Here is a 113777-nt window from a genome sequence, read left to right on the forward strand (position 1 = left end):
CTGCTCGGCCTCGCGCATGGCCTTGATCACCGCAGCCGTGTGGGGCAGCCGCACATCGGTCATGGCCGGGAAATCGATGCAGTAGGCGGGATCCAGTTCGTAGCGGCGCCAGCGCTCCAGCAACAGGTTGTGCTCAATTTGCGCTGCCGAATAAAGGGGCAGGTACTCACGGCGTTGGCGCCGGTCCAGCAGCCAGGAGGCCAACCGCGGGCTGCCCCGGTAGGCGGCAACGCCCGCTGCCACTGCCGCTCCTGTAAGGAACAGTCCCGCCCAGGCGGACGCGAGAGTCGGGATGAGCAGGGCGGGCAGGGCTACCGCGGAGCCCAGGAACAGGTCCCAGAACAGCTGGTCCGAACGCTCCGGCTCCCTGCCCGCGCCAGCCAGCGCCCGCCGTCGGACCTGGAACACGGTGCCGGCCACACTCGCCACCAGCACAGACCCGCACAGCAGAAGGACCCACGCCCCCTGGAACAGGGATTCTGCGATGGCTGCCACCTTGCACCTCCACGTCCACAGGCCCGGGCGGGAACGCCGGGCTGCTCCTTCCATTGGAGCGCCTTCCCGGGCCGCGGTCAATGGCTCCGCCAGTACCGGCCGAAGCCATGCCGCAAGGGCGCCAAGGCCTTCCTGCCGCCCAGCGGGCCACGTACCGTGGGACCATGAGACTCAAAATGTGCAGCATCCACGTCCAGGACCCCGCGGCCGCCCATACCTTCTATACGGAGACCCTTGGCTTCGAGACGCTGATGGCGATGCCGGAGTACAACCTGTTCATCATTAAGGACCCCGGTGCGGACCAGGGGTCAGTGGGCCTGCTCCTGGAACCCAGCGACAACCCCATCGCCGCGGACTACATGAACGCGCTGCACAAGGCCGGCCTGCCCGCCATCGTTTTCGGCGTGCCGGACGTGCAGGCCGAATACGAGCGGCTCACCAAGGCCGGTGTGACTTTCCGAGGCGGGCCCGCCGAGGATCCATCCGGCATCAGCGCCGTGTTCGACGACGGCTGTGGCAACTTCATCCAGCTGCACCAGGACTGACTTCCCTGGACACAACAGAGGCTTGTTCGCAGATCCGGCCCGTCAAGGTTCGGATTCGCGGACAGGCCCCGGTTTCGGGAACGCCAGAGTGTCAGGCGCGGGCCCGCTTGGCGTCCTTCTTGGCTGCTTCTTCCTTCACGCGCTGTGCTTCGGCGCGGACGGCTGCGTGGGTGGCGCGCTCGGTGACCAGCCACGCGGGGGGAGCCTGCAACAGCGCGGTGATTTCCGCCGTGGTCAGCGCTTCCTCAACACCGCCGCGGGCGAGGCCGCTGATGGAGACGTTCAGTTTCTGCGCCACCACCGGGCGGGGGTGCGGGCCATTGCGGCGCAGTTCGGCGAGCCATTCCGGCGGGTTGGCCTGGAGCTCGGCGAACTCCTCGCGGGTGATGGTCGATTCCTGGAACTCCTGCGGTGTTGCGGGCAGGTAGATGCCAAGTTTCTTGGCAACGGTGGCCGGCTTCATGGACTGGGAGTTTGCAGAGGTCATGCTTCAAGGGTATCCGGGCGGACGGTACTGTGAAGACGTGCCCACCGACAACACCCCCCAGACAGACGCCGCTCCATCGGGGTCGGCCGATCCCGCCGCGGCGGACGCCCCCCGCGTCCTCCGCGTGGCCTACGTGGCGGGCGTGACGCCTGGCAAGTGGATCCGCCGGTGGGAGGAACGGGTGCTGGACATTCCCCTTCAGGCGTTTATGTCCGACGACGGCGCACAGCTCGAGGTGCTGCGTGACGGTTCCGCGGACCTCAGCTTCGTCCGCCTTCCGGTGGAGCGCGAGGGCCTCAGTGTGATCCCGCTCTACGAGGAGCAGCCCGTGGTGGTCGCCCCGAAAGGCCACGAAATATCGGTGTTCGAGGAAGTGGCCCTGGCCGACCTGGACGAGGAGGCCTTCCTCGACGTCGCCGCGCTTGGCGGTCCGGAAGCGGCGCTGCAGGTGGTGGCTACCGGCGCGGGGCTCGTGATCCTGCCCATGTCCGTGGCCCGGCACTTCAACGTCAAGGACACCGTGGCGAGGCGTCTCACGGGAGCGCCCGGCACCGAGATCGCCGTTGCCTGGCCTACCGACTCCAGCGACGAGGTGATCGAGGAATTCATCGGGATCGTGCGTGGCCGGACTGCCCAAAGCTCCCGGCAGCCCTCGGCCCAGCCCGTCAAGGTGAAGAAGGACCCCAAGCCGGACCGGCGCGGCACCGGCGCAAAGAAGGCTCCGAAGGTTGCCCAGCGCTACGCCCCCAACCCTGACAAGGGCCGGGGCAAGGGTTCGCGGAAAAAGGGCAAACGCTAGGCGGCGCCCTAAAAAAGAGCCAGAGACGCCAGGAAGGCCGGCCCCTTGCGGAGCCAGCCTTCCTGAACCATAAACGACCTATGCCGTGTAAGCCCTACGCAGTGCAGGCCTAGGTGTTTTGGACGTGGTCTTTAGCGTCGGTGGCGCGGTCTTTGACGTCGGTGACGGCGCCTTGGCCTTCGGTTTTGACGTTCTGGACACCTTCGGTGGCGGTGGCCTTGACGCTTTCCATCGCTTCCTGGGCCGGTTCCTTGAGGTCCTGGACCATGTCCTTGGCGACGTCGGTGACCTGGGTGGCCAGGGGTTCGGCGGCGGTCTTGAGCTGCTGGGCCGCTTCGCGTTCCTTCTGGCTGGCCGGGATCAGGGACGAGACGAGCATCCCGGCGCCGAACGCGATCAGGCCGGCGGCCAGGGGGTTGCCCTGGGTTTTGGTTTTGACCTGGTCCGGGGTGTGCGAGATGGCTGTGCCGGCGTCACTGAGTTTGGCGCCGACGTTGTCTTTGGCGTCGTGCAGGGTGTCTCCGGTGCTGTGCAGGGCGCCGGTGGTGTGCCCGGCGCCCGAATGGACCTTATCCTGGACCCGGGTGGTGGTGCTGTCTGCTGCTCCCATGATCCTCTCCTTCACGCCGCTGACGGCGTCTTTGACTTTGTCGGTCTGGCGGTGGACGACGTTGGAGGGGGTGACTTTGTCGGCGACCGCGTCCACGTTGGTGCCCAGGCGGGCACGGGTGGCTTCTATGTCGGCACGGATTGCGTCCGGGTTATCGCTCATCGGTTTACCTCACCTGGTTTTAGGGTTGGGGGAATTTCGGAGAGTGTTTCGCCCGTTTGGGGCATGCCCTGGATTTGCTTGAGTTCCTTGCGCCCGATCGAGGCCAGGACCGCGGCGATGATGGCCCAGATCACGGCGACGATCACGGCGGCCCAGCCCAGCGGCATCAGGGCGCCCAGGGCGAACATCAGGGCCAGGGACAGGAAGAGCAGGACGAAGTGCCCGGCCACACCGGCTCCGGCGAGCATTCCCCCGCCTTTGCCGGCCTTGGTGGCAGACTGTTTAAGTTCGGCCTTGGCCAGTTCCACTTCCTGGCGCATCAGGGTGGACAAATCCCGGGTCACATCACCCAGCAGTTCACCCAGCGACGCGTTGTCCGCTTTCACATGCGCCGCGCTCGGCGGCGTCTCCGGAATCTGGCTGCTCACAGTTGGCGTCCTTCCGTTGACCGGTAGGTGCCGTCAGCAGCCTGGTAGCTGCCGTCCTCGTCACGGTAGGGGTCATCGTCGAAGCGGAGCGGGGTGTCCTCGGCGGTCCCGGAGGGGAGCGTGGTGGTGGATACCGGCGCTCCGGTGCCGACCACCGGCTCGTCAAACAGATCGTCGGTGCCCGCTGCGTATACCGTTTCCTGGCGGAGCGGGGCTACCGGTGCGGACTGGACCGGCCGCCGGGCCTGGGTGGACTGTGCAACGCCCTGGGAATCGGGAGCCCCGGCGGTGAGGCCCCGGGTGAGGCGGCCTGCCAGGATACCGGCGCCTGCTGCGAGCAGGAGGAAGGTGCCGGGCCGGTTCCGGGCGAACCTCTGGACTTCGCCGAGCAGGTCTCCGGGCTGCTTGTTCTCCAGCCAGGAGGCGACGGATTCGCTGCGCTGGGCGGCTTGCCGGATCAGGTCGCTCGCGACGCCCTGCTGGTCGGGGGCGTCGGCCATGCTCTGCAACTGGCTGGAGATGGTCCTGATGCCTTCGGCTGCCTTCTGCTGCTGGGTGCCTGCCTGGCTGGTCAGTCCCGACTTGGCCTGGCCCAGGAGATCCTGGGCGCTGTGCTTGGCCTCGTAAGCCACGTTGGCGGCTTCTTCCTTCGCCGTGTGGGCAACCCCTTGGGCGGCAGTGGCGGCCTGGCCGGCCACATTCGAAGCCTCTTCCTTTGCCGCCCCGGTCTTAGAGGTGCCGGCAGTGCCGGCAGAGGCTGGGGTGGCGTAGGTGTCTTCAACGCCCACTTCGGAAGCGCCGTAAGGGTCCGGGATAGCAGGGTTAGGGGTCTGGGGCCATTGGTTCTCTGTCATCATGCTCTCTTTCGCAAAGGGTCAGCTGGCGATCAAGAACCAGCAATGCTGGCAGTAGTTAGTAAGCAGGGTTACTACTTAGATACTAAGCACACTTCCCATTTGGAATGCAAGGGGGTGTGTCGCGGCTTGGGTTTAAGCGGCAAGGTGTCGAGGCGGATAGTAAGCCTACTTGCGAACAGGATGCTAAGCATGCTTATTGTAGGTAGGTAGCGACGCATGAAGGGGTAATGCCACCCACACTTCGCCACCTACAGGAAGGCCGCGGCCGATGACGAGCAACCTCGATCCGGATGCACGGAACAGCTACCGCCTTATTACGCTGGCGGCGCGTCTGGTCCAACGGCGTCAGGATGATGCGTTGGCACCCCTTGGCCTGACCCGGGCAGCCGTTATAGCGCTTGAAGGGTTGGCTGCCGGACCGCTTAACCAGGAGCAGCTCGCCGAAGTTGTCCGGGTGCAGAGCCAGACCCTGGGCAGGGTACTCACCCGGCTTGAGGGCTCAGGGCATCTCACCCGCACCCGCCAGTCCACGGACCGCAGGCAGTTTAGGGTCGAACTCACGGATGTTGGCCGGGCTGCGCTCGAGGCAGCGCGGCAGGCAGAAGCGGATGCCTACCCGGACGATCCGGAGATCTCCTGGAAGGTTCTGCAGGACGAACTCACCAAGTTCATCCGGGCGCTGCCGCCCAGCCGGGACCCGGAGGTGGTTCCTTTTGTAGCCCCCGAACACCACCGCACCCCGCGCCGCCTGCCGGGCACGCGCGGCCACGGCTTCCGGGGACTGAACCATCCGCACCAGTAAAAGTCGCCAGCGGTGACACGAGCCGGCAGTGACGGCAGCGAAGGTGGCAGTAAGAGCCGGAACAAAGGTGAAGGGCAGGGCTTTGTGGCCCTGCCCTTCACCGCGTGACTGTCAGCTGTTGTCCTGGTCCTCGTTCGCCCGGGCCCCTGTGGCGTCGTTGTTGTCCAGCAGCCCGCGCTGGGCCAGATCGGCGGCCTCTGAAGACCCGTCCGGCAGCGGATCCGTCGCCGGCGGCACGTCGCTGGGTGCGTAGTCGGTAAGCCCGGCGGCAACCCGCTCCTGTTCGGCTGCTGCCGCATAGGCGTCGTCGTCAATGTCCTCGGGCATTTTGCCGTGCCCTGTCCGCGTGGGAGTCGGCAATGCATCCTCTTCGGGGATGATCACGCCGCCAGGGGCAAGGTCCTCGTTGTCATTTCCCGTTGCCATAGTTTGCCTTCCTTCCTGTCGGTTCGTTGCTTGCAGGGAGATAACTTACGACGACGGGACTGTCGGTCCCGTGGACCAGCGCAGCAGGGCTGCCACATCGGCCCCGTCCTGCAGGACCCCGCCCGGGACCAGCAGGACGCGCGCATCGGTCAGCGCGGCCGCACGCAGCAGGGCCGCCGGGGCCGGGACTTTGCCCAGCACCTTGGCACCCAGGGATTCCTCCTCGGCGGTGGCAATCCACGGCTCGGCGTCGAGTGCCAGCAGGGTCCGTTCCGAGAGGGCGCCGTCATCCAGGATCAGCACCTCTACCTGGGCCTGCTGGAGCGCATGAACCACAGCGCCGATCCCGGTAGCGGACTCCGGATTGGCCTGCCCTTCCTGCGTGGCCAGCCGGTCCATGATGTCCTGTTGCTCGGTGGCCCACTGTTCAGCGACGCGCTGGTTGACCTGGTCTTCAAGGAGGCTCGGATCAGCACCGGCTGTGTGCGTGTGGGAATCGACCACGGACACCAATGCCTGGGTTGCCTTGGAGAGTTGCTCCTGCACCAGCCTCCGCGCGTGGATGTCACCCGCAAGGACCACCAGGCGGGCGCCGCTGCTGCCCACTACGCGGTCAATTTCCCCGGCCACCTGATCCGCGTTGCGGCGCCACACATCTTCGGTGTGGTGCTGGAAGCGGAGGTGGGCCCAGCCCCCGCCCTGGAACTTCTTGATGTGCTGGCTGTCGCCCTGGATTTCCTCCGTGCTCGCCGGCGCGCCGGCTCCCGCGTAGTGCAATCGAATCTCGCCGTTGTCCCGGCTGACTTCTGCAACAACGTACGGGAACTCCTCGGGTCGGTGCTTGACCAGCGGCAGGAGGTCGGGAAGGGGATCCACCGAAATCCGTTCCGGCAGCACTCGCTCGCCGGGCAGGACTTCATTGATCTCAACGTTGCCCTGGTGCACCAGGACGAACCGGGAAACAGGGGAAGGGATTCCTGCCTCAGGCTGCAGGGCCTGTTCCACTGCATCGAGGTCCGCCGCTGAGGCTCCCTGCGCTTCCAGCGCGGCACGGACATTGCCGGGCCGGACGTCCCCCGCTTCCAGGCTGTCTACGGTGCCTGTTCCCGCGTCCACGTAGGCGGTGCACCAGGGGCCCGGGAGCCGGTACCGGTCCGCGTGCTCCTTCAGGCTTCGGGTCACTTCTCTTCCTCCTCATCGCTGATGGAATCGGGGGAAGCGACGGGATTCAGGGCCTCCTGGATTTCAGCAGGATCCGTGTCGTCGGGGAAAGGTTCAGTTTCGCGCCATTCCTCCGCGTGGGGCGGTTGGTTTGCGTGGACCGCGCCCTGGGTTTCGTGTTTCAGCTCATCATCGAGGATGGGGCCGTGTTTGGTGTTGCCGCGTTCAGCCATGACGATCTCCTTCGCTCAGTGAATTTAGTATCACAGGCTTACTAGTTCGTCACTTCACCGTAGCACCAGGAGGCGGCGGTCAAAAGAGGCAATGCTGGGGATCTCGCTCAGGCTGCGCAGGCATCCTTGAGGGCCTGGACGGACCCGGACGGCACTTGGTCTCCGGCGTCCGCAATCTCGCCCAACGGCGTCGTAATTTCAGTGGGAACGCCCGCAGTACGGGCCGCCGATACCAGCCCGCCGAGGGCCCTTTTGTCCTCCACGCTGACCAGTCCGTCCTGGACCACGGCGCAAATCTGCCGGTTCACTTCCTCCGCGGCTGCCGTGGCCACCTTCGACGCGGCGTCGCTGGCCGCATTTCCGGCGGCCTCCTCGACGGCGCCGCAGCCGCCCAGCAGCAACATCAGGGGGACAGCGGACAGGGCGGCAAGGCGGCGTTTCATGGTTCCACCCTAACAATCCGCGGCCCCTGAACTGTTAGCGGCCACTCGCCGCCGGGACGCCGAGGATGGCGTCCAGGAGACCGTTGCGGAACTTGCCCTCGGGATCGTGGGAAGAGGCAAGGGACCGGAATGCGGCGAAGCGGGGGTACAGGGTTTCCCAGTCGTGGCCGGCCGGGGAAAAGAGCTTGCCCCAGTGCGGCCGGGCACCGAAGGGCCGGAGCAGGTCCTCGAGTTCCGGCAGGAGTGCTTCCACCTCGGGCTGCAGCGGCTTCCAGGTGAAATGCAGGGCCACGCTCTGCTGCCGGTAGAAGGGGCTCAGCCAGAACTCGTCGGCCGCGCCCGTCCGGATCTCCGAGACAAACAGCAGGGGCGCCAGCTTGTCCGCCAGGCCGCGGACTGCCTGGAGTGCCGCCGGCGCGTGCTCCAACGGCAGGATGAACTCGCTCTGGAGCTCCTCGCCGTTGCTGGGGGTGAACTCGTGCCGGAAATGTGCCAGGCGGTCCAGCCATGGCCCCGGCTCATCCAGCTGGATGGTGCAGTTCTCCGCGGACATGTCCGGCAGCGGGTGGCGGGGGCGCTTGGCTGCTGTGGCACCGAACAGATCGGCCAGCGGAGGCTCCGAGGCCAAGGCCTTGAGCCATACCTGACTGATCGTCCCGCCGGCGTAGTCGGTGAACAGGCTCACGCTGTAGGCGCTGGACACGATCTCCGGGAAGGCTGCCAGCGCCCGCTCCCACGGCAGGTTCTCCAGGACGCGCTGGCGCATCTGGAAGCTGGGCTGGACGGTCAATTCAAGGCCGGTCACAATGCCCAAAGCGCCCAGGCCCACCACGCTGGCGAAGAACTCTTCCCCGTCCGCCCGGGTAAGCGTGGCCAGTTCACCGGAGGGCCGGACCAGGTCGATGGACTCCACAGCGCCGGCAAGCGAGGGGTTGTTCACCCCGGAGCCGTGGGTTCCTGTCTGCACCGCTCCTGCCACCGAAATGTGGGGCAGTGATGCCAGGTTGTGGATGGCCATGCCGGATTGCTCCAGTGTGCGGCACAAGGCGCCGTAGCTGACACCCCCGCTGACCTTTACGGTACTGCGCTCCTTGTTGAGGACGATCTGCTGCGGCAGGGCATCGAGCAGCACATGCACCCCCTCGGTGTCCCCCACCCGGTTGAAGGAGTGCCGTGATCCAAGGGCTTTCACCAGGGGTGCACGCTCCACGATCCGCGCCAGTTCGGTTAGCGATTCCGGCCGTTCGACGGTGCCGGACGAATATTGGAGGTTTCCTGCCCAGTTCTTCAATGAATCAGCTTTCGGGTGGGGGATGGGGATGGCTCACTCAACTGTCAGCGCTCACAATCGGCATGTCAAGGCGGTTCCACCTGCTGTCACGGCACCTTGCAAAGGAATTTCAGATTCCGTTGCCCTGCCAATTTCCATCGTTGTAAGTTGGGCTGATGATTCAAGACCCTGACGGACCTGGGGCTTCTGGTGAACGGCCCTGCCCGGGACTGCGCGCAATGGCTTGGGAGCGAGGCATGGACCAGCACAGTCGCCGGCATCACCGAGCTGATGGGAATGCCGGCACTGAACCTCGAGCTTCCGCCGCATGAAGTGCATTTCTACCGCTTCACCCGGGTACGGACCTCCTGAACCGCCGGTCACGTGAAATTCATCGGGCTGAAATTCATCGGGCGGCGCCGTTCGGCGTGCGCGCGAATCGTGGCAGAGTGGGATGCAGTCGAGTTGAGGGAGGAACTCAGTGTCTGATCTGGGAGAAGCAACCGCCAGCGTGTCTGAGGGCGATGCAGTGGAACAGGCCGGCGAAACCGGCAACGCGACTGTCCCGCAGGATGCAGAGGTGACGGAACCTGCAGAATCCGTGGAGGACGTGGAGGACGTGGAGGACGTGGAGGCCGCGGAGGTGCCGGAAGTTCCGGAAATCACTTTCGACGAAAAGTTCTATCCGGCACGGCCCAAGGCGCTGCGGCCCGTGGCCCGCCGTCGGCAGTACTTCGCCAACGCCCCGTCCCTGGAACTGGACGGCCTCAACAAGACCTACGTGGAGTGGCTGCGGAACCAGGCCATGCTCGGCGACGCCAATGTCATGGCCCGGCAACTCTCGGGGCAGGCGAGCATGTGGCAGCACTCGTTCGCGCACCCCAACCCGCGGGCCGCCGTCGAACGCGCTTCCGTGTGGTTTACCGCCTACCCGCTCTCCTACATGACCACCCCGGGGCAGTCGTTCCTGGGGGCGCTGGGTGACCCGGAGCTGTGGAAAACATTCCGCGAGATCGGCATCAGGGCCATCCACACCGGGCCAGTCAAGAAGGCCGGAGGACTGGAAGGGTGGAGGGAAACCCCCAGCGTGGACGGCCACTTTGACCGCATCAGCATGGCAATCGACCCGCTGTTCGGCTCGGAGGACGAGTTCCGCCGGATGTGCGAGGTGGCCGGCGAGCATGACGGCACCATCATCGATGACATTGTCCCCGGACACACCGGCAAGGGCGCGGACTTCCGCCTGGCTGAGATGAACTACCGCGATTACCCCGGCATTTATCACATGATCGACATCCCGGAATCGGACTGGCACCTGCTGCCGGACGTCCCGCCGGGCGAGGACTCGGTTAACATCAGCCCCGATGCTGAGCTGGCGCTGCAACAGGCCGGGTACATCATCGGCCGGCTGCAGCGGGTCATCTTCTACGAACCCGGCGTGAAGGAAACCAACTGGAGTGCCACCCGGGCCATTGTGGATACCACCGGCCAGAAGCGCCGCTGGGTGTACCTGCACTACTTCAAGGCCGGGCAGCCGTCCATCAACTGGCTGGATCCAACGTTCTCCGGCATGCGCCTGGTGGTGGGCGACGCGCTGCACTCACTCCTTGACCTGGGTACAGGCGCCCTGCGGCTGGACGCCAACGGCTTCCTGGGCGTGGAAAAGAGCGCCGAGGAACAACCCGGCTGGTCCGAAGGGCACCCGCTCTCCGAAGCGGCCAACCAGCTGATCGGCAGCATGGTGCGCAAGGTGGGCGGCTTCTCCTTCCAGGAACTGAACCTCACCATCGACGACATCAAGGCGACCTCGGAAACCGGACCGGACCTGTCCTACGACTTCATCACCCGCCCCGGGTACCACTACGCCCTGGTCACCCAGGACACGGAGTTCCTGCGGCTCACCCTGCGCCTGGCGATGGAAATCGGGGTGGACCAGGCATCGCTGGTGCATGCGCTGCAAAACCACGATGAGCTGACCTATGAGCTGGTGCACTTCGCCACCCGGCACAAGGACGATGTCTTCCAGCTGGCCGGTTCGGAGCTGACCGGCGCCGAGCTGACCGAACACGTGCAGGAGACACTGCGGACTGCACTGACGGGGGAGAACGCCCCCTACAACGCGGTGTTCACCACCAACGGCATCGCCTGCACCACGGTCAGCGTGATCACCGCGGCGCTGGGCATCAAGGACATCTCCTCGCTCACCGATGAACAGATCGATACTGTGCGCGAAGCCCACCTGCTGCTGGCTATGTACAACGCGCTGCAGCCTGGAGTCTTCGCACTGTCCGGGTGGGACATGGTGGGCATCACCACCCTGGACAGGGCGCAGGTCCGCGAGCTGACCTCACAGGGCGACACCCGGTGGATTAACCGGGGCGCGCACGACCTGATGGGTACCAACGCCGAAGCCACCCTCTCGGCCTCGGGGATGCCGCGGGCACGGAGCCTCTACGGCCCGCTGCCGGAACAGCTCAAGGACGAAGGATCCTTCGCGCGGCGGCTCCAGAAAATCCTCAAGGTGCGTGAGGAGTGGGGAATTGCCACCGGCGTGCTCCTGGACATTCCCGAGGTTTCACAGCGGGGACTGCTGGTGATGGTTCACCGCCTCGCGTCCGGGCAGATCCAGGTGACGGTCCTGAATTTCACGGCTGAGAGCATCACCGGCAGCGTTAACTCCAGCTACCTGGAGGCCGGCGCCGGGGTGCGGGATCTGTTCACCGAGGAGATCGTTGGCCAGGTGGATGACCTGCACAGCTTCTTCATCGAGCTGGGCGCCTACCAGGGAACTGCGCTGCTGATTGAGGAGCAGGCTATCGAGGAGGAAGACGCCCCGGAGGACCTTTAGTTCCTCCGGGTCCTGCTTGGGCTTCCACGCCAAATGGGTTGGCCGGGTTCTTTAATCACGCGGCCCTGATCAGCGGGAGCTCGTCCCAGCGCGTGCTGTATCCGGGGGGAGCGCATGCCGCGTTTCATGGTCCAGTCCGGTCCGCCGCGGATCCCTGCATGGCCCAGCCCGATGGAGCCGCGGCCGTAGCGGCGGGTGATGTCTTCCAGCAGCGGCCCGATGTGCCGTTCCTCGTGCGGGTTTTCGAACGGTTCCAGCGCGTTCTGGTTGCCGCTGGCCCGCAGGTCCGTGACCATGATGCCGGCACGGGCGTACTTGGTGCCTTCGATGATGGCGGGCAGCAGCGCGTGCGCGGCCTTGATGAGGATGACGGGTCCGCCGTCGGCATGGGAAGCGGGACGCAGACGGAGGGGAAAGACGTTTGCTGGGCGTTGAAGTGTGATGTGCCGGCGAACGCGGTGAGGAGTTTGGCCTGCAAGTTGTCTTTGGCCAGCCGCCCGCTGGCCATCTGGGCGTAGACGCTGAGGACCTGCCGCACGCCGTGGGCCGTAGTGATGGGGGTGGAGAAGGAGCGGGAAAAGATCAGCTGGTCGCGGCCGATCCGGGCCTCTTCCAGAGGGATGCACGGTGTTCCCTGCAGTTCAAGGACGGTGCGCATCATCACCACGGAGAAGCGCTCGCGGATCCTGACCGGGTCGACGCGTCGGAGGTCCAGGATGGACTGGATGCCCATGGCGTTCAGGCTTTTGGTGATCCGCGTTGCCACACCCCAGATTTCGATGACCGGGAGCCTTGCCATCAGGGCCTCCTGGTGTTCGGCCGGCACTGAGTCCCAGCGGCACACGCCGCCGAACGCGGGGTTGTGCTTCGCCCATTTGTTTGCCAGTTTGGCCAGGGTTTTGGTGCGGGCGATGCCCACGCAGACGGGCACACCGACGTTCCGGGCGACGGCAGACTTCATGGTCCGGCCGAGTTCCAACAAGTGTTCCGGAGTACCTTTGACGCTCAGGAAAGCTTCGTCGATGTTGTACACCTCCAGCCAGGCAGAGTAGCGGCCGAGCAGTTCCATGACCCGGGCGCTGATGTCTCCGTACAGCTCGTAGTTGCTGGACTTGGCGGTGAGGCCCCATTCCTTGGCCCGTGGTGCGAGCTTGAACCAGGGGTCCCCGGTTTGGATACCCAGGGCCTTGGCCTCCGGTGAGCGGGTGACAGCGCAGCCATCGTTGTTGGAGAGCACGATCAGCGGCTTTCCCTCGAGGGACGGGTCAAAGACCCGCTCGGCGCTGGCGTAAAAGCAGTTGACGTCCACATGGGCGATCTCGGGCATCTGCCGCATGGCGGCGGGCTTGTTCACGGCCGCCCCTCATGCCGGTAAGCTGCCTTTTTCATCTCGGCGCTATTCCTCTCGCACGGGCCGGCTGGACGGCTTTTAATAGCAGAACGGAAGGTGGCTCGAGTCGATGGATCTGCGTACACTCAAGGGAGTCAGACTGCCAAAGCCGGAGGCGCAGATGCCTGCACTCTTGATCGCCCGATTTCGCGGGGACGTCGAAGAATTGACTCGCGCTTATGATCGAGCGCACAAAGTGATCATGGAGGCTGGCGGACCGCCCGGAGAGCTGCGTCATCATTGCGCCGTCGATGACGACTCGCTGTATCTCATTGGAGTGTGGGAGTCCGAGGAGCTTCTGGGGACACGCTTCACAAGCGAGCGTTTCCAAAGAATCCTTGCTGAAGCCGGCTTCCCTTCCACGGATGATGCCGAGGTCACGATCCTGCGCCTGCATGCGATCGAACCCCCGCTATAAGGCTATAAGCGGCGCACGAGGTATGGGCCGACGGAGGGCATCTGCCCAGATCAGGCTCGCGTCGAGCAGACCCGGAAAATTCGCGTTGGCCGGAAGAGCGCACATTACACATGGTGCAGGCACCTCGTGGCCACACCCCAGATGGTCAGCTCGCTCACTGCGGAAACCGTGATGTCCGGGTACTTCGGGTTCTCGGCCTGCAGCACCACGCCCCGCGCAGTAATCTGCAGCCGCTTCACGGTCAGCTCCCCGTCCAGCACGGCAACCACCACTGAGCCGTCGCTGGGCTCCATCGCCCGGTTGACGATAAGTTCGTCCCCATCGCTGATGCCCGCCCGCTCCATCGAGTCGCCGGTCACCCGGACCACGAAGTGCTGGTGATGTCCTTGATCAGGTGCGCATTCAGGTCTAAGCGGCCATCAAAGTAGTCCTGGGCGGGCGATGGATAACCAGCAGCCACCGGCACTGGCGACAGCCAGGCCAGCTGCAAAGAGAGCCCCGCCTCTATTACGCGGGGACCGACAATAACGCCCACAACGCACCCTCAATCGAATATATGTTCGATACCTTGAGTGTGCAGCGGCGGGCAGACAATGGGGAGGCCGGTGCAGTCAGGCTGTCCGGTCCACCGCGGCGAGAATGGCCCGTCCCAGTTCAGCGGGCCTGGTGAACTGGGGCCAGTGGCCGGTGGGCAGATCCGCGTACTCCACGTCCCGCATCCGGGCCAGTTCGGCAACGAAGGGGTGGCCGCCGTCGATCCATTCGCGAAGCATGGAGGACGGGAACTCGCAGGCGATTACTGTGGCGGGCACGTCGTAGCGGCGCTCGTCGCCCAGATGCTGGCGGTCATAGGCCACACCCTTCGGCTCGGGAATGGCCCGTGCACGGAAGGCTTCGCGAAGCCCTTCGTCCAGGTCAACCAGGTCGGCGTCCTCGAACTCCTCCCACGGCGGAAGGGGTACGTCGTCGCCGTCGGCCGCTAATTCGTCGTTGATGACGCCCCCTTCGCCGAGGGGGCCGCTGTCCACATAGATGGCGCGCGCCACCCGGTCCGGACGGGCATCGACGGCGCCGTGGATGATGGCACCACCGCCGGAATGTCCCACGAGCACGACATTGCCCCCGAGGGAATCCACGGCGGCAACCACGGCATCGATATGGTCGCGCAGTCCGATCCCGGCGCGGTCCGCCTCGACTGACTCGAGGCCGGGGAGGGTTAGCGGATGGGTCCGGTGGCCCGCGGCGTCCAACAAGGGCGCCACCTCAGCCCAAGAGGAGGCGTCCAACCAGAAACCGGGTACCAGGATGATGTCCATGACGGCACCCTACTATCCGGGCCTGACAATATGAATGCGCGCTCCCGCCCGGTTGCTTCCACGCGAACCACAGCAGTTCCGGCTGCCGGCCGCGGCACAGGCCTTCCCGCTCACGGCCGCGGTGGCCGGGCCCATGGGCCGCTACGACAGCGGGGACCACTACGAGCTGGTGCTCGGCCTGCTGCTTAAAGGGATGGCCGGCAACATTTAGCGTTGGAGCTCCAGCGCCCGCTTCTGCCGTGCCGAGATGCTCGACACGTAGCCGCAGTTGGTGCACGTGATCCGGTAGGACCGCGAGGTGGTGAATACGGGGATGAAGAACAGGGTGAACTTCGTGGCCCGCTCCTCAAGGTGGTGGTGCACGAAGGACCCGCAGTTCCGGCAGGTAGCGGGCTTGCCGGCCATGGCCTTGAGCACTGTCTTGAATCCGAAGAGAAGGAGCACGTTTTGCCTTTCTGGATGGTCCTGCGGGCTATCCCACAACTTTAGGCCCTGCCGGCCCAAGGGTTTGCCCTGACAGGTTCCCGGACCGGTGCCATACTTAGGCAGCACGCTATTCCTTATCGGGGGGACTTCGGCTAAATGGTTCTGGATACCGCGACCCTGCGGATCGCGTTTGGCCTGATGGCCCTGGTTTTGGTGCTCCTTTTCTACTTCTCCGCATACCGGATCACGCGCTCGCCGTACAGCGGCTGGTGGTGCCTGGCGCTGGTGTTTTTCCTCTCCGGATCCGCGTCCTTCCTGCTGGACGGTACGCCGCACCAGGTCTGGGCCAACCCGCTGGGCAACGTCCTGCTGGTCCACGGCGGCGTGGCGGTCTGGGCAGGTGCGCGCTCGCTGCGGACAGTCCCGCCGATCAAATGGGCCTTCACCGGGATCCCGCTGGTCACCCTGGTGGCCTCCGTCCTGGACAACCCGGCCACCAACACCTGGTCCGGCGGCCCTGTGTTCCTGGCGGCCATGAGCCTCACGGTCGGGCTCGCGTCCCGCGAGCTGTGGCGCCTGGAGCCCGGATATTCGCGCGTCCGGATTCCTATGGCCGTGGCGGCCGGCGGCCTGGCGGCCTTCTATTTCCTGCGCTGGCTGGTTTTCCTGGTGGAAGGCCAGAACGGCCCCACCTTCGTTACGGTCTTCGGCTCCGCCGTCACCACCTTGGTGACCATGGTGCTGCTGGTGGTCGTCTCTTTCAGCATGGCCGCCCTCAGCAGCGAACAGCAGACCAGGGCACTCCGGGTAGTGGCCTCCCGTGACGATCTCACCGGGCTGCTCAACCGGAAGGCCTTCCTGGACCTGGCGGCCGAGCAGTTAGCGGACCGCAGCACCACACGCGGCTCCGGCACCCTCATCCTGGCCGACCTGGATCATTTCAAGTCCGTCAACGATACATACGGCCACGCCGCCGGAGACACAGCCCTGCAGTCCTTTGCTGATGCCTGCATGGCCACCGTCCGGTCCACTGACCTGGTGGGTCGGTACGGCGGCGAGGAGTTTGTCCTCTTCCTGCCCGGAACCAACCCGGAACGGGCAGAGAACATTGCCGAGGAGATCAGCCGCCGCTTGGCCGCTGCCCCCACGGTGGACGGGATGGAGATGCCCACCGTCAGTTACGGGATCTCCACCTACGACGCCGGCACTACAGACGTGGACGGCCTCATCGCCGCCGCGGATGACGCCCTGTACATGGCCAAGTCACTGGGCAGGAACCGTACGGCGCGCAGCGACATGACCCGCTAGGAACCGCCTGGACCGTCTACGGAATCGGCTGGGCGCCGCCGGCCATGTCCGCTCACCAGACCGGTCAGGCCACCAAGTGTCCGGTGAGGCGGCGGTGGAAGCCGGTGCTGCGCTCATCAAGCCCTTGGATGGTGACGGTGGCCCCGTGGGCTGCGTATTTCGTTTCGATGGAATCCAGGGCGGCGACAGTTGAGGCGTCCCAGATCTGGGCGCGGCTCAGGTCGATGGTCACGGTGCCTGGGTCGTCGGCGTATGCGAAATGCTCCACGAGGTCATTACTGCTCCCGAAGAACAGCGGCCCCACCACGTCGTAGCGCACGCTTTCACCGTCGCCGGCCACGGTCCGGTCAACGCTGATGACGTGGGCCACCCGGCGCGCGAACAGGACCATCGCCAGGACGACGCCGACGAGGACGCCATAAGCGAGGTTTCCGGTGAGGACCACTACCGCGACGGTGACGACCATGACGATCGTCTCCGGTAGGGGCATCCTTTTCAGGGTGGCCGGCTTCACGCTGTGCCAGTCGACGGTGGTGACAGCGACGACCATCATGACCGCGGCAAGGGCCACCATGGGGATTTGTCCCATGACAGAGCTGAGTCCGGTTACAAGTGCCAGCAGAAACAGCCCCGCTACGAATGTCGAAATCCGGGTACGTGCCTGGCCGGTTTTCACATTGAGGACAGTCTGGCCAATCATCGCGCAGCCGGCAATGCCGCCGTAGAAGCCGGCAAGGATGTTCGAAACGCCCAAGGCCCACGACTCGCGGCCCTTGTGCGAGGGTGTGTCGGTGATGTCATCGACGAGTTTCGCCGTGAGGAGGGTCTCCATGAGGCCGACGAACGCCACACTCAGCGCAGTGGGCAAGACCAGTTGGAAGGTCTCGAGGTTCAGCGGAAACAGGAAAGGGGTGAGCCCGGGCATCTTGCCGGTGAGCGGGCCCTCGTCCGAAACATTTGGAACGGCGAGGCCGGCAACTATGACAATCGCAGTGACGGCCACGATGGCAACCAGCGGCGACGGGACCACCTTGGTTAAGCGCGGAAGGATGAAAATAATGGCCAATGTCAGGGCGAACAGTATGTAGGCGAGCCACGGGACGTTGAGTACGTGGGGCACCTGCGCCATGAAGATCAGCACACCCAGGGCGTTGACGAACCCGATCATCACCGACCGCGGGATGAAGCGCATCAGGCGTGCAAGGCCGGCGAATCCAAAGACCACCTGGATCACACCAGCCAGGAGCACCGCCGGTAAAACATACTGGACACCGTGCTCATGCACGAGCGGGGCGATCACGAGGGCAACGGACCCTGCTGCCGCGGTAACCATTCCGGGCCGCCCGCCAAGGATCGACATGGCCAGGGCCAACACGATGGAGGCCACAAGACTCACCATGGGATCAACCCCGGCAACGATCGAGAATGAAATCACTTCCGGGACCAAGGCCAGGGTGGTCACCATTCCGGCGAGGACTTCGCGGGAAAGTTGCCGTGGCGAGCGAAGGGCCGTGCGAACCGTGATCGGTTGCCGAAGAGGGCGGGGGCGGTCGGCGACAGCCAAGGAGCGGCTCCAGGGGCTCGGCTCTCTGTAAAGAGCGGTGTGGGGGATCGCTGCACGCCACATTGCGTGCGGTCCAGCCCCATCATGGAAGAGAGCCGGGGTGCAAAGGGGATGCGCCGGTGACTTTCGGCTGCAGGTTCAAGATTACCCTGACGCGAGAAGGGGGACGTCATCCGGGAGCACGCTGAATCCCGGCTGATAAAATGGCCAAGTTGCAGGGCGGCCTTTTTCGCTGGTGCAGCCAGCGCCGTAACGAAGTAGGGGACCAACACACATGACGGCAGGCGGTGCACACCTCGGGACGTCGGAAAGCCAGCCTGGCGCGCCGGCCATGGCGGTCGCCGCGCCTGCAAAGCGCCGGGCCTACGTGGCAACCATTGAAGGATTCCTCGGCGCCCTCATGATGTTCGTCGGTTCGATCGGCACCGGCTGGATCGCCAACGGCTCGCCTATGATCCGCCAGCCTGTCGTCATCGCACTGCGCACCGAGGGCTGGGGTGTAACAGTGTCCACGGTGCTGCTGACGGTGGGTGCCATGGTGCTGATGCGTTCGTGGCTTCGCCTGGGCCAGCGGCTTTCGGACTGGGGCGCGTCGTCGCTGCGGTCCGTCGTGATCGCCATCTCCGCCTGGTCCCTACCGCTGCTCTTCTGCGTGCCGGTCTTCTCCCGTGACGTCTATGCGTACACCGGCCAGGGCCGGCTGGTGATGGAAGGCCAAAACCCCTACCAAGTGGGCATCTCCACACTCAACAACTGGTTCGCGCTCGGCGCGGACCCGGCCTGGGCCGAAAACAGGACCCCCTACGGCCCCTACTTCCTGTGGCTGGCACGTGCCGTCGTCGGCCTGACCGGCGCGCAGCCGGACGCGTCCGTACTGCTCTTCCGGCTCCTGGCCGGGGTGGGCGTCCTGCTCTGCGTGATCTACGTGCCCAAACTCGCGGAACTGCACGGCATCAACGGGGCGCGCGCACTCTGGATCGCCGTGGCCAACCCCCTGTTCCTGATCAGCTTCATCGCCAGCGCCCACAACGACGCACTCATGGTGGGACTCGCCGTCGCCGGCGTCTACTTCGCGGCCACCCGCCGCTACCTGCTGGGCATCCTGCTGGTCACCGCGTCCATAGGCATCAAGCCCATCACCGTGCTCCTGCTGCCGTTCGTCGGCGTCATGTGGGCAGGCCCCTCCGCGTCCTGGCCGCGAAAGTTCCTGGTCTGGGGTGCGACGGCAGGGATCAGCTTCGGCGTGCTGGCCGTCAGTGGGATCCCGTACAACCTTGGCCTCGGCTGGACCTGGGCCATCATGGACGCCACCCCCGGCTACACGGGCTACTCACCCTCGGGTTTCCTGGGCCAGCAGGTGGAGTCCCTGGCCAATGTCCTGGGGCTGCCAGGCGGCACGTTCGCCACCCTGCTGCGGACCGGCATGAAATATGCGGCGATCGGTTTGGTACTGCTGCTGATGTTCCGCGGTGACTACTCCCGGGCGGTGCGGCGGATGGCCCTGGCGTTCACCGCCGTGGTGATGCTCTCACCCATCATCCAGCCCTGGTACATCCTCTGGTTCGTGCCGTTCCTGGCCGTCACCGGCATCCGTGACGACTGGCAGATCAGGTCCTTCTACGTTGCCGTCACGTTCTTTGTGGTGTTCGGGGCGCAGGACCAGCTCTCCGTGTGGTCCTTCGTCGAACTGCCCATCGACGCGTCGTCGCTGGCATTCATTACCGCCCTGGCATTCACGTTCTACCTTCTATTCCTCGACGCGCATACACGCAAGCTGCTCATCGAGGCCAAGCCTTGGGACCTGGCCAAGCGGGGCTGGAACCGGGTTCTCGACTGGCGTGCTGCGCGGGCCGGCTGACCAGCCGGGCTCAACCAGTAGGCCTGAACCAGCCGGGCCCAACCCGGCGAACCTGAAGGACCCTGCTTGGGCTAGGCGCCTGCAGGCACCGCTGCCGGGGACTTCCGGCCCAGTTCCGCGGTCCGTTTGACCGACCACCACAGCAGCACCACCAGGAGCACGTTGCGGGTGGTGAGGATGGCGGCCATCACCGGGTGGGCGTGGATGAGCGGGGTGTAGAACAGCGGGTAGATCACGAAGGTAGTGATGGCGATCCCCATCAGCAGGGCGGCCGGGACCTTCCACCGGTTCCAGTCGTGGGTGAGGCCGGCGATGATCACCGGCGCCAGCCAGATGATGAACTGCGGGGAACCCACCTTGTTGAACACGATGAACGCGGTGACCATCATGAGGGAACCCTCAAGGAACAGTTCCTCCCGCTCGGCGCCGCGGTTCAGGGCGCGGACCAGCAGGATGGCGGCTCCCACCGCGGCCAGGATCAGCAGCGGCTGCATCAGGAAGGCGGCCGTTCCGGCGCCGGGACCGTAGACCTCCGTGGAGTTGATGGCGGTGTTGTCCGCCATTTTGGAACCCGCAATGTTGAAGACACTCAGCCACACCCATGGCGTGGAGAAGGTGGCCTCCAGCTGCATGCCGCGCTCGCCTTGGTTCAGGAGGAAGTCCAGAACGTGCCGCAGCCCGCCGGACAGCCAGGTTCCGAGCGTCACCACGGCGGTCACGGCGACGCCGGTGAGGACCACCTGGATCCGCTTCCGGCTGGCAATCACGATGGGCACCAGGACGGCTGCCGGCCACACTTTGATCCAGGTGGCGATGCTGAGCAGGACAGCGGCCACGACGGGCCGCTGCGCCGCATACAGCAGCGCGATCAACACGATCGGGGCGGTGATGCCTTCCACGCGCGCGAAGCTGAGGTAGCCCATAAACACGGTGAAGAAGAGCCACCACCAGGCCGGGGCGACGCCGCTCACTTTCCGCGGCCCGCGCGTCAGGAAGGCAAGTCCGACGGCGTTGAGGGCCGTGATGATCAGGAACCACACCAGCAGGTACAGGCTTGGCCCGGCGATGTTCGCGAGGAAGATGGGGAGCTGGGCCAGTACCGGGTACACCCAGGGGCTGATTTTTCCGTCCAGGTCCTGCGGGTTGTAGCCGTCCTGGGCCCATTGGCGGTACTGCTCGGTGTCACTGAAGGTGCCGCCGTTGAGGAAAAAGGACGCCATCCAGCCCAGGAAGTAGAGATGGACGACGGCGAAACCCCACCACACGCTCGATGGGCGGGCAAACCAGTCCACCACCTTGGCGGGCACGACTTTGGTGCGGGCGGTGACCAGGCGGTCAAAGAACTTCGTGGAAATCTCAGGACTCCTTGAGCGCGGGAGTGGCTGCGGGCGTCTTTTTGCCCAGCAGGTAGAGGCGCCGGACGCTCCACAGGAACAGGACCACCAGGAGGATGTTGCGGATGGTCAGCACCAGGGCCATCCACGGGTTGTTGTGGCTGAGGGCGTCGTAGAACAGGGGGTAGATGAAGTAGGTGGCCACCGCGATAACGATCAGCATGGCGGCCGGGACCCGCCATTCACGCCAGTTGTATGCCAGGCCGACGGCGACTGCAGGGCCGAGCCACACCATGAACTGGGGGGAACCCACCTTGTTGAAGACCACGAACGCGGTGGCGAGGGTGAGGGCGCCGGCCAGGAGCAGCCCGGTACGGTCCACCCCGCCGCTGATTTTTCCGTTATGCAACGCCCAGAACGTCAGGCCGGCCACCAGCAGCGCCGCCAGGACCAGGAGGGGCTGCATCAGCACGGACATCAGCGCCGTGCCGGGGCCGTCTACCTGCATGGAGTTGATGTCGGTGTTCATGTACATCCGGGAGCCGCCCACGTTCAGGACGGACAGCCAGAGCCACGGGGTGGTGAAGGTGGCCTCGAGCTGCATGCCGCGGTCGCCCTGCTGAGTGAGGAAGTTCAGCAGCTTGGGGACGCTGCCCACTGCTGCTGCCAGCGCCACGACGCCGGCCGTCGTCGTTATTCCGGCAAGCACCACCAGGATCCGGTTCCGGACCACGGCGAACAGGGCCAGCATGATGGCGGCAGGCCAGACCTTCACCCAGGTGCCTACGGCCAGCAGGAGGGAGGCGATGAACGGCCGGCCCACACCGTAGGCGAGGGCGACGAGGACCAGGGGGGCGGTGAGGCCGTCGACGCGGGCGAACCCGAGCCACCCCATCAGAAACGTGAACACGAGCCACCACCAGCCGGCGGGAATGGCGTTTTGGTCGCGGCCGCGGTTGGTCAGCTTCAGCAGTGCCCAGGCATTGAGCAGGGTGGTCATCAGGACCCACAGGAAGAAGAAGGGTCCCGGCCCGGCGATGCCGGCGATGGCCATAGGGATCAGCGCGAGGATGGGGTAGACCCAGGGACTGGGGCCGCCGGTGAGGTTGGCGTCGTTGAAGCCGGCCAGGGCCCAGTCGCGGTAGATGAAGGTATCACTGAACGCTTCGCCGCGCAGTGAGAGGGAGCCGGCGAAGACCAGGAAGACCAGGTGCACCACGATGAAGCCGGCCAGCAGTCCCCGCCCGGTGTTCAGCAGGTTCCGGGCGGGCTGGGGAAGGATGACGTTGCGGATCCGGGTGAGATTGCCGAAGAAAGCGTCCGTGGAAATGGCGGGATCCTTGTCAGGTCGTGGCACGCGTATGGTGTTGTGCTGGTGGCTGGGTTCTGCCGCTTGGCGGGTATTCAGGGGCATCGGAGCCGTCCGGGAACAGCTTCCACTCCTGCCCAACTCTAATTCACCGTGCTTTGGCGCCCGTAATTGCAGCGCAGTGGTCCCCTCGCCGGGCCTCTGACCTGCAGTAACTTTTTAGTTGATAATTCAAGTTGCTGGTGCTGCGTTGGTGGGGCATCATGAACTGGGCAGTAACATGCCCACCTTCGCCTGCAGCCTTTGGGGAGCGCAGGTGTTAGATCCGCCCCCTACCCCCAACCAACAAAGGCTAGACCCATGAATTTTCCACTGACCCTCACCGTTGCCGACCGCCAGAGCATGGACAGCGAACTCGACGCCGCCGTGACCGCTGCCAAGGCGCACGCACTTGCAGAGAAGCGGCACGGCATCCTGGTCACCCGGCACGGCGTTGACAAGTTCACCGTTGCCCTGAGCGAGGCCGTTCCCTTCGGCCTGACCCGCGAGCACCAGGCCTGGTAGGCGCCGCTACAGCAGGCTTTCGCCAATATCCCGCCCGATCCGGTGCAGCAGTTCTGCTGAGAGTTCCGGATCCTTGGACGAGTCCTGGTCCGTGTACTCGGCCAGGGTATAGACCCGCGCCAGGGCTATTTCGGACCAGCGCTCCCGCGGGAGAAGTGAGCGCCCGGCGACGGCGATGATCGGCCTGCCCCCGGAGCGGCGGGCGACGGCGGCCGGCAGCTTCCCGGCCAGCGTCTGTTCGTCGATGCTGCCCTCGCCCGTGATCACCACGTCGCAAGTGTTTTTGCGGGTGTTGAAGTCCAGCAGGTCCAGGAAGTAGTCCGCGCCGGAGACCTGCCGGGCCCCGAGCAGCAGGCACGCGTAGCCGATGCCGCCTGCGCTGCCTGCGCCCTCGTGTTCCGCCAGCGCCGCAGCCTCACGGAACCCTGCTTCGGACAACTTCGCCACGAAGTGCCCCAGCCCCTCATCCAAAGCCGCAACCTCAGCGGCACTGGCACCTTTCTGCGGCCCAAACACTGCGGGAGCGCCGTGCGGGCCACGGAGTGGGTTATGGACGTCGCTCGCCACGATCAGTTCCGTATCACCCAGTTCCGGAAGCGCAGTCCGCTCGATGCTGTCGATCTGCGCCAGCGCCCGCCCGCTGCCGTAGAGCTGCCGGCCGTCCCTGTCGCGGAAGCGGTAGCCGAGGGCCGTGAGCATGCCCATCCCGCCGTCGGTGCTGGCGCTGCCGCCCAGGGCCAGGATGATCCTGGCCGGGTTGAGGCTGAGGGCAAACAGGAAGGCTTCGCCGAAGCCGCGGCTGGACGCCTCCAGTGGTTGCAGCTTTCCGCCGGGAAGCAGCCCCAGCCCGCAGGTGTTCGCCACCTCCACAACTGCCGTGACGCCGTCGAACGCGATGCCCGCCTGGGCCGGCTGGCCGGTGGGGCCTGCCACGGTGTAGCTGCGGCGGCCGAAGCCGGAGGCGACGGCGGCATCAACGCTGCCGTCACCTCCGTCCGCCAGCGGGAGCAGTTCGCAGTGAACGGTGCCGGTGACCGTGCCGCTGGCCGCGGAGAAGCCGGCCGAACCCTTGGCCGAGCGGAGTCCTCCGGCCAGGGCGTCAGCCACTTCGCCGGCGGTGAGGCTGCCTTTGAACTTGTCCGGCGCGATGAGGGCCCGGATGGTGTGCGGGGCGGTTGCTGCGGTCATGTCACACAGTTTCCGAGTAGGCGGGGCGGCGGTCTGCGGAGGATCCGGCGGGTCCGACGGCGGCAGGCGCCGTGGGTGCCAGGCCGTCAGTTCCAGCGTGCTTGGGTGCGTGGTGGCCGTACTCGGTGAGGTCGTCGTCAATGTCGGTGACGTCGTCCAGGTGGACGGGGTCCTGGGCGGGCATGGGCTCCACGGTTTCGCCGGCGAAGACGCGGCGGGCGCGGTCCACATCCAGGGTGCGGTCCCACCAGGCGATGAAGAGGGTGGCAACGGCGTTGCCGGTGAAGTTCACCAGGGCCCGGCATTCGGACATGAACTTGTCGATGCCGAAGATGAGCATGATGCCGGCGGCCGGAATAGTACCGATGGTGGTGAGCGTGGCGGTCAGGGCGATGAAGCCGCCACCGGCCACTCCTGCTGCGCCCTTAGAGGTCAGCAGCATCACGGCGAGCAGGCCCAATTGCTGGCCGATGGTCAGGTCCGTGTTGGTGGCCTGGGCGATGTAGAGGGCCGCGAGGGACAGGTAGATCGCGGCGCCGTCCAGGTTGAAGCTGTAGCCGGTGGGGACAACCAGGCCCACGGTTTCCTTCTTGACGCCGGCGTGCTCGAGCTTGCGCATCAGCCCGGGCAGGGCGGGTTCGGCGGTGGAAGTGCCCAGGATGAGCATGTACTCCTCCTTGAGGTGCCGGATCATCCGGAAGATGTTCAGCTTCAGGAAGGCCATCACTGAACCGAGGACCACCACCACAAAGAGGAAGGAGGTGACGTAGAAGAGGGCGATGAGTCCGCCCATGCTGGTCAGGGACGAGACGCCGTACTTGCCTACAGCGAAGGCCATGGCGCCGAAGGCACCCAGCGGAGCTGCTTTCATGATGAAACTGAGGATCTTGAACATCACGGCCGTGAGCCGCTGCACGCCGTCCAGGACCGGTGCGCCCACCTTGCCCATGGCGTTCAGGGCGATGCCGAACACCACGGCGATGAAGATGATCTGCAGGATGTCGCCTTCAACGAAGGGACCCACGATGCTGTTCGGGATGATGTGGGTGAGGAACTGCCACCACTCCTGGTGCTGGCCGGCGTCGATCAGCTTGGCGGCGGAATCGGACGTCTTGATGCTGCTGGCGTCCGCGTTCACGCCGTCGCCCAGGCGGAAGATGTTGATGGCCACCAGGCCGAAGATCATCGCGAAGATGGTGCCGATCTGGAAGTAGGTCAGGGCTTTCAAGCCGGTCATGCCGACCTTTTTCAGATCCGCGACGCTGGCGATGCCGCCCACGATGGTCAGGAACACGATGGGGCCGATGAGCATCTTCATCGAGTTCACGAACGTGGTGCCGATGGGCTCCATGGCGATGCCGGCTGTCGGGGCCAGCCAACCGACAAGGATGCCGATAACAATTGCTGTCAGTACCCAGAAGTAGAGCTGCCGGTACCAATGTGTTTTGCGGGCCGGCGCTGACGCTGCCGTGCCGGCTGAGCTGATGTGATCCATGATTCCTACCTCGTTGTGGAATGTCGCTGGACGCGGAGGTCCCTGCCCAACGCTCGCAAGCTCGTGTCGGGGCCCTCGGGACGTCGCTTAGCTTGGGACCTCCGCGGAAAAGACTTGCTAGACGGCGGCGGGGGCGAGGGTCAGCGCCTTGATGATCGCCTCGGTGACGTCGTCGGTTTTCGCGTTGCCGCCGACGTCGCGGGTCAGGTGGCCCGAGCCGGTGGCGGCTTCGATGGCGGCTTCCACCCGGCGGGCCTCCTCGTGCAGGCCGAAGTGGTCCAGCATCAGGGCGGCGCTGGCGATGGCGCCGATCGGGTTGCTGATGCCCTGGCCGGCGATGTCCGGAGCGGAACCGTGGACCGGTTCGAACATGGACGGGAAGCGGCGCTCCGGGTTCAGGTTGGCGCTCGCGGCCAGGCCCAGGCTGCCGGCAAGTGCGGAACCCAGGTCGGAGAGGATGTCCGCGTTCAGGTTGGACGCCACCACCACGGACAGGTCCTCGGGCTTGAGGATGAACTTCGCGCTCATGGCATCCACCAGGACGCTTTCGGTCTGCACGTCCGGGTAGTCCAGGGCCACGCGGTTGAAGACTTCGTCCCAAAGGACCATGCCGTACTGCTGGGCGTTGGACTTGGTGACGGAGGAAACCTTCTTCACCGTGCGGGTCCGGGCCAGGTCGAAGGCGAAGCGCATGATGCGCTCGCAGCCCTTCTCGGTGAACAGTGCGGTCTGCAGTGCCACCTCGTTGCCGGGGCCGCGGCCGCTCAGGTTGCGGCCGCCCAGGCCGGCGTATTCGCCTTCGCTGTTCTCGCGGACCACAACCCAATCGAGCTCGGTGTTGTCAGCCTTGCGGAGCGGGGACTGGATGCCGGGCAGGAACTTCACGGGGCGGATGTTGGCCCACTGGTCGAAGTTCTGGGTGATATTCAGGCGCAGGCCCCAGAGGCTGATGTGGTCCGGGACGTTTTCCCAGCCGACGGCGCCGAAGTAGATGGCGTCGAAATCCTTCAGGGCTTCCAAGCCCTTGGGGTCCATCATCTGGCCGGTCTTTTCGTAGTAGCCGCAGCCCCAGGGGAACTCGGTCCAGTCGAAGGCAAACTTGCCGTCGGAGTTCTGAGCCAGGGCGTCCAGGACGCGGCGGCCGGCGGAAACAACTTCCTTGCCCACGCCGTCGGCGGGAATCGAAGCGATGCTGAATGTCTGGGTGGCGCTCATGCCAGCCTCCTCGTTGAGTGTTTGCAGTGGGCCTGTTAGCGCGGTCACACTGTCCTTCCTCTTCAAGTAGACGGCCCGCGGGCAGGCAGCGTCCAAGACTTAGTTTCGATACGCCTGATAGGACACGCCTATGTGTTTCCTCCATCGACTGCTGAGATAACGCCCTTGGGGACCAAAACGGCGTTATCGGAGCAACCGATGGGGTGGTTACTGCCTGTCTTCCGTGTGCCGGGCTGCGACGCCGAGGAAGGCCCTCGCTGCCGGCGTCAGGTTTTCCTTGCGGCTCAGGACGGCCACGTCCAGGTGGTGTACCGGTTCGATGAGCAGCGTGCGGAGGCCCGCCTTGTGGGCTGTTGGAGCCCACGACGACGGCATCACCGCATGGCCCACGCCCGCGAGTACCAGCGGCAGGATGGAGGTCCGGTGGGCAACTTCGACGACGATTTCCACCTCGACACCGTGCGCGAGGGCGTCGTCGACCAGCCAGCGCATCAGGGACCCGCGCTGGCTGGCGATGATGCGGTGGCCGCCGAGATCTTCGCGCTGGATGGCCTTTCCGTCGGCCGGGAAGGTGTCTGCCTGCGGGTTGACGATGAGGATCAATGGCTGGCGTTCGAGTTCCAGGACTTGGACGCCGGGGACCCTGATGGGTGTGGGGGAGCCGGCCAGGCCGATCTCCGTGCTGCCGCTGCGGACGGAGTCGATGACTTCCTCGGGCGTGAAGGCGGCGCCGACGTTCAACCGGACGGAGGGGTGGAGCCTGGTGAACTCGGCAATCATGGACGTGAGCGGCTCGATGCCGGGCGAGGGCATGGTGATGATGTCCAGCCGCCCGCTGCGGATGCCACGCAGTGCCTGGACCGCGGACTGGGCGGCGTCCAGGTCCCGCATGACCAGGCGCGCCGGGCCCACGAGCTCCTTGCCGGCTTCGCTAAGTACCGCTTTTCGTCCTATCCGGTGGAAGAGCGGGACGCCCAGTTCCTTCTCCAGGCTGGCGATGGTCTGGCTCAAGGACGGCTGGGCGATCAGTAGATGCTCCGCAGCACGGTTGAAGCCGTCGTGGTCCACCACCGCGAGGAAGTACTTGAGTTTGCGGGTATCCACGCCTGCTCCTTTTGCCGGTTGGGCCTGACCGGGTGGAACGGCAGACGGAAGGGGACGTTGATGCACTCCTTCCATTTCCAATGTATCGCCCCGGGTGGGGCTTGCCGCAAGGCCCGGTGGGAGCCGGATAATCGCAGAGGCCTCAACCGGGAGAACGGGAGCAGACGCGATGACTGAGCATGCGGTAGTGATTGTGGGCGGGGGCCCCACGGGATTGATGCTGGCTGGGGAGCTGGCACTGGCAGGGGTTGATGTGGCCATCGTGGAGCGGCGCCCCACCCAGGAGCTTGCAGGTGCGCGGGCAGGTGGGCTGCACGCGCGGACCCTTGAAGTCCTGGATCAACGGGGCATCGCCGAACGGTTCATCGCCGAGGGGCAGATGGCCCAGGTGGCAGGATTCGCGCAGACCCGCCTGGACATCAGCGACTTTCCCTCCCGCCATCCCTACGGACTGGGGCTGTGGCAGAACCATATCGAACGCATCCTGGCAGGCTGGGTCGCGGAGCAGGCTGTGACGTTCTACCGCGGCGAGGAGGTGACCGGCCTCGCGCAGGATAGTGCCGGCGTCGACCTTTACCTTGAGGACGGCAGGACGCTGCGGGCCGACTACGTGGTGGGGTGCGACGGCGGCAGGAGCCTTGTGCGCAAGGCGTCCGATATCGGTTTTCCTGGGTGGGATCCCACCACCAGTGCGTTGATTGCCGAGGTGGAGATGACCGGGCAGCCGGAGTTCGGTGTTCATCAGAATGCTTTCGGCATCCACTCCTTCGGGCGGCGCGAGTACAAGATTGTGGACGGCAAGGTGGTTTACGCGGACAGCGGGCCGGTGGGGGTGATGGTGACCGAGGAGCACGTGGGTCCGTCGAAGGAACCCACCCTGGCCGATCTCAGCGCGGCCCTGATTGCCGTCTGCGGCACCGATTACGGGGCGCATAACCCCATCTGGATCTCGCGGTTCACGGACATGACCCGGCAGGCAGACGCCTATCGCAAGGGGCGGATTTTGCTCGCTGGCGACGCCGCCCACGTCCACGCCCCGGACGGCGGCCAGGGCCTGAACATTGGGGTGCAGGACGCCGTGAACCTGGGCTGGAAACTGGCGCAGGTGGTTAAAGCGGCAGCCTCCGAAAGCTTGCTGGATACGTACCATGCCGAGCGGCAACCGGTGGCTGCGCGGGTGCTGCGCAACACCATGGCCCAGAGCGCACTGCGCCGCCCGGACCCGCGGATCAGGGCGGCAGGGGAGGTGGTTTCCGAGCTCCTGGGCATGGAGGAGCCACGGAAGCGGTTCGCCGGAATGCAGTCCGGCCTGGACGTCCACTACGGCCTGGGCGAGGGGCACGCGCTGCTCGGACGCCGGATGCCCGACGTCGACCTTGTCACTCCCGAGGGGCCCCGGAGAGTCTTTTCGCTGCTGCACGACGCACGTCCGCTGCTGCTGAATCTCGGGGAGCCGGGGGCGTTCGAGACTCTGCCGCGGCCGGAGGCGGTGAAGCTGGTCGACGCCAAGTACGGCGGGCCCTGGGAACTGCCGGTTCTCGGGGAGGTCCCTGCTCCTGTGGCCGTTCTGGTCCGGCCCGACGGCTATGTGGCCTGGGTGGGGGACGGAAGCGACGCGGGCCTCAAAGAGGCGTTCGGGGCATGGTTCGGGTGGTCTGCTGCCGGATAGGACCCGAGCAGGGGTGTGCCCGGCGCCGGCTAGCTCGACCCCTTGGCTTCCAGCCGCTTCAACCCCATGCGCAGGGAGCCTGTCACGGGCGCGCCCCTTGTCGCGACGATCAGGAACGCGGCGACCCTGCCGGCCAGGCTTGTCGGGGTCCGGTTCCAGGTGATGTGGATGCGCGATCCCCCGGATCCGGCCGGCGTGATCCGCGCACTCACGTAGCTTCCCGGTGCGCAGAAATTGCTTTCGCGGACGGTCCACGTCACTGTGTCCGGATCTGACCAGTCGTAGTGTTCCTTGGCCCAGATAACTCCGCCGGGAACTTTGCTGCCCTCCCTGATGTCCGCGTAGGTGTCCCCCACTTCGTACACCTCGTACAGGGGCGCATAAATGCCGGGCCAGCTCTCCGGCCGGCCTGGGCTAAAGTCCAGCAGGCCTTCCCGCACTGTTTGTGGCGGGAGAGGGGATTCGACAACCGCTTCCACTTTCGGCATGTCCAGCTCCTTACAGGATGTTTCCAGTGTGACCTTTTACGGCCGGGGCACAAGGGAGCCGGGGGAGCCGCTATAGGTGCGCCTCCCTGACGTCCGGCGGCGTGGCGCCCTGGAGGACCCAGCGGTTGCCGTCCGGATCGGCGAAGTGGGCAAACAGCACGCCGCCCATGTCCTGGACCTCGCTGATGTCCGCACCCCGGCGCACGAGTTCGTCGCGGGTAGCGCCCATGTCAGGCACCACCAGCTGCAGCCCCTCCAGGCTGCCCGGCGGCATGGCCGTCATTCCAGTACCAATAACGATCGAAGCAGCCGAACCCGGCGGCGTCAGCTGGACCACCCTCATCCCGGGAACGTGCTCCACATCGTGGTCCAGCACGAAGCCCAGATTCTCCGTATAGAAGGACTTTGCCCGGTCAACGTCGGACACGGGTACCTGCACAACCTCAAGGCGCATCTCCATCCGCCCACAGTATCCTTCGGAGACCCTTTCAGGGGCGGGACAGGCAGGAGTTTCTTGCGGCTTCCGTGGACAGCATCAGACGACGGCGTTGTCCCGGCTTTCAGTGGCTGCACCTAGACGCGAGGCCGCGGCAGCCGGGCCGGAGCGGTGCGGCAGGTCGAGGGTGAAAACGGAGAGCGGGACTTTGGGTGGCTCACGGTGGACGTCCCGCTCAGGCCGGTGTTCAAAACCGAACCGGACGTAAAGGCGCTGCGAACGCAGGTTGTGCTGCCCGGTATCCAGGACCAACCGTTCGGCGCCCCACTCCGCTGCAATCTTGGCGCCTTCCGCAAGGAGTGCAGCACCCAGCCCCTGTTTCCGGGCTGCCGGGAGGACGGCGAGCAGCCGCAGCTCCGCTTCACCCGCACGGGCCTGGCGGGCGTAGGGGACGCCGTGGGGAAAGATGCTTGCAGTGCCCAGGAGCCCGCCGTCGGTGCCCTCGGCAACCAGCAAAACTCCCTGGTGGTCGCGGCCCTCGGCGTCCAGAAGCAGGGCGAGGCGTTCCTCGTCCGGGAGGGAAGCGCCGGGTTCCAGGTGTCCGAATCCGGTCAGCGTGAGTTGCCCGATGTTCCCGTATTCGTCGGGGCGTGCCCGGCGCACAATAAAAGTCATCGGTCCACGGTACGGCCCAGCATCCGGCAGCCCTAAAGCCGTTGAGCTGCGTTTCCCGAGGTTGCGCCGTGTGTACCGCTTCCTTAATTCCCGCGCCGTCGGTGCTGGTCAGGAGCCCCTTTTCGTTACTCCATGCGGCGGGCCATGACCGCGTATTGCGTACGGCGTCAGTGCGTTTCGCGTCCGATTGAACAGCACGTTGACGGGTGGTTGGTTGGAACCACCGGTCTCGAAAGGAAAGAACATGACGGAACACTTTGATCTCACCCCGCACCGCCTGCGCCACGTCCTGGGCCACTTTGCCTCCGGGCTGACCGTCATTACCGCAGCTACGGACAACGGCCCCGCCGGCTTCACCTGCCAGTCCTTCTCTTCCCTCTCGCTGGACCCCGCCCTGGTCACCTTCAGCCCGGCCCGCAGCTCCAGCACCTGGCCGCAGCTGCGCAAGGCGGGCCGCTTTACCGTGAACATCCTGCCCGCGGAGCACCAGCACCTGGCAGCCCAGTTTGCCCGCTCCGGCACCGACAAGTTCGCCGGCGTGGACTATTCTGCTTCGCCGCTGGGCAACCCGGTACTGGGCCAAGCGCTCGCCTGGGTGGACTGCGAGCTGCATGAAGAGTATGACGGCGGCGACCACACCATCGTGGTGGGTGCTGTCCGTGCCCTGGGGGCACGGGAAGGCGCCGAGCCGCTTCTCTTCTTCAAGGGCACCTACTTCGAAGGAGTGGAACCCCGCGCCCGCCGGCTGGAGGAGGCCGCATGACAGGGGCCAGGTCCCACTCGCGGGGACGGGTCCGGCGCCCGGGCCCGGCAGCCGCCGTCGGACTTCAGCTGGAGGAGGCCCAAAACGTGTACACCGCGCAGGACTGGTCCGCCATCGCCGTCGGGTCAGCCGTTGAGGTCATCCTGCCGGAAGGGCCGGCGTACCGGGGCCGCGTTGATGCCAAAACCCCCGACTCCCGCATTGTCTGGGTGGTCAGCCTGGGCGGAACGGGCCGCCAGATGCACGGCAACCGGGACGGCGTCCGCCTGCATCCGGCAGGAGCGTGACGGCATGATCAGCACACTCACCCGCAGGATCCAGGCGACCTGCGCCGACGAGCTTTCCCTGCTCCGACGCCAAATGTACTCCCTGGCGTGGCAGGAGATCCGGGAAGGCGGAGTGGAGGGCGCCGCGACAGCGATGGCCCGCAAAGCCTCGTGCGTCAACCACGGAGTCAGCGTGGACGTTGTCTGTTTCGCCCAGCGCGCCACCCTCGAGGACGCCCCTTTTATGATTTCCGTGGCCATGCACCTCCACCCGGACCGCCGGTCCGGTGACGTGTACTGGGAGGAAGCGGATGCGTGGGCCCACGCCGTGGCCGGCCACGAATGGTTCAGGGTTGAACCGCGCGGCCGCCTGGAAACCCTGGATGGACGGGTCTTCCACTACGCACTGACCGAGAAGGCGCCCGCGGCTCAGATCGTTCCGCTGGAGGCTCCCGCGGTGTAACGCCAAAAAGCCCGGGAGCCGCCGTCGGGGTCCCCTGGGGAGGAATTACGACGACGGCTGCCGCGCTTTGTCTTGGCTGGAGCCGGGTTGCCGCTGACGGTTAGACAGCTGCTTGGACGACGGGGCCTGTGGTGGTGACGCCGGCGTCGCGCAGGGCCAGGAAGCCGCCGTCGACATGCACGGCCTGCGAGTATCCGAGCACCTTGAGCTTCTGCGCCACCGGGCCGGAGCCATTCACGGAGCCGCAGAACACCACGATTTTCTGGTCGGTGCCAGTTACCTGGGGAAGCCGGGAGTCCAAGTCCGGGCCGAAGTCCTGTGCCACGTTTTCGCGGTCAACTACTACCGCGCCCGGGATGCTTCCGGTGCTGGCCCGGCCGGCTTCGCTGCGGACATCGATCAGGAGGACGCCCTCCTCAATCAGCCGGGCGGCCTGGTCAGCGCTGATCAGCTGGGCATCCTGGGTGTTCTGTTCGCTCATGGTCTGCTCCTTCTATTGGCGGCTTGGACATGGCATGACCCTACGGATCTCCCGCCCGTCCCGCACCCCGGCCGTCACCGGACTCAACCTTGCGAAACGCCGGGTAACGCAGGCCAAAACTGGTTCATAAATGACGCAATCAAAAGCACTCACAGCGTGCGCACAGCACCGTGAAAGAGCTTGGACAGGTTCCGGTTTGAGGATAGGAACAGCTTCGAAGTCCGGAGCGGATCCAGAAGGAGCATCATTGTGAACAAGGTCCGGAAAATCGCGGCAGGCGCTACCCTGATCGGCGCCCTCGTCGGCGGCGGAGCCCTCACCGCTATGGCACTGCCTGCCAGCGCTGCCACCACCACTACGTCAACCACCGCAGTCGACAGGTCAAAGCATGTGCAGGAAACCGAACTGACCGGGGAGACCGCTACCAAGGTCCAGGAGGCGGTTCTGGCCGCCAACGCCGGCGCCACCGTTGACCGCATGGAAACTGAGGGCGACGGCACCGCCGTGTACGAAGCGCACATCACCAAGACTGACGGCACCCGCGCCACCGTCAAGCTCGACGCCAACTTCACCATCACCGCCACCGAAACGGGCGGAAAGGGCGGCCACGGGCACGGGCAGGGTGGAAACGAAACCGAACTGACCGGAGACACCGCTGCCAAGGTCCAGGAGGCGGTTCTGGCCGCCAACGCCGGTGCCTCCGTTGACCGCATGGAAACTGAGGGCGACGGCACCGCCGTGTACGAAGCCCACATCACCAAGACTGACGGCACCCGCGCCACCGTCAAGCTCGACGCCAACTTCACCATCACCGCCACCGAAACCGGCAAGGGCGGCCACTAACCAACCCGATTCCTCTGGCGGAGGCAGCACTGCTGCTCCCGCCGGAGGAGTTAACCGCGTTGGCTCCGGAACACCCGCCATTAGGAGGACCATTGACCATCTGCCGCCCCATCGCCCGGGTGAGGACCAGGGCCCGGAGCTTCCGGCAATGAGCACCCCAGCCCCGGCGCGTCCACGTTTGAGGCCGCCGGGGGTGGCCCCAGGCGGCCGGGCCGGGGCGTGGGCATGGCTCCAGCGGGCACTGTCCATCACGGTCGTCGGCGCCGCCGTCATCACCGGTCTGCAACTCGGGCTGAACGCACCGGCGGTCTCGCCCGTTCAGCAGGCAACCGTCTCCGCGGAGACAACCACGGGCAACTCACCGGCGCTCACACCGCCCCTTCAACAGCAGGTCCTGCCCGCTCCAGCCAGGGACAGGACGGCCCGCGGCCGGGACCAGGGGCGGGGGAGGTAGCGGACGACTGTCCCTCAACATAACAAATACGCGGTGGCGGGCTCTTTGTCCGCCCCGAAGGAAGAAGACGACGATGACAGTATCAGCCGACCGCACAGGGAGCGGGCCGCCATATGCCGGTTGGCCCGACGTGAGTGGTTCGCGGATCATTTCGCCGGCTGCGGTGCTCTGGCTGGTCGCTGCCGGCGCTGTCGCGGCCACTGCCCTGGCCGCAATCAGCGCCCCTCAGCCATTGCGTTGGAACCTGCCGCTCCTGGCCCACATCTCCGGCCTGCTCGCCGGATACGGGGTCACAGTCATGGTTGCCCTCATGTCCCGCGCCCCTTCGCTGGAACGGGGCGTCGGCGCCGACCGGCTGGCCCGATGGCACGGGATGGGCGGCAAGGCCATCTTCTGCCTGATCCTGATCCACGGCTTCGCCGCGACCGCCACCTGGGCAACCAGCCAACGCACCACCCTGTGGGCGGCTGCCACCGACGTCCTCCGCATGCCCGGCCTTATCGCAGCCACTACGGGCACCGTGATCTTCCTGTCCGTCGGCATCATCTCGGCCCGGAGCGTACGCCGAAAGCTAACGTACGAAACCTGGCACTTTCTTCATCTGATGACGTATGTGGCCATCGCCTTGTCCTTTTCCCATGAACTGGCGGGGCCGGACCTCGCCGGACTACCGCTCGTTCAGGTGGCGTGGAGCCTCCTGTACACGTTCAGCTTTGGGTTGATACTGCGGTACCGGGTCCTGGCTCCGCTCACGCAGCTATTGCGCCACCGCCTTCGTGTCGATCATGTCCTCGACGAGGGAAACGGAGTGGTCAGCATCATCCTTCGCGGCCGTCACCTCAACGAACTAAACGCCGAATCCGGACAGTTTTTCCGCTGGAGGTTCCTGACCAGCGCCACCTGGCAGTCCTCCCACCCTTTCTCACTCTCCGCCCCGCCGCACGACCAGTTCCTGCGCATAACCGTCAAAGCCGTGGGTGATGGCACGAGGTTGATCCACTCAGTACGAGCCGGCACACGAGTCCTGGCGCAAGGCCCGTACGGCGCCATGACCAAAGAGCGCCGCCAGGGCCGCGGAGCACTGCTCATCGGCGGAGGGGTGGGAATCACCCCCATGCGTGCCCTCTTCGAGACACTGCCGGTACCCGGACAAGACCTGACCCTGCTATACAGGGCATCCTCCCCGGAAGAGGTGCTCTTTCGTGACGAACTCGAACACATCGCCCGGCATCGTGGAGCGCAATTGATCTTCCTGACCGGACCAGCGGCCGACCCGCGAAACGCGATCACCGCCCAGAGCCTGAGGACAATGATCCCTGACCTTGCAGCCCGCGACGTATACATCTGCGCATCCCCCCGCTTCTCCGCCGCCGCGAGAGCAGCCCTGACCCAGGCCGGGCTGCCGCGCCGGCAACTGCACCAGGAGGAATTCATCTTCTAGGTCCCGCAAGGCTGCCGCTTCAGCCACCGAGCGGAACAGCTGGTGGGTGGACCTGGTCAGGCCAGCCGCTCGCCCGTGATGTCGACCAAGTGGTCCAGGAGTCCGTTCTGGAACCGCTCGTCGCGAGCCGCAGGATGCGGCTTCTCCCGGTGCTGGTGGAACCAGTAACCGCCACTGGTCAGGGCTGCCGGGTCATTGCTGGTGGCGAGCCATTCCTGCGTCAGGTGGCCGAGCCGCAGGTCGTCCGGGGCGCCAGCGCCGCCCATCCTGGTGGGCACCCAGCCAGGATCCACGGCATTGCTGAGGACGTCCGGCCATAAACGGGCGACGGCGGCTGCAAGGGCTGTGAGGTAGAGCTTGCTGTCCGAGTAGGTCACCTTCCCCGTGCCCCCTTCGAGCCTGCTGAGATCGGCGTGGCCGCCGCGGTGCATGCCGCTGCTGAGGTAGACCAGCCGCTGCGGCCGGTTAATGAGCGCAGTGAGCAGATAGGGTGCCGCAACGTTGACCTGAAAGATGTCCCGGCTGTGCAGGACCCCCGCGTTGTGGATGACGGCGTCCACCGGACCGAGGGCGTTGACTTTTTGAGCGACGCCACGCGTCTGTTCCAAGTCGGAGAGGTCGCCCACCACGGCTGTGGCCCCGCGATCCACGAGATCATTTACCGCGCCCAAACGGGCAGTATTCCGGACATGGACAATAACGTCGTGGCCGTTGTCCAAAAGGGTCTGCGCCGTAGCCGGTCCCAGACCATCAGCAGAGCCGGTGACAAAAACACGCATGATTACTCCTCCTCCTATCGCACAGACGCAACTACGGCAGCCGGCCCGGCCGCAGCAGCGACGGAACCCCCGCCTGCCCGGGATCCAGCGGAACAGGGCTGACCAGCACCGCAGGGCCGCGGTGCAGAATCCCATCGGAGAGTGCCCGGCAACGAATGCCGCCCCGGCCGCGCATCGCAGCATGGGCCCCCGGTGCCAGGACCTCGTTCATCCAGGCGCACGGGTGCGCGGGGCGGCCGCCATGGAACCCAACCACCGAGCCGCCGGATTCCAGCGCGAAGTCCTGCCCCAGCAGCGGAGTCAGGTGCGCGCCGCGGAGGATCACGTTCCGCCGGGTTGCCAGGGGATCAAACGGCCCGGCTTCCAGTTCCGTGGCCATGGTTTCCAGGGACTCGGCGGCGAACAGGGTCACCGCAGCGTCCATGTGCGCGGCCTTGCCGAAGAACCGGTCACCCACAATGCCCTTGCCGGCCACCACCTCCGCGGTCTCGGCGTCGAACGTTGGCACGTCTGCAGCGCCGTCCCGGGCCCGGCCAAAGTAGGCATGAGCGGGTGACACCAGCAGGTGCAGGATCTCGACGTCGTACCTATAGGTTTCCGTCATGCCGCCTAAGCACCAACATACGCAGCCAGGTGCTTGCCGGTTAGCGTGGAAGCGTCGGCCACCAGCTCGGCGGGAGTGCCCTCGAAAACGATCCGCCCGCCGTCGTGCCCTGCTCCCGGACCCAGGTCGATGATCCGGTCCGCGTGCGCCATCACTGCCTGGTGGTGCTCGATAACGATCACGGACTTGCCGGAATCGACCAGCCGGTCCAGCAGGCCCAGCAGGTTCTCGACGTCGGCCAGGTGCAGGCCGGTGGTGGGCTCATCGAGGACGTACACGTCGCCCTTCTCGGCCATCTGGGTGGCGAGCTTGAGCCGCTGGCGCTCGCCGCCTGAAAGCGTGGTGAGCGGCTGGCCGAGGCTGAGGTAGCCCAGGCCCACGTCCTCGAGCCGGTCCAGGACGGTACGCGCCGCCGGGGTTTTGGCCTCGCCTTCGGCGAAGAAGGCGGCGGCCTCGGTCACGGACATGGCCAGCACGTCGGCGATGTTCTTGCCGCCGAGGGTGTATTCCAGCACAGAGGCCTGGAAGCGGCGGCCCTCGCAGTCCTCGCACGGGGACTCCACGGTGGCCATCACGCCCAGTTCGGTGAAGATGACGCCGGCGCCGTTGCAGGTGGGGCACGCGCCCTCGGAGTTCGAGCTGAACAGTGCCGGCTTCACCCCGTTGGCCTTGGCGAACGCCTTGCGGATGGGCTCCAGCAGGCCCGTGTACGTGGCCGGGTTGCTGCGCCGGGACCCCTTGATGGCGCCCTGGTCGATCACCACCACGCCCTCGCGCTTGGCCACCGAGCCGTGGATCAGCGAGCTCTTGCCCGAGCCGGCCACGCCGGTAACCACCGTCAGGACACCCAGGGGGATGTCGACGTCCACCGCCTGCAGGTTGTGCGTCGACGCCCCTCGGACTTCCAGCGCGCCGGAGGCCATCCGGACCGCTTCCTTGAGTGACGCGCGGTCTCCCAGGTGGCGCCCTGTGATGGTGTCGCTGGCCCGTAGGCCCTCGACGCTGCCTTCAAAACAGACTGTGCCACCGGCGGTGCCGGCCCCGGGACCGAGGTCGACGACGTGGTCGGCGATGGCGATGGTTTCCGGCTTGTGCTCCACCACCAGCACGGTGTTGCCTTTGTCCCGCAGTTGCAGCAGCAGCTGGTTCATGCGTTCGATGTCGTGCGGGTGCAGCCCGATGGTCGGCTCGTCAAAGACGTAGGTGACGTCGGTGAGCGAAGAACCGAGGTGCCGGATCATCTTGGTGCGCTGGGCCTCGCCACCGGACAGCGTACCGGCGGGACGGTCCAGGCTCAGGTAGCCCAGGCCGATGTCGGAGAACGAGTCCAGCAGGTGCTGGAGCCCCTTGAGCAGGGGAGCCACCGAGGGGTCCTTGAGACCGCGGATCCACTCGGCGAGGTCGCTGATCTGCATCTGGCACAGCTCGGCGATGTTCTTGCCGTTGATCTTCGAGGACAGCGCCTGCTGCGTCAACCGGGTGCCGTGGCACTCCGGACAGGTCTGGAACGTCACGGCCCGCTCCACAAACCGGCGCACGTGCGGCTGCATGGCCTCGGGGTCCTTGGACAGCATGGACTTCTGGATCTTGGGGATGATCCCCTCGAACGTCAGGTTGACGCCCTCCACCTTGATCTTGGTGGGCTCCGCGTACAGCATCGTTTCCAGCTGCTTTTTGGTGAATTTGGCAATGGGCTTGTCCATGGGCAGCCCCATGCCCTCGAACAGGCGCCCGTACCAGCCGTCCATCGAGTAGCCCGGAACGAGCAGCGCTCCGTCACCGAGGGACTTGTCGTCGTCGTACAGGGCCGTGAGGTCGATGTCGCTGACCGCCCCCATGCCCTCGCACCGCGGGCACATGCCGCCCAGGTAAACGGCCTGCTGGACGACCGCTTTCTCCACCCGGCCGCCGCTCTTCTCCGTGGACATGACGCCGCTTGCTTTGCGGGTGGGCACGTTGAAGGAAAAGGCCGTGGGCGGCCCACCATAGGGGGAGCCCAGCCGGCTGAAGAGGATGCGCAGCATCGCGTTCGCGTCGGTGGCCGTGCCCACGGTGGAGCGCGGGTTGGCGCCCATCCGCTCCTGGTCCACGATGATCGCCGTGGTCAGGCCCTCCAGGAAGTCCACCTCGGGCCGGGCCAGCGACGGCATAAAGCCCTGCACGAACGCGCTGTAGGTTTCGTTGATCATCCGCTGCGACTCAGCAGCGATGGTGGCAAACACCAGGGAGCTCTTGCCCGAGCCGGACACACCCGTGAATACGGTCAGGCGGCGCTTGGGCAGCTCGACGCTGACGTCCTTGAGGTTGTTTTCCCGCGCGCCTTGCACACGGATCAGGTCGTGGGCGTCGGCAACGTGCAGCCCGTTGGTCCGGGGATCAGTACTGGTGTCCGTGCTCATCGGGTCTCCATCTGTTGGGCTGCGGTTTGTCGTGCCGGGGGAGACTGCGCCGGCAGCCTCCCCCCGGCGCCACTGGTTTCAATCCTCCCAGCTCAGGGCTGCTGGTTGATGCGGACGGTGTTGCCTGCCGGGTCGCGGAAGGCGCAGTCGCGGATTCCGTAGGGCTGGTCGACGGGTTCCTGGACGACGTCGGCCCCGCTCGCTTCCACTGTGGCGAACGCGGCGTCCACGTCCGGGGAGGACAGCACGACCGTGGCGTAGGTGCCCTTGGCCATCATCTCGGCGATGGTGCGGCGTTCGTCGTCGGTGATGCCCGGATCCACGGCCGGCGGGTGCAGGACGATGGACACGTCCGGCTGCCCGGCAGGGCCCACGGTGATCCAGCGCATGGTGCCGCGGCCAACATCGTTGCGGACCTCGAAGCCCAGGGCGTCGCGGTAAAACGCCAGGGAGGCGTCGGGATCGGTATGCGGAAGGAACGTTGAGGAAATGCTGATCTTGTTCATGAACGTCATGCTAGTTGCGGCTCCGGCGCGCGCGCTTCTCGATTCCTGACCGGTCTGGTGACCTGTTTCGCCACGCACGCCGGGATGCCCGCCGTCGAGACGGCTGCCTCCTGTTTATAGACGCTGGGCGGCATGCCCACCAGTTCCGTGAAGCGGGTGCTGAAGGTCCCCAGCGAGGAACAGCCGACGGCGAAACACACCTGCGTGACGGAAAGGTCACCGCGGCGCAGCAGCGCCATGGCCCGTTCGATGCGCCGGGTCATGAGGTAGCTGTACGGCGATTCCTGGTAGGCGAGCTTGAACCTGCGGCTCAGGTGACCGGCCGACATGTGGACGCCGCGGGCCAGGGATTCAACATCCAGCGGTTGCGCGTATTCCCGGTCGATCCGGTCCTTGACGCGGCGAAGGTCCCGCAGCTCACGAAAGCGCGCATCGGAGAGGGGGCTGGTGGTCACACCTCAGATCGTGCTACGCGGCGGGGGAGTTGTCCAGAGGGGCAGGACCGGAGCGGGCCCGGACGGCAGCACAATGCCGGGCAGGGAACGCAGTTTGCGAACCCTGCCCGGCATCGGACAGCGGCTTCCCGGGCCGGCCGTAAACCTTTCTAGGAAGCGGCCCCCTGGGCCTGGAGCCTGTCCATCCCGCCGGTCAGGACGGTCAACTCGACGCTGTCGGGCCGTTCCACCGTGCTGCTGATGCGTACGGCGGAACCGGTGTGGGCTGATTCGAGCACGGATTCCATGACTTCCAGGGCATGGTAGGCCAGGGCTCCGCCCGCACGGGGCTCTGCGCCTTCAGGGGTGGACGCGAGGTCTGCGATGCCGAAGCCGCGCCCCGAATCAACGTACCCGGCGGAGACCGGAAGGGTCTCCCAGGCCTCGGCGCCCAGGGAGAACAGCTGGACCTCGCCATCGAAGTGGTTGGGGTCCGGCACAACCAGCGATCCGCGTTCCCCGTGGATCTCGATGTTCGGCGACTTGGACTTCACGGCGTCGAAGCTCATGAACAGGGTGGAGAGCGCACCGGAGGCGTGGACCAGGACGCCGGTGACGTGGGAGTCGATGTCCACGGGGACCTTTTCTCCCTGCCGGGGGCCGGAACCGATGGTCCGTTCATTGCGGGTGTGGCTCGCGGCGCCCATCACCGAGACCACCGGGCCCAGCAGCGTTACCAGGGCGGTGACGTAGTAGGGGCCCATGTCCAGGAGCGGGCCGCCGCCGGGCTGGTAGTAGAAATCCGGATTCGGGTGCCAGCGCTCGTGGCCGGGTGTCACCATCGTGGCGGAGGCAGAGATGGGCGCACCGATCAGCCCGTCATCGATTGCCTTGCGGGCGGTCTGGATGCCGGTGCCCAGTACCGTATCCGGAGCGCAGCCGACGGCGACGCCTGCCTCGCGTGCTGCCTCCAGCACCTGGCGTGCCTCCGCAGTTGTCGCGGCAAGGGGCTTCTCGCCGTACACGCTTTTGCCCGCGGCGATGGCCTTCAGCGCCACCTCAGCGTGCGCGGCGGGGATGGTGAGGTTCAGGACCAGTTCGACGTCGTCCGCCGCGAGGAGCTCGTCCACGGAAACGGCGCGAACGCCCTCGTACTGCTCCGCCGCAGCCTTGGCGCGTGCGGGATCCAAATCCGCTACCGCCACCAGTTCGACGTCCTCGAGTTTCCGGAAGTTGGTGAGGTACTGCGCGATGATGGCGCCGCAGCCGACGATTCCTACTTTCAGCGGCTTGCCCATAGCAGGCCCCTTTCGATGATGGTGCGGATGTTGGTGTTTTGGAGGATTTCGACGCGGTGGCCGGGGGTGGTGACGAAGATGCGGCCTTTGCCCCATTGGCGGGTCCAGATGGCGGGGGAGGTGACTTCGCGGTTCCAGGGGTCCCATTCCCGGGCTTTTTGGGTGGTGGTGGCCAGGACGTCGATGTAGTCGTCGGAGAGGACCCAGTACTGTTCGGTGACCAGGTCGAAGTCCTTGAGGCCTTTGGTGATGGGGTGTTCGGCGGCTGCGGGGAGCATGTTGACGGTGTAGGGCATGTAGTTGTCTGACTGTTCGCCGGTGCATTGGTCGGGGTGCTTGCCGGGGTGGCAGGCGAACTGGCCGCCGATCAGGTGGAGGTAGTCGGAGTTGTTGCGGTAGGAATCGGCGATCCCGCCGTGCCAGCCGGCCAGGCCGGTGCCGTTTTCGACGGCGGTGCGGAGCCCGGCGAGTTCGTCTTTTTCGATGGTGGTCATGGTCATGCATTGCATGATCAGGTCCACGCCTGCCATGTAGTGGGTGTCGGCGTAGACCTTGGGTGATTCTTCGACGCGGACGTCGTAGCCGTTGTCTTTGAGGTAGGGGATGAAGAGTTCGGTGGCTTCGTAGGGCTGGTGGCCGTCCCAGCCGCCGCGGACCACCAGGGCGTTCTTATTCTCGGTCATGAAGTGGTTCCTTAATTGTGGGATGGTGGCGTTTTAGTGGCTGGTGAAGGCGGCGTCGAACGCGGCTGTGGGCGGGGCGATCCTGGCGAGTTCCTGGACCATGGCCAGTGCCTGCGGGGCGCCGGTGAGGCGGTCCATGCCGGCGTCTTCCCATTCGATGCTGGTGGGGCCGTTGTAGCCGATGGCGTTCAGGGTCCGGAAGATCCGGTTCCATGGCACGTCCCCGTGGCCTGCGGTGACGAAGTCCCAGCCGCGGCGGGGATCTGCCCAGGCCAGGTGGGAGCCGAGGCGTCCGTTGCGGCCGTCGAGTTGGCGGATGGATTCTTTTACGTGGACGTGGAGGATGTGTTCGGCGAAGTCCTGCAGGAACATTACCGGGTCCAGGTCTTGCCAGATGAAGTGGGACGGGTCGAAGTTCAGCCCGAAGCTCTTGCGGTGCCCGATGGCTTCGAGGGTGCGTTTGGTGGTCCAGTAGTCGTAGGCGATTTCGGAGGGGTGGACTTCCAGGGCGAACCGGACGCCTTGTTCTTCGAAGACGTCCAGGATGGGGTTCCAGCGGTCCGCGAAGTCCTGGTAGCCGGCGTCGATCATGGTTTCGGAGGCGGGCGGGAACATGGCGACGGCTTTCCAGATGGAGGAGCCGGTGAACCCGGTGACGGTGTTCACGCCGAGGCGGGCGGCTGCCCGGGCGGTGTCTTTCATTGATTCGGCGGCCCGGCGGCGTACTCCTTCGGGTTCGCCGGTGCCCCAGATTTCGGTGGAGAGGATGCCTTGGTGGCGTTCGTCGATGGGGTCATCGCAGACGGCCTGGCCGGTGAGGTGGTTGGCGATGGCGAAGACGCGCAGGTTGTTTTTTTCCAGGATGTCCAGCCGGCCCTGGAGGTAGTTGTCGTCTTCCGCGGCGCGGCGGGGGTCCAGGTGGTCGCCCCAGCAGGCAATTTCGAGCCCGTCGAAGCCCCACTCGCCGGCGAGCCGGGCCACCTCCTCAAAGGGCAGGTCGGCCCACTGGCCGGTAAAAAGCGTGATTGGTCGTGTCATCAGGTTTCCTTGGTTGTACTGGCGCCGGTCGGTGTTGCTCAGACTTTTTGCCACTGGCTGGAGTTCGCGGCGCTGGATTCCACGGCCGCGAGGACCTGCTGGACCTGGAGGGCGTCGGCGAAGGACGGTTCCGGTTGGCGGCCTTCACCGATCGCGGTGACGAGGTCCACCACCTGGTGCGTGAAGCCGTGTTCGTACCCCAGTCCGTGGCCGGTGGGCCACCAGTTCCCGACGTATGGGTGCTCGGGCTCGGTGACGAAAATCCTGCGGAATCCGGCGTCGGGAGACTCTGCCGCGTCATAGAAGGACAGGACGTTCATTTCCTCGAAGTCGAAGGCCAGTGAGCCCTTGGTTCCGTTGACTTCCAGGCGCATGGCGTTCTTCCGGCCCAGTGCGTAACGGGTGGCTTCAAAGACGCCGACGGCGCCCGCTGACGCAGTACCACCGTCGAACCGTGCGCTGAAGATGGCTGCATCGTCCACGGTGACATGTCCGCGGGGCGCGTCGCTGCCGACGTCACCGTGCCCGCCCAGGCCCACCAAATCGCCAGCGAGAGGGCGCTCCGGGACGAAGGTTTCGAGCAGCGCCGAGACGCCGGTGATGTTCTGCCCGGTGACCCACTGGGCGGCGTCGATGCTGTGCGCTCCGATGTCGCCGAGGGAGCCGGACCCGGACTTGCTCTTGTCCAGCCGCCAGGTCATGGGGGCATTCTCGTCGGACAGCCAGTCCTGCAGGTACTGGGCCCGGACGTGCCGGATGTCCCCGAGCCTGCCCTGCTCGACGAACCGCTTGGCCAGTGCCAGGGCAGGGGTTCGCCGGTAGCTGAAGCCGCACATCGAGGCGATGCCCTGCTTAGCCGCGGTCTCCGCGGCGAGGACCATCCTTTCGGCCTCTTCTACAGAATTAGCCAGTGGTTTCTCGCACAGGACATGCTTGCCGGCTTCGAGGGCTGCAATGGCTATTTCGGCATGGGTGTCGCCGGGGGTGCAGATGTCAATCAGGTCGATGTCGTCCCGCTCGATGAGGCGGCGCCAGTCCGTCTCCACCGACTCCCAGCCAAGCTTGTCCGCCGCGGCCCGCACGCCGTCGGCGTTCCTTCCGGCCACAGCCCTGAGCTGAGGCTGCAGGGGCAGGTCGAAGAACCGGGGCGCAGTGCGCCAGGCGTGGGAGTGGGCCGCACCCATGAAGGCATAGCCCACCATGCCGACGCGCAGGGGTTTGGTTCCGGTCATGAAAGTTCCTTTCTACTTGCTGAAGCCGGCGGTGAGGCCGGCGAGCAGCTGGCGGCGGCCAATGACGTAGAGCACCAGGATCGGCAGCGTGCTGAGCACCACTGAGGCAAGCACGGCCGGGATGTTGACGCTGAATTCTCCTTGGAACGTCCACAAACCCAGGGGAAGGACGCGCAGGCCGGGGCTCTGGGTGAGGACCAGCGGAAGCAGGAAGCCGTTCCAGACATGCAGGCCGTTGTAGATCGCGACGGTCACGATCGCAGGGCGGGTCAGCGGCAGGGCCAGCCGCCACATGGTCTGCCATTCACTGCAGCCGTCCAGCCGCATGGATTCGAACAATTCGTTCGGCACGTCGCGGATGAAGTTGGACAGGATCAGCACCGTCAGCGGGATGGCAAAAGCAATGGACGGCAGCATGAGCGCGAGCAGGCTGTCATACAGGTTGAGCCGGATGATCATCAGGTAGATCGGGATGATCGTGGCTTGAAGCGGGATGGCCAGGCCCATGAGGAACATTCCGTTGACCAGCTTGAGGAACCTGCCGCTGCCCCGGACGATGGCAAACGACGCCATGAAGGAAATCAGCACGGTGGGAATCACGGAACCGAGCGTGACAATGGCACTGTTCATGAAGTACGTGGCGAAATCGGCCTCGAGAACCATCTGGTAGTTCTCCAGCGTGGGTGACGTGGGCACCGCCAGGGGATTCTGGCCGAAGTACCCTGCCTGCGTCTTCAGGCTGGTGATCACCACGTAGTACACGGGAAGAATGATGATGGCCAGCCAGATCCAGCCGCCAAGGCCGCCGGGAATGTTGAGCCGCCTCATGCGGGAACCGAGTCCACGCTTGGGGCTTGAGGCGTTGGCGGGGGAGCCGGAGGCAGCCTCCTTCGTGCTGCTTTTCAATACGGTGGTCACCCTACAAACCTTCCAATTGGCTGCCCTGCTTGTCCTTGCCGCCAAGACGCTGGAGGAACAAGGCAAGAGCAAGGCCGATGATGACGAGAATGACGGCGATGACGCTTGCGGGGCCCATCAGGTTGGCCCGGAAGCCCCGCAGGTACATGTCCAAAGCCAGGATCCGCGTGGAGTTTCCCGGTCCGCCGCCGGTGAGGACGAAGATCAGGTCGAAGTACGTCAGCGATCCGACCACCATCAACGTGGACGAGGTAATGATGGTGTATTTCAGCTGGGGGAGGGTGATGTGGAAGAACTGCTTGACGGTACCCGCCCCATCGATCTGGGCTGCTTCATAGAGCGACTTGGGGATCTGCCGCACGCCGCCCTGGTAAATGAGCGTATGGAACGGGACAAACTGCCAGGCGATCACGAAGATGACCAAGCCCAGGGCCAGGTGCGGGACACCCAGCCAGTCCTGGGCAAGGAAGGGCAGTCCAAGGCCGGTGGCCAGGCCGAAGTTCGGATCGAGCAGGGCCTTGAAGGCAATGGCGACTGCAGCGGACGAGAGCAGCAAGGGCAGGAAGTACAGGACGGCGAGGGCAGCCCGGTAGCGCTGGCTTCCTGCGGTGAAGACCCCCAGGAGGAGGCTGATCGGTGTCTGGACGAGCCAGGAGACGATCATGATCAGGAAGGTCAGCCCCAGGGCGTTGTACAGTCCAGGGTCCGCGAGTACCGAGAACCAGTTGCTCAGGCCCGCAGCCCCGATGGCACCGATGCCGTCCCAGCTGGTGAAACTCAGGATGAGTACACCGGCCAGGGGGACCACAGCGAAGACCACGAAGAAGAACAAAGCGGGCAGTGTCAGCCACGCGAGTGCGGCCTTACGCTTGTCGGTTTGCTCCATACCCGTTCTGGCGGTGGCAGTCCTGGCAGCGGTGGATACGGCGTTACTCATTTGCCGAGGGTGGCATTCATGTTCTCGGCGAACTGCTGCGGCGTGATCGACTTCAGGAACAGCTGGTCAATGTTGTTCAGCAGGGCCTCGGCTGCCGTGGGGCTCAGGGCCTGGTCCCACGACTGCTGGAAGGTCGGGGCGTTCTTGGCCAGGCCGTAGACGAAGTTGAGGAAGTCCTTGTCCGGAGACTTTGAGAGCTTGTCTTCGATTCCGTTAACAATGGGAACAGACCCGGTGTTGATGTAGGTATCGATCACCGTTTCGGTCAGGATGCCGTCCTTGAAGAACTTCTTCGCGGACTCCTTTTCCTTGTCAGTGGCCTTGGAGGAGATTGACATGTACTGGGCCGGGTTTCCGACGCCGTTCTTGGGGTCGCCCTTGCCGCCCGGAACCGTGGGGAACTGGACGAAGCCCAGTTTTCCGTCCTGGACGAAGTTCTGGCCGTTCTTCTTCATACCGCCGTAGGTCCAGGTACCGTGCAGCATCATGGCTGCCTTGCCCGTGAACAGGAGGGCCTGGTCAGCGTTGGAGTCTGCGGTGATCGAGGAGAAGCCCTTGATGAACCCTTCGGCTGAGACGAGTTCCTGGATCTTGGTGCCGGTCTCAATCACAGCCGGGTCCAGCCAGGCATTGGGCTTGCCTTCGAAGATGGCATTGAAGACGCCGGGGCCGCCGATACGGTCCAGCAGGTATTCGAGCCACATCATGGAGGTCCAGCGCGACTGTCCTCCGAGGGAGAAGGGTGCCACTCCCATGTCGTTGAAGGTCTTGACCAGTGACATGACGTCGTCCCAGGTCTTCGGCGGCTGGACGCCGGCCTTCTCGAACAGTTCCTTGTTGTAGAACAGGACGATCGGGGCGACGTACTGGTTGGGCAGCGCGTAGATCTTTCCGTTGACGGTTGCCGCACCGAAGGAGGACGGGAAGAACTTTTTCTTCAGGTCCGGGTTCTCGTCGAACCAGCTGGTCAGGTCGTCCACCTGGTTGGCCTCGACATAGGTCTTCAGGCCGCCGCCGCCCCAGCCGTAGATGATGGTCGGCGCCTGGCCGGCGCCGATTGCGGTTTTGATCTTGGTTTTGTAGGCGTCGTTCTGGAAGTACGTCACCGTGATCTTGTCGTTGGGGTTCGCCGAACTGAACGCATCCACCGCCTTCTGCATGGTGGTTTGGTTCGGTTCACCCGAGAGGTACCACATACTGGCCCCCCCACTGCCGCTGGAGGCACCCGGTCCCGATGTCCCGCAAGCGGTGGTCGCCGCAACGGCGAAGGGAGTGAGGGCAGCAAGGGCGAGGAAAGAGCGGCGGGAGGTCTGGGGCTGCTTCATTGCTTCTCCATCTGGGTTTGCTTCTTTGCAAGTTAATTGCGCGGAGCCGCTAGCTCCGCGATCCAGTCGAAACATTTCGAGTGGGTGATTTAGGTCACGGTATAAACTAAAGCCCATGTTTGCTTGGCGTCAAGGGGAAGTTGTGAGATTTTCCGTCCATTCCGAAAGTGCTTGACCATATGGCGCGGCGTTCTAGAGAATGAGATCTCCGAAACATTCGAAAAGATTGCGAACTCTGATGGCAACGAAGATCTCCCAGCGGCCCAAGCCGACCCTGGCCATGGTGGCGCGGCAGGCGGGAGTGTCGGCGCCGACGGTCTCGAAGGTGGTTAATGGCCGCGAAGACGTGTCTGCGGAAACGCGGGCCCGCGTGCTCGCGGCACTGGAGCAGGCGGGGTATCAATCCCCCCTGCAGCGGCGCTCCGCCGCAGAGACGGGCACGGTGGTGGAGGTAGTCATCGACGTTCTTGACTCCGCCTACATGATTGAAGTCCTCAACGGGATACTGCAGTTCGCCGCAGCAGCCGACGTTGAGATCCTGGTCAGTGTCACTGGCCCGGCACTTTCCAACCTGCGCAGTCCGGAGCGCCGCGCCCAGCGCATGCTGGACGAAGGCAGGGCGGGGATGATCGTGGTGACGTCGGCTTTCAGCGAGGCGCAGCTGCAGGCGTTCCGGCGCCGCAAGATTCCCGTCGTCGTTATCGACCCCCTCAACCCGCCGTCAGCGGATGTAGTCAGCGTAGGAGCCACCAACTGGGCCGGCGGCAAGGCCGCCACCGAACATCTGCTGGATTTGGGGCATCGGCGCATCGCCTACATCGGCGGCATCGAGAAGGCTGAATGCAACCAGGCACGGCTGCACGGCTACATGGCCGCCCTGATGGCCCGCGGCATCACGGTGGACCCCCGGTACATCATTTCCGGCGGCAGGTTCCGCAGGGAGAGCGGGGTTGCCGGACTCCAGGCTCTGCTGCAACTGGACCAGCTTCCCAGCGCGATCTTTGCCGCAAGCGACGCGATTGCCATGGGTGTTCTTGCCGAAGCCGGACGCCATGGCATCCGGGTTCCGGAAGACATCAGCCTGATTGGCTTTGACGGGACAAGGCAGGGTGAGGAATCCGTCCCCTCGCTCAGTTCGGTCGCCCAGCCATTGGAGGAGATGGGGCGGGCAGCGTTGCGGTCACTCCTTCGCCAGGCGCGGGGGGAAATCCTCGATTCCCACCGCGTAGAACTGGCCACCCAGCTGATCGTGCGGGGCTCGACGGCGGCTCCCGCAAGCTGAGCTGTGGCGTGGAGTCCTATCGCGCGGCCGATTCCGCAGTACTGATGCCCGGGCTGCCGATCGGCTCTTCAAAGCATCATGGCCGTCGGACTCCTGTTCACCCTCTCGGCCGTCGGCTTCTATCTGTTCGCACAACGTTATGTCGTCAGCGGGATGACCACGGGCGCTGTTAAGGGATGACACCTCCACCTATGAAAATCACCAACCTCGACACTGTTGTCGTCGACTTCTACCGGACAAACCTCATTTTCGTCCGGCTGAGCACCGACTCGGGCCTCACCGGCATCGCAGAGGCAACCCTCGAAGGCCAGGAGCACGCGGTCCGCGGCGCCGTCGCCATCCTCGCCGACGCCGTCCGCGGCAAGGACCCAACAAGGATCAGCCAAACCATTTACGAACTCAACCGCGACGCCTATTGGCGCGGCGGGCCTGTGTCAATGACGGCTCTCAGTGCCCTTGAAATGGCCATGTGGGATGTTTCGGCCCGCGCCCTGGGTGTCCCTGTCCACCGCATGCTGGGCGGACAGGTCCGCGACAGGGTCCGCGCTTACGCCAACGGCTGGTTTTCCGGGGCCAAAAAACCGGAAGAATTTGCCGAGGCAGCAGTACAGACGGTTGCCCAAGGCTTCCGGGGACTCAAGTGGGACCCGTTCGAGGCGGCGGACCTTACCCTGGAGCCGCGGGACCTGCGGCGCATGCTTGAGCCCGTTGCCGCCGTGCGGGAGGCCGTGGGCGATGACGTTGAGATCTTCATTGAAGGACATGGCCGGTTCGACGTCCCGACAGCCATCCGGGTCGCCCGGGAGATCGAGCAGTTCCAGCCGGTGTTCTTCGAGGAGCCGTGCCCGCCGGACGGAATAGATTCCCTCCTGGAAATACGATCGAAGTCTCCAGTAGCCATCGCTGCGGGCGAACGGTGGATGGGACGGAACACCTTCGTTCCCGCCCTCTCCCGGAAGGCAGTGGACTACATCCAGCCCGACGTCACCCACGCCGGCGGCCTGCTGGAACTGTCCTTCATCTCCACGCTCGCCGCAGCTCATTATATTCCGTTCGCCCCCCACAACCCGAGCGGTCCGCTCAGTACCGCCGCAACCCTGCAGTTGGGCGCCATGCTGCCCAACTTCCGGTACCTGGAAATCATGGCCACGGACGTGCCTTGGCGGAGTGAGATCTCGAGCGAGCGCCTGCAGCTGACCGACGAGGGCGACGTCCTCATTCCCGAAGGGATCGGGCTGGGCATTGAACTCAACTTCGACGCCATCGCGGAGCACCCATATACACCGCACCCGATGCGGATCTTCAGTGACGTCGTCGCAGACATCCGGCCGCCGGACGCCCGCTCCTACTTCAACCTCGAGCGCACGCACGTCAGCTGAACACGATGATCACATCGGGCGGCGCAAGTCCGCAGAACCGTCGGCGAGGCCCTGGGGGAAGCCTGGATACCCTTCGCCCCGGCTCGGAGGAGGCGCCCGAGGTCAAGAAGGTGCTGTCGGCCGAGGGGATGTGGTCGCAGTACCTTGAGGTGGGCCTGGGCCCCGACCCCGAAGTGTTCACTAAAGCCCCCGCGCTGTCCTCCGTGGGCTTTGGTCCGGCGTAGGCATCCCGGGCTTCTCCTCGTGGAACAACCCCGAGCCTGAACTGGTGCTCTTTGCCGACTCAGCCGGAAAGGTTCGGGGCGCAACCTTGGGGAACGACGCCAACCTCCGGGACGTGGAGGGGCGCAGGGCACTCCTCCTCTGCATGGCCAAGGACAACAACGCATCCTGTGCCATCGGCCCCCTGATCCGGCTCTTCCACGAGGATTTCACCCTGGAGTCCCTGCGGACGGAGGAAATCACCCTCACCGTGGAAGGCACGGACGGCTACCGGCTGGAGGGCCGCAACAGCCTGGCCCGCATTAGCAGCCCGCAGCTCGGGGCATTGATCAACCGGACTCAGAAGACCGAGGACATGGAGCCTTGGACCTTCGGGACCACGGCCTTCTTCAACTACCTGACGGAGCTGGAGACGTGGGACTCCCCATCAAGGGCCGTGAACCGCAGGGATTCCCACGTCTCCCCGTAAGGGACCTGATCGTTCAGTTCGACGGTAAAGCGGCCCGGGCCGTGCTTGGTGACGAGGATGCCCCGTACGGGGTTTTCCTGGGCCAGGGCCAGAAGCCGTTGGATGGAGGAGTTCAGCTTCTCATCAGCCTCAGACCTGGTCGTGGCCACGATCGCCAGGCAGTGCGGTGTTCCCATGGAATTCCTTTCAGGGCCTGCAGGGGGCCGTGCGGTTTACGCACGGCCCCCAGTCTGTGGGCTTAGTTGCCTGCTGCCACCATGACGCGGCAGTGCAGGCTGCGGGTGTGGTCGACGATCCGCGTTTCACCGGTAAGGGTGATGCTGGCGGTAAGGCGGATGTCCCCGCTGGAAGCTCCGAAGCGCAGTTCCAGGTCACCGGCCTCAACGATCCGCTTGCCATCCCGGCCGGTGAATGATGTGACGTCGGCGGGCACCGTGAAGGAAACCCGCGCCGAAGCTTTAGGCTCGAGCGGCACACGGGCATAGCCCACCAGTTTCTGCACGGGGCGGACCACTGAGGCCACCGGATCGTGCAGGTACAGCTGGACAAGTTCGACGCCGGCCCGGTCACCGGTGTTTGTCACGGTGATGCTTGCCTTTGCGGCGCCGTCCACTGCAACTGTCGACGCCCCCTCCAGTGCCAGGCCGCCCCATTGGAAGGTGGTGTAGCTGAGGCCATGGCCGAAGGGGAAAGCGGCGGCAGGATCGATGTTGGAGACGCTGCTGGCCTGGGCCAGCGGGGGAGCCAGGTAGGTTGACGGCTGCGCGCCCGGCCTGGCCGGAATGCTCACCGGCAGCCGTCCGCTGGGGTTGACGCTGCCGCTGAGGATCTTCGCCACCGCCTGGCCGCCTTCCTCGCCCGGGAAGAATGCCTGCACTATGGCGGCGGCATTTTCGACGGCAGATCCCACCGCATAGGGACGGCCAGTCAGGAGTACCAGCACCACTGGCACGCCGGTTTCGATCAGCCGGTCCAGCAGTTGCTGCTGGGCGCCCGGAAGCACCAGGGATTCCACGTCGCAGCCTTCACCGCTGGTTCCCCTGCCAAACAGGCCGGCGCGGTCGCCCAGAACGGCGATGACGACGTCGGCGGCGGTGGCGGCAGCAACGGCGTCGTCGAATCCTTCGGTGGAAGCGCCGTCAATGGTGCAGCCGGCGGTCACCGTGATGGCGCTTTCGGGGAATTCGGCCCGCAGGGCCTGGGCCACGGTGGGCAGCTCAATGCCAACCGGGACGTCGGGGTGCTGCCCGCCGACGTGTGCCGGGAAGGAGTAGCAGCCGAGGAATGCCTGCGTGTTGTCCGCGTTGGGTCCGACGACGGCGATCCGGCCGGGATTGAGCAGCGGCAGGATCCCGTTGTTGCTGGCCAGGATGATGGATTGTTCGGCAATCCGGGCGGCAAGCTTCCGGTTGGCCTCGGAGTCCAGGTTGATGCTGCCTTCCAAGCCCGCAGTGCTGCGCGGATCTACGTTCTGCAGGGCAGGCGGAACAGCAGACCAGTCCTCGTCCAGCAGGCCCAGTTCGATTTTCTGCACAAGCACCCGGCGCAGGGCGCGGTCAATGAGGTCGACAGGGACGCGGCCGGCCTCGACTTCGGTGATGAGGTGCTCGCCGAACGCGTGCACTGTGGGAAGTTCGACGTCGACGCCCGCGGCCAAGGCGGCTGCTGCGGCCTGACCCAGGGAACCGGCGATCCCGTGAAGGTTCTTGAGGAAGGCGACGCCGAAGTAGTCGGCCACCACCGTTCCGCTGAATCCCCAGGTGTTGCGCAGGAGATCGGTCAGCAGCGATGCGTCTGCAGCGGTGGGGACGCCGTCCAGGTCCGTGTAGGCGTGCATCACGGAGCGGACGCCGGACTCGCGGACAGCCATCTCGAAGGGCGGAAGCAGGACGTCTGCCAGTTCCCGGGCGCCAACGGAAACCGGGGCAAGGTTCCGGCCTGCCTTGGAGGCCGAATAGCCCACAAAGTGCTTCAGCGTGGCCACGATACCGCTGCTTTCCAGGCCCTGGATGTAGGCGGTTGCCAGTGTTCCGATCAGGTAGGGATCCTCGCCGATGGTTTCCTCCACCCGGCCCCAGCGCGCGTCGCGGACCACGTCCAGGACAGGGGCGAGGCCCTGATGCACGCCAAGTGAACGCATGTCGGCCCCTATCGCAGCCCCCATCGTCCGGATGAGGTCAGCGTTGAAGGTGGCACCCCATGCCAGGGGTACGGGGTAGGCGGTGGCCTGCCACGTAGCGAAGCCTGCGAGGCATTCCTCGTGGACCAGGGCCGGGATGCCGAAGCGGTTGGCCGCGGCAATGCGCTGCTGGGTCCGCTGCAGGGACAGGGCGCCCAGTGCCGGGTCCACCGGCGCGGTTCCGAACGGCCTGGTGAGCTGTCCCAGGCCGTCGGGCAGGATCTGGTCGAGGTCCACGTCCGGGTTCATCTCATTCTGGTGCGGCGCTACTTCGCCGCCCTCACTGGAAGCCCCCACCCACACTCCATAGAGCTGCGCGGTCTTCTCCCGCAGTGTCATGGCTGCAATGAGGCTGTCGGCGCGCTCTTGCGGGGTGGAGGCGGTGCTGCGCCAGGGAGCGCTGTGGGTTGTTGTTTCTGTCATGATTACTTTCCGCCAGCGCCCATAAGGCCCTGGACTAGCGCGCGGCGCGCGAAGAGGTAGGCGAGCAGTACCGGCACCATGGAAAGCGTCACGGCCGCCAGGAGTCCGGGGATGTTGATGCCGAACTGTGTCTGGAAGTTGAACAGGCCCAGCGTGACCACACGCGTGGATTCGGACTGGGTCAGGATCAGTGGGAAGAGGAAGCCGTTCCACGCCTGGAGCGCGGAGAACACGGCGATGGTGGACAGGCCACCCTTGGACAGCGGCAGTACCAGGCGCAGGAAGGAACGGGCGGGGGAGGCGCCGTCCATGGCCATGGCCTCATAAAGTTCAGGAGTGATGTCCCGCATGGTGCCGCTGAGGATGATCGTGCAGATGGGGAGTGCGAAAGCAGCCGTCGGGAGGATGACGCCGAGCAGGTTGTCATAGAGGCCCACGGTATTGATCAGGTAGAACACCGGAACGATGACTGCCTGGGCGGGAATCGCCAGGCCAAGCAGGAACAGGCGGAAGATGGCCGTGGCGGCGCGGCTCTCGCTCCGGACAATGGCGTAGCTCAACGGGGGAACCAGGAGCAGCACCAGGCCGACAACCCCGGCGGTAACGATGATGGTGTTCACGAAGTACCGGCCAAAGCCGCTGGTGATGGCATCCACGTAGTTCTGCAGCGTGAAGCTGGTGGGGAACGACAGCGGCCCGTTGTCGCCGAACTCGGCGCGGGTCTGGAAGGTCGCGGACAGCATGACGTACAGCGGAACAGCGACGATGGCCAGCCAGATGAAGGCGCCGATGCCGGCAAGGTAATTCGGACGCGTTTTCATTTAGAGCCCCTCCATGGAACTGCGCATTTTGTCGTATCCGGAAACGCGCACCACCGCGAAGGAGATTGCGGTGGAGATGACGACGAGTACGAGCGCAATTGCGCTGCCGGTGCCGAAATCGAACCGGCGGAACGCTTCCTGGTACATGTGGAAAGCAGTGATGGTGGTGCCGGTTCCCGGTCCGCCGTTGGTCAGGATGAGGACTGTTTCAAAGGTGGTCAGGCCGCCCACCACCATGAGGATCACAGATGTGATGATGCTGTTCTTCAGCTGCGGCAGCGTGATGCTGACGAACTGCCTGACGGTCCCGGCGCCGTCGATGGACGCGGCCTGGTACAGAACCGGGGGGATCTGCCGAGCAGCTCCCTGGTAAATCAGGGTATGGAACGGCGTGAACTGCCACATGCCCACGAAGATCAGTACCGCAATGGCACCGTTCTGGCTGCCCAGGACGTTCCCGTCCCCAAACAGCCAGGACATCTGGCCGGGGATTCCGAAGTTGGGGTCGAGCAGGGCCCGCCACAGGACGGAAATCGCAGCCGAGGACAGGAGCAGGGGAACGAAGTAGATGGCGCTCAGGATGGCGCGGTTTTTTTGATTGCCGGCCGCCCAGACGCCCAGCAGGATGCTCAGCGGAGTCTGGGTGACGATGCCGAGCACAATGAAGAGCAGGCTGAGCCAGAGGCTTTGAAGCATGACCGGGTCTGCGAAGAGGGCTTCCCAGTTCTTCAGCCCCACGAATTTAGGGTCGCCGAGGCCGCTCCACCGGGTGAAGGACAGCACGGCCACCGCGATCAGCGGGACCAGCGCGAAGAGTCCAAAGAAAATGCTGGCAGGAAGGGCCCAGACAAAGCCGGGGCGGCTCGCGGAGGAGCCGCTCCGGCCTGCCGGGCGGCCCTGTTGGGGGCCGCCCGCACGTGCCGGGCGCCTGCGTTTTGCAAGCGTCGTCGTCATGGTTATTTTCCTAGAGGCTCTGCATGGCCTTGATGAAGCCGTCTTCATCGATCTGTCCGCTGAAGAACTGCGAGACGGCGGTAAGGATGGTTACGGTTGCTTCCGGCGGGTACGCCTGGTCCCACGAAAGCTGGAAGGATGGAGCCTCTTTCACCAGGTTGAACTGGTACTTGGCGTATTCAGGATCTGCTGCCTTGTCCAGGAACTTCTCTGTGTTGGTGGTGGTGGGCAGGTTTCCAATGGCTACCTGCTCCTGGACAAACTGGTCCGAGTACATGAGCTTCAGGAAATCGCGGGCTGCTTCCGGGTAGCGCGTGTTCTTGTTGATCGAGTAGAAGTTGTTCGGGTTGCCTACCAGGTTGTTCGCGTCGCCAATCCCGCCCTCGATCTTTGGGAACTCGCTGTAGCCAAGGACGTCGGCCGCGAACGCTGCATTGTTGCTCTGCTGCGTGGAGTACTCCCAGGACCCCATGAGTTCAAAGCCCGCCTTGCCGCTGGCCAGCAGGGCAGGCGCTCCGCCGTCGGTGAACTTCACGGAGTCGAAGTTGGTGCCGAAGGCACCTGCATCAACCAGTTCGCGAAGCATGCCGAGGGCTTTCCGGCTTTCCGGAGATGCCCAGACGCCTGTGTCGCCCTGCAGCGCCTTCTGGAACAGGCCTTCGCCTGCGACGCGGTCGTAGATGTACTCAAACCACATCAGCGTGGGCCACCGGTCGCCGGCACCCAGGGCGATAGGCGTGATGCCCTTGTCCTTGAGGATCTTCACGTCCGCCAGCAGTTCCTCCCAGGTGGCCGGAGGCGCGGCGATTCCCGCGTCGGCGAGGACCTTTGAGTTGTTGAAGAGCATGACGGGCTGTGTTCCGCGCATGGGAACGCCATATGCTTTGCCGTCGATAACCGCTTTTTCGAACACCGAGGGCAGGAAGGCATCCTTCAGTTGGGGATCTTCCTTAACGAAGTCGTCCAAAGGAAGAACCAGGTCGGCATCGACAAAACTCTTAATGCTGCCGCCGCCCCAGTTGAAGAAGATGTCAGGTGCGGTGGGGGTGTCAATGATCGTCTGCAGCTTCGACTGGTACTCTGCGCCCGGGATCTTATCGAGGACCACCTTCACCTGGGAGGTGGCGTTGAAGGCGTCAATCATCTTCTGTTCTACTGTGTTGCCTGCATCGCCGTACATGGCAACGTGGATTTCGTTCTCAGGCCGGCTCGACGCGCCGGACCCGCCAGAGCAACCGGCCATCGTCAGGCCAAGGGCAAGAGCCGCACCGCCGGCAATGCCGCGGGCGACCCATCCGTGCTTGTTCATCTTCGAACGCCTCTCGAAAGTTTCGATATTTTGATCGAAAGTTATGTGATGCCTGCCAGTGTAAGTTGCGTTACACGGAGGGCGCAAGGCGAGACAATCCTCGACGCCAACGTGCCAAACTCCGGCTATGCTGGTCCTCATGTCCAGCCCTGTATCGTCCGACGCGCGCGTTACCCTCGCCCAACTGGCGGAGGAGGCGGGCGTATCGCTGTCCACTATTTCGAAGGTTCTCAACGGACGCTCCGACGTTTCTCGTAAAACACGTTCGAAAGTTGAGGAGCTCCTTGAGGAGCACGGCTATAAGCGGCGAAAGACGTCGGCGTCTAAGTCAGCACTCCTGGAGCTTGTCTTTCATGAGCTCGAAAGTGCCTGGGCGCTGGAGATCATCCGCGGCGTCGAAAATGTCGCGAAGGCAAACGGCTTGAGCGTCATTCTCACTGAGAGCGGCACCAGGCACGCGCCCGGAGCGGATTGGGTGGAGGGCGTGATGGCGCGCCGGCCTGCGGGAGTGGTCCTGGTCTTTTCTGATCTGCCGCAGGAGTACCGGCAACAGCTGGACGCCCGCTCCATTCCCTTCGTTATCATCGATCCCGCAGGCGACCCCGCCCCCGATGTGCCTTCGGTTGGTTCGGCCAACTGGGCCGGCGGCATGATGGCAACGCGCCACCTGATTGAACTTGGCCATACCCGCATTGCCGCCATTTCCGGGCCTGAGGACATGATGTGTTCACTGGCACGGATTGACGGCTACAGTTCCGCTCTGAATACGGCCGGCATTCCCATCGACCGGACCCTGATCCGGTACGGCGACTTCCGGGTGGACGGAGGCCGGAGCAATGCGCTTGAGCTGCTGCAGATGGAGCACCCGCCAACCGCCATTTTCGCCGGCAGTGACCTGCAGGCCCTTGGAGTGCTTGACGCCGCGCGCCAACTGGGGATTCCTGTCCCGGCCAGGCTGTCCATTGTGGGATATGACGATCTCCAGGTGGCCCGCTGGTCCAGCCCGGCGCTGACCACCGTCCACCAGCCGCTGATAGAAATGGCTGAGGAAGCCGCGCGGATGGTCCTGCGCCTGCAGGACGGGGAGCGGCCGAACAACCTGCGCCTCGACCTCGCAACGTCGCTTGTGGTCCGCCAAAGCACTGCCATCTGCCCCGACTGATGGTCGGGGCACCACCTTCCTGAAAGGAATGCCATGTCATCCATTGCCGGGCCCAACGGAGAGCTGACCGTCCTCCGGGCGGGAGACTACGAGGCAACTGTCGCCAGCGTCGGAGCGGGACTGGTGAGTCTCTCCTTCCGGGGCCATGACATTATCCTGCCCTTCCCGGCGGATGAACTGCCCCCGGCGTATGCAGGGAAGGTGCTTATGCCGTGGCCCAACCGGGTTGCCTCCGGCGCCTACAGCTTTAACGGGCAGCGTTACGAGCTGCCGGTGAACGAGGCAGCCACCGGCAGTGCCCTGCATGGGCTTGCGCTGTGGAGCGGATGGCAGGTGGAGCGGCGCGGGGATTCTGAGGTGGTGCTCACGCATTTGCTGCACGGAGAGCCGGGTTATCCGTTCCAGCTCGCGCTCTCGGCCCGTTACGCACTGGATGCAGACACCGGGTTGCATGTAGAGCTCGGTGCCATGAACTGTGGCACCGCGGAGGCGCCTTACGGCACTGGCTCCCACCCCTACATCACCGTGGGTGGTGAGGACATCTCCACCTGTGAATTGAGTTTCCGGGCCGGCAAGGTTCTCCAGACAGACGAAAAGCTTCAGCCCACTGAGCTCCTGGAAACTCCGGATACGGACTTCGACTTCTCGCAGCCCCGGGTACTGGCGGGGCAGTCGCTCGATCACGCTTTCACGGACTTGCCGGCGGGCAGATGGGACGTCACCCTGCGCAACCCCGCCCTCGAGCTTTCGGCAGTCGTGGAATCCACGGGTACCCAGGCGCCATGGATGCAGCTCTACTCCGGAGAGCTGCGCGGCCGGAGGGGGCTCGCTGTTGAGCCCATGACCTGCCCGCCGGATGCCTTTAATTCAGGCCAGGACCTGGTTGTCCTCAAACCCGGCGGGTCGCACTCCCTCACCTACCGCATCCACGCCGTGCAGGGCTAGCAGCAGGAGGCAGTAAAGCGGCCCGGAACCAGTTCAAAACTGGTTCCGGGCCGCTTTGTCAGTATTCGGGGAAGTTTGTTACTGCTGGTAGGCGGGGTGGTGGACGTCGCGCTGCTCTCCACCCGGGGTTGCCTTGAGGAGGGTGGACTGCAGCGCGTAGTACGACGGCTTGCGGGTGTAGTCCTCCCACATCACGGTTGCCTCGCCCTCCTGGGCGAAGAAGACGGGAACCCAGGAGTACTTGTCGTTGAAGCCCCAGATAGTGAAGGACTTGCAGTCCTCCACATTCAGGCAAGCTTCGAGGGCCCGCTGGTAGTAGGTGGCCTGTTTCTCCAGTTGTGCCGCGGTGGGCTTGGTTCCTGCCGGGACGTCCATCCGTACGTCGATCTCGGTGATGGACGTTTCCAGTCCCAGATCGTCGAAACGCTGGAGGTTGGCCTGCAGGTCTCCGGGGAAGCCGTACCGTGTGCTGAGGTGTCCCTGCACTGCGAAGCCGTCCACCTGGACGCCCTCGGCCTGGAGCTTCGGAATGAGCGCCAGGTACGCGTTGCTTTTCGCGTTGACGCTTTCCACTCCGTAGTCGTTGAAGAAGAGCTTGGCGTTCGGGTCTGCTTCGTGGGCCCAGCGGAAGGCATCAGCGATGATCTCCGGCCCGAGTTCGCGGATCCAGATGTTGTCTGTGGTCCTGAGGGTGCCGTCGCCGTTGAAGATTTCGTTGGCGACGTCCCACTGCTGGATCTTGCCCGCGTAACGGCCAACAACGGTGGTGATGTGGTCCTTCAGGATGGACCGGAGTTCTTCCTTGTTGAAGCCCCCGTTCTCCAACCAGGCCGGGTTCTGGCTGTGCCAGAACAGGGTGTGGCCGCGAACCACCTGGCCGTGCTGCTGTGCGAACTCAACGATGGCATCCATCTCGGCGAACCGGTACTGGTCCCGCTGGGGGTGGATGAATTCCCACTTCGCCTGGTTTTCCGGTGAGACGGAACTGAACTCCGCGGCCAGGACCTCCCGGTACTGCTGGTCATAGGTGAAGGGGTTGGGGTAGGGCATGGTTTCGTGGTGGCCGCCGCCGGCAACTGCGGTGCCTATCTTGACGTCCTTTGGTGCGGCCCAGCGCAGGGTGTCCTGTTTTGCAAGGCCAGGTGGCTGCGAGTGGTCATTCGCGTCTGCGAATGCCGGCAGTGCCGTGGGAAGGACAAACGTCGACGCCAGGACGGTGGCGGCGACAAGTTTGGCAACCTTCATTGAGAGCTCTCCTTTGAGGTACGAGTAATCGGCCGATAAGCCAGACCGAACCGCTTCCGGAACTTTCCGGAAGGCAGTCGTTGTAGATTAGGAAGATTCCGGAGCATGCGTCAAGGGTTTCGGTAAAAGTTTCGCTCCGGGGCCGAGCGTGAGAGCGTAAACTTGCAGCGAAACCAGGAGGAATGCGTGCACGAGGCCCAGCGTCCGGCAATCACAATTTCGGCAATTGCCGCCGAAGCGGGTGTGTCGGTGCCCACCGTGTCACGCGTGCTTAACGGCCGCGGTGACGTTTCCCCCCGGACCCGGGAGCGGGTGGAAACCCTGCTACGGGACCATGGCTACCAGCGGCGCGGCGCCCGTCCCTCTGTAAGGTCGGGGCTCATCGACCTCGTTTTCAATGACCTGGACAGCCCCTGGGCTGTGGAAATCATCCGCGGCGTGGAGGAAGCTGCCAATGAAGCCGGCGCTTCCACTGTGGTCTCGGCTATCCACCGGAGCGCAAATCCAACGTCCACCCGGCAGTGGCTTGACAATGTCAGCGCCAGGGCCAGTGATGGCGCCATCCTCGTCACCACGGACCTGGATTCCTTCCTGCGGGCCGAACTGCAGCGGCTGGACGTGCCCGCCGTCGTAATCGACCCCGCAGGCGTGCCGGAGCTGGACGTTCCCACCATTGGCGCCACCAACTGGACCGGTGCCGTGGGGGCGACGGAGCATCTCACCGGCCTCGGCCACCGGCGGATCGGTTTCGTTGCCGGGGTGCCCGGCCTGTGGTGCAGCAGGGCACGTTTGGACGGCTATCGCGCAGGCCTTGATGCGGCCGGCATTCCTTTCGATCCAGAGCTGGTGGTTGAGGGCGACTTCGACTACGAGTCGGGGTTCCGCGCCGGTTCCGCCCTGCTGGAGCTGCCCGCGCCGGTCACTGCTGTCTTCGCCGCCAGTGACCAGATGGCCCTGGGAGTGTATGAAGCTGTGCGCAAGAAAGGCCTGCGCGTGCCCGAGGACATCAGCGTTCTGGGTTTTGACGACCTTCCGGAGGCCCGCTGGGCATCTCCTCCGCTGACCACCGTCCGGCAGCCGCTCGCCGAGATGGGCAAGCTCGCCGCGCGCACTGTGCTTCGGATGCTGCAGGGCGAGGGCGTCGCAAGCCCCCGCGTGGAACTGGCCACCAGGCTCGTCGTCAGGGAGAGCACGGCAGCCCCCCGTCAGGCCTGATCCAGCCGTTCCACACCCTTGACGCGGCATCGCGCACAAGCCTACGCTGAAGCGCATTCCGGAAAGTACCGGAAATTTTCCGCGACTACAGCGAGGTGGCCATGAATTTCCCATTCCAACGCTCTGCAGTTTTTCGCATGGCGGCATTGCCGGTCTCTGCCACCGTGCTGGCATTGGGCGCGGTCATCCCGGCTGTCCTTGCCGGCGCTGCACCCGCCTTGGCGGACCAGACAACCACCGCCATTGTGGATTCCACCCGGCACGAGGGCAAATACGTGAGCCTGACGTTTGACGACGGCCCTGACCCCGTCAACACGCCCAAATTGCTGGCCGTTCTTGAGAAGCACCACGTTAAGGCAACCTTCTGCCTCTGGGGGGACCACGTAAAGCAGTATCCGGAGATCGTTCGGCAAATCGCGGACGCGGGACACATGTTGTGCAACCACACCATGCACCACGATGACATGGGAGCCTGGAGCGCCGAGGCCATCAGGGCTGATCTTGAAGAGACCAGTGGCGCTATCCGCCAAGCGGTTCCGGAGGCCGAGATCAACTACTTCCGGGCGCCTTACGGAAGCTGGGGCCAGACTCCGCAGGTGGCTGCAGACATGGGGATGCAGCCTCTGGGGTGGGCCACGGCCATCGGAGACTGGGAACCGCCGGGAACGGCCGAGCTGGTCCGGCGGCTGAAAGAAGGCATTACGCCCGGAGGTGTTGTGTTGATGCACGACGGCGGCGGGGACAGGACCCAGACCGTTGAGGCAGTGGACCAGATCATTCCCGAACTGCGGTCCGACGGGTGGCGCTTCGACAAGCCCGCCCGACGGGGCTGACTTTTCACGCCGGCAGCAGCCGCTCTTGACCTTCGAACACTCATCCTCATATAGTTCAAAGCATAAACTAATTGGCCGCAGGCCATCACGAATCCCATTGCAAGGATGCATCATGACTCTTTCCCCCACCCCCGCCGACAAGTTCACCTTCGGTCTTTGGACTGTTGGCTGGACCGGTGCTGACCCGTTCGGCGTCGCCACCCGTCCCGCCTTGGACCCGGTGGAGGCCGTGCACCGCCTGGCCGAGCTGGGCGCTTATGGCATCACCTTCCACGACAATGACCTGGTCCCGTTTGATGCCACCGCTTCGGAGCGGGACCTGATCCTGAAGAACTTCAAGGCAGCCCTGGCCGAGACCGGCCTGAAGGTCCCCATGGTGACCACCAACCTGTTCAGCCACCCGGTCTTCAAGGACGGCGGGTTCACCTCCAACGACCGCTCCATCCGCCGCTTCGCCCTGTCCAAGGTGCTGCGCAACATCGATTCCGCCGCAGAGTTCGGCGCCGAGACGTTCGTGATGTGGGGCGGCCGCGAAGGCAGCGAATACGACGGCTCCAAGGACCTCGCCGCCGCGCTGGACCGGATGAAGGAAGGCGTGGACACCGCAGCGGCCTACATCAAGGACAAGGGCTACAACCTGCGCATCGCCCTGGAGCCCAAGCCCAACGAACCCCGCGGCGACATCTTCCTGCCCACCGTCGGCCACGGCCTGGCGTTCATCGCCCAGCTTGAGCACGGCGACATCGTGGGCCTGAACCCCGAAACCGGGCACGAGCAGATGGCCGGGCTGAACTTCACCCACGGCATCGCCCAGGCCCTCTGGTCCGGCAAGCTCTTCCACATCGATCTCAACGGCCAGCGCGGCATCAAGTACGACCAGGACCTGGTCTTCGGCCACGGCGACCTGACCAGCGCGTTCTTCACCGTGGACCTGCTCGAAAACGGCTTCCCCAACGGCGGCCCCCGCTACGAAGGCCCCCGCCACTTCGACTACAAACCCTCCCGCACCGACGGCTACGACGGCGTCTGGGAATCAGCCAAAGCCAACATGGCCACCTACCTGCTCCTGAAGGAACGCGCCCTGGCCTTCCGCGCCGACCCCGAAGTCCAGGCCGCCCTCGCAGCCTCCGGCGTCGGCGAACTCGGTGAACCCACCCTCGCCGCCGGTGAAAGCACCGCGGACCTGCTCGCAGACACCACCGCCTTCGAGAACTTCGACGCCGACAAGGCCGCCGAACGCTCCTTCGCGTTCGTCCGCCTCAACCAGCTCGCCATCGAACACCTCCTCAACGCCCGCTGACAGGAGAAATTCCTTCGCCCTGTGCCTGTGGGCCTGGACGCATAAACGGGAATCCGGATCGACCCTGGTCGACCCGGATTCCCGTTTTGTGTGCGCGGATTAAAAGGCTCCCGCCGCAGAGTATGATTATCCCGCCGACCAACAAACGAGGTCCTCGCCCCCCGGGCTCGAGTCAACGGTTTGTCCGGCAAAGCCTGATCCAACCAGCTGATCCAGCCCTGGACTCCGGCAAAAAACCAAACCTCCGCATAACCCTCGTCAACACCCCTGCCCGGCTTCTCCCTGCCGTGCACCACTCCTGAAAGGACACCATGGAACTGCTGTGGGAAATCGCCGGCTGGGCCGGCGCGGTTGCGATCCTCAGTGCCTACCTCTCCGTTTCCATGGGCTGGCTGAAGGCCGGCAAGGGCTTCCAGACCGCAAACCTGCTCGGCGCCGTCGCCTTCATCATCAACGGAACAGTCCACGGGGCCTGGCCTTCCGTGGTGACAAATGTCGCCTGGTTCCTCATCTCCGCCATCGCGCTTTTCCGCATGCGCTCGGCCGCTCCCCAGCCGGTGGTGCCGGCTGAGGAGCCGCAGGTTCAATTCCCCGGCGTTCCGGACACCACCGGCCAGCTCGCCGTTGTTGAGGTCCTCACCGGTTCTGTTCACGGTGAGGCGGACGGGCACCGCCTGCCCACGGAATGCACGACGGCGGTCAGGCCGGCTGGGGTGCCCTGCTGACCTCGGCGCCGGCTGCCTCCGCCGCGTGCAGCTGCGCCTGGCGTCCCAGCCAGTGTGCGCTTTCCTTGGGCGTCCGTTCCTGGGTTACCCGGTCCACAGCGATGAGGCCAAACTTCGGTACGTAGCCGAACACCCATTCGTAGTTGTCGAAAGCCGTCCAGGCGATGTAGCCGCGGACGTCGATGCCGTCCGCCAGGCAGGAGGCCACACAGTCCACGGCGGCGCGGAGGTACTCCACCCGCTGGGTGTCGTCCTCGGTGGACAGCCCGTTTTCGGTGACGATCACCGGGATGCCGGCGATCCGGTGGGCTTCCCGGATGGTCGCCTCGAGGGCCTGCGGGTAGATCTCCTCGCCCATCTGGTTAGTCACCGCATCTTCCGCAGCAGGGGCGTGCCCGTTCGGGCCGTAGACGGTGCGGCCGTAGGTCTGGATCCCCACAAAGTCGTCTCCGCGGGAGGCCGCCAGGAAGCGCTCGTTGACGTCGCGCCGCACCTGGTCGGCGAGTTCCTCGCCGCCGTCGATGGACTGGATGTCCGAGTTGGCGAGCGTCCAGCCCACCAGGAGTTCCGGCCGGTGTGCCTTGATGGCAGCGGTGCCCGCGCGGTGCGCCGCCAGCTTTACCTCGTACGCGGCCTCCGTGGAGCAGAACTGGAACGGGGCCACTGTGCTGGCATCCACGCCCAGCCGCTCGGCGGCTGCGGCCCACACCGGAACCGAACCACGGTTCTCCGGCGCCTCACCGCCGATGCCGAAGGACTCCAGCAGCCACGGCAGGTTGGGTTCGTTCAAGGTGCAGGCAACGCCGATGAGGTCGCCCAGGTGAGCCATCACCCGGTCGCAGTAGCGGCCAAAGAGTTCAGCCGTGCGGGACCCTTCCCAGCCGCCGACGGCGAGGAGCCAGCGCGGGGACGTGAAGTGGTGGAACGTGACCACGGGGGTGAGGCCGTGCTCGTGGCAGGCCTCCAGCATGCGTCGGTAGTGGTCCAGCTCCGCCTGGGAGAACAGTCCCTCTTCCGGCTCGATGCGGGCCCACTCGATGGAAAAGCGGTAGCTGGTGAACCCCAAACCGGCGATCAGGGCGATGTCCTCGCGGTAGCGGTGATAGTGGTCCACGGCATCCCCGGACGGCTCGGAGAACATGCTGCCCGGGAGGTGTTCCAGGAACCAGGTGTCACTGTTGACGTTGTTCCCCTCCACCTGGTGGCCGGCGCTGGCGACGCCCCAGAGGAAATCCTGCGGGAATGCTGATTCGGTGGTCATGTGGGTTCCTTTCGTTCAGCGCCTGAAAACAGCGCACGGGGCCTCTCTGCCCTGGCTTCCAATCCTTTCCTGCCGCGTGACCGGGGCCACAATACTTTTTCAATGAATGACATTCTCATGTGAGCGGCCAAGGCGTCCGGCTGATGCTGGTGGGGAGCCGGCGAGCAGCCAGCCCCAAGACATTCCTCCGTTACACATCAGAATGCAAAGGCGCACTACATGAAACTCCTGAACTCCACCGCCCGTGCGAGCTCCGCCGTTCTGGCCGGAGCACTCCTGCTGGGATCGCTGACCGCGTGCGGCGGCGGCTCCAGCCAGGCCACCGCCAAAGCGGACACCAGCTCCCTGACCCTCGCCATCGACAGCGACTCGGCATCGTTCGGCTTTGACCCGTTGCGCGTCTCCGCTGCACAGCGGCAGTTCTTCGAGGGCCTCTACGAGAGCCTGATGACGCTGCAGCCGGACGGTACGGCAGGTCCGGGCCTGGCCAAGGAGTTCAGCTACAACGCCGACAACACCGTCCTGACGCTCACGCTGAAGGAGGGTGTGACGTTCACCGACGGGTCCAAGCTCGACGCCGAATTGGTCAAGGCGAACCTGGACCGCCGCTCCGATCCCGCACTCAGCGCCTATTCCGCCGTCGCCAAGGGCGGTGCCCAGGAGATCGCTTCCGTGGATGTCGTCAGCCCCACCCAGGTGGCCCTGACGTTTGCCAAGGCGCAGCCCGGGTTCGAGAAGAACCTGGCCTCCACTACCGGCATGATTGTCGGCAAGAACGGCGTCACGGACACCGCAAGCCTCGCCGCCACCCCGGACGGCTCAGGCCCCTACACGCTGGATCCTTCCACTGTGAAGGGCAACAAGTACGTCCTGGTGAAGAACGAGAAGAGCCCGGAGGCGCCGAAGTACGCCTTCAACAAGGTCATCTTCAGCGTGGTCCTTGACCCGCAGGCACGGGCCAACGCCCTGGTGTCCGGCCAGGCAGACGTCGCCATGCTGACCTCGAACACCGTTGACTTCGCCAAGTCCAAGGGCGTGGGGGTCACCCAGATCGGCGGCACCGTCAACACCATGATCTCCTTCGACAAGATCGGCAAGACCGCCCCGGCGTTCGCTGAGGAGAAGGTCCGCCAGGCCATCCAGTACGCGATCAACCGCCAGGCCCTGGTGGACGCGCTCCACAAGGGTGACATCCCTGCCTGGAACGCCCTGCCCAAGGACTCCGCAGGCTTCAGCAAGGACATTGAGACCAAGTTCGCCTACAACCCGGACAAGGCCAAGAGCCTGCTGGCCGAAGCCGGATACCCGAACGGCTTCGACTTCACCATCATCGCCGGTGCCCAGACCCAGACGGACCTGCAGGCCGTCCAGAAGGACCTCGCCGCCGTCGGAATCACCATGAACGTGAAGATGGCCGCCTCCACTGACGAGGCCTTCGCCGCCGTCGCCACTACACCCCTGGGTTACGCGCCGCTGAACTGGGACAACCCCGTCGGCGTGATGTACGGAGCCATCCTCAACGGCTTCACCAACGTGCAGAAGGCCACCGATGAGCAGCTCAGCGCCGCCACCGGCGAGCTCGCAGCCGCCAAGGATGACGCCGCCGCCAAGGCCGCGGCCACCAAGCTGAACACCCGGCTGGTGGAATCCGGCTGGATGATCCCGCTGTACGAGGCCCTCACCAACCAGGGCTACAACACCAAGAAGGTGGCACCGGTGGAGTTCGCCGGCACCAACGCCTACCCGCTCCTCTCGTCCTACAAGCCGGCCAGCTAATACCCGCACCTGCCGGGCGGTCCCTCCTCGCCGAACGGGAGGGGCCGTTCGGCAAGGGCCTGACCGATGGAGGTCACCATGGCACTATTCATCACCAAGCGCCTGCTGATGGCGCTGGCCACCGTGCTGGTGGTTGCAGTGCTGGCATTCATGCTGGTGCACGCAATGCCCGGCAGCCCGGGCGCCGTGTCCCTCGGGGCCGGCGCCTCCCAGGAAGCCATCGACGAAGTCAACCGGCGCCTTGGCTGGTCGGATCCCCTAGTGGTCCAGTTCTTCACCTGGCTCGGCTCAGCAGTCCAGGGTGACCTCGGTATTTCACTGATCGACGGCCGGTCCGTCAGCGCGGACCTGGCCAGCAGGCTTCCCGTCACCGCCTCCCTTGCCGCCGGAGCCACTTTTCTCAGCGGGATCCTCGGCATCGCGCTGGGCGTGACCGCCGCGGTCCGGGGCGGCATCGTGGACCGCATCATCGGCGGCGTCGCCGGCATGGCCGTGGCCCTGCCGGCCTTCTGGATCGGCATCATCTTCGTCTACCTGCTGGCCGTCCAGTCCTCCGTCTTCCCGGCCACCGGCTACGTTCCCTTCGAGGTTTCCCCGCAGGACTGGGCACTGTCCCTGGCGCTGCCGGTGATCACCCTGGCCGTGGGCGGCGGGGCGTTCATCGCCCGCCAGACCAGGGCTTCCATGCTCGAGGCGCTCCAGCAGGAACACATCCGAACCCTCCGGGCCACCGCCACCCCCACCTGGAAAATCCTCTACGTCCACGCCCTGCGTTACGCCAGCCTCCCCATCGTGGCCGCCATCGCACTGCAGTTCATCCAGCTTTTCGGCGGCTCCGTCATCGCCGAGCAACTGTTCGCCATGCCGGGCCTGGGCCAGGCCGTCCAGAACTCCGTCAGCACCCATGACGCCCCGTCCGTCCAGGGCGTGGTGGTGATCGCCACGGTGGTGGTGGTCGCCGTGAACCTGGTGCTGGAACTCGCCACCAAGTTCCTCGACCCGAAGTTGCGTGCCTCATGATCCCCAACGTTGCCCCCGCACCTGCAGACTCCGCGGAGCCGACGGCGGCTGCCGTCCTTCCCAGGGCCCCGCGCCAAAGTGCCGCAAAGAAATTCTCCGGCAGCAAGCTGTTCGCCTCACCGGCGAGCATCGCCGGCGTGATTTGGCTGGCCGCGCTTGTGGTTGCCTCGCTCACCGCACCGCTGTGGCTGCCCTTCAAGACAGAGGACCAGGACTTCACCGCCGTCCTGTCCGGACCCACCTCCGCACACTGGCTCGGCACCGACGAACTGGGCCGGGACCTCCTGAGCCGCATCTTCGCCTCGGCAGCCGGCACCCTGGGGACGTCCATGATCACGGTGATTGTCGCCGTCGGCCTCGGAACCCTCCTGGCCATGCTGGCAGCAGCCGGCGGTGAACGCGTGGAAAACGTCATCAGCCGCGCCACCGAAATCGTGATGTCCCTGCCCGGCACGGTGATCATCCTGGCCGTGATCGGTGCCGTGGGAACCAACATCCCGATGATCATGGGGATCCTGGGCGTGCTGATCTCTGCGGGCATCTACCGCGTGATGCTGGGCCAGGCGAAGTCCCTGCAGTCCCAGCTCTACGTGGACGCCGCCAAGGTGGACGGCATGGGCACGGCCGGCATCAGCTTCCGCCATGTGCTGCCCGGCCTGACCAACACGATCGTGGTCCAGGCGGCCCTGATCTTCGCCGTCGGCATGCTCATCCAGGCCGGTTTGGCGTTCATCGGCTTCGGCCCGCCGATCCCGCAGCCCAGCTGGGGCGGCATGATCCAGGGCGCCTCGCAGCACGTCTACGACGCCCCCTGGCTGATGGTTCCCACCGGTGCTGTACTGGCCCTGACAGTCCTGGCCGCCAATGCCATCGGCAACGCCCTCGGCAAGTCACCGAATGCCACCGCCTCACACCTGCCCTCCGCCGCAGCCCGGCGGCAGCGGGCGAAAGCCGTCGCCGCAATCGCCGCGGCCGCGCAGGCTCCCAAGGACGCCGCGCAGGACACACTGAGCGTCCGCAACCTCTCCGTTGGGGTGGACTCTGTTGGTGCGGGCAAGGGGGTCCGCCTGGTCACGGACGTTTCCTTCGACGTCGAACCCGGCACCGTCCTGGGCCTGGTGGGCGAATCCGGCTGCGGCAAGACCATGACCGCGCTGTCCCTCCTGGGTCTGCTGCCCTCCGGAGTGTCCGTGACCGGCGGCCAGATCCACTGGAACGGCAAGAACCTGGCTGCGGCCACGGACAAGGACATGGAAGGCATCCGCGGACGCGGGATCGCCCTCATCTCGCAGGAACCCATGCGGGCACTGGACCCCATGTTCACCGTGGGTTACCAGCTCACGGCCACCATCCGGCGGCTCCGCGGGACGGGCAGGGCCGAAACAAAGGCCGAAGCCCTCGGCCTGCTGGAAAAAGTGGGCATCGTGGACGCCGCGCGCATCCTGAAAACCTACCCCCACCAGATCAGCGGCGGCATGGCCCAGCGCGTGGCCATCGCCCTGGCACTCGCCGGCCGACCCCGCCTCCTGGTGGCAGACGAACCCACCACCGCGCTGGACGTCACCGTCCAGGCCGAGATCCTTTCCCTGCTGCGCAGCCTGGTGAAGGACACCGGAATGTCCGTAGTGATGGTCACCCACGACCTTGGCGTGGTGGCCGACCTCTGCGACCAGGTGGCCGTGATGTACGCCGGCGAAGTAGTGGAGAACGGCCGGACGGACAGCATCCTGGACAACCCGCGCCACCCCTACACCCTGGCCCTGCTGGCAGCGGATCCGCACGCCAACCATGCTGCGGACATGCCGGAGCGCCTCGCCACCATCAGCGGCCAGGTTCCCCAGCCCAAGGACTGGCCCAGCACCTGCCGGTTCGCCGCACGCTGCCAGTTCGCCGGGTCCGCCTGCCTCGTGCCCATCCCGCTGCTTCCCTCCGGTACCGGCGACGGCGTGGTGCGCTGCGTCAAAGCGGACGAACTCGCCGTCGAAGGCCTGGACTGGGTGGCCACCGACATACCCAGCCACCACATTCTGAACCTGTCCGAAGCCCCGGCTGTTGCAACCCGAACTGTTGAAAAGGATCCAGCATGAGCACCGCAACCTCGGTCCGCCCGGAAGCACCGCTGCCCGCTGCCGCCCAGCCTCTGCTGGAAGTCAAGGACCTGGTGGTCCGGTACGGACGTGGCCGCAAGGCAGTCGCCGCACCCGCCGCCGTCGACGGTGTCAGCTTCAGCATTGCCCCCGGGGAAACCGTGGGCCTGGTAGGGGAGTCCGGTTCCGGCAAGTCGACCATCGGCAAGGCGATCCTGGGCCTGCAGAAGGTCTCCGGCGGGTCCATCACCTACCAGGGCAAGGACATCACCTCGGCCGGCGCATCGCAGCGCAGGGCGTTGGGCGGGGAACTGCGGGCCGTTTTCCAGGACCCCAACTCCTCGCTGAACCCCCGCAACACCGTGGGCTCCTCGCTGGCAGAACCGCTCCGGCTCCGCGGCGTGAACGCGGCCGAGGCCCGGCAGCGCGCCGAGGACATGCTGGAACGCGTGGGCCTGCCGCGGGAAGCCGTTGACCGGTACCCCAGCCAGTTCTCCGGCGGCCAGCGCCAGCGCATCTCGGTTGCCCGCGCCCTCATCTGCGACCCCAACCTGGTGGTCTGCGACGAAGCCGTGAGCGCACTGGACCTCTCAACGCAGGCCCAGGTCCTGAACCTCCTGGCCGACCTGCGGGACGAGCGCGGCCTGGGCTACCTGTTCATCGCCCACGACATCGCGGTGGTCCAGTTCCTGGCCCAGCGCGTGGTGGTCCTTTATCGTGGGCAGGTAATGGAAAGCGGACCCGCCGCCGCGGTCACCGAGAACCCCAAGCATCCGTTTACCCAGGCCCTCGTGGCCGCGTCACCCGTGCCGCGCCCCGCGGAGCAGGCCGCGCGCCGGCAGGCCCGCGAGTCGCTCGGCGTACGCACGGGCGCGGCCGCCGTGCCCGAGCCCGGCGGCTGCCCCTTCCGGCTGCGCTGCCCGTTGGCGACGGATCTCTGCGCCGCCGAACGCCCGGCCCTTCGCACAGTGGGCGGTTCCGACGTCGCCTGCCACTACGCCTCCTGACCACCTTTCCTTAAGCAACTTTCCTTCCGCCACCCCGTGGCGGCCAGCAGAACGGAACACCACCACATGCCAACGGCACCCTGGCAAGCAGCCATGATCACCCCCAATGAAGACTTCGACGGCGCCCCGCTTCTGCGCAAGGAGTTCCAGCTGGCGAAGGGACATGGCGCCGTTACCAAGGCGACGCTGCGGGCCACGGCCTACGGCGTTTACGAGGCCCTGATCAACGGGGTACCGGTAGGCGAGGACGTGCTGAGCCCGGGCTGGAGCTCGTACGAGTGGCGGCTCCGCTACCGCAGCTACGACGTCACGGCGCTGGTGCAGCCGGCCACGGTCATCGGAGTGTCCCTGGGCAACGGCTGGTACCGCGGGCGCCTCGCCTGGCACGGCATGTCCGGGCTGTACGGCGACAAGCTGGGCTTCTTCGGGCAGCTGGATGTTGAGTTCGAAGACGGATATGTCCAGTCCGTGGCCTCGGATTCCTCCTGGCACTCCGGCCCGTCGGCTACCACTGCCAACGACCTCTACGACGGCCAGACCATTGACGCGCGCCGGAACCAGCGCGGCTGGGCCGAGCCGGACTTCGACGCCGGTACGTCTGCCGGGTGGGCCGGCGTGCACACGCTCGAGTTCGACGTCGACCGGCTGGCCGAGCCGGTGGGCCCGCCCGTGGTGCGCACCGACGTCGTCAAACCCCAGCAAGTCTTCACCTCGCCCAGCGGCAAGACCCTCGTGGACTTCGGCCAGAACCTGGTGGGCTGGCTTCGGTTCACCGTCCAGGGCGAGGCCGGGCATGCCATCACGGTCCGCCACGCCGAAGTGCTGGAGGACGGCGAGCTGGGCGTCCGCCCGCTCCGCTCCGCCAAGGCCACGGACACGTTTATCCTCTCCGGCGGCGAGGACTTCTTTGAGCCCACCAAGACGTTCCACGGCTTCCGCTACGCCGAGGTTTCCGGCTGGCCCGGCACGCTGACCGGGGACTCGCTGGAGGCGGTGGTGGTCCACTCCGAACTGGAGCGCACCGGCACCTTCGAGTGCTCCAACGAACTCGTAAACCAGTTGCACCGCAACACCGTCTGGGGCCTCCGGGGCAACTTCCTGGACCTGCCCACGGACTGCCCCCAGCGTGATGAGCGGCTCGGCTGGACCGGCGACATCGGCGTTTTCGCGCCCACCGCGGCGTTCCTCTACGACGTCAAGGGCTTCCTGCAGGACTGGCTCCTGGACCTGGCTGCCGAGCAGAAAGCAGCCGACGGCCTGGTTCCCATCACCGTCCCTGACGCCCTCAAGTATTGCCCGCAGCCGGCCGAGTTCCCGTCACCGGAATCGTCAGCGCTCTGGAGCGAAGCGTCCGTCTGGGTGCCGTGGGCGCTGTGGGAGGCCTACGGTGATGACACCGTGCTGAAGAACCAGTATGAATCGATGACTTCTCATACCCGACGGGTGGAAGGCCTGCTGTCTCCCACCGGTCTTTGGGACCAGGGCTTCCAGTTCGGTGACTGGCTGGACCCGGATGCCGATCCGGACAAGCCGTGGGATGCGAAGGCGGACACCGGCGTGGTGGCCACCACGTGCATGTACCGCACCGCCTCCATTACCGCCAAAACCGCGCGGCTGCTGGGACACCAGGAGGACGCCGAGTACTTCGAGCAGCTGGCGGCACGGGTCCAGGCCTCGTTCCTGGAGCACTATGTTGCCGCCGACGGCACCATCCATAGCGACTGCACCACCGTCTACGCGCTGGCGATTGCCTTCGGCATCCTTCCCGGCGCCGAGCATGTTGACTTCGCCGGGGAACGTCTCGCCGAGCTGGTCCGGAAGAACAACTACCGCGTGTCCACCGGTTTCGCCGGCACCCCCTTCATCACCGGCGCGCTGACGGACACCGGCCACAGCGCGGAGGCGTACAGGCTGCTGCTGGAACAGGGCTGCCCGTCGTGGCTGTACCCGGTGACCATGGGCGCCACCACCGTGTGGGAGCGCTGGGACTCCATGCTTCCGGACGGCACCATCAACCCGGGCGAGATGACCAGCTTCAACCACTACGCGCTGGGCGCCGTGGCCGACTGGATGCACAAGGGAATCGGCGGCATCAGCCCGCTCGCCCCGGGGTACAGCAAGGTCCGGATTGCGCCGGTCCCGGGCGAAGGCATCGACTGGGCCAGGACGTCCCTGAAAACGCCGCACGGAACCATCCGCGTGGAATGGAAGCACGACGACGGTGAGTTCCACCTCGAGGTGACGGTACCTGGGGGAGTGGAGGCCGACGTCGTCCTTCCGGGCGGCGGGCAGCACACCGTCGGCGGCGGCACGCATAGCTTCACCGCGGCTGTCGCGCTCGCCGTCCCGGCGGGGTTGTAGGCGCTGTGGCAGCTGTGGCTAATACAGCCGGAGAGCTACTCGTGGTGGATAACGACTTCGGTGGCGATCCTGACGGCCTCGTGTCCCTCGCACATATCCTCTTGCGTTCCGGCCCGGGTATGACCGTCCTGGTGACGACGTCTCCTCTGGATCCGGGACTGGCCGAAGCCGCCGGCGCAGACCCTGCAACCACGGCCGGCCGTGGCGCAGATCTTGCCGAGCAACTCCTGGAGTTAATGCGGATCAGCGGTGTAAGGGTGATCACGGGTGCGGAGGCCACCGGGATCACGCCCGAGCAGGTGAGTCCGGCGGCACGCGCCATCACTGAGGAGTCCTCACGCTTCGAGCGGACCACAATTCTCTGTGGAGGACCACTGACTAACATCGCTGCCGCGCTGCGGCTTGACCCGCCACTCGCTCGCAGGGCGATGCTGGTGTGGGTGGGGGGAACGCTGGCTGAAGCGGACCGCGGAGAGTACAACTCCGACACTGACCTGGAAGCTGCAAGGGAGGTCGTGGCGTCAGGGATGCCCCTTGTGAGAATCCCCTCGGAGGAGTACTCGCGCATGACCATTCCGGTGCATGCAGTGAAGAATGAGCTTGCAGCCGAGTCGGCAGTCGGTTCCTGGCTGGCGGAGCGCCTGCTCGACGTTCCGCCCTTCGTGCAGCTGGGCGCAACGTTGACGCTTGGTGACAGCGTTCTGGTGGCGTTTCTGCCAGGCGTCGATGCGCTTGCCAGGCAGGTTGCCCCGGGAACAGTAGTTCACAACCAGGTGGACGGCGCCGCGCTGTGGGACGATCTGATGCGCCAGCTTGTGGCGCAAGGTAGTTAGCCAGTTCGTTCAGCGGGTACGGTGGATTTCCACCTCTGGATCGCTTTGTTTCCGCGTGGTAATTTGACCCTCTTACGTCGCTTACAGGGAGCGATCCAGGAGGAGGGCCAGCTCATGAGTGATACCAATTCCGCCGGAACGAACGTGGACGTCGTGGACATCCTGACCAGCGATCACCAGGACATGATTGCGCTGATCGGGCAGATTAAGGGTGCGTCCGAGGACAGCCAGCGCAGGGACCTGGCGGACACCCTGATCGCGGAGGTGATGCGCCATGCCGTCGCCGAGGAAATGTACGTGTACCCCGCCATTGAGGACCACGTGCCCAACGGCAAGGACGAAGTTGAACATGACAAAAAGGAGCACGACGAGATCGTCAAGCTGATGAAACGGCTGGAAAAGGTGGAGCCTTCCGACCAGACCTTTATGGAACTGGTCCAGGAGCTCGAAGACAAACTGAGGCATCACGCCAATGACGAGGAAACCGAACAGTTTCCCAAGCTCCGCCTGCACATCCCGCGCGAAAAACTCGTCGACATCGGCGAAAAAGTGGAGAAAGCGAAAAAGCTGGCGCCCACGAGGCCACACCCGAGCGCACCGCATTCGGAGTTGTTCCACAAGACCCTGGGCGCCGGCGTTGGCATGGTGGACCGGATCCGGGACAAACTGACCGGCAGGCACACAGACTCGTAGGGCCGGGGGTTGGGCAGCTGGTTGTAGTTAGCTGCCCGCTGAGAGGAGCCGCTGGATCTGCTCCGCGGCGTCACTGTCCGGCGCGGGGGTGTACACCACGATGTGGAGGTCGGGCCGGTCCGAGGGTGACACCTGGTGGTGTTCCAGCCGGAGGACGCCCACCGCCGGGTGGTGGAACAGCCGTTCACGGGATTCGAAACCGAGGATGTCGTACCGGTCCCAGCCCTCCTTGAACTCCGGGCTGGTCTCCTTGAGCCGCTCCACCTGGTACGCCACGTCCGGATCGCCGAGCCGCTGCCCTGCTTCGGCCCGGAACTCGGCAAGGAACCGCCTGCTGGTGACGTCCCAGTCGGGGAGCAGCTCCCGGACGTAGGGGTCCGTGAAGACCAGCCACAGCAGGTTCCGTTCCGGGGCGGCAACGTTGGCGATGTTGGGATACAGAGCGGCGTAGGCCCTGTTCCAGCCCGTAACGCTCCAGTCCGGTGCCAGCGCGAAGGCCGGGTTGGGGCCGAGGGCATTGAGAAGCCGCTGGATGTGGGGAGGGGCGTCAGCAGCCACGGGCCCTGCGGTTATGGGCGAGGAATAGCCGGCGAGGGACAGGACATAGGAGCGCCCCGTCTCCGAGAGGTGCAGGGTCCGGACCACGGCTTCCAGGACTTCCCGGGAGGGCCTGATGTCCCGTCCCTGCTCCAGCCACGTGTACCAGGTGACGCTGACCCCGGAAAGGAACGCGACCTCTTCCCGCCGCAGCCCCCGCTCACGCCTGCGGGCGACGGGCGGCAAACCATACTCGGAGCGCAGGGCCTGGTCCCGGCGTGCCCGCAGGAACAGGCCCAGTTCCTTGCGCTTGTCGCCTGCCTCTTTCACGGCATCTAACACTAGTACCCAGGTACTCCTACTACTAGTATCAGCACTGTCTTCCGCCTTTTGGCCGGGCAGGGCAGGATCGGTAGCATGCCTGCACTCCGCTCCAGAACTGTCACCCACGGCCGCAACATGGCCGGAGCCCGCGCACTGCTGCGCGCCTCCGGCGTCGCCAACTCGGACATCGGCAAGCCGATCATCGCCGTCGCCAACTCCTTTACCGAATTCGTCCCGGGGCATACCCACCTCGCCCCTGTGGGCCGGATCGTGTCCGACGCGATCCTCGCCGCCGGAGCTGTACCGCGCGAGTTCAACACCATTGCCGTGGACGACGGGATCGCCATGGGCCACAGCGGCATGCTGTACTCGCTGCCTTCCCGCGACCTGATCGCCGACTCGGTGGAGTACATGGTCAACGCACACTGCGCCGACGCGCTGGTCTGCATCTCCAACTGCGACAAGATCACTCCGGGCATGCTCATGGCGGCGCTGCGCCTGAACATCCCCGTAGTGTTCGTCTCCGGCGGCCCCATGGAGGCCGGCCGCGTGACCCTGACCGACGGCTCCGTGCGCTCCCTGGACCTGGTGAACGCGATCTCCGACGCGGTTGACGAATCCATCTCCGATGAAGACATCAACCTCATCGAAGAAAACGCCTGCCCCACCTGCGGTTCCTGCTCGGGCATGTTCACCGCCAACTCCATGAACTGCCTTGCCGAGGCGATCGGCCTGGCCCTGCCGGGCAACGGCTCCGTGCTGGCCACCCACACCGCCCGCAAGGCGCTGTACGAGAAGGCCGGTTCCACCGTCGTCGAGCTGGTGAAGCGCTATTACGACGGCGACGACGACTCGGTGTTGCCCCGCTCCATCGCCACCGCGAAGGCTTTCGACAACGCCATGGCCCTGGACATCTCCATGGGCGGCTCCACCAACACCATCCTGCACCTGCTGGCCGCAGCCCAGGAGGCGGGTGTGGACTATGGCCTGGCCGAGATGGACGCAAAATCCCGCCAGGTGCCCTGCCTGGCAAAGGTGGCCCCGAACGTCGCCAAGGACAAGACCTACTACATGGAGGACGTGCACCGCGCCGGCGGCATCCCCGCCCTGCTGGGCGAGCTGAACCGCGGCGGCCTCCTGCACAAGGATGTCCACTCCGTGCACTCCGCTGACCTGGACGGCTGGCTGGATGACTGGGATATCCGCGGCGGCAAGGCCACGGAAGAAGCCAAGGCCCTGTGGCACGCGGCTCCCGGCGGCGTCCGCTCGTCCACCGCGTTCTCCCAGTCGAACGAGTGGACCTCCCTCGACACCGACGCCGCCGAAGGCTGCATCCGCTCTGTGGAGCATGCCTACTCCAAGGACGGCGGACTGGCCGTGCTCCGCGGCAACGTGGCCATCGACGGGGCCGTGGTGAAGACCGCCGGCGTGGACGAGTCCATCTGGACCTTCGAGGGCCCGGCCGTGGTGTGCGAGTCCCAGGACGAAGCCGTGGAAAAGATCCTGAACAAGGCCGTCAAGGAAGGCGACGTAGTGGTCATCCGCTACGAAGGCCCGCGCGGCGGTCCGGGCATGCAGGAAATGCTCTACCCGACGTCGTTCCTCAAGGGGCGCGGCCTGGGCAAGAAGTGCGCCCTCATCACGGACGGCCGCTTTTCCGGCGGCACCTCCGGCCTGTCGATCGGGCACATCTCCCCGGAGGCTGCCTCCGGCGGCACCATCGCCCTGGTGGAGAACGGCGACATCATCAGCATCGACATCACGACGCGCAGCCTCCAGCTGCAGGTCTCCGACGAGGTCCTCGCCGAACGCCGTGAAAAACTGGAAGCCAATGGCGGTTACAAGGCCAAGAACCGGGACCGCCTGGTCTCGCCGGCACTCCGGGCCTACGCCGCCATGGCACTGTCTGCGGACAAGGGCGCGGTGCGCGACGTCTCACTGGTGGAGAACCTCGGCTAGCCGCCTTTGGGGCCAACGCGCCCGGCACCGGCTTATTCGGTACCGGGCGCGTTTCCGGCAGCAGGGTGTGGCGTGCATCTGCGAGGATGTGCGAAGGAAAATTCCCAGGAGGATGCATGCCGTACACCGTAGATTTCAAGACTGTGTCCACAGTGGGCCTGGAATCGTCACCAGTCGCCGAGGCGCTGGCGGGGCTGCGCGCCAACGAGGCACGCTATTACAAGAACAAGTACGACCACGATTTCACTGTCACGCCTGCACATGAAGCGCCCTCGACGGTCGAGTATGTGCACCACATCCTCTCCGCCGAGCGCGATCTCGTCATCTCGTCCAGGCCGCTTGAGGTGTCTTCCTTCGAAGTGGACGGGTTGCGGATGGCGTACGTGTTCTACGAGTCAGGCCTGGCCATCAACGTGATGTACGGCCTCGACGAAGGTGGCAAACGGGCGGTTGGTTTCAAGCTTTCCGACGGCATGGAGATTCCCGAGGAACTGGCGTCCAGCTTCAAGTTCGCGCGCCAGAAGTCGAAGCTCGCCGGCGTGATCCGCGGCTCCTACTTTGTGATTAAGGGTCAGTACTGAGGCGGGGACGCCTTTACGGCACGTTGTCAGGTTAGGGTCTTGACGGTTCACACGGGAGCGTACGATAGGGCCTGAGGGGCCCTATCCTGACGTTGGATGGGCGGGCTGGCTGACGTCATGTTGGGGTGTACCTCTGGCTTACGCGCTTCCACCCCCCGGACGTGGAGGCCCCTATGCCAGGCGGGCATTATGGGCGGGACGGGAAGACCTCTTAGTCGTTGGCTGTGTGGTAGCCACCAAACTAAGAGGTCTTCACTTATTCACTATGAAACGAACGTCCTGACCCGTACAGCTAGTGCGCGATCAGCTCAGGGGTGATTACCCCTCACTTCTGCATTCCAGGCTAACCAGCGAGACCGTGCGCAGCCGTGCTTGGGGACACGGTCGCGGCCGTGAGGACGGCCGTCTCCCGCTCACTCTGCTGCACCTCGTCGAGTTCCTTGAGCGTGTACTTTTTGGTTTCCTTGGCGGTGAGGGCTGAGATTCCTGCCAGGACCATGAACCCGAGCGCAACCATGGACGGCCCAACGCAATCCTTCAGATCGGGCCCAGCGAGTGCTGTTGAGAGAACGGGGCCGATGACGCCCGAGATGGCGAAGCCGATCTGGGTCCCAAGGGCGAGTCCGGAGACGCGCAGGCGGCCGCGGAACATCTCTGCGAAGAACGAGGGCCAGGACGCGTTCACCATTGAGTAGAAGAGGGAGTAGTTGATGATGCCGAACAGGAAGATCAGCGACCAGTTGCCGGTCGTGATTGACCACAGGTAGGGAGGGCACCATGGTGAGACCTGCGCCGCCCGTCGCGATGAGGAACATCGTTTTGCGGCCGATCTTGTCCACAAGGAATCCTGCCAGGGGCGTGATTCCGAGGTCAGAGGAGTGCGGTAAACCTCGCGGAACTGTCGCGCCACCAGGCCGTGGGCGCGGGAATACCGTGCCGGGGATTCCGCGCAGGCGGTCAAAATTGGGAGATCAACTCGTCGAGCCTCTGCTTGGCCTCCATGCTGCGTTGACCACTCAAGCGGCGGAAGGCTTCCGAAACCTCATCAACGAGGTTGAAGGACGGGTCCACGAGCCACTGCCCCTGCAAACCGCTCCATACCGCGAGCAATTGGCGCCCCACGGACCGTGGATCGACGTCGGGGCGGGCCAGCCCCGCTTCCTGCCAGCGCTGAACCAGGCGGGAGAATCCAGAGATCGCCCTCTCGTTGTGCTTCAACATGAAAGCGTGCGCCGGATGGGCAGGGTCCTGCGCAGCAGATGACAGGTAGCTGAAAAGCCTAATGATCTCCGGATGAGCACCGCCCCTTGCAGCAACAAAGCCCGGAATTGAGGACAAGGCGTCTTCGAGAGTGTCGGTACGGCCCTCGGGCCAAAACTCCATCGCCTCGCTCTCCTCCAGCTCAAGCGCCGCGACGAGCAGGTGATCCCGGGACGGAAAGTTGTAAAGCATCGTTCGCTCACTCACGCCTGCGCGCTCTGCCACCTCGGCAGTTGTTAGTCCACGATGCCCTCTTTCCAGTACGACGTCGAGGGCGGCGCGTGCAATGGAGGCTCTTTTGGCCGCAGTTTTGGCATACGGGCCCCGGTTGGTTACCTGGCTCACAACCACCAATTTACATCAAAATGCAGTGAGGCGACATATTGGCCGCGGGAGATGGTGGCGGAAGCCGTCCTGTGCAAGGGTTGACTAAACGAAAATGTTAAGTCACTGTAGTTTCGCTGCTTGTGATGGGCAGCACAGAAAAAATGTATGCCGCCAGCGATATTCCTGGTTGAGCTACCAGGCCCTGGCCCGACAAGTGCTCTGTCTCTCATACATTCGACCCTTCAACCGAACCAAGACTGGGCTACGTCTCTCTTCGGCCCGGCGCGCATGACCTGCTACTAGGAGCAAACGCAATGACGCAACCGGCCCTCAAGCCTCTCCGTTCGGAGAAAGAGGCTGCAAAGCTGGCCAACCCTGAAAGGCTTCCGTTCGGCAAACTCCTGGCCTGGGCCGGCGCCGAACTATCGGCGGCGGGAAACTTCACTATTGGTATCTTCAATAACGTCGGCATGGCCGCGGTCGCCTGGTTCGTTGGAATCGTGATGACCGCTGCCGGGTACGCGGGTGACGCCGCAACGCAACCGGCTTTTGCCCTGACTGCGATCCGCGGCCTGTTCGGGCAGCTGCCGGCAGCCCTTTTCGCCACCATTGTCGTTCTGATGTTTGCCTACACCCGCTTCGAACACAAGGTGCTCCCCGAAGCGCAGGAGCGCGTCCGCGTCCTGCGGGAAAAGCAGGGCGCCCCCTCATTCGCGGCTGCGGTCGATGAAAACGCAGACGGCTTGGTAGGTCCTGACGAACTGCCGGTGCCGCCGTTGGTGACCAAAACCCAGGGTGTTTCTTCCCACGCAGATCCCTATCATGCCGTGGGTCCGCTCCTGCCTACGGAGCGGTCCATGGACAAGGGCCTGGGTACGGACTGACCCTGCCATTCCCTTCTCACCTTCACCTTCACCTTCACCTTCACCTTCACAGAAAGTACACGTATGCTACGCCCCCAAGACACCACAACCCGAGAGCGCAAGAACCTCGATGGAGTGTGGGACTTCAAGATCGATCACGACGGAGTCGGCTACACCGATGCTTGGTTCGCCGGAGTGCTGCCGGGAGCACGCCAGATGGCGGTTCCTGGGTCCTTCAACGAGCTGGTCACCACGGCGAAAGAGCGCGAGTTCTTCGGGGATCTTTGGTACAGCACCATGGTCCGCATTCCCCGTGGCTGGGACGGCCAGCACATCAGCCTCTACGTGGAATCAGCAACCCACCGGGCAACCGTGTGGGTGGACGAGACAAAGGTCGGTTCCCATGAGGGAGGCTACCTGCCCTTTGAGCTGGACCTGACTGATCACGTCTCGGCAGGGCAGGAAGTCAGGCTGACCGTGGCCGTCAACAACACCCTGTCGTTCCAGTCAATTCCGCCGGGCGTGATTGAGGACAACTGGAAGGGCCGCCAACAGCGATATTTCCACGATTTTTACAACTACTCCGGCATCCACCGCTCCGTCTGGCTGGTCGCCACCCCCCGGGAGCGGATCGAGGACGTCACCGTCATCACCGACCTCGACGGAAACAACGGCATCGTAACTGTCCTGACTGAAGCGCCTGCCGGTGTGGCCGTTCGTCACGTGCTTGCCGACGCGGAGGGCCAGGAAGTGGCGTGCGCGCAGGGGGCTGAAGCCACCCTCTTCGTTCCGGAAGTCCACCCGTGGGGCCCTGGCGACGGATATTTGTACCGGCTAACGGTGCAACTTGTTCTCGAGGACAGTGTGGTCGACGAGTACGTGGTCAAGGTTGGGATCCGGACTGTCGAAGTGCGGGGAACGGAATTCCTCATTAATGGCAAGCCGTTTTACTTCACCGGCTACGGCATGCACGAGGACCACGCCATTGTGGGCAAGCAGCACAACAACGCCCTCATGATGCGCGACGTGGCATGCCTGGAGTGGTCGGGGGCGAACTCGATGCGCACGTCCCATTACCCCTACAGCGAAGACTTCATGGACTACGCAGACAGCGTCGGCCTTGTGGTCATCGACGAGACGCCAGCCGTTGGACTGAACATGAACATCGGCGGCGGCATCTTCGGAACACAGGGCTACACGACGTACTCGCCCGAGACGGTCAACGCTGTAACGCAGGCGAACCACACCGCCGTTATCCGGGACATGATCGCCCGCGACAAGAACCATCCGAGCGTGGTCCTTTGGTCCATTGCAAACGAGCCGGAATCCGAGACCGAAGCCGGGGAGCGCTATTTCGAGCCACTGTTTGCCGAGGCCCGCGCCGCGGACCCGACGCGCCCGGTCGGCTTCGTGAACATGATGGTCGCAACCCACGGCAAGTGCAGAGTCTCGCAGTTTGCCGACGTGATCATGCTTAACCGCTACTACGGCTGGTATGTCTTCGCCGGTGATCTTGATATGGCAGAAAAGGCATGGCGCAAGGAACTGAACGACTGGGCCACGGACGGCAAGCCGATCATCATCACCGAGTACGGCACTGACTCCGTCCCCGGCATGCACCAGATGGTGTCGCAGCCGTGGAGCGAAGAATACCAGGTCGAGTTCCTTGAAATGACCAGCAGGGTGTTTGACGGCATTGACGCAGTAGTAGGGGAGCAGGTCTGGAACCTGGCCGATTTCGCCACTACCAGCGGCATCACCCGCGTCGGAGGAAACAGGAAGGGGGCCTTCACGCGCGACCGCGAACCGAAGGCTGCAGCTCATTGGCTGCGTACCCGGTGGAAGCGGCTCAGCGAACAGCAGGAGTCCAAAAGCATCCTTCAGCCGGCTCTTTCGTTGACCGGCGCTGTCCCTGAATAGAGGCGGCTGGCGAGGACACCACAGCGCCGCGGGAACCACTTCGCCGAATGTCATGAACCTGGACGGTGAGGTGGTTCCTGCCGAGTCAGGGACAAGGTGGTCTTGCGAAGAGGTCCAACTCCAACCCGAGAATAAGGAGTGACCCGCATGGGTGGGGCCGCAACGACCAAGACCACCAACTACGATATTGCCAGCCGCGTACGCGTCAGCCCATCCACGGTGTAATGCTTGCCAAGCCGGGGAGGGTGAGCATGCCAGCTACAGGAACACCTTCTCGGTGCTGGAAGCCGGCGTGGACGTTGCCCGCATGAACATGAGCCACGGCGACTACACCGTGCATGACAACACCTACGAGAACGTCCGCAAGGCGGCATCCGATCTCGGCAAGGCCGTGGCCATCATGGCCGACCTGCAGGGCCCCAAGATCCGTCTGGGCCGCTTCGTCGATGGCCCGCACGCCCTCGCCGTGGGTGACACGTTCACCATCACCACAGACGATGTTCCCGGCACCCAGGAGATCTGCTCCACCACCCTGAAGACCCTCACCGAGGACGTCAAGGTAGGGGACGCGCTGCTGATCGATGACGGCAAGGTGGCCCTGCGCGCGATTGAGGTCGACGACGTCAAGGTGGTGGCCACGGTGACAGTGGGCGGCATGGTGTCCAACAACAAGGGCATCAACCTTCCCGGCGTAGCCGTGAACGTCCCGGCGCTGAGCGAAAAGGATGAGGACGACCTCCGCTGGGCCATGCGCCGCGGCGTTGACCTGGTGGCCCTGTCCTTCGTTCGTGACGCCTCCGACATCACCCGCGTGCACGAGATTATGGACGAGGAAGACCGCCGCGTGCCGGTCATCGCCAAGATCGAAAAGCCGCAGGCCGTTGAGCAGCTGCCAGAGATCATCGACGCGTTCGACGCCATCATGGTGGCCCGTGGCGACCTCGGCGTTGAGCTTCCGCTGGAGGAAGTGCCGATCGTGCAGAAGCGCGCCATCGAATTGGCCCGCCGCTGGGCCAAGCCGGTCATCGTGGCCACCCAGGTTCTGGAGTCCATGATCGATAACCCGCGCCCCACCCGTGCAGAGGCTTCCGACTGCGCCAACGCCGTCCTGGACGGTGCTGATGCAGTGATGCTCTCCGGCGAAACCAGCGTGGGCAAGTACCCGATCGAGACAGTCAAGACCATGGCCCGGATCATTGAGTCCACCGAGGTCCACGGCCTGGACCGCGTCCCCCCGCTGGGCACCAAGCCCCGGACCCGTGGCGGCGCCATCACCCGTGCCGCCGTCGAAATCGCCGACCAGCTGGACGCCAAGTACATCTGTGCGTTCACCCAGTCCGGTGACTCGGCCCGCCGGCTCTCGCGCCTGCGGCCGATCAAGGCGGTCTTCGCCTTCACTCCCGTGGAGCAGGTCTGGAACCAGATGGCACTGACCTGGGGCATCCAGCCTATTCTCGTCCCTCCGGTGAGGCAGGCATACCGACGAAATGAGCGCCCACTGGAGGGCCTCGCGAGAGCGGAGGGCTATTTTGGAGGGTTCCCATTGACGGGAAAGCACCTGCTTGGACAGCGGTGGACGGTCATAGGGGTCGCGCGACTCGGCGGTCGAGCAGGGTCGGGCGTCCGCGGTGTCCCCCGCGGCGCAAGGCCTCGGCTGTTGCGAGCCCAGCCGCGGAGGCACCGACAATGAGTACGTCCTGGTCGATTTCAAACACGGTCACTTTTCGGTTTCGCCTGCCAGTCAGAGCCGGCCAGTGCGGAGTTATCGTCAGCCGCCGTTGGACTGTCGTATCCCTTTTGCCAGAGCATTGAATGAGTAGAGAAAACCCCCATCGGTTCCACTGACGGTGGCGTAGGCCTCGGTGGTGCCGGGTTGATGGCGACGTTGGTGGCGGAGCTGAGCCCTGCCGTGTCTTTCGCCGGAAGGGTGATGGTTTGGAGGAGTTGACCGTTGGGGTCGTAGATTAGGATTTCGGGGCGGTTGTGGAGCCCGACGTATAGGTTGCCTTCTGCGTCGACGGCGATGGAATCGACTTGGGCTTGTCCTACGGAGGCGTAGATGGCCGGGTGGGCGGCGGCGATGGACTTGCCGTCTTTGGACAGCGTGAGGTGGTCGACACGGTTGCCAGTGTTCAGGCTTACCCACACTGCGTTGTTGGATGGAGAAAAGGCGACGCCGTTGGGCGATTCAAGGCCGCTAGCCAGGGCTTTGGCTTCGGCGGTTGCACCATCGACCCGGATGATCCGTCCCGACGCGTCCCAATATGGTGCACGCGCTCCCGCAGCGTCAGCGATGAAGAGGTTGCCTGCTGCGTCGAAGGAGATGTCATCGGGCTGCATGGGGGTTCCGTCAACGGGACCGGCGAAGACTTCCTGCGCGTCCTGGCCGTTCGCGGTCATGCTCCGAACAGCCCCGCCGAGGAAGTCTGTGACATACAGGCGTCCGTTCTGCGGGTTAAACTGGGCTGACGTCAGTGCACTGCGGTCGTCCGTATATATGGGGCTGGCAGTCTTCCCTTCTGTGTCTACGCGCAGCACTTTGGCCGCACTGGCGGTGCTGTGACGTCTACGAGATAGAGGTTGCCGTCCGGCCCGAAGGTGGGTCCTTCGAGCAGGGTCATTCCGGTCGTTTGGTGCACGGATGTCACCTGCATAACGCGTTCGGCTTCCTGAACTAAGGTCTTGTCCTTGCTTGACGCCGCTTCCGTTGGTGGGTGAGTTGTGCCGCAGCCGGCGAGCGTAACGCTCAGGAGAAAGGCAGCCGCCAGGGCCAAAACGCGTGGTTTAGGCGAGAAACGGCTCATCGCGATGCACCAGCCGTTTTGCTGAGCAGCAGGTCCTCATCCAGTCCTAGGGACAGGAGGTCAGCCATGTCTCCAGCCCGCCATTCGCGCAGGAGCCTGTGGAACGCAATGGGGCCGGGACTGTAGGAGGCGCCGGCGATGGAGCGGGTTCCTTCGCCGTTGTAGTAACCGGGGGTGCATTCGGCCTGGAAGGCTCGGTTGTCGATCGCAGTCTCATGTACAGTGCGCACCCAGGTGTCCTCCGCGGCAGCGGTGGGTTCGATGAAGCGTGCCCCGATGGCCCGGCCGCGTCCGATCACGGCTGCGATGTGTTCTGCCTGTTCGAGGAGGATGTGCGCAAAGTTGACCGAGTTTGCGTTCTGGATTCCGCTGAGGTGGAACAGGTTGGGGAAGCCGTGGGAGGAGAACCCGTGCAGCGTGCGCGGGCCACGGGACCAGGCTTCGAGCAAAGTTCGTCCGTCGCGGCCGGTGACCGGCAAGGTGCCGGACATGACCCCGGAGATGCCGACCTCGAATCCGGTGGCGAAGATGACGCAGTCCACCTCGTATTCGGTGTCGCCAACGACGATAGACGTCTCGGTCATCCGGGTGATGCCGCCGGTGTCCGCGGTGTCGACGAGCGTGACGTTGGGGCGGTTGAAGGTTTGCAGGTAGGTGTCGCTGAAACCGGGGCGTTTGCACATGTAGCGGTACCAGGGCTTGAGCGCTTCCGCCGTTGCGGAATCCTCTACGATCCCGTCAACCCGGGCGCGTAGGCGGTTCATCGTTAGGAAGTCGTCGATCTCGTCAAGCCGTTCCCGTTCCTCGGGCGGGAGCGTGGTGTCCACCGAGCCGGAGAGTATTTTCCGCTGCAGGTTGGTGGTGGCCGTCCAGCCGTCTTGGACCAGGCTTTCAGTGACAGGTTCGCCGGCGAGGACGGCGAGGAAGTTCTCCATCCGTTCACGCTGCCACCCGGGCTTCAGGCTCGCGGCCCATTCCGGATCGGTGGGACGGTTGTCCCGAACGTCGACGGTGGAGGGGGTGCGTTGAAAGACGATCAGTTCCTGTGTGTCGGCGCCCACGTGGGGGACTACCTGCAGGCCTGTGGCCCCGGTTCCCACGACGGCGACTCGTTTGTCAGCGAGGCCTGTCAGGTTGCCGTCGGGGGTTCCGCCGGTGTAGGCGTAGTCCCAGCGGCTGGTGTGGAAGGTGTGGCCGCGGAAGGTTTCGATGCCGGGGATTCCCGGGAGTTTCGGCTGCGTCAGGGTTCCGGAAGAAGTGGCCACGAACCGGGCGCGGAAGCGGTCGTTCCGGTCGGTTTCCACAATCCATTCGTTTGCCTCGTCATCCCAGTCGAGCCGGGTGGCGCGGGTCTGGAAGAGGACGTCCTGGTAGAGGTCGAAGCGCTTCGCAATGTTGATGGCGTGCTGGCGGATTTCCTCCCCGGGGGCGTAGCGCCATTTCGGGACGTAGCCGACCTCTTCAAGGAGCGGGAGGTAGACGTAGGATTCGATGTCGCAGTGGATGCCGGGGTAACGGTTCCAGTACCAGGTGCCGCCGACATCGCCAGCCTCGTCCATCAGCCGAACCGAGGTCACACCCTGTTCGCGGAGGCGGGCGGCGGTGAGCAGGCCGCCGAAACCTGCGCCGATGACCAGCACTTCGACCCGGTCTGTTTTGGGTTCGCGTTCGGTCCGCGGCGTGTAGGGGTCTTTAGCGTAGTAGCCGAATTCGCCCGCAGCGTGGCGATATTGCTTGGCGCCGTCCGGGTGGATGCGCCGATCACGCTCGTGGCGGTATCTGGCACGCAAAGCTTTCACATGGATGTTTTCGGGGGAACCGGATGGAATCGGGCGCTGATCAAAAGTCATAATGACGTGTTCCTGTGCAGATAAAAGGTTTGGAAAGGTGTCGCTGTTTACGGGACGGTTCGTCGGTTACTGGACGGACCAGCCGCCGTCTGAAGCCAGGATGATGCCGTTGACGTTCGCGGAGTCGTCACTGAGGAGCCAGGTTATGGAGGCGGCCATCTGGTCGGCGTCGACAACGGGCGGGATGAGCGCCATGAACGGGCTCAGGCGTTCCCGGGCGAACGGGGAGGACATCCTGCCTTCGATACCGGTCGCGGTGGGGCCGGGGGCGACGGCGTTAGTACGGATGCCGGAGGGTCCGTAGAAGAATGCTGAGCTTTTGGTGATGCCGACGACTGCGTGCTTGGAGGCGGTGTAGGCGGTCCCGGCGGCGTTGCCGCGGAGGGACGCTTCGGAGGCGACGTTGACGATTGCGCCACGGCCATGGGCGAGCATGGCAGGCAGGACTGCGCGGCTGAGCGCGAAGGTGCCGTCGACATTCACGGCGAAAACCCGCTGCCAGAGTTCGTCCTCAGTCTCGTGCAGCGGCGTCATGCCGTCCATGATTCCCGCGACGTTGGCCAGGCCGTCCACGCGTCCACCAACGGCGGTGAGGATCGCGTCCCGTCCTTCTGCGGAGGTGATGTCCGCCTGTACGGTGACAACGGACCCGTCGGGAGACGCGGTGGCGAGATCGTCGAGGCGGTCGGATGCGACGTCGACGGCGATAACGCGGCCACCCTCGTTGATGATGCGGCGTGCGGTTGCGCGGCCAATGCCGGAACCCGCCCCGGAGACGATCACGGTTTTCCCGGAGAACCGCGCGTTCGCTGTCGGAGCGGAAGTTTCCTCGGTCTCCTCAGCCGGGATCACGCCGTCGTTCGCTTCTTTGACGAGCATGTCCACGAGTTCCTGGGGAAACCTACCTTGTCCGATTTCCACCAAGGCCCGGAGGCTGAGCTGGCGGGCCGGCCGCAGCTCTTCCTCCGTTTGTCCGCCACGGGCAAGTACTCCCCGGAGGATAGGGCCGCCCACACTGTGGTCCAGCCATTCCTGAATGGTGTTTTTTGAGGTGAGTGTTGATGTGCTCATGGTGATGGTGTCCTTTGCGGGAGGCGGGTGTTGTTGTTACTTCAGCTTCACAGTTTGGGGGCTGCCGGTCGTCCGGCATGGGTAGGAGATTCCGTCTCCTTCATCTGTTGTAGTTACCGGGCCGTGAGGACGTCTTCGGGTAGAGCGGGTTCCTCCTCGGGGACGGCTTTAGGCCTTGGAATGAGGGTGGCCAGGACGGCGCAGAGGATGGCCGCGGCAAGCCCATAGAGAAGGGCGAGTTCGAAGCCCGACCCGGAGGGAACCGAGCCCATTGCAGTCTTGTTGGCAGGGTTCGCCATCACTGCGGCGATCACAGCTGCGGCGATACTGGTCCCGAGCCCACGCATCAGGGTGTTCAGGCCGTTTGCGGCGCCTGTCTCATGGATGGGGACTGCCTGCATGATGAGGGTGGGCATGGCTGCGTAACCGAGGCCGATGCCGACACCGATGACGGTGTTGATACTGAGGACCAGCCACATGTTCAGGTCAAGCAGGACGGCCGCGAGGTAGGCGGCGGAGATGATGACGGCCCCAGCGACCAACAGTGGTTTCGGTCCGACGCGGCGCTCGAGGCGGCCGGCAACGGGGGACATTGCGAGCATGGCAAGGCCGGACGGCATGAGGATCAGGCTCGCGCTGAGCAGAGTAAGGCCGAGTCCGCCGGTCGACTCCGGCATCTGGAGCAATTGAGGGAAGACAATGCTGGAGGAGAACAGGGCGAAGCCCATAGCGATCGATGCGAGGTTGGTCATCAGGACTGGCCCCCGGGCGCCGACCCGCAGATCAACAAGGGGGTTGGTTTGGCGCAGCTCGTACCACCCCCACGCGATGAGCCCGATGACGCCGACACTCAGCCACGTAAGGGTTGGCACGCTGGTCCAGCCCCACTCGTTGCCCCGTGACACGGCCAGCAGCAAGCCGGCAAGGCCGATCGCGAGTCCGATGGCACCGACGAGATCGAAGCGGCCATGAAGGTTGCCATTGCCGGCAGGGACGACAAGAAGGTAGAGGCTCAGGGCAAGTGCTCCCAGACAGGCTGCGACCCAGAAGAGGATGTGCCAGTCGAAGTGTTCTGTTACCAGTGCGCTGATCGGGAGTCCCAGGGCCCCGCCGACCCCGAGGGTTGCGCTCACCAGTGCGATCGCCGAACCGAGGCGCACCTTTGGCAGGGTGTCCCGGAGGATCGAGATGCCCAACGGGATCACGCCCATTCCCGTGCCCTGCAGGCCGCGGCCGATGATCAGCGGGACGACGGTGGGGGAGAGCGCGGAAATGACCGATCCGGTGATGAGAACGGAAAGCAGCACGACGGCGACGCGGCGCTTGCCGTACATGTCGCCGAGCTTTCCCGATACAGGAGTGCAGATGGCGGACACCAGAAGCGTGACCGTGATGACCCAGGCAGTGTCATCCCGGCTGGCGTTGAGCAGTTCAGGAAGCTTGGCCTGGATGGGAATGAGGATGGTCTGCATGAACGAAGCACTCATCCCCGCGAAGGCCAGCACAGCGATGACAAGGTTCGGCCGTGCAGCCTTACGGACGGCGGGCGGCTCGATAGTAGCTGTGGCCATGGGGCTCCCTAAGGTGACGAAAGAAACTGAGATGCAGACTCTTTAGTGATACTGCGTCTCGCACTTTATACTAGGACCGTGAAGATGGGAATACGGGAGAGAACCCGCGAGCTGGTCAAGGCGGAACTGGCGACGGCCATACTCGCGGTGTTCATCGAACGCGGGTATGCGGCAGTGACGGTCGATGATGCCGCCCGGGCGGTAGGGATCTCGCGTGCTACGTTCTTCCGTTACTTCGGCAGCAAGGAAGATGTGGTTGTCGCATCGGTCGAAAGCGCCAAGATTGACTATCTGGCAGGCATCGAGGCGATGCCGGCGGGGCAGCGTTCCAGCGGTTGGGGACTCCTACGCGCCGCGATCGAACCTGTCGTGCAGGCTGCCACTCAAGAGCCTGAAAGCCTACGCGCTAGGCTCCGGCTGATTGCCAGTGAACCCGCTCTGAAATCGCGGCTTCGGGAGCGACGGGCAGCGAATACGGACGCCCTTTCCGCCGCCCTTTCTAAACACATGGACGATGACCTTTCGGCCCGCGTGCTGGCCACTGCCGGCCTCGCCGCCGTCGATATCGCCTGGGAGGAATGGACACCCCGGGAAGACGCTGACTTCCGCACGATCGTCAACAACATCTTCGAGCGGCTTGAAACGGCCTGCCAGGACCATCAAAAGCGCTAAACGGGCTGGAGCAAGCTGTCACTGATCACGCCGGCGTTCGCTTCCTCCACAAGGGTGTCGACGAGTTCCGGGGAAACTTACAAGAACGACGGGGCCCACGTGGAGCAAAAGAACTGGCACATTGTCCGCCAGACCGTCGGCTACCACCGTTACGACACCGCTGGCGAGTTGGAGCTGCTGAACCGGATCTGGGCACTACAGCGGCTGCTGACGAACCACTTCGGGGCGCAGCAGAAACTCGTTGCGAAAGTCCGGACCGGGGCGAAGATCAGCAAGACTTACGACCGGCCCGCGACCCCGTTCCAACGCGTGCTGGCCGACACCGGCACCGTAGCCCGGGGAGTAAAGGGCCCCGGCTGAAACAGGAAAACAAACCCCTGAATCCGGCCGCCATCCAGCGCCAGGTTCAGGCCTTGTGCGCGGAGCTCCTGGCCGTGACGACAGCCAAACAAGGTCCGAAAGCCCAGCCAACTATCCGGGCAAAATCAATGATTCCACGAACCAGCCCAGGCGGGCATCTTGACATGATTCCCCGGGGCCCATGTCGGCGAAGACCCATCCAGTTCTTGGCCTTCAAGTTGGCGCTTTTACGTTCTGGTCCAGCATGGTGCACGACTGAGACATGAATAGGGGAGTTTTGGTGCCTTCAGCTCTGGGCTGCTTGAGGAGATGGACCGCTAGATTTGCGAAGTACGAACTCGGTTTGGAGCATTCCGCTGGGGAGCGTGATCTCTTCAGAATTTTCCGCGGTCAATCGCCGAACTGCTTCTTCACCCATCAGGGCGAGGGGTGTGCGTATCGTGGTGAGAGGTGGCGATGTGAAGCGTGAACCAAAAACGTCATCGAAGCCTATGATGCTTAGCTTGCCGGGGACGGGAATCTTCTCGTCTTTGCAGGCAAGTAGGAGACCGATCGCCATGAGGTCGGTGTAGGCGATGACTCCAGTTGCGCCCGTATCCAGGACTTCAGCGAGTGCTTTGCGGCCGCCTTCCATGGTTGGTTCTGCAGGGCTTGTGGCCACGAGGGACATTCCGACCCGGGCTACTTCCTCCTGTAGCAGTTTTAACCGCTGGCGACTCATCCAAATGGCGGTGGGTCCCGGGAGGAAGGCCAAGGATGTATGACCGAGGCCGGCGAGGTGATTCACAGCTTCGCGAATTCCGGGCTGCAGTTGTGGTAGGACACAGGGTACGCCGTCCACATTCCGATTTACGAGGACTATGTTCTTCTGTTCACTCAGGTTACGAATTTGATCCTTATCCAACCTGGAGGACGCGAGGATGATGCCATCGACTGTGGGCAGTAATCTGTCAACTGTTTCCTGCTCAATAACGCTTGATCCTTGCGTCTCAGCCACGACCAGCGTTTGCCCTTCTAGGGCAGTTGTCCGTTCCGCTCCTCGCACCAGGTCAAAGAACACAGGATTGGTGATGTCGGACAATACGAGAGCAACCGTCCCGGTTCGGCCGGTCGTGACAAAACGAGCCATAGGGTTGATTTGATAGCCCAGGGATTCGGCTGCAGCGCGGACGGCCTTTTCTGTCGTTGGCCCCACACGGCCTGGTTTGTGAAGGGCGCGGGAGACTGTGGAAGGGCTGAACCCCGTCGTGCGGGCAATGTCGTAAATTGTCGCAGCTGGTTTGGCAGCTGTGGTGGAGGCAGACTCTTGCTCCGGGGACATGGCTTCACGTATCCCGAGGGTGGTGGGCGTAGAACATACCCTCATGATTCCACAAGAGAAGCTGCCCACGGCCACATCGAGTCAGGAATGGCGGCAACCGGTATCAGACCAGCCGGGTTCCCGGGGCAATCCGGGTCCGCTCGCTGACAGCTCGGAAAGCAAACTAGGGTTGGTGTCCGTTATGGCACTGACGCCCCACGCGCGGGCAAGCTGTAATTTTGAGATATTGCAACCGGTTGAAACCATGTTTTCTTGCCCACGGCCTTAGTGTGGCTAGGGGATGACGAAGGGAAAGAAGTGAGCCAAGAGGACACGGGCGTAGAAGTCCTTCAGCCCGGTAGTCGAAAGCACCCGGTGACTATCTACGACATCGCCAAGGAGGCCGGTGTCAGCCCTTCGACTGTATCCCGGGTGTTTAGCAGGCCCGAACGGGTCAGCGCGGCAACAGCAAAGCGCATACGCGATGCTGCTGCAGCATTGAATTTCCGTATCAATCCGCTGGCTCGGGCACTGCCGACTGGACGAACAGGGACCTTGGGACTGCTTTTGTCGGACATCACAAATCCGGTCTACTTTAACCTGGTCCGGGGAGCCGGGAGAGTTGCCTCGGCGGAGGGATATACCCTCGTCCTGGCAGAGTCGCAGGAAGTACCGGGTCTGGAGGCCCAGGCAGTTGAACGGCTTCTAAGCCTCGTTGACGGTCTTGTGCTGGTTGGAGCGCGGTTGAAGGACGAAGATATTCTCCGGTTCGTCGAACGCAAACCTGTGGTGCTGGTCAACCGGACCATCGCATCGGTTCCTCATGTTGTCCCGGATATCACCCCAGGCATCAAAGCTGCCGTCAACCATCTCGTCAGCTACGGTCACCGGTCCGTCGCTTTTCTTTCGGGTCCAGCAACATCCTGGATGAGTAAGTGGCGATGGGAAACCATTATGGACGAAGCGCTGCAGTGCGGGATGAGCGTCGTCGAGATCGGACCAAGCAGCCCGACTTTTGAAGGTGGGGCGGAGGGGCTCAGACGGGTTCGGGCCTCCGGCGTTACGGCAGTGCTTACCTTCAATGATGTGATGGCGATTGGTTTGCTGACAGCATGTGAGGATGCCGGCATCGCCGTGCCGGAGGAGCTTAGCATCGTCGGCTTCGATGATATTTTTGTCTCGGAGTTCACTGCGCCGTCCCTGACCTCTATTCGGACTCCACTGGGAGAGGCAGGGGAGAATGCCTTCCGGCGCCTCGTATCAACCTTGAAGGGGATCGATGAGGAGGTCCCGTCTGATCTTGCCACTGGCCTCATCATTCGAAAGTCCACGGGGCCTTCTCGGCGGAATTAGAGGGCAACGTCGAAGGTGGTGCAGGGGCCCACTCAAAGCAAATTTCGGGTCCCGTGATCGACCGGGTCAGGGCCCCAAACGGCAGTGGTCAGGTGTGACATTCGAAGGAGCGCCACAACCAACTACCTCCCCTGGTGTGGGGGTGAGTTTGCTCCGCTCTAACGCTCGTCTGGATCCTCTGGCCGAAAGCCGTCCGCCGAAGCCAAGGAGTGGTTGGTGTCAGCGTCTCCCCCCGCATCAGGAGAACTAGACCGCTGGCACCTCACTGCGAAGTGCTTTCAAGACTGCGAGGCCGATCTCGGCGTCCTGGTCTGGGGTTCCTCCGGCGACGCCCAGACCTCCCAGATGACGCCCGTCGAATGTTATGGGAAAGCCACCGCGGATATTTGTGAGCAGGTTGTCCGTGCCCATGGGAAGGGTGAGTGCAAAGTCTCCTTGCATCCACCCGCTGGGCCTCCTGGAGGATGCCGCGGTGTTCGCCTTGCGCCGGGAAGTTTCGACACTGTGGGGCATGGAACCGTCTGCTCGACCGAAGGCGACAAGGCCCATCGTGGGATCAACGACGGTCACTGCGACCAGGACGCCGTGACGTTGCCCTTCTTCCAAGGCGAGGGAAACAGCGCGGGCGGCTGCTGGATAGCTCACTGCGAATGATTCAACGTAGTCTTGCATGGTGTTCTCCTTGGCCAAATTAGTAGTTTCGCGGCAGGGGTAGTCTTGCCCTGTTGAGCTTCGCTTTGGCTTCCCTTCGCCGCTCATGCAGGAGAGGTTCCGTATAGCCGTTGGGTTGCTGGCTCCCTTCAAACACGAGGTCGGCAGCGCATCGGAAAGCGATGCTGTCGTCGGTGTTGGGGAGCATGGGGCGGTACAGCGGGTCCGCGGCGTTTTGGGCGTCCACGACGGCAGCCATCCGCTGAAGGCTTCCGTTTACGTCCTCTTCGCTAATGACTCCATGGCGGAGCCAGTTAGCGATGTGCTGGCTCGATATGCGCAGGGTCGCCCGGTCCTCCATGAGCGCCACGTCATGGATGTCCGGCACCTTGGAACATCCCACTCCTTGGTCGATCCAGCGCACAACGTACCCCAGCAACGATTGCATGTTGTTATCCAGTTCCTCCTGGCGTTCGGCCTGCGACCACGCTGGGTTGACCACGATCGGGAGTGTCAGAAGAATCGGCACGGCGCTCCGCCGACCGCCTGCGGTAACTTCGCGTTGCCGCGCAGCAACATCCACACGGTGGTAGTGGATGGCATGAAGTGTCGCTGCAGTGGGGGAAGGTACCCACGCCGTGGTGGCGCCCGCAAGGGGGTGGGCGACTTTCTGTTCCAGCATCGCCGCCATGAGGTCGGGCATCGCCCACATGCCCTTGCCGATTTGGCCGCGTCCGGGCATGCCGGCCTCTACCCCGATGTCGACGTTTTGGTCCTCATAGGCCTCAATCCAGGCCTGATTCCGCAACTCCGCTTTGCGGACGATTGGCCCGGCGTGCATTGATGTGTGTATTTCATCGCCGGATCGGTCAAGGAAACCGGTGTTGATAAAGACCAGGCGTTCCCTGGCCTCGGCTATGCAAGCCTTCAAGTTAATGCTGGTTCGCCGTTCCTCATCCATGAGGCCGAGCTTAAGGGTGTTTGCGGGCAGTCCAAAGAGCTCCTCGACCCGCCTGAAGAGTTCGACCGTGAACGCCACCTCTTCGGGGCCGTGCATTTTCGGTTTGACGACGTAGATGGATCCCTCGGACCCGTTCCGCAGGGGATTGGAGGAATCCCGCCCGGGCAGTGCGGTCAGCGTAGTGAGTACCGCGTCCATGATGCCTTCGCCAATCTCGTCGCCCCTGGCATCGAGCACAGCGTCCGTACTCATGAGGTGTCCGACATTACGGACGAAAAGAAGCGCGCGTCCCGGAACAGTAATCTCTCCGGCACCGTTTGCTGCCGTATACACCCGGTCCGCTTCAAGGCGGCGTACAACAACGTTGCCGCGTTTTTCGAAAGTATCTGTCAAGTCACCGCGATTTAGCCCCAGCCAATTCCGGTAACACAGGACCTTATCCTCAGCGTCCACAGCGGATACTGAATCCTCGAAGTCGATGATCGTCGTGAGGGCCGATTCCAGAAGGACGTCGGAGATGCCTGCCGCATCCGCCCGTCCCACTTCTGTGGAGGGGTCGATGACAATCTCAAGGTGAAGCCCATGATGGCGTAGAAGGATTGCCGAGGGGGAGCTGGCCTCGCCCCGGTAACCTACGAAAAGTTCAGGCCGGACTAGACCGCTGAATGCCCCATCTGGCAGCTCTACCGTCAATGCCCCGTCCTGCACACTGTATCCCGCCGAATGGGTGTGACTACCCGTGGTCAAGGGGAAAAATTCGTCCAGCAGACGACGGACGTGGGATACCACCGTCTGGCCGCGCGCTGGGTCGAATCCCTTGGATTCTGTGACGGGAGCTAATGCGTCGGTGCCGTACAGGGCATCGTAAAGAGAGCCCCAGCGGGCGTTTGCGGCATTGAGGGCGTAGCGGGCGTTGGAGACGGGGACAACCAGCTGAGGGCCTGCAACGATGGCTACTTCCGGCTCTACTCCCGCAGTTACCACATGCACGTCCTCTGGCTCCGGCAGGATGTAGCCGATGGTTTCAAGGAAGGCCGTGTATGCGTTCGTATCGAACGGGGCGGGGTTTCTCACATGCCATTGGTCTATCTGCGCCTGCAGCTCGTCACGCCGGGCAAGTAGTTCGCGGTTTTTCGGTGTCAGATCACTGACGATCTGAGAAAAACCTGTCCAGAACTGCTCTGCTTCAATACCCGAGTCGGGAAGGACTTCCTCTTCAACGAAACGATGCAGTTCCGCATCTACGAAAAGCCCTCCTGCTTGAACGCGTTCTTTCCGTTCCATCATGGCCGGCCTTTCCCTGCATTGGTGGCATCGCCTGAGGCCGCGAATATGGTACCCGGGTTCAGGATTCCTGCCGGGTCGAGGGCTTTTTTTACGTTATGGGAGATCTCGAGCAGGTCCTCTCCGATCTGGTCGACAAGCCAAGGCTGCTTGAGCCTTCCGACGCCGTGTTCGCCCGTAATCGTCCCGCCGAGTTGAATGGCCAGGTCCATGACTTCGCCGTACGCGAGGTAGGCGCGCTCCTTCATGTCATCGTCGTCCGGGTTGAAGACAATCAGTGGATGGGTGTTGCCGTCTCCGGCATGGGCAATGAATGCAATGACTACATCACGGGACTTCGCGATTTTCTCCACCCCAAGAGTGAGTTCTGCAAGCCGGGGGATGGAGACTCCCACGTCTTCAAGCAGCAGAGTCCCCATTCGTTCAACTGCGGGGATGGCGATTCGGCGGGCGTTGGCGAAGCGTTCACCTTCCTGCCGGTCGGCCACTTCGAAGGCATCGAACGCGCCGTGACGATGGAACGCATTGAGCATGGTGGCTATTTCGGCGCCGCTTGGACTTTGGTCGTCTGAGCGTGCCACGACAAGCGCAGACGCATGCCGATGCAATCCCATTTCAAGGACGTCTTCGACTGCGTTGATGGATGTGGCGTCCATGTACTCGAGCATTGAGGGACGGATGCTTGAGGCGATGTCCAGGATCGCGGCTGCAGCTTCCCGGCTGCTGGAAAACCAGCCGACTACTGTCCGTTCAGGCGGTGCTGGGGGCAGGAGCCGCAAGGTGAGCTCGGTGATGATGCCGAGGGTTCCCTCGCTGCCGACAAAAAGTTTGAGCATGGACAGCCCTGCCACGTCTTTCAGGCGAGGACCACCAATGCGCACGACACGGCCATCAGCCATGACGACTTCCATGCCCAGGATGTAGTCAGACGTAACGCCGTACTTGACGCAGCAGAGGCCACCGGCATTGGTGGCTGCGTTTCCTCCGATGGTGCAGATCTCGTACGAAGCAGGGTCCGGCGGGTACCACAGGCCCTCAGCGGCGGCAGCGGCCTTCACTTCAACGTTGAGAAGGCCTGGCTGCACTACTGCGGTGCGGGTAACCGGATCGACAGTGATGCTCCGCATCCGTTCGGTACTGAGAACTATCCCGCCAGTGATAGCGGTGGCGCCTCCTGAAAGCCCGGTGCCTGCGCCTCTTGGCACCACGGGAACTTTGCGCTCGGCCGCCCACTGAACGGCTACTTGGACGTGCTCAGTGGTGAGTGGGAGCACAACGGCCACTGGCATGCCCGCGTTGGGGTCGACAGCTCGGTCCTGCTGATAGGCCCCCATGGCCCCTGGATCAGTAATGATAGCTTCGGCCGGCAGCATCGAGGCGAGTTCGTCGATGATCCGTCGGCCACGGGCATCAAGTTGTTGGGCTGCTATGGATGCGAGACCCGGCAGGTCAGCATCGTGTAGATCGGTAGCGTGTGACACCTGGTCGCGCTCCTTCTGCTTATGTTCCTAGGGCAAGAATTGAAGTTGCTCATCCCGGTCGGGGCGGCCAAAGGAACTTGTCATCGTTTGGTGAATTGGAGAACTTCAAAGAGTTCGACCGTAGGCAGCTCGATCAGCACATCTTCTCCGTCGACGCGGTTTCTCAGAGGAGTGCCGGCCACGAGGGCCGTAACCGTCGGCTTTGCTGCTGCGGCCCCGTGCAGTCGCAGGAGTCCGCCGCTGTAGGGGAGGTGCGGGCCGTAGACGCGTCTGCGGATGCCGGAGTGGTTGATCAGATGAACGACCCTGCCATGATCGTTGGCCCCCGTGATCATTTCGATGCTGTCATGCAGCTCCGCCGTCAATTCGGGTTTGACCAACGTCTTCACCAAGGTGATGAAGTGATCCCTGACATCCGTTTTACCGAATTCCCGGTAAGTGCGTCCGATGGTCCAGGGTACGTGAAGAACTTCACCCTTGCCGTGCGGTCCTCTGACGTAGGCCGGGTCACTGCTGCCTTGGTGTCCATACGCCAGTTCGGGCGGACCAAAGGGTGCCTGCGGCAGGACGAATCCTGAGGACACGCTTCCCGGCTTCCAAATGCATCGTTGGTAACGGCCGAAGAGCGGCAGCAGAGGGCCGTTGTAGTGGTAGTCCGCAATCCTGGGTTGTGGCTTATCGGTCACGTAGGTTGAGCGAAGCTCATTCCCCGTGAGGGCGGGGGTCAACGCCTGGAGCGCCAGGCTGCTGGCCAGCTCGAGGTTCCCGTCGCGGCCGATTCCGGCCGAACCGGTGGACATGAGGTTGCCGCCGCCCGCGACGTATTCGTCGATTGCAGTTGCGGCTGAGCCCAGATTTCCCATGTCCGGGACGACCAGGAGGCTGTACCTCGTGAGTCCTTCCCTGGCCGCCAGATTGGCCAAGTCACCGACCGGCAGCACATCGAAGGGGAGATTGGCTTCCAGCAGGGAGAGGTAAAGGCCCCTGAATTCCTCCACGAGTTCCCAATAGTTGCCCTGAGTCACGGACGAATAGCTTGGCCGGACCAGCGCGATTTCGGCAGCAGGGTGAAGTCCTTCGTACACCTTTGAATTCTGCTGGCGGAACCTCATGATCTCCCTGGCGTGCGAGGTAGTCCATTGCGTTGGCAGCCGCCCGGGGGAGCCAAAGTAGTAGACCGACGGGTTTCCTCCACGCGCTATCGTCTGGATTACATACTGCGCGAAGTGCTCAGGCTGTTCGGAGCCGAGTCGGTGCGAGGAATCGGTGAACGCTACGCAGTTCACCATGACAGCGGCGTTTGGCCGCGAGGTGACGTGGGCGCTGACAGCTTCGGCGGTCGCGTGCGGCCAAAGCTCCTTACCGGGCATGGACTTGAAGGCGCTGTTACCTTCCAGATAAACCATGGGGGCTCCCTCGCGTAGGAGAACGCCAGTGTGCTGGCCGCGTGCAGCGAGGTGGTCCACAATCCTTGCCGTCAACTGTTTGAGTGTCTGTTCCGTGTAGCGCCGCCATAAACCGAAGGTTTCCGAGGCCGCATCGGCCGGCAGTTCACCCCCTCCGCTATAAAGGGCAAAACCCTTACGGCATGCTTCACAATGGCAGGGACCATGGACTACTTCGTCATAGTCACGGACATTGAAGTTGAACCAGTTGAAAAATACTCCGTCAACGTCGTAACGGTCGAGGACTTCGTCCAGAACGTCAAAAGTACGCGATTGATAGTAGTCCCCCGAGGGGCACACGCTGTACAGCGTGTTGTAGATCTGAGGTTTCCCTTCTGCGGAACGGTAAAGCCATTCGGGGTTTTCACGGGCCAGTCGCGGAGAGACCTTGGACATATCGAAGCGGGCAATTACTTTCAGTCCCCGCGCCTTGCCGGCCTTGACCGCGTCGCCAAAGAGGTCCCCTGAAGGGCGCTGCGCCAACAATGGGTTCCGGGTTTGGAACGGGAGGTTCGTCGGATAGAAGGACATGATTCCACCGGCATTTACAACCCAGGTATCGGCTCCATAGTCGACAACAGCATCTGCTGCTGCCGCAGCATCCATGGCTGCATCTATTTCCTGCAGATTGGTTTGGAGAGCGTTGAAGGGCTTACGCCAGCTGCTGTCCGTGGGCAGGTCACGCCCATAGGTGTTCAATTCTTCTAGCATCGTGCCCTTACTGGAAAGCTCGGTTGCGGTGGTTGTTCAAGACCCTGCTACTGGCTTGAGGGCACTTTGCTCTGCTGCCAGCCGCAGTCTTTCAAGCCGGCGTCGTTTCTGTTCCACGGGATCGGCGATGGGGGCCGCGAGCAACAGACTCTTTGTGTACGGGTGCGCCGGAGACGATGTGACCTGCCCTGCAGGGCCAGTTTCCACGATGTCACCCTTGTAGATCACGGAAACTCGATGGCTTACGTACCGAACCACCGCCAGGTCGTGTGAAACGAACAGGCAGGCAACACCTGTCTGCTGCTGGATTTCGAGGAGCAGGCGAAGAACCGTTGCCTGGGTCGACAGATCCAACGCCGAAACCGGCTCATCGCAAATGATGAGCTTTGGTTCCGGTGCGAGGGCCCGGGCTATGGCAATGCGTTGACGCTGCCCACCGCTGAATTCGCGGGGCAGTCGCTCAGCCGCATCCGCTGGCAGTTCAACCTGGTTCAGCAACCCGCGCACTCTACTTCGGGCTTCAGTGCGGGTGGCCCCCTGAACGACCAAGGGTTCCGTGAGGATGTCGCCGATGGTCAGTGCAGGATTCAGGGAGGAATAGGGATCCTGAAATACCACCTGAATGTCCCGGGCGAGGGCACGCCTGCGGCTGGGGCTGGCGTATGTGATGTCCTCACCCTGAAAGGTGATGGTCCCACCGGACGGCTTAACGAGCCCAAGTACGGCGCGGCCGATAGTGGTCTTGCCTGAACCTGATTCGCCGACGAGTCCCAGAACTTCGCCCGGGGCGATGGAAAGTGAGACGCCGTGAAGGACTTCGTGCAGCTTCCTGCGCAGGCCATGACCTGGGAATGCAACCCGAAGCTCGTTCACTTCAAGGAGTGTGTCTGCGGTCATTTCTGCTCCTTACTGGTAGTCACCAAAGACGTAAGGTCTTCACGCAGATGGCTTTCATCGAGAATCGAGTTGAGAAGCTTCTGTGTGTACGGGTGGTTGGGGTGGTGGAAGACCTGCATGACGTCGCCTTCCTCTACGATGAGGCCCTCGCGCATTACGGCGATGCGGTCACAAATATCTGCAACGACGCCGAAGTTGTGGGTCACGAGGAGGATTGCCATTCCCATCTCCTGCTGCAGGTCACGGAGAAGGTCCAGGATCTCAGCCTGGATGGTTACGTCCAGGGCCGTTGTAGGTTCATCGGCAATCAGCAGCCTGGGCTTGCAGGCCACGGCTCCAGCGATAAGTACACGTTGGGCCATCCCGCCCGAAATCTGGTGTGGGTAGAGGCCAAACGTCCGCTGACTATTAGGAATACCTACTCGCTCCATGAGTTCAAGGGCTCGCTTCTTCGCTTCCGCTCTGGTCATGCCGGAGGCAACCCGAATGCCCTCAACTAGTTGGGCGCCGACAGTGAATGAAGGATCGAGGTTGGACATGGGCTCCTGCGGGATGTAGGCGATATCTTTGCCTCGGATCTCCCGGAGCTCCCGTTCACGAAGGCCTAACAGTTCTCGTCCATCCAGCAGCACTGACCCTGCGGTTATGACCCCCTCGGGAGGGAGGACGCCGAGGGCAGAAAAGGCGGTCTGGGTCTTGCCTGAACCTGACTCGCCGACCAGACCCAAAGTCTCTCCGGCCTTCAGTTTCAGCGATACCCCCTTCAGCACCTGCTTCGGCTTCCCGTTCGGGGTTGGGTACTCCATCTGGAGGTCTTTTATGTGGAGCAGGTTGGACTCGTCGCTGTTCCCCTCGCTGAGGTCGACGCCACGGGAACGAACTCTTGCACTGTCCAGCTTTGCAGCTTTTGGTCTTGCACCTTCAAGTGCATCTCGCAGGGAATTTCCGAGGAGGACCAGGGACGCAGTTATCGCTCCAAGCAGCAGGGCTGGCCAAAGGAACTGTGTGGGGTGGACATAGAAGTTCAGAAAGCCGGCCGAGATCATGGACCCAAAGCTGGGAACCTCTGTGGAACCCACACCGAGAAAAGCCAACCCGGACTGAAGATTGATGGAAGAGCCCATGAGGAATGCGGCCGAAATGATGACCGGCCCACGTACGACCGGCATTACATGCCGGCCGAGAATCCTAAGGGTCGACAGGCCGGCAACACGTGCGGCGTCTACATAGAGCTCATTCTTGACGCCAGCGGTGACGTTCCGGACTATGCGGTAGATCGAGGGCGCAAGAAGGGCACCGAAGATCAACATTGTCGCGCGGAAGTCACCCTTGGTCAGTGGCATTAGCACGATGAGAAGCAGCAGGCCGGGGAAGGTCATGATCAGGTTGAAGACCCACTCGATCGCGGTCCGAATCCGTCCGCCGAAGTACCCGCCGACCAGCCCGAATGTCAGGCCAACAAGGCATGCCATGCTCGTGCCGATGAGTGCTGAGATGGTGCCGGTGTTGATGGAATGGACCAGGCGGGAAAAGATGTCTCGTCCACTCTGGTCACCTCCCAAAAGATATCCCGGCGTTCCGATATCGGCGTTGACAGCGTTGAGGGATGAATCGTTGGGACCGTGCTGGGTGATAAACGGCGCGAGCAACCCCAATGTAAGAACGATGAACAGGAAAGCAGCTGTAATAATCGCCTGCGGGTCCCTCACCAGCCTTCGAAAAGGGGAACGGTGTGAGGCGGCCTCTGTCACGTCCGTCTCGAGGAGGGCTACTTCGGTGCTCAAAAGAGCCTCGCTTTCGGGTTGAGCCAACCGTTAGCGATGTCGGTCAGCAGATTGACGGATACGACGAGCATGACGCTGAAGACAGTGACTCCCATGATCACTGGGATGTCCCCTTGGAGCGAGGAATTGAAGGCGAATGAGCCGAAACCGGGCAGAGCGAAGACATTCTCAATGATCAAAGCGCCGCCAAACATCGAGATGAACTCCAGGGAGAGGACAACAAGAGCGGGCGCAGCAGCGTTGCGCAAGGCGTGGCGATAAACGATTGACCATGCCGGAATTCCCCTGGTGCGGAGCGTTCGGACGTAATCCTTTTGAAGTTCACCGATCATGGTTCCGCGAATTTGCGCCGACATGTTTGCCACCCCGTTGATGACCAGCACTATGACCGGAATGGTGATGGATGCAGCCCAGCGTCTGGGATCCTCAGAAAAGGCAGTGAACCCAGTGGCGGGAAGCCAGCGCAAGTTGAGCGCAAACACCACGACCAGCCCGATCGCGATCAGGAGGGTTGGCAACAGGTTTCCCAGGAGCGACGTACCCTGGGCGAGTCGGTCGACAGCGCCAGCCCGAGAAGCAGCCAGGACGCCAAGAAAAACGCTGACGACGACTGTTAGGGCAAGAGCCACCAGCACGATGGAAAGTGTCACGCCCAGCCGGACCGAAACAGCCTTCTGTACCGACTCACTGGTGAAGTACGAGACGCCAAAATCACCCCGTAGCACGCCCCAAAGCCATTCAAAGTACTGAATCAGCAGTGGGCGGTCCAACCCGAGTTCACTCTTAAGTGCGTGAACTGCGTCGACAGACGACGCGGGTCCAAGAATATTGGCCACGACGCCATCAAATGAAAAGCTCAGCAACCAGAACGTAATCAAAGTCACGAGGACCGCGAGAATTATGCCGGTTGCCAACCTGCGAAGAATATAGGAAGTCATTGGAACCTTAATCAGATAGAACGGGAAAGTCCGGACGTACGCCCGACCCGTGTTCAGCTAAAGGCAGCAGTGCCTTGGGCAGCCGAAAAATCACCAGGGATGTGGGTGCCCATCGGCCAGTAAGTAGAGACACGCAGGCCCGGACAACGACCAATTCAAGCCCTGTGAAGGGCGCAGATCCCGAACGGCGACGTTGCGGCGACCAAAATCCTCCGGACATCCTGACCCCTATGTCGATTGCCTCTACTATTCCCGCTTACCGAGTACCGGCGGTGTCCGGCCTCACGGTACGAGGTAATCCTCGTCACTCGAGTAAAGCATGCCAGCAGGAGGATGACAACCGCTTGCCGTCATCGATCCAGGCGCCACTGAAATATCTCTTCGGCACCGAACTGCTGCTCTTTACTGGATTTACAGGCGACTAGCGCCGGGGCCGGCAGAGTGGGACGCGGCGCTCCCCGAACAGGTTTGGCAACCGGTTGAAATGCGCGCAGTAAGCTATTGAGCCCCTATTACTGGCTTGTTCGACCGCTTTTGCTTGCATGAGCGTCAAGAGCCCGACGGCCGGCGTCCTCAAAGGTCTAGCACCAGGCCGGTACCTGTGGTGAGTCCCCTGCTATACGGCAGCTGAAATCTCGACGGCGGAGATCAGGCGTGGATTAGTTGACTTGGAGGGATGTGACCGAGAGCTCCGCAGACCTTCATTGACTCCCTACGGGCTCCCGGGTTCTTTGAGCAGGCAGCCGCACCGGGGTCCCAATCCCCGCGCGGCTGGTCTTAGTCAATCGGGTGGGTCTGCCCTTCCTGTCACCATGTGATAACTCATGCAGAGACCGGCATGAAGCGTGCAACCAACGGAAACCATAGGGGGGCCTTCACCCGGGGACGCGTAGTGTCGGACCGCCTAAGTCAGGTGGTAAGCGACCTCTCTGCCGACTTTATGAAGTCGGGCAAGATGTCGACCCCCCATCCAGGCTCGTCGCCAAGAATGACTGCACCGTCCTGTACGGCGGGAAGCGGGCTGAAAATATCCTCGAAGTAGGGAATTGTCTCTATGCTCCACTCCTGAAATGCTGTCGCCGACGGCTGGGAGGCCGCTAAGTGAAGTGAGAACAGCTGAATCATGGACTGGTTGGCGCAGTGCGGGGTAGTCACAACCCCTGCTGCTTCAGCCATCTGTGCTATTTTCTTGGTCCGCGCCATACCTCCCACGTAACCGACGTCCGGCTGGACGATATCCACTGCGCGACCCTCGATCATGCGGTGAAACTGGGGCAAAACACTGTCCTGCTCACCTGCGGCGACGGGTATGTCCAGGACTCGTGCCACTTCAGCCGTTGATTCGAGTTCGTAGTAGGGGCATGGTTCTTCAAAGTGCCCGAAGTCAAGGTCTTCCAGGAGCCGACCCATTCGAATTGCCTCGGGAACGCTGTACCCTCCGTTGGCATCGGCGTGCAGTACAACGTCGGGTCCAAGGACATTCCGCACGGTGTGAACGAGCTTCTTGCTTCTCCCAGGCCATGCGTCCCGGTCTTGTCCCATCACGTCTGCAATCCGGACCTTGAAGGCCTTAAACCCATGTGATTCTGTGAGGGCGAGCATTCTGTCGGCCTCCTCTTCCGGGGTCGTCTTTCTGCTCATCGACGAGCCATACACTGGCAATGTGGTCCGGACTCCCCCACCCAAGAGTTGGTATACGGGGCGGTTCGTCACTTTGCCCAGCAAGTCATAGACAGCCGTATCGATCCCGCACAGTGCACGCCACAGGGTGCTCCCGTGGTGCTTGTAGCTCTTACGGGTAAACATGTCAACCAGTGCTTCCCAGTCCCAAGGGTCCCGCCCAATGAAGAACGGGGCTACGTACGAATGGAGAAGCTGAACGGTGGCATCCGCTGAGTACGGGGATGTCTGCCCCCACCCCTCTGCGCCATCGTCCGTCCTTACTCGGACGACTGCTAGCAGTGGCCCACGACTGAATGTCTCGATGCTGGTGATCTTCACGAAAGCGCTCCTTCATTGCAGTAAACCCGACACGCGTAAGGTTCAAGTCGATCAAGACTACTTCCCATGCCACCGGTTGCCAATAAAGGCGCGCAATTGAGCTAAGGCGACACACTAGCGCGGAAAATATCTGTGGCAAGCGGTTGGCAAAGGCCCGTCTGGGATGGTTCACTTTTCTTTACCAGTCGGAACGAGCCGGAGGCGCTCTCGAGACATCTCGCCGGCATTGACATAGGAGTCACCTTTGAAAAATCTGCTTACTAGGGGTGGCGGGCGACGATCTGGTCGCATCGCCACCACCGCGGTAGTCCTGGCGGCAGCCATGGCATTCACCGGATGCGGTGCCGACGGAGGGGGATCCGGCGGCCAGGACCAGCCCGCGGAAAAAATTATCAGGATTGCCGTGACGTCGGCGCCCCGGTCGCTTGATCCGGTGCAGCTTGATGCCGGACAGCAGTCCTACATATGGGCATCGATTTACGACACGCTGGTCTACATCGACAACGAAGGCGAGCTCCAGCCGAATGCGGCTGAAAGTTGGAAGTATAGCGACGACGGCCTTACTTTGACCCTCAATCTTCGGCCCGGGATGACGTTTAGTACCGGCGCTCCTGTCACCGCCGAGGCAGTCAAAAAAACCATGGACCGCAACAAGGAAACACCCGGCCAACAGCAAGACAAGTTTGTTACGGTGAAGTCAGTCGACGCTATCGACGAGGTGACCGTACGCGTCAATTTCAGCAAACACGATGCCGCTTTCCTGTACAACATGGGAATGGATGGAGGTGTGATTGGCGACCCCGCCACTCTGACCACCGACCGAACGGCGACGGATCCTGTAACCTCAGGGCCCTACGTTCTTGACAAAGGCAAGAGCGTTCAGGGCTCGACTTACGTCATGAACCGCCGCGATGACTACTGGAACAAAGAAGCCTATCCGTTCAAGACGGTGACTGTCCGCGTACTGGCAGACCAAACGGCAGCTCTGAATGCGTTGAGGTCCAAGGAAGTTGATGTGTCGGGAGTTCCCGGGAACCAACTCGAGTCAGTTAAAGCAGGAGGAAACTTCAACGTTTTCCACAATCCTACAAGCTCCATAGGTTTCATTAACCTTGCTGACCGTAACGGGAAGGTCCTCAAGCCACTGGCTGACGTCCGCGTCAGGCAGGCTATCAATTTCGCCCTTGACCGCAAGGGCTTTGTAGACAAGCTACTATCCGGTGCAGGAACGCCCAGCGTTCAGCAGTTCAACCTCAACGGCGCAGCTTATGACCAGAAGCTGGAGGACAAGTACCCGTTTGATGTTGAACGCGCAAAGAAGCTGCTCAAAGAGGCGGGTTATCCCAACGGTTTTGATGTGAGCATGCCGAGTACCGTGTTGTCACAGACCTACGAACCGTCTATCAGCCAGGCGCTGGGCGACATTGGCATTAAAGTGAACTGGGAACCTGTTCCGCCCCAGAACTCCACGGCTGCAGTGGTATCAGGGAAGTACCCTATGTACTTCTTCATCTCCAGCGCGACTGTCACCCAGAGGGAAATCCCCCGTCAGCTTGGCAGCGCAACGATGAATCCCTTTAAGTGGAGCACTCCCGAACTTGATGGGCTCGTAGAAAAAGCGAACAGTGAACTCAACGATGAAAAGCAAGCCGAGATCTATAAGGAGATCAACCGATACGTGGTCGAGAACGCCCTTTTCGCTCCTCTTTCCTTCATTGGGGCGAACACTGTTACGTCCCCTGAGATTAAGTACCTGAACAAAGGAGCGAACAACTTCTCTACCATCCGGCTCTTCGACGTTGCTAAATGACTTAGGAAGCCGGCATCAGCAGCAAACGGTTTAACCTTGGCAGGTACCAGGTTCCTAACATGGTCAACCCTGTGGTTTGAAGGAAGTTTCCAGCGCTGATCAAAATTATCCGCCCCCGGGACGCAAGCCTGATAGATTTGGCTCAAGTCGCGGGGGCGGCTTTTTGACGGCTCGCCCGAGCCGAGGCCAGGAGCCGTCGGAATGGGTCACAGCCCAAGTTCAGCCATGAATCTTCGGCGCTCAACCAAATTTGAGGACTTACCTTACCAGCGGCGCTCCAAAGTGATACTGGGTCAATGGAGAACTCACGCGGGTTGCCGCTCCGGGTCACGGCAGGAGCAGCTCTAATCGGCTTTCACTGGTAAGGCTGGCGTTGGATCAGCCCACACCCTATGACAGCAACAACTCATCTTCAGAAAGAGCTGGGCCGAGCGGCGCAGGAATAATCGCCGACCTACACACTCTGCTGTAACGCGCTAGCGTCAAAGGCAGCCATGGCAGAGGTAGGAGAAAATTCCGCAGCTGCATCGCATGACTGTCCCCTTGGACGCCACTTCAGCTACGCAAGCGATGCGCTGCCCACAGAGGGTTTAGGCGCTGGCAATCAACACTCGGCTGGCGAAGTAAAACGGCGCGCTTTCTTTCCCGGCTCCTACCTTAGGGACTGGAGGCGCGACCCTTGCAGGCTGGGTTAGCAAAAACGCGGCCAGTTGAGGACGGATGATTCAATACGCCAATATGGCCTCTGCTGCAACAAAGACCCGCTGAAACCGCCGGCGAACACGACCCGCGGCCCTGGCGAAGATCCCGGCCGCCGATACTAGGGCGCGGCAGCCATCTTTCCACCCTGCCTGCCAGCGCACAAAGGTGGAGTCTCCCAGCCGTGACTTTACGGGAGAGCGCGGCCTGGGGGAATTGTTAGTAGTTCCCCCGGCACGCCGAAGCAACGCGAAGTCCCGTTCCGGCCAGCGGCAGCCCCATTACTGGTATAAGACCATGGCTTGCCCGTTGGCGGCCACTGAAGAACCTGCGGAGGAAGAAGCCAAACGGCGCAGCGCTGCTGGGAGAGCAGCGCCGCGCCGTGAGAAGCTACCAGTGAGCCCTACAGCTTTACAAAACTATGTCGCTGAGTTGGGTTTTGGAACTGTGCACCACAACATAGGGCTGGTTTGAGAAAGTATTGTTCAATGCCGGGATGAAAACAGGCGGCTCACCGTCTCTACGAACTTCGGCAAAGAACATGATTGGGTACGAAGAGGACGTATATTCACCGGGGATAACAGCTACGAATCCGTCGCCTGCCCGCTCCATCTCTAGACAATCGAAGTCCTCTGCGTGATTGACATGACTATAACGTAAGACAGAACCGGATATTGACGGGTCCGATGAATGGAGAATTACCGTGAGCGGGTCCCCTCGCATGAAGGGAGGACAAGGGACGAAACTGGCCTCTGCTTGCCACCGTTCCATTCGATGTGTGACTTGACTGGCAGGCTTAGTGCCCGAATTGTTCCGTGCTTCGGTCAGCTCCATGTTGAGCAGGTGAAGATCTTCCCGCATTGCCATGATCCGGTCTGACCAGCTCCCACGGTCGGAGAGACCAACCCCAAAAGCGATGTCCTCCTGGTATATGCCGTTAGCTAGGGTCGGTATCGAGGCGTACGCTGCATGTGCGTTCTTCAGCAGGCGAGCGGACTCCTGAAGGTAGTCAACACTTCCGGTCCGCCTGAAGAATGCATACTCAACAGCCGCGCGGAATTTTGAAGAGAAGAACCGTCCCAGCTGGACAATTATCTGCAGGTCGATGATTGTACGTTGGGCCTGTGGGTTATCTGCGAGCCTGCATTTCTCGATTTCAGCAAGCGCGGTTACGCCCTCGCTGACCATCCCATCTATCCATGATGCGACCTCAAGCGGCGTGTATTTGGGCTGCAGTTTGCCGCTAAGAGCTGCATCCACGTATTCTCCGATGCCGTAGAACAATTCGGGGTCGAAGGGGCTGACGCCCTCCCAGGTCCCCGGCTGCGGAGTGTCCCACGCATAATGCATGGACAACTTCCATGCAGAAATCGGCAGGTCCACATACATTTCGGGGGAATAGAAGTTGTTTGCGCCGCTGACTCCGTGCACGACGGTAACGAGCGGCAACACGCGGCTCAAATGGGCCAGCGCCACTTCGAAATGGGGGTAGGCGTCACCATAGTCTTCCCGGAGCACCCTTTGCCACACTGCGGTATCGCACTCCGGATTGTAAAGGTGCTGGCCCCACAAGGCATATGTGTAGCGGTATTTCTTCCAGTCATGCACTCCCAACCGTAGGTCGTCCCGCACGTAGGGGTCTCGTCTTCCCGGCTCACCTGTTCCGCGCCTTCCCTTGAATGTGAGAGGCTCGCAAAACTCGAGACCACGTGATCCACCGAAAGTCGCAAATTGTCCGAATCCGCGTGCCAAGGCTGGGTCGCCCCATAGAAGAAGCTTTTGGGTCCCGGGCCACATCCTGTAGATGACGTCAGTAGCACGGTCTTCGCTCAGATAGTCGGCGTACCCGTAGCGGGTGAACCTCCGGGCACCATCTGTAACTCCCGTCACGGACGCATCCTTGCCCGCGAAGTTCAGCGGGTTGCGCTCGTGCTGGCGAATTGATAGCTGGTGGTACGCCAGACCCATATGTTCCGCCCAGTACTTGGCGGAGATCATTGTGCGGATGTTTGGTTTAGCAGCGGCGTCCACCAAGGCCTGGTCAACACCTTTGGCATGCATGTCCACCTCTATGGGACGACCCACGCTCGAAATAGCGTCAAAGACCTTGCCCCAAAAGACTTCGTGCCCCTCTTCGTGCACACCACCTTCATGGTGGACACGGAAGGTTATACCCTCGATTTCAGGCACTCGTTCGAGTAGCAGTTTGACAGCTGCCGCCGAGTAGCCGGCATGTATCTCAGGGCTGATGCCCAGGATGGGGTACCAATGCTTCGAGTCATAGCCGAAATCGTAGGCGTGATTCCACAGGCCAAGTTGAAAACTCATGCCACGGCGCTTTGTCTCCCGGGCTATGAAGGCCAAGGCCTCCATATTGCGGTCACGCTCTTCCTTGGAAACTCCTTCTGCCCGTACCTGATACCCGGGAACATCGAGAAGGAACGGGTATGCGAAGACAAGGTAGTTATCAGTGGCAGTCCGGCTTTCCCAGCCGGTGCCGTAGTTGTACTGCATTCCCAGTGCAAGGTGGAACCGGTTGAAACGCTGGGCGGCAAGATGGTCAAGGTACTCCGCCCAGAACTGCCGATCATGAAACCACAGGCCATCCTCATGGATGCTTGAAAAGTTGCGCTGAATGCCTCGAAGCGGCACGGCAGGCTTTTGAGAATCCTCGAAACCAGGAACGAGGCCCTCGAATCCATCGGAATGAACGCGCCCTTCGATATCACCGATAGCGTAGGCATAACCGCGGTCATCAGTGGCCGCGATTGTGATCCGTCGACCGCCGTGTTCTTTGGCGTCAATTCTCAGCGAGTAGGATTCGCTGGCAGATGCCGGGGCACGTAGCCCTGCTAAGTTCAGCGCCGCTAGGTCAGCCGGCTCGACCAACACGAGTTCAATCTCCTGTCCCGATTGCCCGTTAACAGAAAGCAGCCCCGCTTCTCGCAACGTGCTGTTCAGACGGCAGAGCATCCACTTCACGGGCTCGCACTCAAAGAGCTCAGGGGTACCACCGGCCGCTATTCCAGAAAAAGTCTTTGACATAGTTGAGTCCTGTTTCTACTGCTGCTTGACCGGAGCGCACATATGGCAACCGGTTGTACGAGTATACTGTGGAAGGTATATCGGGGGAAGCCGCCATGGACTGCGCTCCTCCTTGCGACCCTCACTCTTCACGCAGCTGCCGTGCGAAAGATTAAGGCAACCGCTTTCAGTAGCCTTCGACGACGCTTTAGACAAAACCAACCGGCACTGCCGTGTTCCTGAAGATGAGAATGGAGGCCCTGGCTAGGCGAGATAAGTGAACTCCCTCACACAACAAAGACTCATCCTGTTGGAGGTTCAGTGAAGGAATCGATTCCACACGAAAAGGCGCCAAGGATGGAGAGATTCGAGGCTGACATTGCGCGCATCCCCACTTCGAATCTCTCACTTCCGTTCCTCCCGGCCCCTGATACCGCCCGACCTTCCGTTGAGCGAACACATTTGCAGAAGCACTTAGGTCGCAGGACAGTGGTGCTTCTGGTCCTGGCCACCTTCGGTGGCAGCATGGCAACGATAGTTCCAATGTCATTTACCCTGGCCCTGCGGCTTGACCAGATCGCACCTGGACACGAGCAGTATTTGGGCTACATGCTGGGAGCAGGCTCCGCATTTTCTCTTTTGGCCGCGCCGCTGACCGGAATTTTTAGCGATCGGACACGCTCCCGGTGGGGCCGGCGACGGCCTTATACCGTTGCCGGGGTGACAGTAGGAGTGGCCGCAATCCCGCTGATGGCATCTGCGCCGAATGTTCTTCTGCTCGGGGTTGGATGGGTTCTGTCAACAGTTGGGTGGCAGACAGCCATGGGCTCGATCAACAATTATCAGGCGGACAACCTGCCGAAATTTCAGCGTGGTCGAGTGGCCGGCTTGACCAGCCTGGCCCGACAGATTGCTCCTGTCGCCGGTATAGTTCTCGCCGGCCAAGTCGTCGTGGACCCACTGTGGGTCTTCCTACTGCCAGCTACCGTCGGCGTCTTACTGGTTTTGGGCTTCGTCGCTTTTGCTCCGGAAAGGCATTCACTGCGGCTGGAGTCGACAATTCCGCTTTCGCCCAAAAACGTCTTACGCAGCTTTATGTTCAACCCCCGCCAGCATCCCGCCTTCGCGTGGACGTGGGGAGGGCGCTTCATGTTCTTCCTGGGACTCGCCCTAACCACGAGCTATTCGACGTTTTTCTACGCACAACGGCTGGACATGAGTGTTGCTGAAGTTTCGACAGTGATCGCGGCGATTTCAGCCGGCGGCATCATCACCTCGACCGTCGGTGCCATAGGAGGCGGATGGCTGTCCGACCGCGCCGCCCGCCGTCAGCCCTTTATCCTCACAGCCACCGTCATCTATGCAGCTGGAGCCCTTGTGTCGGCTTTCTCCTACAGCTTCGTCTCACTCCTGGCAGGTTCACTCATTACTTCCCTGGGTATTGCTGTTTTCGTGGCGGTGGGACAGGCGCTCGTCCTGGACGTGCTTCCCCATCGCGAAACACAGGCGGGACGATTCACGGCAATAACAAGCTCTTCACAGAAGATTCCAAGTGCTCTGGCCCCAGCGCTAGCTCCCCTCTTACTTTCGATCGCTACCGTAGACAACTCAAGGAACTACACCGCGCTGTACGTGGCGGCCGGAATGCTTG

At 63.6% G+C, this 113777-nt stretch carries 100 protein-coding genes and 5 pseudogenes (2 of these 105 running past the window's edge); 43 read left to right on the top strand and 62 right to left on the bottom strand.

Going from position 1 to position 113777, the window contains the following annotated elements; all coding sequences use genetic code 11:
• A protein-coding gene (locus QFZ36_RS12705; protein WP_306636940.1) for a hypothetical protein crosses the window boundary here: on the bottom strand, positions 1-495 show its 5' portion. It extends 105 nt beyond the left edge of the window; the window shows 495 of its 600 coding nt (coding positions 1-495); the start codon lies at positions 493-495; its stop codon lies beyond the left edge, outside the window.
• 164 nt (positions 496-659) lie between these two features.
• On the opposite strand from QFZ36_RS12705, the gene QFZ36_RS12710 reads away from it, so the two are divergent.
• Positions 660-1040: a VOC family protein gene (locus tag QFZ36_RS12710; protein ID WP_306636942.1), complete on the top strand. Its 381-nt coding sequence runs from the start codon at positions 660-662 to the stop codon at positions 1038-1040.
• 91 nt (positions 1041-1131) lie between these two features.
• Here the strand turns inward: QFZ36_RS12710 and QFZ36_RS12715 are convergent, their stop codons facing one another.
• Positions 1132-1527, bottom strand: a complete 396-nt coding sequence (locus tag QFZ36_RS12715; protein WP_306636944.1) for a DUF5997 family protein — start codon at positions 1525-1527, stop codon at positions 1132-1134.
• Between QFZ36_RS12715 and QFZ36_RS12720 the strand changes: the two genes are divergently transcribed.
• Positions 1490-2326: a LysR substrate-binding domain-containing protein gene (locus QFZ36_RS12720; RefSeq protein ID WP_306636945.1), complete on the top strand. Its 837-nt coding sequence runs from the start codon at positions 1490-1492 to the stop codon at positions 2324-2326. The two genes, QFZ36_RS12715 and QFZ36_RS12720, sit on opposite strands and share 38 nt — an antisense overlap.
• Before the next feature lie 109 nt (positions 2327-2435).
• Here QFZ36_RS12720 and QFZ36_RS12725 read toward each other — a convergent pair whose 3' ends face one another.
• Genes QFZ36_RS12725 through QFZ36_RS12735 form a run of 3 tightly spaced genes read right to left on the bottom strand, consistent with a single transcriptional unit; the run spans position 2436 to position 4380 of the window.
• Complete coding sequence (locus QFZ36_RS12725) at positions 2436-3098, bottom strand: DUF3618 domain-containing protein (protein ID WP_306636947.1); 663 nt, start codon at positions 3096-3098, stop codon at positions 2436-2438.
• On the bottom strand, positions 3095-3526 hold the full coding sequence (locus QFZ36_RS12730) for a phage holin family protein (protein WP_306636949.1): 432 nt from the start codon (positions 3524-3526) through the stop codon (positions 3095-3097). The genes QFZ36_RS12725 and QFZ36_RS12730 overlap by 4 nt, the downstream gene beginning before the upstream one ends.
• A complete protein-coding gene (locus QFZ36_RS12735) occupies positions 3523-4380 on the bottom strand; it encodes a hypothetical protein (RefSeq protein WP_306636951.1) in 858 nt (285 codons plus the stop codon). The genes QFZ36_RS12730 and QFZ36_RS12735 overlap by 4 nt, the downstream gene beginning before the upstream one ends.
• Before the next feature lie 271 nt (positions 4381-4651).
• Between QFZ36_RS12735 and QFZ36_RS12740 the strand changes: the two genes are divergently transcribed.
• A complete protein-coding gene (locus tag QFZ36_RS12740) occupies positions 4652-5185 on the top strand; it encodes a MarR family winged helix-turn-helix transcriptional regulator (RefSeq protein ID WP_306636953.1) in 534 nt (177 codons plus the stop codon).
• A 111-nt stretch (positions 5186-5296) separates the two neighbouring features.
• Here QFZ36_RS12740 and QFZ36_RS12745 read toward each other — a convergent pair whose 3' ends face one another.
• The 5 genes from QFZ36_RS12745 to QFZ36_RS12765 form a co-directional block, all read right to left on the bottom strand.
• Positions 5297-5611 (bottom strand): hypothetical protein, encoded by a 315-nt coding sequence (locus QFZ36_RS12745; RefSeq protein ID WP_306636955.1) that lies wholly within the window; start codon positions 5609-5611, stop codon positions 5297-5299.
• A 45-nt stretch (positions 5612-5656) separates the two neighbouring features.
• Positions 5657-6793, bottom strand: a complete 1137-nt coding sequence (locus QFZ36_RS12750) for a baeRF2 domain-containing protein (protein WP_306636957.1) — start codon at positions 6791-6793, stop codon at positions 5657-5659.
• Complete coding sequence (locus QFZ36_RS12755; RefSeq protein ID WP_306636959.1) at positions 6790-7005, bottom strand: hypothetical protein; 216 nt, start codon at positions 7003-7005, stop codon at positions 6790-6792. The genes QFZ36_RS12750 and QFZ36_RS12755 overlap by 4 nt, the downstream gene beginning before the upstream one ends.
• A gap of 107 nt (positions 7006-7112) precedes the next feature.
• Positions 7113-7448 carry a hypothetical protein gene (locus tag QFZ36_RS12760; protein ID WP_306636961.1) on the bottom strand — a complete coding sequence of 112 codons (336 nt, stop codon included), beginning with the start codon at positions 7446-7448 and terminating at the stop codon, positions 7113-7115.
• Positions 7449-7482: 34 nt separating this feature from the next.
• Positions 7483-8739, bottom strand: coding sequence for a D-arabinono-1,4-lactone oxidase (locus QFZ36_RS12765; RefSeq protein ID WP_306636963.1), 1257 nt, complete (start codon positions 8737-8739; stop codon positions 7483-7485).
• 189 nt (positions 8740-8928) lie between these two features.
• Between QFZ36_RS12765 and QFZ36_RS12770 the strand changes: the two genes are divergently transcribed.
• On the top strand, positions 8929-9090 hold the full coding sequence (locus QFZ36_RS12770; RefSeq protein ID WP_306636965.1) for a hypothetical protein: 162 nt from the start codon (positions 8929-8931) through the stop codon (positions 9088-9090).
• Between the two features lie 229 nt (positions 9091-9319).
• Positions 9320-11566: a maltose alpha-D-glucosyltransferase gene (treS, locus tag QFZ36_RS12775; RefSeq protein WP_306639198.1), complete on the top strand. Its 2247-nt coding sequence runs from the start codon at positions 9320-9322 to the stop codon at positions 11564-11566.
• A 55-nt stretch (positions 11567-11621) separates the two neighbouring features.
• On the opposite strand, the pseudogene QFZ36_RS12780 reads toward treS, so the two are convergent.
• Positions 11622-12902, bottom strand: a pseudogene (locus QFZ36_RS12780) (Y-family DNA polymerase).
• A gap of 124 nt (positions 12903-13026) precedes the next feature.
• Between QFZ36_RS12780 and QFZ36_RS12785 the strand changes: the two are divergent.
• Positions 13027-13374, top strand: coding sequence for a hypothetical protein (locus QFZ36_RS12785; protein WP_306636967.1), 348 nt, complete (start codon positions 13027-13029; stop codon positions 13372-13374).
• 104 nt (positions 13375-13478) lie between these two features.
• On the opposite strand, the pseudogene QFZ36_RS12790 reads toward QFZ36_RS12785, so the two are convergent.
• Both QFZ36_RS12790 and QFZ36_RS12795 read right to left on the bottom strand, forming a co-directional pair.
• Positions 13479-13909, bottom strand: a pseudogene (locus tag QFZ36_RS12790) (LexA family protein).
• A gap of 76 nt (positions 13910-13985) precedes the next feature.
• Positions 13986-14690, bottom strand: a complete 705-nt coding sequence (locus QFZ36_RS12795; RefSeq protein ID WP_306636969.1) for an alpha/beta fold hydrolase — start codon at positions 14688-14690, stop codon at positions 13986-13988.
• A gap of 34 nt (positions 14691-14724) precedes the next feature.
• Here QFZ36_RS12795 and QFZ36_RS12800 point away from each other — a divergent pair, with 34 nt between their 5' ends.
• Complete coding sequence (locus QFZ36_RS12800) at positions 14725-14901, top strand: hypothetical protein (RefSeq protein ID WP_306636971.1); 177 nt, start codon at positions 14725-14727, stop codon at positions 14899-14901.
• Here the strand turns inward: QFZ36_RS12800 and QFZ36_RS12805 are convergent.
• Entirely contained in the window at positions 14898-15134 is a 237-nt protein-coding gene (locus tag QFZ36_RS12805) for a zinc-ribbon domain-containing protein (RefSeq protein ID WP_306636973.1), read from the bottom strand. The genes QFZ36_RS12800 and QFZ36_RS12805 overlap by 4 nt on opposite strands.
• A 138-nt stretch (positions 15135-15272) precedes the next feature.
• On the opposite strand from QFZ36_RS12805, the gene QFZ36_RS12810 reads away from it, so the two are divergent.
• Positions 15273-16424, top strand: coding sequence for a GGDEF domain-containing protein (locus tag QFZ36_RS12810; protein ID WP_306636975.1), 1152 nt, complete (start codon positions 15273-15275; stop codon positions 16422-16424).
• Positions 16425-16488: 64 nt separating this feature from the next.
• On the opposite strand, the gene QFZ36_RS12815 is transcribed toward QFZ36_RS12810, so the two are convergent.
• A complete protein-coding gene (locus tag QFZ36_RS12815) occupies positions 16489-17889 on the bottom strand; it encodes a SulP family inorganic anion transporter (RefSeq protein ID WP_306636977.1) in 1401 nt (466 codons plus the stop codon).
• A gap of 373 nt (positions 17890-18262) precedes the next feature.
• On the opposite strand from QFZ36_RS12815, the gene mptB reads away from it, so the two are divergent.
• Positions 18263-19846, top strand: a complete 1584-nt coding sequence (gene mptB / locus QFZ36_RS12820) for a polyprenol phosphomannose-dependent alpha 1,6 mannosyltransferase MptB (protein WP_306636979.1) — start codon at positions 18263-18265, stop codon at positions 19844-19846.
• A 71-nt stretch (positions 19847-19917) separates the two neighbouring features.
• Here the strand turns inward: mptB and QFZ36_RS12825 are convergent, their stop codons facing one another.
• Both QFZ36_RS12825 and QFZ36_RS12830 read right to left on the bottom strand, forming a co-directional pair.
• Positions 19918-21141, bottom strand: a complete 1224-nt coding sequence (locus QFZ36_RS12825) for a glycosyltransferase 87 family protein (RefSeq protein WP_306639199.1) — start codon at positions 21139-21141, stop codon at positions 19918-19920.
• A gap of 61 nt (positions 21142-21202) precedes the next feature.
• On the bottom strand, positions 21203-22537 hold the full coding sequence (locus tag QFZ36_RS12830; RefSeq protein ID WP_306636981.1) for a glycosyltransferase family 87 protein: 1335 nt from the start codon (positions 22535-22537) through the stop codon (positions 21203-21205).
• A gap of 312 nt (positions 22538-22849) precedes the next feature.
• Here QFZ36_RS12830 and QFZ36_RS12835 point away from each other — a divergent pair, with 312 nt between their 5' ends.
• The gene (locus tag QFZ36_RS12835) at positions 22850-23053 is read left to right on the top strand and encodes a hypothetical protein (RefSeq protein WP_050057060.1); all 204 of its coding nucleotides are present in this window, start codon (positions 22850-22852) and stop codon (positions 23051-23053) included.
• A gap of 6 nt (positions 23054-23059) precedes the next feature.
• On the opposite strand, the gene QFZ36_RS12840 is transcribed toward QFZ36_RS12835, so the two are convergent.
• The 4 genes from QFZ36_RS12840 to QFZ36_RS12855 all read right to left on the bottom strand — a co-directional run bounded on the left by QFZ36_RS12840 (position 23060) and on the right by QFZ36_RS12855 (position 28055).
• Positions 23060-24241, bottom strand: coding sequence for a glycerate kinase (locus QFZ36_RS12840; protein ID WP_306636984.1), 1182 nt, complete (start codon positions 24239-24241; stop codon positions 23060-23062).
• 1 nt (position 24242) lies between these two features.
• Complete coding sequence (gene dctA / locus QFZ36_RS12845) at positions 24243-25736, bottom strand: C4-dicarboxylate transporter DctA (RefSeq protein ID WP_306636986.1); 1494 nt, start codon at positions 25734-25736, stop codon at positions 24243-24245.
• 117 nt (positions 25737-25853) lie between these two features.
• The gene (locus QFZ36_RS12850; protein WP_306636989.1) at positions 25854-26951 is read right to left on the bottom strand and encodes a tartrate dehydrogenase; all 1098 of its coding nucleotides are present in this window, start codon (positions 26949-26951) and stop codon (positions 25854-25856) included.
• A gap of 207 nt (positions 26952-27158) precedes the next feature.
• The gene (locus QFZ36_RS12855) at positions 27159-28055 is read right to left on the bottom strand and encodes a LysR family transcriptional regulator (RefSeq protein ID WP_306636991.1); all 897 of its coding nucleotides are present in this window, start codon (positions 28053-28055) and stop codon (positions 27159-27161) included.
• 169 nt (positions 28056-28224) lie between these two features.
• Here QFZ36_RS12855 and QFZ36_RS12860 point away from each other — a divergent pair, with 169 nt between their 5' ends.
• Complete coding sequence (locus tag QFZ36_RS12860) at positions 28225-29724, top strand: FAD-dependent monooxygenase (RefSeq protein ID WP_306636993.1); 1500 nt, start codon at positions 28225-28227, stop codon at positions 29722-29724.
• A 29-nt stretch (positions 29725-29753) separates the two neighbouring features.
• Here the strand turns inward: QFZ36_RS12860 and QFZ36_RS12865 are convergent, their stop codons facing one another.
• The 3 genes from QFZ36_RS12865 to QFZ36_RS12875 all read right to left on the bottom strand — a co-directional run bounded on the left by QFZ36_RS12865 (position 29754) and on the right by QFZ36_RS12875 (position 31323).
• Entirely contained in the window at positions 29754-30212 is a 459-nt protein-coding gene (locus QFZ36_RS12865; protein WP_306636995.1) for an SRPBCC family protein, read from the bottom strand.
• A gap of 70 nt (positions 30213-30282) precedes the next feature.
• Positions 30283-30672 carry a VOC family protein gene (locus QFZ36_RS12870; protein WP_306636997.1) on the bottom strand — a complete coding sequence of 130 codons (390 nt, stop codon included), beginning with the start codon at positions 30670-30672 and terminating at the stop codon, positions 30283-30285.
• A 75-nt stretch (positions 30673-30747) separates the two neighbouring features.
• On the bottom strand, positions 30748-31323 hold the full coding sequence (locus QFZ36_RS12875; protein ID WP_306636999.1) for a GNAT family N-acetyltransferase: 576 nt from the start codon (positions 31321-31323) through the stop codon (positions 30748-30750).
• Between the two features lie 244 nt (positions 31324-31567).
• Here QFZ36_RS12875 and QFZ36_RS12880 point away from each other — a divergent pair, with 244 nt between their 5' ends.
• The 3 genes from QFZ36_RS12880 to QFZ36_RS12890 are packed head-to-tail and all read left to right on the top strand — an operon-like array spanning position 31568 to position 32815.
• Positions 31568-32086: a flavin reductase family protein gene (locus QFZ36_RS12880; protein WP_306637001.1), complete on the top strand. Its 519-nt coding sequence runs from the start codon at positions 31568-31570 to the stop codon at positions 32084-32086.
• A complete protein-coding gene (locus QFZ36_RS12885) occupies positions 32083-32373 on the top strand; it encodes a hypothetical protein (protein WP_306637003.1) in 291 nt (96 codons plus the stop codon). The genes QFZ36_RS12880 and QFZ36_RS12885 overlap by 4 nt, the downstream gene beginning before the upstream one ends.
• Positions 32374-32377: 4 nt before the next feature.
• Positions 32378-32815, top strand: coding sequence for a hypothetical protein (locus QFZ36_RS12890; protein WP_306637005.1), 438 nt, complete (start codon positions 32378-32380; stop codon positions 32813-32815).
• 100 nt (positions 32816-32915) lie between these two features.
• On the opposite strand, the gene QFZ36_RS12895 is transcribed toward QFZ36_RS12890, so the two are convergent.
• Complete coding sequence (locus QFZ36_RS12895) at positions 32916-33296, bottom strand: rhodanese-like domain-containing protein (RefSeq protein ID WP_306637006.1); 381 nt, start codon at positions 33294-33296, stop codon at positions 32916-32918.
• Positions 33297-33545: 249 nt separating this feature from the next.
• On the opposite strand from QFZ36_RS12895, the gene QFZ36_RS12900 reads away from it, so the two are divergent.
• The 3 genes from QFZ36_RS12900 to QFZ36_RS12910 all read left to right on the top strand — a co-directional run bounded on the left by QFZ36_RS12900 (position 33546) and on the right by QFZ36_RS12910 (position 36034).
• Positions 33546-34139: a hypothetical protein gene (locus QFZ36_RS12900; RefSeq protein WP_306637008.1), complete on the top strand. Its 594-nt coding sequence runs from the start codon at positions 33546-33548 to the stop codon at positions 34137-34139.
• Positions 34140-34287: 148 nt separating this feature from the next.
• Positions 34288-34593, top strand: coding sequence for a hypothetical protein (locus QFZ36_RS12905; RefSeq protein ID WP_306637010.1), 306 nt, complete (start codon positions 34288-34290; stop codon positions 34591-34593).
• A 73-nt stretch (positions 34594-34666) separates the two neighbouring features.
• Positions 34667-36034, top strand: a complete 1368-nt coding sequence (locus QFZ36_RS12910) for a ferredoxin reductase family protein (RefSeq protein ID WP_306637012.1) — start codon at positions 34667-34669, stop codon at positions 36032-36034.
• Between the two features lie 56 nt (positions 36035-36090).
• Here the strand turns inward: QFZ36_RS12910 and QFZ36_RS12915 are convergent, their stop codons facing one another.
• From QFZ36_RS12915 to QFZ36_RS12970, 12 genes are all read right to left on the bottom strand, one after another.
• Positions 36091-36816, bottom strand: a complete 726-nt coding sequence (locus QFZ36_RS12915) for an SDR family NAD(P)-dependent oxidoreductase (RefSeq protein WP_306639201.1) — start codon at positions 36814-36816, stop codon at positions 36091-36093.
• A gap of 28 nt (positions 36817-36844) precedes the next feature.
• Positions 36845-37417 (bottom strand): MOSC domain-containing protein, encoded by a 573-nt coding sequence (locus QFZ36_RS12920; RefSeq protein ID WP_306637014.1) that lies wholly within the window; start codon positions 37415-37417, stop codon positions 36845-36847.
• A 5-nt stretch (positions 37418-37422) separates the two neighbouring features.
• Entirely contained in the window at positions 37423-39816 is a 2394-nt protein-coding gene (locus QFZ36_RS12925; protein ID WP_306637016.1) for an excinuclease ABC subunit UvrA, read from the bottom strand.
• Between the two features lie 92 nt (positions 39817-39908).
• A complete protein-coding gene (locus QFZ36_RS12930; RefSeq protein ID WP_306637017.1) occupies positions 39909-40331 on the bottom strand; it encodes a VOC family protein in 423 nt (140 codons plus the stop codon).
• On the bottom strand, positions 40328-40777 hold the full coding sequence (locus QFZ36_RS12935; protein WP_306637018.1) for a helix-turn-helix transcriptional regulator: 450 nt from the start codon (positions 40775-40777) through the stop codon (positions 40328-40330). Before QFZ36_RS12935 ends, QFZ36_RS12930 begins: the two co-directional genes overlap by 4 nt.
• A 149-nt stretch (positions 40778-40926) precedes the next feature.
• Positions 40927-42054, bottom strand: a complete 1128-nt coding sequence (locus tag QFZ36_RS12940) for a Gfo/Idh/MocA family protein (protein ID WP_306637019.1) — start codon at positions 42052-42054, stop codon at positions 40927-40929.
• A complete protein-coding gene (locus QFZ36_RS12945; protein ID WP_306637020.1) occupies positions 42039-42737 on the bottom strand; it encodes a ThuA domain-containing protein in 699 nt (232 codons plus the stop codon). The genes QFZ36_RS12940 and QFZ36_RS12945 overlap by 16 nt, the downstream gene beginning before the upstream one ends.
• Before the next feature lie 33 nt (positions 42738-42770).
• Entirely contained in the window at positions 42771-43775 is a 1005-nt protein-coding gene (locus QFZ36_RS12950; RefSeq protein ID WP_306637021.1) for a sugar phosphate isomerase/epimerase family protein, read from the bottom strand.
• A gap of 38 nt (positions 43776-43813) precedes the next feature.
• Positions 43814-45007, bottom strand: a complete 1194-nt coding sequence (locus QFZ36_RS12955; RefSeq protein ID WP_306637022.1) for a Gfo/Idh/MocA family protein — start codon at positions 45005-45007, stop codon at positions 43814-43816.
• 12 nt (positions 45008-45019) lie between these two features.
• On the bottom strand, positions 45020-45925 hold the full coding sequence (locus QFZ36_RS12960; protein ID WP_306637023.1) for a carbohydrate ABC transporter permease: 906 nt from the start codon (positions 45923-45925) through the stop codon (positions 45020-45022).
• Position 45926: 1 nt separating this feature from the next.
• Positions 45927-46862, bottom strand: coding sequence for a carbohydrate ABC transporter permease (locus QFZ36_RS12965; protein ID WP_306637024.1), 936 nt, complete (start codon positions 46860-46862; stop codon positions 45927-45929).
• On the bottom strand, positions 46859-48187 hold the full coding sequence (locus tag QFZ36_RS12970; protein ID WP_306637025.1) for an extracellular solute-binding protein: 1329 nt from the start codon (positions 48185-48187) through the stop codon (positions 46859-46861). Before QFZ36_RS12970 ends, QFZ36_RS12965 begins: the two co-directional genes overlap by 4 nt.
• A 238-nt stretch (positions 48188-48425) precedes the next feature.
• Between QFZ36_RS12970 and QFZ36_RS12975 the strand changes: the two genes are divergently transcribed.
• From QFZ36_RS12975 to QFZ36_RS12985, 3 genes and pseudogenes are all read left to right on the top strand, one after another.
• Positions 48426-49469, top strand: a complete 1044-nt coding sequence (locus tag QFZ36_RS12975) for a LacI family DNA-binding transcriptional regulator (RefSeq protein WP_306637026.1) — start codon at positions 48426-48428, stop codon at positions 49467-49469.
• 191 nt (positions 49470-49660) lie between these two features.
• Positions 49661-50848 (top strand): mandelate racemase/muconate lactonizing enzyme family protein, encoded by a 1188-nt coding sequence (locus QFZ36_RS12980; protein ID WP_306637027.1) that lies wholly within the window; start codon positions 49661-49663, stop codon positions 50846-50848.
• A 15-nt stretch (positions 50849-50863) separates the two neighbouring features.
• Positions 50864-51539, top strand: a pseudogene (locus QFZ36_RS12985) (fumarylacetoacetate hydrolase family protein); the annotation flags it as partial.
• Here the strand turns inward: QFZ36_RS12985 and QFZ36_RS12990 are convergent.
• The 5 genes from QFZ36_RS12990 to QFZ36_RS13010 all read right to left on the bottom strand — a co-directional run bounded on the left by QFZ36_RS12990 (position 51464) and on the right by QFZ36_RS13010 (position 57225).
• Positions 51464-51715 carry a hypothetical protein gene (locus tag QFZ36_RS12990; RefSeq protein ID WP_306637029.1) on the bottom strand — a complete coding sequence of 84 codons (252 nt, stop codon included), beginning with the start codon at positions 51713-51715 and terminating at the stop codon, positions 51464-51466. The pseudogene QFZ36_RS12985 and the gene QFZ36_RS12990 overlap by 76 nt on opposite strands.
• A 62-nt stretch (positions 51716-51777) precedes the next feature.
• Complete coding sequence (locus QFZ36_RS12995; protein ID WP_306637031.1) at positions 51778-54141, bottom strand: beta-xylosidase/alpha-l-arabinosidase; 2364 nt, start codon at positions 54139-54141, stop codon at positions 51778-51780.
• Positions 54142-54143: 2 nt separating this feature from the next.
• Positions 54144-54962: a carbohydrate ABC transporter permease gene (locus QFZ36_RS13000; protein WP_306637033.1), complete on the bottom strand. Its 819-nt coding sequence runs from the start codon at positions 54960-54962 to the stop codon at positions 54144-54146.
• Complete coding sequence (locus QFZ36_RS13005; protein WP_306637035.1) at positions 54963-55916, bottom strand: carbohydrate ABC transporter permease; 954 nt, start codon at positions 55914-55916, stop codon at positions 54963-54965. It lies immediately after the preceding gene.
• Between the two features lie 10 nt (positions 55917-55926).
• Entirely contained in the window at positions 55927-57225 is a 1299-nt protein-coding gene (locus tag QFZ36_RS13010) for an extracellular solute-binding protein (protein WP_306637037.1), read from the bottom strand.
• Between the two features lie 139 nt (positions 57226-57364).
• Here QFZ36_RS13010 and QFZ36_RS13015 point away from each other — a divergent pair, with 139 nt between their 5' ends.
• Together QFZ36_RS13015 and QFZ36_RS13020 are read left to right on the top strand one after the other, a co-directional pair.
• On the top strand, positions 57365-58387 hold the full coding sequence (locus tag QFZ36_RS13015) for a LacI family DNA-binding transcriptional regulator (RefSeq protein WP_306637038.1): 1023 nt from the start codon (positions 57365-57367) through the stop codon (positions 58385-58387).
• A gap of 33 nt (positions 58388-58420) precedes the next feature.
• Entirely contained in the window at positions 58421-59332 is a 912-nt protein-coding gene (locus tag QFZ36_RS13020) for an aldose-1-epimerase (protein ID WP_306637039.1), read from the top strand.
• Positions 59333-59410: 78 nt separating this feature from the next.
• On the opposite strand, the gene QFZ36_RS13025 is transcribed toward QFZ36_RS13020, so the two are convergent.
• The gene (locus tag QFZ36_RS13025; protein WP_306637040.1) at positions 59411-60577 is read right to left on the bottom strand and encodes an endo-1,4-beta-xylanase; all 1167 of its coding nucleotides are present in this window, start codon (positions 60575-60577) and stop codon (positions 59411-59413) included.
• A gap of 162 nt (positions 60578-60739) precedes the next feature.
• On the opposite strand from QFZ36_RS13025, the gene QFZ36_RS13030 reads away from it, so the two are divergent.
• The 4 genes from QFZ36_RS13030 to QFZ36_RS13045 all read left to right on the top strand — a co-directional run bounded on the left by QFZ36_RS13030 (position 60740) and on the right by QFZ36_RS13045 (position 64650).
• Positions 60740-61792, top strand: coding sequence for a LacI family DNA-binding transcriptional regulator (locus QFZ36_RS13030; protein ID WP_306637042.1), 1053 nt, complete (start codon positions 60740-60742; stop codon positions 61790-61792).
• Positions 61793-61929: 137 nt separating this feature from the next.
• Positions 61930-62625: a polysaccharide deacetylase family protein gene (locus tag QFZ36_RS13035; RefSeq protein ID WP_306637043.1), complete on the top strand. Its 696-nt coding sequence runs from the start codon at positions 61930-61932 to the stop codon at positions 62623-62625.
• A gap of 112 nt (positions 62626-62737) precedes the next feature.
• The gene (xylA, locus tag QFZ36_RS13040; protein ID WP_306637045.1) at positions 62738-63925 is read left to right on the top strand and encodes a xylose isomerase; all 1188 of its coding nucleotides are present in this window, start codon (positions 62738-62740) and stop codon (positions 63923-63925) included.
• A gap of 311 nt (positions 63926-64236) precedes the next feature.
• Positions 64237-64650 carry a CBU_0592 family membrane protein gene (locus QFZ36_RS13045; protein WP_306637047.1) on the top strand — a complete coding sequence of 138 codons (414 nt, stop codon included), beginning with the start codon at positions 64237-64239 and terminating at the stop codon, positions 64648-64650.
• On the opposite strand, the gene QFZ36_RS13050 is transcribed toward QFZ36_RS13045, so the two are convergent.
• Complete coding sequence (locus tag QFZ36_RS13050) at positions 64625-65911, bottom strand: glycoside hydrolase family 1 protein (RefSeq protein ID WP_306637049.1); 1287 nt, start codon at positions 65909-65911, stop codon at positions 64625-64627. The two genes, QFZ36_RS13045 and QFZ36_RS13050, sit on opposite strands and share 26 nt — an antisense overlap.
• Before the next feature lie 219 nt (positions 65912-66130).
• Here QFZ36_RS13050 and QFZ36_RS13055 point away from each other — a divergent pair, with 219 nt between their 5' ends.
• From QFZ36_RS13055 to QFZ36_RS13085, 7 genes are all read left to right on the top strand, one after another.
• Entirely contained in the window at positions 66131-67687 is a 1557-nt protein-coding gene (locus QFZ36_RS13055) for an ABC transporter substrate-binding protein (protein WP_306637050.1), read from the top strand.
• Positions 67688-67753: 66 nt separating this feature from the next.
• Positions 67754-68707 (top strand): ABC transporter permease, encoded by a 954-nt coding sequence (locus QFZ36_RS13060; RefSeq protein WP_306637052.1) that lies wholly within the window; start codon positions 67754-67756, stop codon positions 68705-68707.
• Positions 68704-70794 carry a dipeptide/oligopeptide/nickel ABC transporter permease/ATP-binding protein gene (locus QFZ36_RS13065; protein ID WP_306637054.1) on the top strand — a complete coding sequence of 697 codons (2091 nt, stop codon included), beginning with the start codon at positions 68704-68706 and terminating at the stop codon, positions 70792-70794. The genes QFZ36_RS13060 and QFZ36_RS13065 overlap by 4 nt, the downstream gene beginning before the upstream one ends.
• Positions 70791-71801, top strand: coding sequence for an oligopeptide/dipeptide ABC transporter ATP-binding protein (locus QFZ36_RS13070; RefSeq protein WP_306637061.1), 1011 nt, complete (start codon positions 70791-70793; stop codon positions 71799-71801). Before QFZ36_RS13065 ends, QFZ36_RS13070 begins: the two co-directional genes overlap by 4 nt.
• Positions 71802-71867: 66 nt before the next feature.
• Complete coding sequence (locus QFZ36_RS13075; RefSeq protein ID WP_306637063.1) at positions 71868-74162, top strand: family 78 glycoside hydrolase catalytic domain; 2295 nt, start codon at positions 71868-71870, stop codon at positions 74160-74162.
• A gap of 14 nt (positions 74163-74176) precedes the next feature.
• Positions 74177-74995, top strand: coding sequence for a nucleoside hydrolase (locus tag QFZ36_RS13080; RefSeq protein WP_306637065.1), 819 nt, complete (start codon positions 74177-74179; stop codon positions 74993-74995).
• A 114-nt stretch (positions 74996-75109) separates the two neighbouring features.
• Positions 75110-75688, top strand: coding sequence for a hemerythrin domain-containing protein (locus QFZ36_RS13085; RefSeq protein WP_306637067.1), 579 nt, complete (start codon positions 75110-75112; stop codon positions 75686-75688).
• 27 nt (positions 75689-75715) lie between these two features.
• Here QFZ36_RS13085 and QFZ36_RS13090 read toward each other — a convergent pair whose 3' ends face one another.
• The gene (locus tag QFZ36_RS13090; protein WP_306637069.1) at positions 75716-76555 is read right to left on the bottom strand and encodes a helix-turn-helix transcriptional regulator; all 840 of its coding nucleotides are present in this window, start codon (positions 76553-76555) and stop codon (positions 75716-75718) included.
• Positions 76556-76642: 87 nt separating this feature from the next.
• Between QFZ36_RS13090 and ilvD the strand changes: the two genes are divergently transcribed.
• Positions 76643-78508 (top strand): dihydroxy-acid dehydratase, encoded by a 1866-nt coding sequence (gene ilvD / locus QFZ36_RS13095; RefSeq protein WP_306637072.1) that lies wholly within the window; start codon positions 76643-76645, stop codon positions 78506-78508.
• Between the two features lie 116 nt (positions 78509-78624).
• Entirely contained in the window at positions 78625-79089 is a 465-nt protein-coding gene (locus QFZ36_RS13100) for a phage tail protein (protein ID WP_306637074.1), read from the top strand.
• 343 nt (positions 79090-79432) lie between these two features.
• On the opposite strand, the gene QFZ36_RS13105 is transcribed toward QFZ36_RS13100, so the two are convergent.
• Positions 79433-79930 carry a hypothetical protein gene (locus QFZ36_RS13105; protein ID WP_306637078.1) on the bottom strand — a complete coding sequence of 166 codons (498 nt, stop codon included), beginning with the start codon at positions 79928-79930 and terminating at the stop codon, positions 79433-79435.
• A 116-nt stretch (positions 79931-80046) separates the two neighbouring features.
• The gene (locus QFZ36_RS13110; RefSeq protein WP_306637082.1) at positions 80047-80694 is read right to left on the bottom strand and encodes a TetR/AcrR family transcriptional regulator; all 648 of its coding nucleotides are present in this window, start codon (positions 80692-80694) and stop codon (positions 80047-80049) included.
• Between the two features lie 296 nt (positions 80695-80990).
• On the opposite strand from QFZ36_RS13110, the gene QFZ36_RS13115 reads away from it, so the two are divergent.
• From QFZ36_RS13115 to pyk, 3 genes and pseudogenes are all read left to right on the top strand, one after another.
• Positions 80991-81560, top strand: coding sequence for a hypothetical protein (locus tag QFZ36_RS13115; RefSeq protein WP_306637084.1), 570 nt, complete (start codon positions 80991-80993; stop codon positions 81558-81560).
• Between the two features lie 63 nt (positions 81561-81623).
• Positions 81624-83459, top strand: coding sequence for a beta-glucuronidase (gene uidA, locus QFZ36_RS13120; RefSeq protein WP_306637086.1), 1836 nt, complete (start codon positions 81624-81626; stop codon positions 83457-83459).
• A gap of 277 nt (positions 83460-83736) precedes the next feature.
• Positions 83737-84955, top strand: a pseudogene (gene pyk / locus QFZ36_RS13125) (pyruvate kinase); the annotation flags it as partial.
• A gap of 211 nt (positions 84956-85166) precedes the next feature.
• On the opposite strand, the gene QFZ36_RS13130 reads toward pyk, so the two are convergent.
• From QFZ36_RS13130 to QFZ36_RS13145, 4 genes are all read right to left on the bottom strand, one after another.
• Complete coding sequence (locus tag QFZ36_RS13130) at positions 85167-85997, bottom strand: SMP-30/gluconolactonase/LRE family protein (RefSeq protein ID WP_306637090.1); 831 nt, start codon at positions 85995-85997, stop codon at positions 85167-85169.
• A 262-nt stretch (positions 85998-86259) separates the two neighbouring features.
• Positions 86260-88113, bottom strand: a complete 1854-nt coding sequence (locus tag QFZ36_RS13135; RefSeq protein WP_306637092.1) for a flavin-containing monooxygenase — start codon at positions 88111-88113, stop codon at positions 86260-86262.
• 66 nt (positions 88114-88179) lie between these two features.
• Positions 88180-89184, bottom strand: coding sequence for an SDR family NAD(P)-dependent oxidoreductase (locus QFZ36_RS13140; protein WP_306637095.1), 1005 nt, complete (start codon positions 89182-89184; stop codon positions 88180-88182).
• A 113-nt stretch (positions 89185-89297) separates the two neighbouring features.
• Complete coding sequence (locus tag QFZ36_RS13145; RefSeq protein WP_306637098.1) at positions 89298-90755, bottom strand: MFS transporter; 1458 nt, start codon at positions 90753-90755, stop codon at positions 89298-89300.
• 84 nt (positions 90756-90839) lie between these two features.
• On the opposite strand from QFZ36_RS13145, the gene QFZ36_RS13150 reads away from it, so the two are divergent.
• Positions 90840-91427, top strand: a complete 588-nt coding sequence (locus QFZ36_RS13150; RefSeq protein WP_306639203.1) for a TetR family transcriptional regulator — start codon at positions 90840-90842, stop codon at positions 91425-91427.
• A gap of 99 nt (positions 91428-91526) precedes the next feature.
• Positions 91527-91787, top strand: coding sequence for a hypothetical protein (locus QFZ36_RS13155; RefSeq protein ID WP_306637100.1), 261 nt, complete (start codon positions 91527-91529; stop codon positions 91785-91787).
• Between the two features lie 286 nt (positions 91788-92073).
• On the opposite strand, the gene QFZ36_RS13160 is transcribed toward QFZ36_RS13155, so the two are convergent.
• A complete protein-coding gene (locus QFZ36_RS13160; protein WP_306637106.1) occupies positions 92074-92916 on the bottom strand; it encodes a LacI family DNA-binding transcriptional regulator in 843 nt (280 codons plus the stop codon).
• 21 nt (positions 92917-92937) lie between these two features.
• Positions 92938-93153 (bottom strand): annotated as a pseudogene (locus tag QFZ36_RS20945) (LacI family DNA-binding transcriptional regulator); the annotation flags it as partial.
• A gap of 309 nt (positions 93154-93462) precedes the next feature.
• Between QFZ36_RS20945 and QFZ36_RS13165 the strand changes: the two are divergent.
• Positions 93463-94440, top strand: a complete 978-nt coding sequence (locus tag QFZ36_RS13165; RefSeq protein ID WP_306637108.1) for a LacI family DNA-binding transcriptional regulator — start codon at positions 93463-93465, stop codon at positions 94438-94440.
• 246 nt (positions 94441-94686) lie between these two features.
• Here QFZ36_RS13165 and QFZ36_RS13170 read toward each other — a convergent pair whose 3' ends face one another.
• The 8 genes from QFZ36_RS13170 to QFZ36_RS13205 form a co-directional block, all read right to left on the bottom strand.
• A complete protein-coding gene (locus QFZ36_RS13170; RefSeq protein WP_306637112.1) occupies positions 94687-95112 on the bottom strand; it encodes a GlcG/HbpS family heme-binding protein in 426 nt (141 codons plus the stop codon).
• 19 nt (positions 95113-95131) lie between these two features.
• Positions 95132-97339, bottom strand: a complete 2208-nt coding sequence (locus tag QFZ36_RS13175; protein ID WP_306637114.1) for a malate synthase G — start codon at positions 97337-97339, stop codon at positions 95132-95134.
• Complete coding sequence (locus tag QFZ36_RS13180; protein ID WP_306637116.1) at positions 97336-98817, bottom strand: FAD-binding oxidoreductase; 1482 nt, start codon at positions 98815-98817, stop codon at positions 97336-97338. The genes QFZ36_RS13175 and QFZ36_RS13180 overlap by 4 nt, the downstream gene beginning before the upstream one ends.
• An 80-nt stretch (positions 98818-98897) precedes the next feature.
• Positions 98898-100973 (bottom strand): alpha-amylase family protein, encoded by a 2076-nt coding sequence (locus QFZ36_RS13185; RefSeq protein WP_306637119.1) that lies wholly within the window; start codon positions 100971-100973, stop codon positions 98898-98900.
• A gap of 36 nt (positions 100974-101009) precedes the next feature.
• Positions 101010-101870, bottom strand: a complete 861-nt coding sequence (locus tag QFZ36_RS13190; RefSeq protein ID WP_306637123.1) for an ATP-binding cassette domain-containing protein — start codon at positions 101868-101870, stop codon at positions 101010-101012.
• Positions 101867-103654 (bottom strand): dipeptide/oligopeptide/nickel ABC transporter permease/ATP-binding protein, encoded by a 1788-nt coding sequence (locus QFZ36_RS13195; protein WP_306637127.1) that lies wholly within the window; start codon positions 103652-103654, stop codon positions 101867-101869. Before QFZ36_RS13195 ends, QFZ36_RS13190 begins: the two co-directional genes overlap by 4 nt.
• Positions 103651-104592, bottom strand: a complete 942-nt coding sequence (locus tag QFZ36_RS13200; RefSeq protein WP_306637129.1) for an ABC transporter permease — start codon at positions 104590-104592, stop codon at positions 103651-103653. The genes QFZ36_RS13195 and QFZ36_RS13200 overlap by 4 nt, the downstream gene beginning before the upstream one ends.
• A 909-nt stretch (positions 104593-105501) precedes the next feature.
• On the bottom strand, positions 105502-106593 hold the full coding sequence (locus tag QFZ36_RS13205) for a mandelate racemase/muconate lactonizing enzyme family protein (RefSeq protein WP_306637131.1): 1092 nt from the start codon (positions 106591-106593) through the stop codon (positions 105502-105504).
• 244 nt (positions 106594-106837) lie between these two features.
• Between QFZ36_RS13205 and QFZ36_RS13210 the strand changes: the two genes are divergently transcribed.
• Positions 106838-108403 carry an ABC transporter substrate-binding protein gene (locus QFZ36_RS13210; RefSeq protein WP_306637134.1) on the top strand — a complete coding sequence of 522 codons (1566 nt, stop codon included), beginning with the start codon at positions 106838-106840 and terminating at the stop codon, positions 108401-108403.
• Positions 108404-109513: 1110 nt separating this feature from the next.
• On the opposite strand, the gene QFZ36_RS13215 is transcribed toward QFZ36_RS13210, so the two are convergent.
• Positions 109514-112147, bottom strand: coding sequence for a hypothetical protein (locus QFZ36_RS13215; protein WP_306637137.1), 2634 nt, complete (start codon positions 112145-112147; stop codon positions 109514-109516).
• Between the two features lie 300 nt (positions 112148-112447).
• Between QFZ36_RS13215 and QFZ36_RS13220 the strand changes: the two genes are divergently transcribed.
• Positions 112448-113777: the 5' portion of an MFS transporter gene (locus QFZ36_RS13220; protein WP_306637139.1), read on the top strand. It continues 50 nt past the right edge of the window; only the first 1330 of its 1380 coding nucleotides appear in the window; the start codon lies at positions 112448-112450; its stop codon lies off the right edge, out of view.

This window comes from Pseudarthrobacter siccitolerans (genome assembly GCF_030823375.1).
Lineage (GTDB): Bacteria > Actinomycetota > Actinomycetes > Actinomycetales > Micrococcaceae > Arthrobacter > Arthrobacter siccitolerans_A.

Excerpts from the sequence above, each read along its gene's own strand:
- QFZ36_RS12955 (WP_306637022.1), bottom strand. The coding sequence starts at position 45,007 with ATGACCGGAACCAAACCCCTGCGCGTCGGCATGGTGGGCTATGCCTTC.
- dctA (WP_306636986.1), bottom strand. The coding sequence starts at position 25,736 with ATGGATCACATCAGCTCAGCCGGCACGGCAGCGTCAGCGCCGGCCCGC.
- QFZ36_RS13215 (WP_306637137.1), bottom strand. The coding sequence starts at position 112,147 with ATGTCAAAGACTTTTTCTGGAATAGCGGCCGGTGGTACCCCTGAGCTC.
- QFZ36_RS12920 (WP_306637014.1), bottom strand. The coding sequence starts at position 37,417 with ATGACGGAAACCTATAGGTACGACGTCGAGATCCTGCACCTGCTGGTG.
- QFZ36_RS13000 (WP_306637033.1), bottom strand. The coding sequence starts at position 54,962 with ATGAAAACGCGTCCGAATTACCTTGCCGGCATCGGCGCCTTCATCTGG.
- QFZ36_RS12950 (WP_306637021.1), bottom strand. The coding sequence starts at position 43,775 with ATGACACGACCAATCACGCTTTTTACCGGCCAGTGGGCCGACCTGCCC.
- QFZ36_RS12880 (WP_306637001.1), top strand. The coding sequence starts at position 31,568 with ATGACGGAACACTTTGATCTCACCCCGCACCGCCTGCGCCACGTCCTG.
- QFZ36_RS13200 (WP_306637129.1), bottom strand. The coding sequence starts at position 104,592 with ATGACTTCCTATATTCTTCGCAGGTTGGCAACCGGCATAATTCTCGCG.
- QFZ36_RS13010 (WP_306637037.1), bottom strand. The coding sequence starts at position 57,225 with ATGAACAAGCACGGATGGGTCGCCCGCGGCATTGCCGGCGGTGCGGCT.
- QFZ36_RS12865 (WP_306636995.1), bottom strand. The coding sequence starts at position 30,212 with ATGCCGAAAGTGGAAGCGGTTGTCGAATCCCCTCTCCCGCCACAAACA.
- QFZ36_RS12925 (WP_306637016.1), bottom strand. The coding sequence starts at position 39,816 with ATGAGCACGGACACCAGTACTGATCCCCGGACCAACGGGCTGCACGTT.
- mptB (WP_306636979.1), top strand. The coding sequence starts at position 18,263 with ATGACGGCAGGCGGTGCACACCTCGGGACGTCGGAAAGCCAGCCTGGC.
- QFZ36_RS13140 (WP_306637095.1), bottom strand. The coding sequence starts at position 89,184 with ATGAGCACATCAACACTCACCTCAAAAAACACCATTCAGGAATGGCTG.
- QFZ36_RS12930 (WP_306637017.1), bottom strand. The coding sequence starts at position 40,331 with ATGACGTTCATGAACAAGATCAGCATTTCCTCAACGTTCCTTCCGCAT.
- QFZ36_RS12755 (WP_306636959.1), bottom strand. The coding sequence starts at position 7,005 with ATGGCTGAACGCGGCAACACCAAACACGGCCCCATCCTCGATGATGAG.
- QFZ36_RS12965 (WP_306637024.1), bottom strand. The coding sequence starts at position 46,862 with ATGAGTAACGCCGTATCCACCGCTGCCAGGACTGCCACCGCCAGAACG.
- QFZ36_RS12815 (WP_306636977.1), bottom strand. The coding sequence starts at position 17,889 with ATGGTGACCACCCTGGCCTTGGTCCCGGAAGTGATTTCATTCTCGATC.
- QFZ36_RS12940 (WP_306637019.1), bottom strand. The coding sequence starts at position 42,054 with ATGGGCAAGCCGCTGAAAGTAGGAATCGTCGGCTGCGGCGCCATCATC.
- QFZ36_RS12840 (WP_306636984.1), bottom strand. The coding sequence starts at position 24,241 with ATGACCGCAGCAACCGCCCCGCACACCATCCGGGCCCTCATCGCGCCG.
- QFZ36_RS13060 (WP_306637052.1), top strand. The coding sequence starts at position 67,754 with ATGGAGGTCACCATGGCACTATTCATCACCAAGCGCCTGCTGATGGCG.
- QFZ36_RS13015 (WP_306637038.1), top strand. The coding sequence starts at position 57,365 with ATGTCCAGCCCTGTATCGTCCGACGCGCGCGTTACCCTCGCCCAACTG.
- QFZ36_RS12895 (WP_306637006.1), bottom strand. The coding sequence starts at position 33,296 with ATGAGCGAACAGAACACCCAGGATGCCCAGCTGATCAGCGCTGACCAG.
- QFZ36_RS13025 (WP_306637040.1), bottom strand. The coding sequence starts at position 60,577 with ATGAAGGTTGCCAAACTTGTCGCCGCCACCGTCCTGGCGTCGACGTTT.
- QFZ36_RS13175 (WP_306637114.1), bottom strand. The coding sequence starts at position 97,339 with ATGATGGAACGGAAAGAACGCGTTCAAGCAGGAGGGCTTTTCGTAGAT.
- QFZ36_RS12885 (WP_306637003.1), top strand. The coding sequence starts at position 32,083 with ATGACAGGGGCCAGGTCCCACTCGCGGGGACGGGTCCGGCGCCCGGGC.
- QFZ36_RS13100 (WP_306637074.1), top strand. The coding sequence starts at position 78,625 with ATGCCGTACACCGTAGATTTCAAGACTGTGTCCACAGTGGGCCTGGAA.
- QFZ36_RS13135 (WP_306637092.1), bottom strand. The coding sequence starts at position 88,113 with ATGACTTTTGATCAGCGCCCGATTCCATCCGGTTCCCCCGAAAACATC.
- QFZ36_RS12810 (WP_306636975.1), top strand. The coding sequence starts at position 15,273 with ATGGTTCTGGATACCGCGACCCTGCGGATCGCGTTTGGCCTGATGGCC.
- QFZ36_RS12975 (WP_306637026.1), top strand. The coding sequence starts at position 48,426 with ATGGCAACGAAGATCTCCCAGCGGCCCAAGCCGACCCTGGCCATGGTG.
- QFZ36_RS12795 (WP_306636969.1), bottom strand. The coding sequence starts at position 14,690 with ATGGACATCATCCTGGTACCCGGTTTCTGGTTGGACGCCTCCTCTTGG.
- QFZ36_RS12835 (WP_050057060.1), top strand. The coding sequence starts at position 22,850 with ATGAATTTTCCACTGACCCTCACCGTTGCCGACCGCCAGAGCATGGAC.
- QFZ36_RS12980 (WP_306637027.1), top strand. The coding sequence starts at position 49,661 with ATGAAAATCACCAACCTCGACACTGTTGTCGTCGACTTCTACCGGACA.
- QFZ36_RS12760 (WP_306636961.1), bottom strand. The coding sequence starts at position 7,448 with ATGAAACGCCGCCTTGCCGCCCTGTCCGCTGTCCCCCTGATGTTGCTG.
- xylA (WP_306637045.1), top strand. The coding sequence starts at position 62,738 with ATGACTCTTTCCCCCACCCCCGCCGACAAGTTCACCTTCGGTCTTTGG.
- QFZ36_RS12725 (WP_306636947.1), bottom strand. The coding sequence starts at position 3,098 with ATGAGCGATAACCCGGACGCAATCCGTGCCGACATAGAAGCCACCCGT.
- QFZ36_RS12910 (WP_306637012.1), top strand. The coding sequence starts at position 34,667 with ATGACAGTATCAGCCGACCGCACAGGGAGCGGGCCGCCATATGCCGGT.
- QFZ36_RS13020 (WP_306637039.1), top strand. The coding sequence starts at position 58,421 with ATGTCATCCATTGCCGGGCCCAACGGAGAGCTGACCGTCCTCCGGGCG.
- QFZ36_RS13185 (WP_306637119.1), bottom strand. The coding sequence starts at position 100,973 with ATGCTAGAAGAATTGAACACCTATGGGCGTGACCTGCCCACGGACAGC.
- QFZ36_RS12905 (WP_306637010.1), top strand. The coding sequence starts at position 34,288 with ATGAGCACCCCAGCCCCGGCGCGTCCACGTTTGAGGCCGCCGGGGGTG.
- QFZ36_RS13170 (WP_306637112.1), bottom strand. The coding sequence starts at position 95,112 with ATGCAAGACTACGTTGAATCATTCGCAGTGAGCTATCCAGCAGCCGCC.
- QFZ36_RS13150 (WP_306639203.1), top strand. The coding sequence starts at position 90,840 with ATGGGAATACGGGAGAGAACCCGCGAGCTGGTCAAGGCGGAACTGGCG.
- QFZ36_RS13055 (WP_306637050.1), top strand. The coding sequence starts at position 66,131 with ATGAAACTCCTGAACTCCACCGCCCGTGCGAGCTCCGCCGTTCTGGCC.
- QFZ36_RS12875 (WP_306636999.1), bottom strand. The coding sequence starts at position 31,323 with ATGACTTTTATTGTGCGCCGGGCACGCCCCGACGAATACGGGAACATC.
- QFZ36_RS13005 (WP_306637035.1), bottom strand. The coding sequence starts at position 55,916 with ATGACGACGACGCTTGCAAAACGCAGGCGCCCGGCACGTGCGGGCGGC.
- QFZ36_RS13070 (WP_306637061.1), top strand. The coding sequence starts at position 70,791 with ATGAGCACCGCAACCTCGGTCCGCCCGGAAGCACCGCTGCCCGCTGCC.
- QFZ36_RS12740 (WP_306636953.1), top strand. The coding sequence starts at position 4,652 with ATGACGAGCAACCTCGATCCGGATGCACGGAACAGCTACCGCCTTATT.
- QFZ36_RS13035 (WP_306637043.1), top strand. The coding sequence starts at position 61,930 with ATGGCGGCATTGCCGGTCTCTGCCACCGTGCTGGCATTGGGCGCGGTC.
- QFZ36_RS12715 (WP_306636944.1), bottom strand. The coding sequence starts at position 1,527 with ATGACCTCTGCAAACTCCCAGTCCATGAAGCCGGCCACCGTTGCCAAG.
- QFZ36_RS12970 (WP_306637025.1), bottom strand. The coding sequence starts at position 48,187 with ATGAAGCAGCCCCAGACCTCCCGCCGCTCTTTCCTCGCCCTTGCTGCC.
- QFZ36_RS13190 (WP_306637123.1), bottom strand. The coding sequence starts at position 101,870 with ATGACCGCAGACACACTCCTTGAAGTGAACGAGCTTCGGGTTGCATTC.
- QFZ36_RS12860 (WP_306636993.1), top strand. The coding sequence starts at position 28,225 with ATGACTGAGCATGCGGTAGTGATTGTGGGCGGGGGCCCCACGGGATTG.
- QFZ36_RS12890 (WP_306637005.1), top strand. The coding sequence starts at position 32,378 with ATGATCAGCACACTCACCCGCAGGATCCAGGCGACCTGCGCCGACGAG.
- QFZ36_RS12990 (WP_306637029.1), bottom strand. The coding sequence starts at position 51,715 with ATGGGAACACCGCACTGCCTGGCGATCGTGGCCACGACCAGGTCTGAG.
- QFZ36_RS12745 (WP_306636955.1), bottom strand. The coding sequence starts at position 5,611 with ATGGCAACGGGAAATGACAACGAGGACCTTGCCCCTGGCGGCGTGATC.
- QFZ36_RS13160 (WP_306637106.1), bottom strand. The coding sequence starts at position 92,916 with ATGGCTCGTTTTGTCACGACCGGCCGAACCGGGACGGTTGCTCTCGTA.
- QFZ36_RS13145 (WP_306637098.1), bottom strand. The coding sequence starts at position 90,755 with ATGGCCACAGCTACTATCGAGCCGCCCGCCGTCCGTAAGGCTGCACGG.
- QFZ36_RS12710 (WP_306636942.1), top strand. The coding sequence starts at position 660 with ATGAGACTCAAAATGTGCAGCATCCACGTCCAGGACCCCGCGGCCGCC.
- QFZ36_RS12850 (WP_306636989.1), bottom strand. The coding sequence starts at position 26,951 with ATGAGCGCCACCCAGACATTCAGCATCGCTTCGATTCCCGCCGACGGC.
- QFZ36_RS12995 (WP_306637031.1), bottom strand. The coding sequence starts at position 54,141 with ATGACAGAAACAACAACCCACAGCGCTCCCTGGCGCAGCACCGCCTCC.
- QFZ36_RS12735 (WP_306636951.1), bottom strand. The coding sequence starts at position 4,380 with ATGACAGAGAACCAATGGCCCCAGACCCCTAACCCTGCTATCCCGGAC.
- QFZ36_RS12870 (WP_306636997.1), bottom strand. The coding sequence starts at position 30,672 with ATGGAGATGCGCCTTGAGGTTGTGCAGGTACCCGTGTCCGACGTTGAC.
- uidA (WP_306637086.1), top strand. The coding sequence starts at position 81,624 with ATGCTACGCCCCCAAGACACCACAACCCGAGAGCGCAAGAACCTCGAT.
- QFZ36_RS13045 (WP_306637047.1), top strand. The coding sequence starts at position 64,237 with ATGGAACTGCTGTGGGAAATCGCCGGCTGGGCCGGCGCGGTTGCGATC.
- ilvD (WP_306637072.1), top strand. The coding sequence starts at position 76,643 with ATGCCTGCACTCCGCTCCAGAACTGTCACCCACGGCCGCAACATGGCC.
- QFZ36_RS13075 (WP_306637063.1), top strand. The coding sequence starts at position 71,868 with ATGCCAACGGCACCCTGGCAAGCAGCCATGATCACCCCCAATGAAGAC.
- QFZ36_RS12945 (WP_306637020.1), bottom strand. The coding sequence starts at position 42,737 with ATGACCGAGAATAAGAACGCCCTGGTGGTCCGCGGCGGCTGGGACGGC.
- QFZ36_RS13050 (WP_306637049.1), bottom strand. The coding sequence starts at position 65,911 with ATGACCACCGAATCAGCATTCCCGCAGGATTTCCTCTGGGGCGTCGCC.
- QFZ36_RS13065 (WP_306637054.1), top strand. The coding sequence starts at position 68,704 with ATGATCCCCAACGTTGCCCCCGCACCTGCAGACTCCGCGGAGCCGACG.
- QFZ36_RS12785 (WP_306636967.1), top strand. The coding sequence starts at position 13,027 with ATGGATCTGCGTACACTCAAGGGAGTCAGACTGCCAAAGCCGGAGGCG.
- QFZ36_RS13085 (WP_306637067.1), top strand. The coding sequence starts at position 75,110 with ATGAGTGATACCAATTCCGCCGGAACGAACGTGGACGTCGTGGACATC.
- QFZ36_RS12800 (WP_306636971.1), top strand. The coding sequence starts at position 14,725 with ATGCGCGCTCCCGCCCGGTTGCTTCCACGCGAACCACAGCAGTTCCGG.
- QFZ36_RS13115 (WP_306637084.1), top strand. The coding sequence starts at position 80,991 with ATGACGCAACCGGCCCTCAAGCCTCTCCGTTCGGAGAAAGAGGCTGCA.